Origin of the sequence: Oceaniradius stylonematis (genome assembly GCF_003149475.2) — a bacterium.
In the GTDB taxonomy this organism is placed as follows: Bacteria; Pseudomonadota; Alphaproteobacteria; order Rhizobiales; family Rhizobiaceae; genus Roseitalea; species Roseitalea stylonematis.
Genome location: NZ_QFWV02000002.1, coordinates 221,170 through 307,537 on the forward strand (window position 1 = coordinate 221,170; position 86,368 = coordinate 307,537).

Sequence of the window (86,368 nt, forward strand, 5' to 3'; positions counted from 1 at the left end):
GCGCAGCGACGAACAGGCCGTTGATGACGATGGCGCCGACCGTAACCCGGTTGTCCGGCCGGATCGGTGTCAGGCCGATCAGGATTATGAAGGAGACCGTCGCGGTCAGAAGAGCGGCTGCAACCAGCGCGATCCCCCCGGCAGGGCTGACATGCCCGCCGCCGAAGGTCCGCGTTATCGCCGAACGGGGAGCGCTCTGTTCCGCCGAAACCATGCCTGCCTCATCGCCCCCGCGCCAGCGTCGCATTTGCGCAACACATTGTGGCAATAATGCAACGCGACGGGGTTGGGCAAGTGCATTGTCGTGGAAAAGCGGTACGGGTCTCAGCCCTTGATGACCGTGACGCCGAGGTCCTTGATCTTCTTGCGCAGCGTGTTGCGGTTGAGGCCGAGCACGTCGGCGGCGCGGATCTGGTTGCCGCGCGTGGCGGTCAGCGCCGCCATGATCAGCGGATACTCCAACTCGGCGAGAACGCGATGATAGAGCCCGGGCGGCGGCAGCGCGTCGCCGAACGAGGAAAAATAGCGCTGCATGTTCAGTTCGACGGCTTGCGCGATCGTCATGTCGCCGGCCGCGATCGCGCCTTGCGCGTCGCTTTCCCCGGCGCCCGCGCCATCCGAAGAGCGCAGTTCGCTGGCGACGATCTCGGCGGTGATCTCGTCTTGCGGATAGAGCGCGGCGAGGCGCCGGATCAGGTTTTCGAGTTCGCGCACATTGCCCGGCCAGTCATATCGGCGCATCAGTTCGAGCGCGTCGGGCAGGATGCGCTTGGCCTCCAGCCCCTCCTCCTGGACCTTGGCAAGGAAATGGCTGACCAGATCGCCGATATCCTCGAGCCGCTCGCGCAGCGGCGGAATGCGCAGCGGCACCACGTTGAGCCGGTAGTAGAGGTCTTCGCGGAACAGGCCCTGGCTGATCAGGGCGCGCAGATCCTTGTTGGTCGCCGCGACGATCCGCACGTTTGTCTTGATCGGCGTGCGGCCGCCGACGGTCATGTATTCGCCCTGCTGGAGCACGCGCAGAAGGCGGGTCTGCGCATCCATCGGCATGTCGCCGATCTCGTCGAGGAAAAGCGTGCCGTTTTCGGCCTGCTCGAACCGGCCGGTTGAGCGGGTCATCGCGCCGGTAAAGGCCCCTTTCTCGTGGCCGAACAGTTCGGACTCGATCAGATCGCGCGGAATCGCCGCCATGTTGATCGCCACGAACGGGCCGTTCTTGCGCTTGCCATATTCGTGCAGCGCGCGGGCGACCAGTTCCTTGCCGGTGCCCGACTCGCCATTGATCAGCACGGTCAGATCCGACTGGATCATCCGCGCCAGCACGCGATAGATGTCCTGCATCGCCGCCGAGCGGCCGACCAGCGGCATGGTCTCGCCGCTCTGGTCCGGCGCGATGCCGCGCCCGTCATCCTTGCGTTTGAGTTCGGTCAGCGAGCGGCCGACAATGCCCGTCAGTTCGACCAGATCGAACGGTTTGGGCAGATATTCGTAGGCGCCCTTTTCCGTCGCCCGGATCGCCGTCATGAAGGTGTTCTGCGCGCTCATGACGATCACCGGCAGGTCCGGGCGGAGCTTTTTCATGCGCGGCAGAAGGTCGAACAGATTGTCGTCCGGCATGACGACGTCGGAGACCACCGCATCGCCCTCGCCGGCGGCCACCCAGCGCCACAGCGTTGCCGCGTTCGATGTCACCCGCACATCGTAGCCGGCACGCGACAGCGCCTGGCTGACGACCGTGCGAATGGCGGCATCGTCGTCGGCGACCAGAACCGTGCCGTTGCTCATGTCAGGGCCTCGTGTGTTTCGGTCGACACGGCATCCGGCACCATCGCCCTTGGTGCGGCGGGCATCAGAATGCGGAACAGCGTCCGGCTCGGCGCGCTGTCGCATTCGATCACCCCGCCATGGTCGCCGACGATTTTGGCAACCAGCGCCAGACCGAGGCCCGAGCCGTTCGGCTTGGTGGTGATGAACGGATCGAACATGTGCATGCGGATATCCTCGGGCACGCCCGGCCCGTTGTCCTCGACGGAGAATTCGAGCGGCAGCGACACGCGCTCGTTGGCGCCGGGAATGGACAGGTGCACGCCCGGCCGATAGGCGGTGCGCAGCTTGATGTGCGGCCGGTCGGCAGCCGCACAGGCTTCGGCCGCGTTCTTCACGAGGTTCAGGAAGACCTGGATCAGCTGGTCCTGGTTGCCGGCGACGAAGGGCAGCGAGGGATCGTATGCCTTGGAGAAGCGCACATGTTTGGCGAAGCCTGTTTTGGCAATTTTTTCAACACGATCGAGCACAATGTGAATGTTGACCGCTTCGCGATCCACGGGCCGTTCGTCGGAGAAGACCTCCATCCGGTCGACAAGCTGGACGATCCGGTCGGTCTCGGCGCGGATGAGCTGCGTCAGCGCCTTGTCCTCGTCGTTCGCCGACACTTCGAGAAGTTGCGCGGCACCGCGAATGCCCGAAAGCGGGTTCTTGATCTCATGGCCCAGCATGGCGGCCAGGCCGGTCACCGAGCGCGCCGCGCCGCGGTGGGTCATCTGCCGGTCGAACTTGTCGGCCATGGACCGTTCGCGGAAGACGATGACCATCGCGCCGGGCTCCTCGGGCACCGGCGTGACGTGGATGTCGACCACGCGCTCTGCGCCAAGGCGCGGCGAGGACAGGTCGACACGATATTCGTTGACGGGCGAACCCTCCTGACGCACCTGGCCGATCAGCGCGATCAGCGGGCTCGAAAAGGGCAGGAAATCGTCGATCCTGCGGCCTTCGAGATGGGTCGACGATGAAAGAAAGAAATATTCGGCTTCGAGATTGGCGAAGCGGATCAGATTGTCGGCATCGAGAAGAATGACCGGATCGCGGATCGTGTTGAGCACCTGAAGCGCCCGGGCGCCGCCGCCATTGCGCGTGTCATTCAAGGTCATGCGGCCATGCTCCGCACACCGGAAGCGGCCTCGGCGAAGAGGACGGCGAGATGCTGTTTGACCGTTTCGGCATCGCGTTCACGCAGGATCGTGCCCTTGCGCGCCAAGAAATCGTTCACATGGCTCGCATGGACGTCCAGATACCAGCCCAGATGCTTGCGGGCGTGGCGTATGCCAGTCTCTTCGCCATAGTGGGCCAGCATCGCCTCATAATGGGCGATCACATAGGCGCCGATCGCGGCGGCGTCGGGAATACCCGTGCCCTGCCCGGCAACGGCACCGGCCAGCCAGGGCCGGCCGCAGGCGGCCCGGCCGACCATCACTGCGTCGGCACCCGACGCGGCGAGCGCGGCTTGGGCAGAGGTGCGGTCGGCGATGTCGCCATTGACGACCAGCGGCAACGATGTCGCCGCGCGGACGGCGGCGACGGCACGCCAGTCGGCTGTGCCCTCATAGAATTGCGCGCGCGTGCGGCCATGCACGGTGATCATGCGGACGCCGGCCGCTTCTGCCCGGCGCGCGAGTTCGGGCGCATTGATCGATCGATTGTCCCAGCCAAGCCGCATCTTCAGCGTCACGGGCACGGTGACGGCCGACACCGTCGCCTCGATCAACGTCAAGGCATGGTCGAGATCGCGCATCAGCGCGGAGCCTGACAGCCCGCCCGTCACCTTCTTGGCCGGGCAGCCCATATTGATGTCGATGATGTCGGCACCTTCGCCCTCGGCGATGCGCGCCGCCTCGCCCATCCACCGTGCCTCGCGGCCGGCAAGCTGCAGCATCAGCGGCCCCTGCCCGTCATGACGCGCCGCGCGCTTGCGGCTTTCGGCATGGGCTTCGCAGAATTCGCGGCTGGCGATCATCTCGCTGACGACGAGGCCCGCTCCATGGCCATAGGCCAGCTTGCGGAACGGCGCATCGGAGATGCCGGACATGGGCGCCAGAAACACCCGGTTGCGCGCGACCACCGGTCCGATCGCGATCGGAGCTTCAAGATCGATTGGCATTCGGTCCTGTATGTTTTTTGGGCAATCAGCCATCGTGCCTAATCTTTATACATCACCGCGCGATTGCGCAATCGCTGCTCTTTGATAAACCGGAACGGATTTGGTCAGGATCCAACGATGACAGACGCCGCTGCGCCCGCCGCCACCCTCCCCGACGTCCGTACCGGCAATGGCTATGACGTGCACCGGTTCGGCTCCGGCGACCATGTCATGTTGTGCGGCGTCGCCATCCCGCATGATAAGACCCTGTCGGGCCATTCCGATGCCGATGTGGGCCTGCACGCGCTGACCGACGCCCTGCTGGCCACCTGTGGCGCCGGCGACATCGGCGACCATTTCCCGCCGTCCGACCCGCAATGGAAAGATCAGGCCTCGTCGCTGTTTCTCGAACATGCCGCGCACATCGTCCGCGATGCTGGCGGCACGATCATGAACGCCGATGTCTCGATCATCGCCGAAGCGCCGAAGATCGCGCCGCATCGGCAGGCCATGCGCGAGAGGCTGGCCGCGATCCTCGGCATCGAGGTCGGCCGCTGCTCGGTCAAGGCGACGACCAACGAAAAGATGGGCTTTGTCGGGCGCGGCGAAGGCATCGCGGCGATCGCAACGGCCAGCGTCGTCTACGCGCAAAAGGGAGACTGACGATGGACGACGCGAAAGAGGCCATCGAGACGCTGTCGGCGGAGATGGTCCGCAGCTTCACCGAAAAGGGTCTGATGGCCGCCACCGCCGAAAGCTGCACCGGCGGCATGATCGCCGCGGCGATCACCGATCACGCCGGCTCGTCGGCCGCCTTCGACCGTGCGTTCGTGACCTATTCCAATGCCGCCAAGATCGCGATGCTGGGCGTCGATGCGGAGGTGCTCGACACGGTCGGCGCGGTCTCCGGCGAGGTCGCAGGCGCCATGGCAGAAGGAGCATTGGCGCGCTCCGATGCCGATATCGCGGTGGCGGTCACCGGCATTGCCGGCCCGGACGGCGGGTCGGACATCAAGCCCGTTGGTACGGTCTGGTTCGGCGCGGCATCCTCGTTCGGCTCGACACTCGTCATCAAGCGCCAGTTCGAGGATCGTGGACGCGCCTTCATTCGCCAGGTTTCCGTGGTGACGGCACTGGAACTGCTGCTGCAACTTGGCGACAGCATGCCGGAGAAGCCAGGCGGCGACTGATCAGGCGCCGGCGGCGGGCCGCGCCATGGAGCCGTGCAGCGCGTCGGCGCGTTCCTCGAAGGCCTGCGAGAATTTGCGGAACGCGCGGTCGAACATCGCGCCCATCAGAGCACCCAGCATACGGCTTTTGAACTCGTAGTCGATGTGGAAATGCACGTCGCAGCAGCCATCGCCGCAATCGGCAAAGCGCCAGACATTGCTGAGATATTTGAACGGCCCGTCGACATAGGACACGTCGATCTCGCGCTCTGACGGTTTGAGAATGACCTGGCTGGTGAACGTCTCCCGGATCGCCTTGTAGCCGACGGTCATGTCGGCGATCATCAGCGTCCGGCCGGCTTTTTCGCGCCGGGAACGCACTGTCAGCGCCTCGCAGAGAGGCACGAATTCGGGGTATCTTTCGACATCGGCCACAAGCGCGAACATGGCATCGGCACTGTGCTGCACGCGCCGTGTCGAGGAAAATTGCGGCATCGGGCTACTCGGCGGCTGCCAGCTTCTTGGCGCGCGCGGCGCGCAGCTTGTCGAAATCCTCGCCCGCATGGTGCGACGACCGCGTCAGCGGGCTGGCCGACACCATCAGAAAGCCCTTCGCATAAGCCGCCGTCTCGTAGGAGGTGAACTCGTCCGGCGTGACATAGGCCATCACCTTGTGGTGCTTCTTGGTCGGCTGCAGATATTGGCCGATCGTCAGGAAATCCACATCGGCGGTGCGCAGATCGTCCATCAGCTGCAGCACCTCGTTGCGCGTCTCGCCCAGCCCCACCATGATGCCCGACTTGGTGAACATGGTCGGGTCGAGTTCCTTGACCCGCTGCAACAGCCGCATCGAGTGGAAATAGCGGGCGCCGGGGCGCACGGTCAGATAGTTCGAGGCGACCGTCTCGAGATTGTGGTTGAAGACATCCGGCCGTGCCGCGACGACCATTTCGAGTGCGCCATCCTTGCGCAGAAAATCGGGCGTCAACACCTCCACCGTCGTGCCCGGCGAGTGTTCGCGAATGGCGTTGATCACGTCGACGAAATGCTGCGCGCCGCCGTCTGGCAGATCGTCCCGGTCGACGGACGTAATCACCACATGGTTCAGCCCCATCGTCCTGACGGCCTTGGCGACATTGACCGGTTCCTCGCTGTCGATGCCGGTCGGCATGCCCGTCGTCACATTGCAGAAGGCGCAGGCGCGCGTGCAGATCTCGCCCAGGATCATGAAGCTGGCATGCTTCTTGTCCCAGCACTCGCCGATGTTCGGGCAGCCGGCCTCGCCGCAGACGGTCACCAGATTGTGCGACTGGACGATCCGGTTGGTCTCGTGAAAGCCCTTGGAGACCGGCGCGCGCACGCGTATCCAGTCCGGCTTCTTCAGACCGGAATCCTGGTCGGGCCGGTGCGCCTTTTCCGGATGGCGGGGCTTTGACTTTTCGGATTTGACCGTATCGACAACGGTGACCATTGGCTGTTTCCTTGGGCAACAAGCCCGCTGACCGTGCCTAAAATATGGATGGTACGCCGCGGCCGCAACCGGCCTGCGACGAAGCGCACCAATTACGAGTTCAGCACCCGCCCATAGGCATCCAGCACGCTTTCCTTCATCATCTCCGACAGGGTCGGATGCGGGAAGACGGTGTGCATCAGCTCTTCCTCGGTGGTCTCCAGGTTCATCGCGACGACAAAGCCCTGGATCAGTTCGGTGACCTCGGCACCGACCATGTGAGCACCGACCAATTGCCCCGTCTTCTTGTCGAAGATGGTCTTGATCAGGCCTTGGTCTTCGCCAAGCGCGATCGCCTTGCCGTTGGCGGCGAACGGGAACCGGCCGACGCGGATGTCGCGGCCCTCGGCCTTGGCCGCCTTTTCGGTCAGCCCGACCGACGCGACCTGTGGATGGCAATAGGTGCAGCCGGGGATAAGGCTCTTGTCCATGGCGTGCACGCCGGGGATGCCGGCGATCTTTTCGATGCAGATCACGCCCTCATGCTCGGCCTTGTGCGCCAGCATGGGCGGGCCGGCCACATCGCCGATCGCATAGATGCCCTCGACATTTGTGCGGCCATAGCCGTCGATCACCACGCAGCCGCGGTCGGTTTTTATGCCGAGCGCCTCGAGGCCGAGGTTTTCGATGTTGCCCTGAACGCCGACCGCGGAAATCAGCCGGTCGGCCTCGATCGGCGTCGTCTTGCCGTCCTTGTCCTCGACATGGGCGACGACCGAATCGGACTTCTTGTCGACCTTGGTGACCTTGGCACCGGTGAGGATGGTCAGACCGTGCTTTTCGAGCTGCTTGCGGGCGAGCTTGGAGATTTCCTCATCCTCGACCGGCATGACCTGGTCCATCAGTTCGACGACGGTCACGTCGACGCCCATGGAATTGTAGAAGGAGGCAAACTCGATACCGATGGCGCCCGAACCCATGACGACAAGCTTCCTGGGCATTGTCTGCGGCACCATCGCCTCGAAATAGGTCCAGATCAGCTTGCCGTCGGGCTCGATGCCGGGCAGCGCGCGCGGCCGCGCGCCGGTCGCGACGATGATGTGCTTGGCGGTGTAATCGCCCTCGCCCTTGGTCGCCTTGGGCGCGGGATGCTGTGGCTCCATCGCTTTCTTCGACGGCTTGCCGACGCTGACCTTGCCCTTGCCGGCCAGCTTGGCCTCGCCCCAGATCACGTCGATCTTGTTCTTCTTCATCAGCATGCCGACGCCGCCATTGAGGCGTGCCGACACCTTGCGCGAGCGGTCGACCACGGCGGTCACGTCCGCCTTGACCGTGCCGTCCAGCGTCAGGCCGTAATTGCCGATATGGCTGGCATAATCCATCACTTCGGCCGAGCGCAGCAGCGCCTTGGTCGGAATGCAGCCCCAGTTGAGGCAAATGCCGCCCAGATGCTCGCGCTCGACGATCGCCGTCTTGAAACCGAGCTGCGCGGACCGGATGGCCGTCACATAGCCGCCGGGCCCCGAGCCGATGATGATCACGTCGTAGGAATTGTCAGCCAAGTCGCCTCTCCTGTCCTTTCGGGGAGGCGACCGAAGCGAAGGATCAGCCGGTCAGCATCCCGTAGATTTCGTCTTTCAGGTGCATGCGCTTCTTGCGCATGTCTTCCATGTTGAAATCGTCCGTGGGCTCGATATCCGTTTCGGCGCGGTGAATGGCCCGGTTGATTTCGTGATACTCGTCGAAGAGGCGCGCGAAATGGGCGTTCGACACCTTCATTTCGCTCATCTTTTCAACATGGTCTGGGAATTCTTCGGCCAGTTCGTGCGGCGTGTGCGCCATGGACATTGCTCCTTTGCACCCATTGATCGCACCACCCTAGCGGCCGGCCTTCATGCCTCCTTGATCGGTATCAATTCACACTACCCAGCATGGCGATTGCCGATAACAGGATAGCAATCAACGCAAGAATGAATGGGCCGGGTCCAATCAGTAGCAGGAACCGGTCGGGCCAATCCGGTGACGCTATGGCCAGGCCGAGCAGAAAACCCGAGACCCCTCCGCCGACAATGTAAGAGATGATCAGCACGACCGCGCCCCATACAAACCCGTAAACGAAGAACGGAGCCAGATGCACCAAAACCATAGCACCGAAGCTTACGAGCAGTAGCAGGAAGCCTCGCGTCTCAAGATCACCTCGACGAATTATGTTTATCGACATCGCCCAAGCAATGAATGCAGCAAAAATGAGACCTGCGGGCAGCATGTCTACACCAGCATCCCCATCGGGTTTTCGACGTAGCCCTTGAAGGCGGCCAGAAGCTCCGCGCCCAGCGCGCCATCGACGCAGCGATGGTCGGTCGACAGCGTCACGCTCATCACGGTCGCGACCGCCAGTGCGCCGTCCTTGACCACCGGGCGCTGTTCGCCGGCGCCAACCGCCAGAATGGTCGCATGCGGCGGGTTGACCACGGCGGCGAAATCCTTGACGCCCATCATGCCCATGTTGGAGACTGCCGTTGTACCGCCCTGATACTCCTCGGGTTTCAGCTTGCGGTCCTTGGCGCGGGCGCCCAGATCCTTCATCTCGTTGGAGATCGCCGACAGGGTCTTCTCCTCGGCGCGGCGCACGATCGGCGTGATCAGCCCGCCGGGGATCGACACCGCGACACCGACATCTGCGTGGCGGTGCTTGACCATGGCTTCGTCGGTCCAGGAGACGTTGGCGTCGGGCACATCGCGCAGCGCCAGCGCCAGCGCCTTGATCACCATGTCGTTGACCGACAGCTTGTAGGCCGGCTTGTCGTCCTTGACGGGCGCGGCCTTGTTAAGCTGCGAACGCAAGGCCAAAAGCGCGTCCAGTTCCACATCGACCGTGACATAGAAGTGCGGGATGGTCTGCTTGGATTCCTGCAAGCGCTTGGCGATCGTCTTGCGCATGCCGTCATGCTTGACGAGTTCGTAGGAGCCCTCGGCGAAGTTGGCAAGGACCTGTTCGGAAGAGGCGCCGACCGCCATGGCGGGAGCAGGCGCGTCGGCCTTTGCTGCCGGCGCTTCGGCGGCGGGCCTGGCGCCGGAGGCGAGCGCGGCTTCGACATCGCGCTTGACGATCCTGCCTTTCGGGCCGGAGCCGGAAATCGCGGTGATGTCGATGCCTTCATTGTTGGCGATGCGGCGCGCCAGCGGCGAGGCGAACACTTTCTGACCGTCCTTGACCGGCACCGGGCCGGCCTTGACGCTGTCGGGGATGTCGCCGCCGCTCTTGGCCGCTTTCGGCGGTGCGGGCGGGGCTTCGGCGCCGTTGCCGGAGGCTGCCGGCGCCTCCGAAGCGGCGTCGGCCTCGCCCGATGCCGACCCGCTCTGATCGGACGCCGGCGCGGAACCGCCTGATGGCCCTGCCTTGGCGGCTTCGGCCACATCCTCGCCTTCCTCGGCCAGAACGGCGATCGGTGCGTTGACCTTCACCGCCTCGGTCCCCTCGGCCACGAGGATGCTGGCGATTGTGCCTTCATCGACGGCTTCCACTTCCATGGTCGCCTTGTCGGTTTCGATCTCGGCGATCACGTCGCCGGCCGAGACGGTATCGCCCTCCTTGACCAGCCATTTGGCGAGGTTGCCCTCCTCCATGGTCGGCGACAGCGCGGGCATTGTGATGGTGATGGGCATTGCGCTCTCCTCAACCCGCGTAGGTGACGGCTTTGACCGCCTCGATCACCTCGCCCACANGGCGCGTCGAGATAGTCGAACGCCTCGCGCGTGACCTGATTGGCGATATAGTCGCCGACAGAACTTTGCGGGAAGCCCTCCTCGACCGTCACCAGCCGGCCGGTCTTCTTCACCGAAGCGATGACGGCGGGCAGGTCCATCGGGCGCAGCGTGCGCAGGTCGATCACCTCGCAATCGATGCCCTCGCCGGCCAGCTTTTCCGCCGCATCGATGGCGTATCTCATGCCGATGCCGAACGAGACGATCGTGCAGTCGCTGCCCGCCCGCTGCAGCCGCGCCTTGCCGATCGGCAGGACGAAATCGTCCAGCTTCGGCACGTCGAAGGTCTGGCCGTACATGATCTCGTTTTCGAGGAAGACGACCGGGTTCGGGTCGCGTATTGCGGCCTTCAAAAGCCCCTTGGCGTCGGACGCATTGTAGGGCTGGATGACCTTGAGGCCGGGTATGTGGCTGTACCAGGCCGCATAGCATTGCGAATGCTGTGCGGCGACGCGGGCTGCGGCGCCGTTCGGGCCGCGGAACACCATCGGCGCACCCATCTGGCCGCCGGACATGTACAGCGTCTTGGCGGCCGAATTGACGATCTGGTCGATCGCCTGCATGGCGAAGTTGAAGGTCATGAACTCGACGATCGGCCTTAGGCCGGTCATCGCCGCGCCGACGCCGACGCCGGCGAAGCCGTGTTCGGTGATCGGCGTGTCGACCACGCGCCGCGGTCCGAACTCGTCCAGAAGCCCCTGGGTGACCTTGTAGGCGCCCTGATATTCGGCGACTTCCTCGCCCATGACGAAGACGCTGTCGTCGGCGCGCATCTCCTCGGCCATGGCATCGCGCAGCGCTTCGCGCACGGTGGTCGGCACCATTTCGGTGCCCTCGGGCACTTCGGGATCGGCGGGCGCTTCCTGGGCGGCGGGCGCAGCGGGCACCGGCGCGGGATCGGACGCGCCTTCGGTCTCCGGTGCGGGCGCAGGCTGGGCCGAAGGTGCCGAAGACGTGCCGATGTCGTCGGCGCTTTCGCCCTCTTCGAGCAGCACCGCGATGGGCGTGTTCACCTTGACGCCCTCGGCGCCCTCATCGACCAGGATCTTGCCGATCGTTCCCTCGTCGACCGCTTCGACCTCCATGGTCGCCTTGTCGGTCTCGATCTCGGCGATCACGTCACCGGCGGTGACCGAATCGCCCTCTTTTTTCAGCCATTTGGCCAGATTGCCCTCTTCCATGGTCGGGGAAAGGGCCGGCATCAGAATATCAATCGGCATGGTCGCCCCTCACGCTTCGAGCAAAATGTCGGTGTAAAGTTCGGAAACGTCCGGCTCGGGATCGTTCTGCGCGAATTCGGCGGCATCGGCGACGATCGCGCGGACCTCCTTGTCGATCGCCTTCAGCTCGTCCTCGGTCGCCCACTTCTGCTCGATCACCCGCGCCTTCACCTGTTCGATCGGATCGCGCTCCGAACGCATCTTCTGCACCTCGTCCTTGGTGCGGTACTTGGCCGGATCGGACATGGAGTGGCCGCGATAGCGGTAGGTCATCATCTCGACGATCACCGGCCCTTCGCCCGAGCGGGCATGGCCGAGCGCCAGATCCGCGGCGGCCTTGACCGCGCGCACATCCATGCCGTCGACCTGAAAGCCCGGGATCTTGAAGGAGACGCCGCGCTGGGAGAAATCGGTCTCGGCCGAGGACCGGGCGACGGAGGTGCCCATGGCATAGCGGTTGTTCTCGATGACGAAAACGACCGGCAGCTTCCACAGCGAGGCCATGTTGAAGCTCTCATAGACTTGGCCCTGGTTGGCCGCGCCGTCGCCGAAATAGGTGCAGCACACCTTGCCGTTGTCGCGATATTTGTTGGCGAACGCGATCCCCGCGCCCAGCGACACGTTGGCGCCGACAATGCCGTGGCCGCCATAGAAGTTCTTCTCTTTCGAGAACATGTGCATCGAGCCGCCCTTGCCCTTGGAGTAACCTCCCCGGCGGCCCGTCAGTTCGGCCATCACGCCGCGCGACTCCATGTCCATCGCCAGCATGTGACCGTGGTCGCGATAGGTGGTGATGGTCTGGTCGCCATCCTCCATCGCCATGGAAATGCCGGTGACCACCGCTTCCTGGCCGATATAGAGGTGGCAGAAACCGCCGATGAAGCCCATCCCGTACAGCTGGCCGGCCTTTTCCTCGAAACGCCGGATCAGCAGCATGTCGCGATAGGCGGTCAGTTCCTCATCCTTGGTGAACTCGGCGGGCTTGGGCGCCGAAAGGCCGCCCTTGTTCGCACCGGCCTTGGATTTTGCCGGCGCCTTGCGTGCGCGTGTCGCCATCTGGGTTTCCGTCCCTGTTGAATTTCGGCATATCCTATCGCGCCGAACGCGGACATCAAGACGCACTTTGGCATAGGTTTCATGACGATAACGTCATAAAATCGCTTGAAAATTCAACAATTAACTGAAATCAAGTTAATTCGTGCGCTGCAGCAATTCGTCCAATGTTGCAGTGCGATCAGTGCCATTATGCAACAAGATCAACNCTGAGCGCCGCGGTGCGCGTCTCCAGCATGGAGCGCGCCGTCGACAGGGCTTGCAGCTCCGCCTCGAGACCGGCGAGGCGCTGTTCATATTCCGACTTCGAGGTCAGCCCCAGATTGCCGGTGATCCCATGGAAGCCGAAATAGCCCAGCGACAGGGCCGCGATGGACGGGATGACGAGATGCCGAAGCGGAGATTTTCTGTACTGGCGCGTCCACATGACCCGGAACCAAAGCTGCGCGGTGTCCAGTGGTACGGCAGTTTGGTTAAGCGGCTCCTAAGGCGCGCCGAATTCGGCGGCGCGCCTTCCCAAACCGCCCAGCGGTCAGCGCAGGATCGATGCGCCCGCGTAACGGCCCAGATCGCCCAGCTCTTCCTCGATGCGGATCAGCTGGTTGTATTTGGCCAGCCGGTCGGAACGGGCGAGCGAGCCGGTCTTGATCTGCCCGCAATTGGTGGCGACCGCCAGATCGGCGATGGTCGCATCCTCGGTCTCGCCCGACCGGTGCGACATCACCGCCGTGTAGCCGGCCTTGTGCGCCATTTCGACCGCGCGCAGCGTTTCGGTGAGCGTGCCGATCTGGTTGACCTTGATCAGGATCGAATTGGCGATGCCCTCGTCGATGCCGCGTGACAGTCGCGACGTGTTGGTGACGAACAGATCGTCGCCCACAAGCTGGCATTTGCCGCCGATCAGCTCGGTCTGGATCTTCCAGCTTTCCCAATCGTCCTCATGCATGCCGTCCTCGATCGAGATGATCGGATAGGCGTCGACCAGGCTCTTCAGATACTCGGCCTGCTCCTGGCCGCTGCGCGTCACACCCTCGCCCTCATAGACATAGGCGCCGTCCTTGAAGAATTCCGACGCTGCGCAATCGAGCGCGATATGCATATCCTCGCCCGGCGCATAGCCGGCCTCGGTCACCGCTTCCATGATGAAGTCGAGCGCGGCCTCGGCGCTTTTGAGGTTCGGCGCAAAGCCGCCCTCGTCGCCAATGCCGGTGTTGTGGCCGGCCGCGGTCAGCTTCTTTTTCAGCGTGTGGAAGGTTTCCGCGCCCATCCGCACCGCGTCGGCGAGCGAGGCCGCGCCGGTCGGCATGATCATGAATTCCTGGAAATCGATCGGATTGTCGGCGTGCGCGCCGCCATTGATGATGTTCATCATCGGCACCGGCAGGATGTGGGCGTTGGTGCCGCCGACGTAGCGGTAGAGCGGCAGGCCGGCCGATTGCGCGGCGGCTTTGGCGACCGCCAGCGACACGCCCAGGATCGCATTGGCGCCCAGCTTTCCCTTGTTGTCGGTGCCGTCGAGATCGATCATCACCGCGTCGATCTTGGCCTGGTCCGTGGCGTCCATGCCGCCAATGGCGTCGAAGATCGGCCCGTTGACATTGTCGACCGCGTTGCCGACGCCCTTGCCGAGCCATGCGCCGCCGCCGTCGCGCAGTTCGACCGCCTCATGCACGCCGGTCGATGCGCCGGACGGAACCGCGGCGCGGCCGAACGCGCCGTCGTCGAGCAGCACATCGACTTCCACGGTCGGATTTCCGCGGCTGTCGATGATCTGGCGACCGATAATGTCGATGATGGCACCCATGGCTGGCATTCCCCTCAGGATCGCGTTTGGCACTGTCGCCGCTGCCTTAGCCGAGCTTTGTGAAAAGGAAAACCGCTGGAGGCGCGCAAAGTGGTCGGTCGGGGCGTTAGCTGCCCTTCACGAGCGCGTCGATCGCCATCAATTGCCGCAACAGGGCTTCCATCTCGCCAAGCGGCATCATGTTCGGCCCGTCCGACGGCGCATTGTCCGGATCGTCATGGGTTTCGATGAAGACGCCGGCAACGCCGACCGCAACGGCGGCGCGCGCCAAAGGCGGAACCATGGTCCGGTCGCCGCCCGACGAGGCGCCCTGCCCGCCCGGCTGCTGGACCGAATGGGTCGCATCGAAGATCACCGGCGCGCCGGTTGCGGCCATGATCGGCAGCGCCCGCATGTCGGAGACCAGCGTGTTGTAGCCAAAGCTCGCCCCGCGCTCGGTCAGAAGCACATTCGGATTGCCGCTGCCGGTCACCTTGGCGGCGACATTGACCATGTCCCAGGGCGCCAGGAACTGGCCCTTCTTGATGTTGACGATCCTGCCCGTCTGCGCTGCGGCAACCAGAAGGTCGGTCTGCCGGCACAGGAAAGCCGGGATCTGCAATATGTCCACGACATCGGCGACCGCTGCGCACTGTTCGGGCGAATGCACGTCCGTCAGAACCGGAAGACCCAGCCGTTCGCGGATTTCGGCAAAGACCGGCAGCGCCGCCTCCAGCCCCATGCCGCGCCGGCCCGACAGCGAGGTGCGGTTGGCCTTGTCATAGCTCGTCTTGAAGACGAGACCGACGCCCAGATCGCCGGCCATGGTCTTGAGCGCCTCGGCCATCATGACGGCATGGTCGCGGCTTTCCATCTGGCAGGGCCCAGCAATGATGGCGAGCGGCAGATGGTTGCCGAAGCGTACCTTGCCGGCTGCCACGGTCTCGGCCGGTGCCATGGCTGGGGCGTCCATCGTGTTCATCGGTTTTCTCCCCGCATGTCGAAGGCGAAAAAGGCGCCCTGACCCGGCGCACGGTCGGCCACCAGCCAAGAGCCGTGCTCGTGCGTCTTGATGCCGTTTTCGGCGAGCAATGCCCGAAGAGCTTCCGGGTCGGCGACGGTGAAAACGATGCCTTCGAAGCGCAGGCCGCGCGTTGGCACATGGCGCTCCACGCCGAAATGGATGCGCAAACCTTCCGGCGTCATCACGTTGAGCGTGAAATCGGCCCCGGCGATCTCGATGCCAAAGGAATGGGCCTGCGTGGCGCGGTTGTTGATGACGTCCTGCAACAGATACTGGAAATCGGCGGGGTTCGCCTCCGAGGCGATGATCTCCGCCGTGCCGGTCACCGTGTTCGGATGGGTTTGCAGCGCCGCCCGGTCGACCGCCGGCGTGTTCACCCGCTGGCATGTGAACAGGAAACTGTCGGGCGAGCGAAGATCGGCCGCAAAGGCGAGCTTGAAGGTGGCGCGCGCCTTGGCGCCGGACCCATCGGTCATCGTCCGGCCGAACAGCAGCTTGCGGCCGGCGGAAATGCCCTGGCGGCGGAAGCCCTTGTGGTCGGCATCGGCATTGTCGGTGCCGAGCGCAATCGCGGAAAATCCGTTGTCGCCGTTGCGGAACCGGTAGGCCTGATCGCGCGCGGTGAAGACGTTGCCGCGCTGCGCCGTGCGCTCGCATTTCTCGCGCTGGTCGATTGCCAGCGGTTCCAGAAACGTGCCGTCGTCGAAATAGACGCAGGCATTCTCCGTGCCGAACGGATGCTTGGCATCGGCGGCCACCTGAAAGCCCAGGGCGGTCAGCCGTGCGCGGGCCACGCTCAGTTCCCCGACGGGCAGAACGCAATGGTCGAAGGCGCGCGGCTGATAGGGCGATATGGCATGGCCGGTCATGGCGCCCGTGTGCCCGATTTGCCGGCGCCGCGCAAGCAAGGCCTCGGCGTCGACGCCGGGGATTTGCCAAGCGCCCGCCGCGGCCTACTTTTCCATGCACGAGAGGAGACCTGCCATGACCAGACGCCCCCGTTTCATCCCGCTGGCCCTTGCCGCCGCCGCGACCATGGCCTTCGCGCTCGCCTTCCTTCTGGCGCCCTTGGATCGGGCCCATGCCGACGAGAACGCCGCACGCAACGTCATCACCGAGCAGCTCGAGAGCTTTCTGGCGCGCGATTTCGAACGTGCCTACGGATACGCCTCCCAAGACATCAAGCGCATCTACCCGACGCTGGACGGCTTCATGTCGATGGTCGAGCGCGGCTATCTGCCCGTGCTTCGGCCCGGCAATTACGCATTCGGGCGCGCCGACCGCATGGCCGACGGGCGGATCATCCAGGAGGTACTGATCCGCGCGCCGGACGGCAGCGACTGGACGGCGGTCTACTATATGGAGTTGCAGGACGACGGCACATGGCGCGTTGACGGCGTCAATCTGCGCAAGGGCGCGGCGGGCCTGACCTGACTTGACCTGCTCTTGGCCTAGCCGAGACGCCCCAAGGCCGGGAACTGTTCGAGCAGCCAGAAGGCCATCGCCTGCATGCCGCCGGTCAGGAAAAGGATGCCGGCGAGAACCAGAAGTGCGCCGATCAGCTTTTCGACCGTCCCTAGATGCGCGCGAAAGCGAGTCAGAAAGCGCATGAACTGGCCCGAGAACATCGCCGCGATCAGAAACGGAATTCCGAGGCCCGCCGAATAGACCGCCAGAAGGCTCGCGCCCTGCCCGACACTGTCCTGGGCGCCGGCAAGCGTCAGGATCGGGCCCAGGACCGGTCCGATGCAGGGCGTCCAGCCAAAGGCGAAGGCAAGCCCCATCACATAGGCGGCGGCCGGGTTGGCGGGCACCCCCCGGCTTTGGAACCGCGCCTCGCGCGACAGGAGGCCAATGCGGAACAGGCCGAGAAAATTCAGCCCCATGATGATGATCACGACGCCGGCGATCATGGCCAGCTCGGTCTGCCAGACGCGCAGGAACCCGCCAATGGTCGAAGCGCCAGCCCCCAGCGCGATGAAGACGGTTGAGAAACCAAGCACGAAAGCAAGAGCCGCGGTCATGAGCGGCAGACGCACCGCGGTCAGGCGCGCTGTCGCCGCGCCCGACGCGTCGGGCGTGATGCCGGGGTCGCCGTCCGCGTCGCGGAACTGGTCCATCGACACGCCGGCCATGTAGCACAGATAGGGCGGAACGAGCGGCAGCACACAGGGCGTGACGAACGAGATCATGCCCGCGCCGAATGCGCTCAGATAGGAAATGTCGATCGCCATGGCCGTGCGGTTGCTATGCCTTCGGGTTCGTTCGCCCGGCTTCAGGGCCGGGATTTGGTCGCTGTTAACACAGAACGACGTTCGCAATCACATGCCAATTGCGTGATGCGGCGCGGCACAATGTCATTGGCGTTCGGCTGCGGGAAACCCGGTTGACCGGACCGCCGGCTTTGCGTATGGACCCTTTGCCCGCGCCGGCATCCCGGCGCGGTTTCCCTTGTCGGGAGCGCGTAGCTCAGCTGGTAGAGCAACTGACTTTTAATCAGTAGGTCCAGGGTTCGAGCCCCTGCGCGCTCACCAACAAAATCAAGCGGTTTTCGATTTTTTTCACTTGGCTCGGCCGGTTCCGCCTTCGGTGTTGGCCAGTCCCGCATGGCTACCCAACGTGCCAAAGAAAACGGCCGGCCCTTTCGGGTCGGCCGCATGAGGTTTGACGAGCGGGCGGGTCAGGCCAGATCGAACCGGTCGGCGTTCATCACCTTGGTCCAGGCCGCGACGAAGTCGGCGACGAACTTTTCCTTCGCATCGTCCTGGGCATAGAGTTCGGCCAACGCCCGCAATTGCGAGTTGGAGCCGAACACCAGATCGACACGCGTGCCGGTCCATTTGACCGCGCCGGTTGCCGCATCGCGGCCCTCGAACACGTCCTGCTTGTCCGACACGGGCGACCATGTGGTGCCCATGTCGACCAGATTGACGAAGAAGTCGTTGGTCAGCGTGCCCGGCCGGTCGGTCAGGACGCCATGGCTGCTCTGCCCGGCATTGGCGCCGAGCGCCCGCATGCCGCCCACCAGCACCGTCATTTCCGGCGCGGTAAGCGTCAGAAGCTGGGCCTTGTCGATCAGCATCTCTTCGGCGGAGGTCGTGTAGTCGCCCTTCTGGTAGTTGCGGAAGCCCTCGGCAATCGGCTCCATCGGCTCGAACGAGGCGGCATCGGTCTGCTCGTCGGTGGCGTCGGTTCGGCCGGGCGCGAACGGCACTGTGACGTTATGGCCGGCATCGGCGGCCGCCTTTTCGATCGCCGCGCCGCCGCCAAGCACGATCAGGTCGGCGAGCGAAACCTTCTTGCCGCCCGATGCACCGTCATTGAAGGCGCTCTGAATGCCTTCGAGCACGCCGAGCACCTTGGCCAGCTGCGCCGGATCGTTGGCTTCCCAGTCCTTTTGCGGCGCAAGGCGGATGCGCGCGCCATTGGCGCCGCCGCGCTTGTCCGAGCCGCGGAAGGTCGAGGCCGAGGCCCAGGCCGTCGAGACGAGTTCGGCCACCGACAGGCCCGATGCGAGGATTTTCGCCTTCAGACCGGCGATGTCGGCATCGTCGATCAGCGCGTGGTCGACCGCCGGCACCGGATCCTGCCAGATCAGGTCTTCGGCCGGCACCTCGGCGCCCAGATAGCGCGCTTTCGGCCCCATGTCGCGGTGGGTCAGCTTGAACCATGCACGCGCGAACGCATCGGCCAGTTCGTCCGGATTCTGATGGAAATGACGGGAAATCGGCTCGTAGATCGGGTCCATGCGCATCGCCATGTCGGCGGTGGTCATGATGATCTTGCGGTTGCGCTCCCCGGTCTCGGGGTCGGGCGCGTGGTCCTCGGGCTTGAGGTCCTTGGGCGTCCACTGCCAGGCGCCCGCCGGGCTCTTGACCAGTTCCCACTCATAGCCGAACAGCACGTCGAAATAGCCGTTGTCCCATTGGGTGGGATTGGGCGTCCAGGCACCCTCAATGCCGCTGGTGATCGTGTCGGCGCCCTTGCCGCTGCCATGCGTCGACAGCCAGCCAAGGCCCATCGCCTCGATCGGCGCGCCCTCGGGCTCGGGCCCCACCAAAGCGGCGTCGCCCGCGCCATGGGTCTTGCCGAACGTGTGTCCGCCGGCGGTCAGCGCCACGGTTTCGTAATCGTCCATCGCCATGCGGGCGAAGGTCTCGCGGATGTCGCGGCCCGAGGCGACCGGATCGGGTTTGCCGTTGGGGCCTGCGGGATTGACGTAGATCAGGCCCATCTGAACCGCTGCGAGCGGATTTTCCAGATCGCGCTCGCCGCTGTAGCGCTCATCGCCGAGCCATTCGGTTTCCGAACCCCAATAAATGTCTTCTTCGGGCTCCCAGATATCGGCGCGGCCGCCGCCAAAGCCGAACGTCTTGAAGCCCATCGATTCGAGCGCGACATTGCCGGCGAGGATCATCAGATCGGCCCAGGAAATGGCGTTACCGTATTTGCGCTTGATCGGCCACAAAAGGCGCCGCGCCTTGTCCAGATTGGCGTTGTCCGGCCAGGAGTTGAGCGGCGCGAAACGCTGCGTGCCCGACGAAGCCCCACCCCGGCCGTCCGCCGTGCGGTAGGTGCCGGCGCTGTGCCACGCCATGCGGATGAACAGGCCGCCATAATGGCCGTAGTCGGCCGGCCACCAGTCCTGGCTGTCGGTCATCAGCGCGTGCAGATCCTTCTTGACCGCGCCCAGATCGAGCTTGCCGAACGCTTCGGCATAGTCGAACGCGCCGCCCATCGGGTCGGTCAGCGCCGAATTCTGGTGCAAAATCTTGATGTTGAGCTGGTTCGGCCACCAGTCGCGGTTCGACCGGACGCCGAAATTGGTGTGCATCACGGGACATTTGCCGGTGATTTCGCCGGTGGGAGCGTTCATGGGTTCCTCCGAATATGCGCGTGGGTTTTGGGGCTCTTTAGAATCGTACCAAACTAGGCTCATCAGGTGAAGTTGTATTTGCTGATTTGTGCGATAAGCTCACCTTATGAACAACCTGACGCTGAAACAGCTGCGCTATTTCGAGGCTTTGGCCCGGCACGGCCATTTTGGACGGGCCGCGGAGGCGTGCGCGATCTCGCAGCCGGCACTTTCCATGCAGATCAGGGAGTTGGAGGATGCGCTCGGCACGGCCCTTTTCGAACGCGGCGCACGGCAGGTCCGGCTGACGGGCTTTGGCGATGAATTCGCCGAGCGGGCACGGGTGATCCTGCGGTCCGTCGACGAGTTGGGGGACCTCGCGCGGGCATCGCGTGACCGGCTGGCCGGTCGGTTGCGCATCGGCGTCATTCCGACCATCGCGCCCTACCTGCTGCCGACCATTATCGGCGATCTGGCGCGGACCCATGGCGATCTCGATATCCGGGTGCGCGAGACCGTTACGCCAAAGCTCATGCGTGAACTGACCGAAGGCCGGCTCGACACCGCAATCGTCGCTTTGCCCGTATCAGAACCGTCCTTTGCCGAGACGGCCCTGTTCAAGGAGGACTTCGTGCTCGTCCGGCCGGGCGCCGACGCCGGCAAGCCGGTGCCGAGCCCCGAAATGCTGCGCGAGATGCGGCTGTTGCTGCTTGAAGAGGGCCACTGTTTCCGGGATCAGGCGCTGTCCTTCTGCAATCTGCGCTCGCCGCTGCCGCGCGAGCTTTTGGACGGCAGTTCGTTGTCGACGCTGGTCCAGATGGTCGGCGCGGGCATCGGCGTCACGCTGATCCCGGAAATGGCGGTGCCGGTGGAAACGCGCTCGGCATCGGTCTCGGTCGCGCGCTTCGGCGACCCGCAACCGTCGCGTACGGTCGGCATGATCTGGCGGCGGACGAGCCCGCTTGCCAAGCAATTGACGCAGATCGCGGGACTTGTCCGGCAATCCGCCGAGACGCTGCGCGTTGCGCATTCGATGCAGCCGGACGGTGCCTGAAACAGAAAACGGGCCGCAACGGCCCGTTTTCGTTTGGTGATCCCGTTATGGGATATGTGGGTCGATCAGGCCGCGGTCAGATTGTCGGCCGAGCTTTTGCCCGAGCGCTGGTCCTGAACCACCTCGTAGTTGATCTTCTGGCCTTCGTCGAGGCCGTGCATGCCGGCGCGCTGAACCGCGGAGATGTGCACGAACACATCGTTGCCGCCTGCTTCAGGCTCGATGAAACCAAAACCCTTGGTGGCGTTGAACCACTTGACGGTACCTGTTGCCATTTGCGTAATCCTTTTCGTTGAACGCTTAGTGACGTGCGGCCAAGCCGGGCCGCTTTCCGATCGAGTCGTCTTTTGGAAGTGAGAACGTCAGCAGGCGTGGATAACGCGAGGCCAAAGTACGTCGGGCCAAAAAGTGTCGATGCCCCCATATGGCGGGTAATTGTGCCAATAGCAAGGCAAGATGATGCGCGGAGCGCTCCGGACGCTATCGGGCGGGCTCGGCGGCCCTGCGGATATCGGCACCGATCAGAACATCGACATCGCGTTTGGGCATCGGTTTGTGGAACAGGAACCCCTGCCCCCTTTCACAGCCGATCCTGCGCAGCAATTCGGCTTCGGCCTGCACCTCGATGCCCTCTGCCACCGTCGTATAGCCAAGGTCTCGGCCCAGATGGATCAGCGAACGGACGATCGACTGGTCGGCCGCCGAGCGCGACAGATCCTTGATAAAGGACTTGTCGATCTTCAGGATGTTGAACGGCAGGCTCTTGAGGTGGGTCAGCGAGGAGTAACCCGTGCCGAAATCGTCGAGCGCGATCGAAACGCCGGCTTCCCGCAGATGCCTGAGCTGATCCGTCACCGCCGGCGCGGCATGGCTGATGATCGTCGTTTCGGTGACTTCGACGATGAAATTGTGCGGCTGCAGGCCTTGGCGCGACAGCGCCTCGATCACCCGCAGCGCAAAGCCGGGCTGGCGCAGCACCGCCGCCGTGACATTGATCCCGATTCGGCCGAAGGAGCCGCCTTTTTGCTGCCAGTCCGCCATGTCCAGGCAGACCTGCTCCAGCATCGCATTGCTCAACTCCACGCTGACCCTTGCATCGTCGAAAACCTCGACGAACTGGCCGGCGGTCAGAATGCCTTGTTCGGGATGATCCCAGCGTGCAAGCGCCTCCATCCCGGTGATCCGGCCGCTCGAGAGTTCGACAACCGGCTGGTACCAGGGCACCACGCGCCCCTGTTTCAGCGCATCGGCAAACTCCTGGACGACCAGCACGCGCCGATGGAAGCTTTCCTCCATTTCCGGCTCGTAACACTTCAGATTGGTCGCCGCGTCGCGCTTGCCGTCGTAAAGCGCCAGATCGGCGCGCCGCAGCAAGGCCTGCACGTCGGTGCCGTGCGTCGGTGCGACGGTGTATCCGGCGGTGGCCTGCACGGTGACATTGACATCGGCGATCTCGACTTCGTGCTGCAGCGCCTCATAGAGCGTATCGACGGCAGACGTCAGTTCGATCGACCTGTGCCCGTCGCCGATCAGGACGGCGAACTCGTCGCCGCCCATCCGCGCGAAGAACCAGTGCTGCGGCAAGGCCGACCCGAACTGGTCTGCAAAACGCACCAGAACCTGATCGCCGACATCATGGCCGTATTGATCGTTGACCTGCTTGAAACGGTTGAGATCGATCACGCACAGCAGAAAACTGCGGCCGCTCCTGGCCGCCTTTTCCGCCACCTCGTCCAGCTTTTCGTTGAAGGCGGCGCGATTGGCGATCCCGGTCAGCGCGTCGGTCAGCGCCAGGTGCCGCATCTTCAGCTCCTGTTCGCGCTGCTCGGTCACGTCCTGGAATGTGCCGAACAGCCGGGCCGTGCGCCCGTCCACCACCTCTGGCTCGCCGATCACGCGGGCCCATCGATGCGCGCTGGCCGAAGCATCCAGCTCGAGAATCAGATCGAAAGGCTGCTGGTGCCTGATGGCCTCGGCGATCGCGGCCTGGAAAACCGCGCGGGATTTCGGCGCAAACGGACGCTTCGACATTTCCGGCGTCATCGGCGCGCCGATCGGCGCCCCCAGTATGCGGTAGATCTCGTCGCTCATCGAGATGTGTCCGTCGCCGACGGCCCAGCGCCAGGCGCCGATGCGCGACACCCGCTCGATATGGGCCAGAAGGGTCTGCTGCAGCTTTGCCTCGCGGCCGGTCGCCGCCAGCAACGCCCGATCCCGCATCTGCTCGGTTATATCGCGCGCGACGCCGCGATAGCCGACGAAACGGCCATCGGGGCCGTGGTGCGGAATGCCGTTCGATTCAAACCAGCGCACGGAGCCGTCGCTGGCTTCCAGCGGATAGCGGAAACGGCGGAACGGCCGGCGCTCTTCGAGCGTCCGCCGATGTTCGGTCCAGATGTCGGCATCGAGATCGCGGGTGGCAATCTGCGAGCGCGATCGGCCGATGAAATCGCGGGCCGGCAGACCGGTCAGCTCGGAGAACCCGTTGCTGAGATAGGTCAGGACGAGGTTCTCGTCCGTTTCCCAGGCCCAGAAATCGGCGACCTCGAGATAGTCGTCGACCAGATAGCTGCCCTTGGCCCGTGTCACTCGGTTTCCCCCGCTCCTCAGCAAGACAGGGAAACATGATAGGGTTTCGGCAAAGTAAACCGCCGAACCCCGGAATATTGGGCCGGCGGATGACGACTATACCAACCGGCTTTGACCGATCGCCGCCTCGATAAAGCTGGCGAACAGCGGATGCGGCTCGAACGGGCGCGATTTGAGTTCGGGGTGATACTGCACGCCGATGAACCAGGGATGGTCGGCATATTCGATCGTCTCGGGCAGCACGCCGTCCGGCGACAGGCCGGAAATCGTCAGGCCGGCCTGCTCCAGCGCGTCCTTGTGCTCGATATTGACCTCGTATCGATGCCGGTGGCGCTCGGAGATGCGCGTATCGCCGTAGATGGACGCAATCCGGCTGCCCTCTTCGAGCACCGCGTCATAGGCGCCAAGCCGCATCGTGCCGCCAAGATCGCCCTCGCGCGTGCGCTTTTGGAGCATGTTGCCCTTCAGCCACTCGGTCATGATGCCGACCACGTTGGTGCCCGGCTTTTCGAACTCCGAGGAGACGGCGTCATCGATGCCGGCCAGGTTGCGCGCCGCATCCAGCACCGCCATCTGCATGCCGTAGCAGATGCCGAAATAGGGCACTTCGCGCTCGCGGGCGAAGCTGGCCGCCTTGATCTTGCCCTCGGCGCCGCGCTCGCCGAAACCGCCCGGCACCAGGATGCCATGCACCTTTTCAAGGTGCGGCGCGGCGTCCTCGCTGTCGAAGATCTCCGATTCGATCCATTCGATGTTGACCTTCACCCGGTTGGCGATGCCGCCATGGTGAAGCGCCTCGATCAGCGATTTATAGGCGTCCTTGAGGCCGGTATACTTGCCGACGACGGCAATGGTGACCTCGCCTTCGGGATTGTGGATGCGGGCGCACACATCGTGCCACACATGCATGCGAGGCTTGGGCGCCGGCTCGATCCCGAATGCGGCGAGCACTTCGGCGTCCAGCCCCTCGCCGTGGTAGGCCTTGGGCACGTCGTAGATATTCTTGACGTCGAGCGCCTGGATGACGGCGCTTTCGCGCACGTTGCAGAACAGGGACAGCTTGCGCCGCTCGGCTTCGGGGATCGGCCGGTCGGCGCGCACCAGCAATATGTCGGGCGCGATGCCGATCGAGCGCAGCTCCTTGACCGAATGCTGGGTCGGCTTGGTCTTCAGTTCGCCCGCCGCCGGAATCCACGGCATCAGCGTCAGATGGACATAGACCGCGTTGCCGCGCGGCAGATCGTTGCCGAGCTGGCGAATCGCCTCCATGAAGGGCATCGCCTCGATGTCGCCGGCGGTGCCGCCGATCTCGCACAGGACGAAATCGTAGCCCTCATTGCCCTCGACCACGAATTGCTTGATCTCGTCGGTGACGTGCGGGATCACCTGCACCGTCGCGCCCAGATAGTCGCCGCGCCGCTCTTTGGTGATGATGTTCTGGTAGATGCGCCCGGTGGTGATGTTGTCGTGCTTGTTGGCCGACCTTCCCGTGAACCGCTCGTAATGGCCAAGGTCGAGATCGGTCTCGGCGCCATCGTCGGTGACGAACACTTCGCCGTGCTGATAGGGGCTCATCGTGCCCGGATCGACATTGAGATAGGGGTCGAGCTTTTTCAGCCGGACCGAATAGCCGCGCGCCTGCAGAAGCGCGCCCAGAGCGGCGGAAGCAATGCCTTTTCCAAGGGAGGAGACCACGCCACCGGTGATGAAGACGTACCGTGCCATGGGACCTCACGCTTAGAGGGGCGGATGCGATTCCGCAAAGGAAAAATCGTGTTGCGAACAGAAAGGATGGCCGGCGACAAGCCCGCCGCCGATCGACCGGTCAGTTGTTGGGGACGCCGCCCGATGCGCCGCCGCCCGAGGGTACGCCGCCCGCCGGCACCTCGCTGCCCGAAGGCACGTCGGAGGACGGGCTTTCACCGCCCAGAAGATCGAGCACCCCGCCCTCGCCCGGCACCGGCTCGCCGGTCTCGGCGTCGATCGACTCGCCGATCGCCGGAATGCGGTCGAGAACGTCGGTCGGGTCGGTGCCGTAGCGGCCCAGAAGACCCAGGCTCACCGAGGTGACGAAGAAGGCGGCGCCCAGAATGACGGTCAGCCGCGTCAGCGGATTGGCCTGACCGCGCGCGCTCATCGCATTGTTGCCGCCGCCAATGCCCAGGCCGCCGCCTTCGGACCGCTGCAACAGCACGACGCCGACAAGCGCGATCACGATCATGAGGTGAATGACGATCAGGATGGTCTGCATGGATCAAGGATTTCCGTCTTCGGCGCGGATGCGATGTCGGGGCCGATGGATGAATTGGCGCGTCTGTACATGGATTGCCACGCCCTGCCAAGGCCGGGCCGATGCCCGTCCCGTGATCAGCGCGCCTGCACTGTCGCGCAGATGGCAAGGAAGTCGTCCGATTTCAAGCTCGCCCCGCCGACCAGCGCGCCGTCCACCGAGGAAATCCCGAAGATTTCGCCCGCATTGGCCGGCTTGACCGACCCGCCATAAAGCAGCCGGAAGCGTGCGCCGGCCGGGCCGAAGCGTTCACGCAGACGTTGGCGCATGTGATCGTGCATTGCCTCGATATCGAGCAGCGACGGCGTCAGGCCGGTGCCGATCGCCCAAACCGGTTCATAGGCGACGACGGTGTTTCCGGGCGCCGCATCCTTGGGCAGCGAGCCCGCAAGCTGGGTGTCGACCACGTCCATCGCCTGGCCGTCCTCGCGCTCCTGCCGCGTTTCGCCGACGCAGACGATGGCCGTCAGTCCCTGGGCATGGGCGGCCAGCGTCTTGTCCATCACGTCGATATCGGTCTCGCCATGGTCGGCACGCCGTTCCGAATGGCCGACAATGACATGGGTTGCGCCCGCATCGGCGAGCATCGCCGCCGAGACGTCGCCCGTATGCGCGCCGCTCTCGGCACCGTGGCAATCCTGGCCGCCAATGGCGAGCGGCGAGCCGACCACTGTCTTGATCGCCCGGTCGATAAGCGTCGCCGGCACGCAGATCAGCGCGTCGTAGGGCGAACTGGACCGGGTGCCGTCAACACCGTCGGCGATCCGCTTGAGTTCGGGCAATTCGGCTGCGGTGCCGTTCATCTTCCAGTTTCCGGCGATCAGCGGGCGGACGCGGTCGGCCATGGTCGGTCTCTCCAGGTTCGGTTGCCGCCTGCTAGCGTGTTTGACGCCGCAAAAAAAGCCCCGTGCGGGCCATGACCGCGCTATCCGCCGGCGCTTGCATCGGCCGCATTGGCTACCTAAGAAGGCGCAAGAAACTCAACCGGTGGATTAAATGCTCGGTTCCCTGCGCGATGCGGCCAAGACATGGGTCGCCAAACTGCTTTTGCTGCTGCTGATCCTGTCGTTTGCCGTCTGGGGCATTTCCGACCAGATCCTGGGCGGCGGTGGCGGCAATGTCGTCATCGAGGCCGGCGAAACGTCGGTCACCGCGCAGCAATACCGGCTCGCCTATGACCGCCAGCTCGCCATCCAGTCGCAGCAATTCGGCACCCGGCTGACGCGCGAACAGGCGCGCCTTCTGGGCATCGACAATGCGGTGCGGGCGCGCATGGTCGGCTCGGCCGTGCTCGACGAGCAGGCACGCGTCATGGGACTTGGCCTGTCCGAGGACCGGCTGGCCGGCCTGATCGCCGAGGACCAGGCCTTCCAGGGGCTGGACGGACGCTTCGACCGCAGTCAGTTCCGCCTGATTCTGCGCGAGGTCGGCATGACCGAGGCCGACTATATCGTCGACCGCGAACAGGCCGCGATCCGCCAGCAGATCATCGAGGCGGTCGCCGACGGCATCACGATGCCCGACACCTTCCTGGAGGCCGTTCATCGCTATCAGGGCCAGACCCGCGATGTCAGCTTCGTGGAAATCGACTCGTCGGCGCTGACGCCGCCGGGCACGCCCGATCAGGCTGCGCTGGAAGCGTTCTTCGAGGAGAACAAGGACGATTACCGCGCACCGGAATACCGGACCATCCAGTATGTGCTGCTGACGCCCGAGAGCATCGCCGATCCCGGCGCGATCGATACCGAGACCGTGCGCGCCGAATATGAAGACAATCGCGCCCGCTACGCGCAACCCGAAACCCGCACGATCCAGCAGCTCGTCTTTGCCGATGAAGACAGCGCGCAGGCCGCGCGCGAGCGCATCCTTGCCGGACAGAGCTTCGAGGACGCGGTTGCGGACACCGGCCGCACGATGGCCGACGTGTCGCTGGGCACGCTCGAGCGTGCCGACGTTCCCGACGCGGCAGTGGCCGAAGCGGCGTTCGGCCTTGCCGAGGCAGGCGATATCTCGGACGTGGTCGACGGCGCTTTCGGTTCGGTGCTGGTGCGGGTGACGGAAATTCAGCCCGAGCGGGTCCAGCCGTTCGACGAGGTGGCAGACGGCATTCGCGAAGAACTGGCCGCGCTGGAAGCGCGTGACGTGCTGCTCGACATTCATGACGGATATGAGGATGCCCGTGCCGGCGGGTCATCCATGGCCGAAGCCGCCGCCACGCAGCGAATCGCCATGGAAACGCTTCCCGCTATCGATGCGAACGGCAATGGCGAGGATGGCCAGCCGGTCGAGGGAATTCCGGAGGCCGGCGCGCTGCTGCAGGCTTCGTTCGCCGCCGAGATCGGCGAGGAATCTCGGCCGCTGGACGCCGGCCGCGAGGGCTTTTTGTGGTATGAGGTGACCGGCATCGACCCCGAACGGGACCGCACGCTCGACGAGGTGCGCGACCGGGTGATCGCCGACTGGCAGGCCGCGCAGATCGAAGACGCGCTCGATGCAGCCGCCGACGCGGTCGCGCAAGCCCTGCGCGATGGCGGCGACCCCTCAACGATCGCCGCCGACAATGGCTATCGCGCCGATGTCAAATTCGGCCTGTCGCGCAGCGGCGAAGATGCCGATTTCGGCGCAACGGCCCTTGCGGCGGTATTCGGTGTCGGCCCGCGCGGCGTCGACATCGCCGAGGGCGCGACCGGCGACCGGCGGCTGGTCTTCCGGGTCGACCAGATCACCAACCCGCTCGGCGGCGCCGAGAGCATCGATCCCTCGCTGCGCGCAAATCTCGGCGGCAATCTGGCCGACGATCTGCTCAACCAGATGGTCAACCGGCTGCAAAGCGAGTTTCCGGTGACGCTTTATCCGACCGCGCTCGAGCGCGCGCTCGACGCGGGCACCTGAGGCGAACCGACATGGCCGACATCAAACCGCTGATCGCCAAGGCTGCCGACGGCCATCCGCTGACAGGCGACGAGGCGCGTCAGGCCTTCGACATCATCATGTCGGGCGATGCGACGCCCGCGCAGATCGGCGGGTTCCTGATGGGTCTGAGGGTCCGCGGCGAGACGGTCGATGAGATCGTCGGCGCGGTTGCCACAATGCGCGCCAAGATGCGGCCGGTGAAGACCGACAAGCCGGTGATCGACATTGTCGGCACGGGCGGCGACAACTCCGGCTCCTACAACGTCTCGACGCTTGCCGCGATCATCGCCGCGGGCGCCGGCGCCCATGTCGCCAAGCACGGCAACCGGTCGCTGTCGTCGAAATCGGGCGCCGCCGATGCGCTGGCCGAGCTGGGCGTCGACATCGAGGCCGAACCGGCGACGATCGCGCGCTGCATCGATGGGGCCGGCCTGGGCTTCATGTTCGCGCCGGTCCACCATCCGGCGATGCGCCATGTCGGCCCCTACCGGGTCGAACTGGGCACGCGCACCATCTTCAACCTGCTCGGCCCGCTGTCGAACCCGGCCAGCGCGTCGCGGCAGGTTGTCGGCGTGTTCGCCCCCCATTGGGTCGAACCGCTCGCCCATGTGCTCAAGGCGCTCGGATCGGAACATGTCTGGGTGGTCCATGGCGAAGGGCTGGACGAGCTGACCACCGCCGGCGAGACGATGGTCGCCGAACTCAGGGACGGCGCGGTGCATACCTTCACGCTTGCACCCGGGGATGCCGGTCTGCCGCGCGCCAGACCCGACGACCTGAAGGGCGGTGCACCGGCCGAAAACGCCGCGGCGTTGCGCGCGGTGCTCGAAGGCGCCCACAACGCCTATCGCGACATTGCCTGCCTCAATGCGGGCGCCGGGCTGGTGGTGGCCGGTCTTGCCGGCGACATAGCCGAGGGCGTGACGAAGGCCCAGGCCGCACTCGACGATGGCAGCGCCAAAGCCGTCTTGGACAAGGTCGTCGCCATCTCGACGGGGAAGGGCTGAGCCATGGCCGACATCTTGCGCAAGATCGAAGCCTACAAGCGCGACGAGATCGCGGCAGCCAAGGCCACCGTATCGGTATCGGCGCTCGAAGACCGGATCGCCGACGCCGGACTGCCGCGCGGCTTTGCCGATGTGCTGCGCGCGAAGAGCGCCGCCGGAGATTACGGGTTGATCGCCGAGATCAAGAAGGCCAGCCCCTCCAAGGGACTGATCCGCGCCGATTTCGATCCGCCGGCGCTTGCCCTTGCCTATGAGGCGGGCGGCGCGGCCTGTCTTTCCGTTCTGACCGATACGCCGTCGTTTCAGGGCGCACCGGACTTTCTGACCGTGGCGCGGGCCGCAACCGCCCTGCCCGCGCTGCGCAAGGATTTCATGTTCGATACCTATCAGGTGCTCGAAGCGCGCGCCTGGGGTGCCGACGCGATCCTGATCATCATGGCGAGCGTCGACGACGCGCTGGCGCGCGATCTCGAGCAGGCCGCCTTCGATCTGGGCATGGATGCGCTGGTCGAGGTGCACGATGCCGCGGAAATGGAGCGCGCATTGCGCCTCGATTCAAAGCTGATCGGCATCAACAACCGCAATCTGCGCACCTTCGAGGTGGATCTTGCGACCAGCGAGCATCTGGCGCCGATGGTGCCCGATGACAGGCTGCTGGTCGGCGAAAGCGGCATCTTCGCGCCCGACGATTGCGCGCGGCTGGCGCGCGCCGGCATCACAACGTTCCTGGTCGGCGAAAGCCTGATGCGGCAGAGCGACGTGACGGCGGCGACCAAGGCGCTTCTGGCGCGGCAGACGGCGGCGGCCTGAGATGGGCGATGCGCCCCTCACCCATCTCGATGAAAGCGGCGCCGCGCACATGGTCGACGTGTCGGCCAAGGCCGACAGCGTGCGCGAGGCAACCGCCGAAGGCCATGTTGCGATGGCGGCGGCGACGCTCGACGCGATCCTTGCCGGCGATGCGGCCAAGGGCGACGTGATCGGCACGGCACGGCTGGCCGGCATCATGGCCGCCAAGAAGACATCCGATCTGATCCCGCTGTGCCACCCGCTGCCGATCGCCAAGGTGACCGTCGAAATCGAACCGGCCAGCGGCGGCCTTGACGTGCGCGCCGCCGTGCGCGTGACCGGCAAGACCGGGGTCGAGATGGAAGCGCTGACCGCCGTCAGCATCGCCTGCCTGACCATCTATGACATGGCAAAAGCGCTCGATAAGGCGATGGAGATCAAGGACATTCGCCTTCTTTCAAAGACCGGCGGCAAGTCCGGCGAATGGCGTCGTCCGGATGCGGCGGCGGACAAGCGCTGATGGCGATGATGCCGGTCGCCGACGCGCTTGGACGGCTTCTCGCCGATGCAGGCGCGCTCGAAACCGAAACGGTAGCGCTGCATGACGCCAGGGGCCGCGTTCTCGCCGACGACATCGCCGCCCTGCGCACCCAGCCGCCCTTCACCGCCTCGGCCATGGACGGCTATGCGGTGCGCGCCGCCGATGTCGGCGGGACGCCCGCAACACTGGAAGTGATCGGCGCGGTTGCCGCCGGCGAGGTCTTTTCCGGTCGCGTGGAGCCCGGCCAGACCGTCCGCATCTTCACCGGAGCGCCGCTGCCCGACGGTGCCGATGCGATCCTGATCCAGGAAGATGCCGAGCCCGCCGGCGAACAGGCGATCCGCGCGCTGGAACCTGTGGTGGCCGGCCGCTATCTGCGCCCTGCCGGGCTCGATTTTGCCGAAGGCGATGTGCTGCTCGAAAAAGGCACGGTGCTCGATGCCGGCCATCTGAGCCTTGCCGCCGCCGGCAATCATGCCGGCCTGCCCGTCATCCGTCGCCCGATCGTCGGCGTTTTGGCCACCGGCGACGAACTGGTCGCTCCGGGCAACGAGACCGGGCCCGGCCAGATCGTTGCATCCAACGGGTATGGCGTTGCCGCGATCGCCCGCGACGCCGGCGCCGAAGTGATCGACCTTGGCATTGCGCGCGACAGCGCCGCCTCGCTCGAAGCCAGGCTGGACGCGGCGCTCGCCGCCAAATGCGACGTTCTGATCACGCTGGGCGGGGCTTCGGTCGGCGATCACGATCTCGTCCGCCCGGTCTTCACCGGGCGCGGCATGACCCTCGATTTCTACAAGATCGCGATGCGCCCGGGAAAGCCGATGATGTTCGGCCGGCTCGGCGCGATGCGCGTGCTGGGCCTGCCCGGCAATCCCGTTTCCAGCCTCGTCTGCACGCATCTGTTTGTCGTGCCGCTGCTCGAGACCCTTGGCGGCCGCCCGCAAAGCCAGCGGCGGACAGTGGCGCGGCTCGGCGCCCCGATCGGCAAGACCGGCCCACGCGAACACTATATGCGCGCAAGCCTTGAGCGGGACGAGCGCGGCGCACTTGTCGCAACGGCCTTCGACAATCAGGATTCCTCGATCATCCGGCTCTATGCGGCGGCGGACGCGCTGATCGTCCGGGCGCCGGACGCGCCAGCGGCGGAAGCGGGCGAAACGGTCGAGATCGTCGTGCTGCGCGAGCCGCGCTAAGCGCCGGCGTCAGGCCGTCCGCTTGGACAGGGCCAGCCAGATGCCGCCGCCGATCAGGAACGTGCCCGAGACCTTCTCGAGGATGCGCACGTTGCGGCGGCTCAGAAGTCCCCCCGTCTTGCCGGCGGCGAGCGCATAGGCGCCGTCGAGCACCGTTGCCACAGCCATGAAGATCAGGCCCAGCAGCAGCGTCTGCAACGCGGCATTGCCCTCGGGCACGATGAATTGCGGGATAAAGGCGCCGAAGAAGAACAGCGCCTTGGGGTTGGACCAGATGACGAAGAAGCCCTGCCAGAAATAGCCGCGCAGCGACCGCTCCGCCACATCCTTCGCGTCAGGATCGCCAAGCGAACCGTCCGACCGCCACAGCTTGATGCCGAGCCAGATCAGATAGGCCGCGCCGGCCAGCTTGAGCCAGACGAACATCTCGCCCATCACCGAGACGACCGTTTCGAGCCCCAGCGCCAGAACGCCGATCATGACCAGAAGGCCGGCCTGCGTGCCCGCGACATTGGCAAGCCCCGAGCGCGCGCCGGTTCGCAGCGAATTGGCGATGATCACGGTGACGGTCGGCCCCGGCACGATGACGATCAGCGCGCAGGCAAGCGTATAGGCGACAAGGGTCGGCCAGTCGATCATGGCGGCTTACTCCGGCGTGCCTTCAACCGTGTCTTCGGCACCCGTTTCTAGCGCGGCTTCATCATCTTCGCCATCGCCATTCTCGGTTTCCGGAATGCGTTCGACCGAGACGACCTTTTCGCCCTCGCGCGTCGAAAAGATCGTCACACCCTTGGTCGCCCGGCTGGCAAAGCGGATGCCCCCGACCGGCACGCGGATCACCTGTCCCGCATTCGTCACCAGCATGATCTGGTCGCCATCGTCGACCGGGAACGCGGCGACGAGATCGCCGATGTCACCGGCCTTGGAGGTGTCGGTCGCCTTGATGCCCTTGCCGCCGCGCCCCGAGACGCGGAAATCATAGGACGAGGCGCGCTTGCCATAGCCGAACTCGCTGACGGTGAGCACGAACTGCTCGCGCGCCGCCAGAGCGTTGAAGCGATCATCGTCGAGCGCCACGTCGGTCGCGCCCTCCTCCTCGTCGGCGATGGCGGGTGCGGTCTCGTCCTCGGCGCCGTCATCGGCCCGGCGCAGCGCGCTGGCGCGCTTGAGATAGGCGGTGCGTTCGCCCGGCGTCGCCTCGGTGTGGCCGAGGATCGTCATCGAGATCACATGGTCGCCGGCGCCCAGCGCAATGCCGCGCACGCCGGTCGACGAGCGGCCGGCAAACACACGGATGTCGGTGACCGGGAAGCGAATGCACTGGCCTTTTGCGGTCGTCAGCAGAACGTCGTCATCCTCCGAGCAGGTCGCAACGCTCAGGATCGCATCGTCCGATCCATCCTCGAACTTCATGGCGATCTTGCCGTTGCGGTTGACCTGCACGAAGTCGCTCAGCTTGTTGCGGCGCACCGAACCGGACGTCGTCGCGAACATCACATTGAGATCGGCCCAGCTTTCCTCGTCCTCGGGCAGCGGCATGATCGTGGTGATCCGCTCGTCGGCCTCAAGCGGCAGCATGTTGCGCAGGAACTTGCCGCGCGACTGCGGCGTGCCGACAGGCAGGCGCCAGACCTTTTCCTTGTAGACGATGCCGCGCGAGGAAAAGAACAGGATCGGCGTGTGCGTGTTGGCGACGAACAGCCGGGTGACGAAATCCTCGTCCTTGGTCGACATGCCCGCCCGGCCCTTGCCGCCGCGGCGCTGCGCCCGATAGGTGTCGAGCGGCACGCGCTTGATGTAGCCCTGGTGCGAGAACGTGACGACCATGTCCTCGCGCGCGATCAGGTCCTCATCGTCCATGTCCGGGCCGCCCTCGGCCAGTTCGGTGCGGCGCGGCGTGCCGAACTCGTCTTTCACGGCGGAAAGCTCGTCCTTGACGATCTGCTGGATGCGCTGGCGCGACGACAAGATGTCGAGATAGTCGCGGATCTGCTCGCCGATCGTGTTCAGTTCGTCGGCGATCTCGTCGCGGCCGAGCGCGGTCAGGCGCTGCAGGCGCAGATCGAGAATGGCGCGCGCCTGCTCCTCGGACAGATGGTAGGTGCCGTCCTCGTTGAGCATGTGGCGCGGATCGTCGATCAGCGCCACCAGGGGCGCGACATCCTTGGCCGGCCAGCGCCGCGTCATCAATTGTTCGCGCGCGGTCGCGGGGTCCGGCGCGGCACGGATCAGCGCGATCACCTCGTCGATGTTGGCGACCGCGATGGCAAGGCCGACCAGCACATGGGCGCGTTCGCGGGCGCGGCGCAGCAGATATTTGGTGCGGCGGCTGACGACGACCTCGCGGAAGGCGGCAAAGGCGCGCAGCATGTCGAGCAGGTTCATCTGCTCGGGCTTGCCGCCATTGAGCGCAACCATGTTGGCGCCGAACGAGGTCTGCAGCGGCGTGAAGCGGTAGAGCTGGTTGAGGATCACGTCCGCGTTGACGTCGCGCTTGAGCTCGATCACCACGCGATAGCCCTGCCGGTCGCTCTCGTCGCGAATGTCGGAGATGCCCTCGACGCGCTTGTCGCGCACCAGATCGGCCATCTTCTCGATCATCGAGGCCTTGTTCACCTGATAGGGAATTTCGGTGACGATGATCGACTCGCGGTCGCCCGACCGCTGTTCGATATGCGTCTTGCCGCGCATGACGATCGAGCCGCGCCCGGTCTCATAGGCGCTCCTGATGCCCGAACGGCCAAGCACGATCGCCCCGGTCGGGAAATCGGGGCCGGGAATGTGCGCCATCATCTCGATCAGCGAGATCGCCGGATTGTCGATCAGCGCGATGCAGCCGTCGATCACCTCGCCCAGATTGTGCGGCGGAATGTTGGTCGCCATGCCGACCGCGATGCCGCCCGAGCCGTTGACCAAAAGGTTGGGGAAGCGGGCCGGCAGGACGGCGGGCTCGGAGTCCGAGCCGTCATAATTCTCCTGGAAATCGACAGTGTCCTTGTCGATGTCCTCGAGCAGGTCGTGGGCGACCTTCTGCAGCCGCGACTCGGTGTAGCGCATCGCCGCCGGCGGATCGCCGTCGATCGAGCCGAAATTGCCCTGCCCGTCGACCAGCGGCACACGCAGCGACCAGTCCTGCGCCATGCGCACCATCGCGTCATAGATCGCGGAGTCGCCATGGGGGTGATATTTACCCATCACATCGCCGACGATGCGCGAGGATTTCACATATTTGCGGTTCCAGTGATAACCGCTCTCATGCATCGCATAGAGAATGCGCCGGTGCACCGGTTTCAGCCCGTCGCGCACGTCCGGCAGCGCCCGGCTGACGATCACGCTCATCGCGTAATCGAGATAGGACCGCTGCATCTCCTCGAGGATGGAAATCGGCTCGATGCCGTCTCCGGCGCCGCCATCGGCGCCGGGGGGTGTCTCGTCGTTCAAACGCTGGTTTCCCGTGTGAGAATCGTTCCGCTGAACATAGTGCCTGAAGCGCCAAAAACCAAGATTTCCAAGATATTTGGGCGCTTTTTCACAGGCAGTTGGGCAAGCGCTCGCACACAGATGAAAACGCGGGTTTCGCGCCGTGACCGGCCATGGGCACGGATCGCCGGCGGAGCGGGATTTCGATTGCCGGCGCGCAGTCCCCGGTGTAGGCGATCGCCATGGACGCGGACCTAATCATCAATGCGACGGTGACGCTGCTCGTCACCATCGATCCGGTGGGGCTGGCGCCGCTGTTTCTGGCGGTGACCGGCGGCATGGACCGTGCACAGCGCCGCGAGGTCGGCACGCGCGCCATTCTGATCGGTTTCGTGATCATGGTGCTGTTCGCGGTTCTCGGCACGGCGATCCTCAACCTGTTCGGCGTCACGCTGGCGGCCTTCCGCGTCGCCGGCGGGCTGCTCCTGTTCTGGATCGCCTTCGAGATGATCTTTGAAAAGCGGCAGGAACGGCACGAAAACACCGCCGAACGGGCGATCTCCGCCGATCAGGTGCGCTCGGTCGCGGTCTTTCCGCTGGCCATCCCGCTGATCGCCGGGCCGGGCGCGATCTCGGCGCTGGTGCTTCTGTCGGGCGATTTCGCCGGTCCGGTCGAACGCGGCGCGCTGATCGGCATCGTCGCCGCGATCCTGGCGGTCACCTGGGTAATCTTCATCCTGGCCGAACGGGTCGACCGGCTTCTGGGCGAAACGGGCCGGTCGGTGCTGACGCGGCTTCTGGGCGTCATCCTGTCGGCGCTGGCCGTGCAGTTCGTCGCCGACGGCGTCAGGACGCTGATGGCCGCCTGACCGCCTGCCCGTTCGGCCTTGGCTCAGCGCAGCGCGTCGAGATCGACATTCATCTCCGCACCGCCGAAACCGTGCACGCTGTCGCGGGCGCGCACCGTCACCGATCCGATGGTGCCGTCGATAGACACGCCGGACAGCGAGCGGGTGAAGGGCTGCTCGTCGACATGGGGATGCGCCAGAACGCGGCTGCCAAGCACCGCGCCGTCGGGGCCGACGACCTCCCACAGATCGGCATAATGGTCCCAGCCCTCGTCGGCGTGGGCGACGGTCACGTCGAACCGCCATGTGCCGCTGTCGGCCTGGCGCGCCTCGACGCCGACCACATCGGCTTCGCCCGCAAGCGCCATCGCGGACATGGCAAGCAAAAGCGCCAGAACGCTGACGGCGAACAGCGGCCTGAGCGCGAACTCCCGCGCCACCGGCATGAAGGCGAAGCCCGATCCCGCCTCGGCGCGCACGGTATTGCGGGTCCTAGAACGGAATCTCGTCATCGAGATCGCGGACAAAGTCGTTGCCGCCCTGTTGGCCGCCCTGCTCGCCACCCTGCTGACCGCCGCCGCGATCCATGCCGCCGGCGCCCTGCCCGACGCGGTCATTGCCATAGCCGCCGCCCTGCCCGCGGCCGCCATAGCCGCCTTCGGCGTCGGCGCGGCTGTCGAGCATCTGCAATTCGCCGCGGAAGCGCTGCAGCACGATCTCGGTCGTGTATTTGTCCTGGCCGTTCTGGTCGGTCCATTTGCGCGTCTGCAGCTGGCCCTCGATATAGACCTTGGCGCCCTTCTTCAGATAGTTCTCGGCCACCTTGGCGAGATTCTCGTTGAAGATCACCACGCGATGCCATTCGGTGCGCTCGCGGCGCTCGCCCGACTGTTTGTCGCGCCATGTCTCGGACGTTGCCACCGACAGATTGACCACCGGATCGCCCGAATTCAGCCGCCGAATCTCCGGGTCCGCCCCCAGATTGCCGACGAGAATAACCTTGTTGACGCTGCCTGCCATGATGTTCGCACTCCAATGCCTGTTTGGCGCATCCTAGGCCTTCGCGCACGGCCGATGAAGACGGCCGCCCGCTGTCCACAGGGACTTTTCCGGGCGCGCCCCGCGTAACGTGCGACGCTTGCAATAAGTTCCCTTTTTGTTCTATTTTGGCGGAAACGCAATGTCAACCGCCCCGGTGATCCACAGATGCGGTGTTTCCTGTCAGCATATCGTCACGGGCGGGTCGACATGGCGCCTTAGGGGCCTACATTAGGGATCGTTTTTCCAGCGCCGGCATCGGCAGGACCATCACACCCGAACAGACTTTCATGACCGACCAGAAATTCATCACGATTCGCGGCGCGCGCGAGCACAATCTCAAGAACGTCGATCTCGACCTGCCGCGGGACGCGCTGATCGTGATGACCGGCCTGTCGGGCTCGGGCAAGTCCTCGCTGGCGTTCGATACGATCTATGCCGAGGGCCAGCGCCGCTATGTCGAAAGCCTCTCGGCCTATGCGCGCCAGTTCCTCGAAATGATGCAGAAGCCCGATGTCGACCAGATCGACGGTCTGTCGCCGGCCATCTCCATCGAGCAGAAGACGACCAGCCGCAATCCGCGTTCCACGGTCGGCACGGTGACCGAGATCTACGATTACATGCGGCTTCTGTTTGCCCGCGTCGGCGTGCCGATCTCGCCGGCCACGGGCCTGCCGATCGAGAGCCAGACGGTCAGCCAGATGGTCGACCGCATTCTGGCGCTCGAGGAAGGCACGCGGCTGTATCTGCTGGCGCCCATCGTGCGCGGGCGAAAGGGCGAGTACCGCAAGGAACTGGCCGAGCTGATGAAGAAGGGTTTCCAGCGGGTCAAGGTGGACGGCGTGTTCCACGAGATCGCCGACGTTCCGGCGCTCGACAAGAAGTTCAAGCACGATATCGACGTGGTGGTCGACCGGGTCATCGTGCGCGAGGACATGGCCGCGCGGCTGGCGGATTCGCTCGAACAGGCGCTGCGCCTGTCGGACGGGCTGGCGGTCGCCGAATATGCCGACAGGCCCCTGCCCGACGCCGAGACCAGTCAGGGTTCGGCCAACAAGTCCAAGAACGACACCCATGAGCGGATCGTCTTTTCGGAAAAGTTCGCCTGCCCCGTCTCCGGCTTCACCATTCCGGAGATCGAGCCGCGCCTGTTCTCGTTCAACAACCCGTTCGGCGCCTGCCCGCATTGCGATGGCCTCGGCACCGAACAGGGCGTCGACCCGTCGCTTGTGGTCCCCGATCCGGGCCTGACGCTGAAAAAGGGAGCGATCGCGCCCTGGTCGAAGTCGACAAATCCGTCGCCCTATTACACGCAGACGCTGACCGCGCTCGGCAAGGCCTACGGCTTCAAGCTGACCGATGCCTGGGCCGACCTGACCGATGAGAGCCAGAACGCGATCCTTTACGGCACCGGCGGCGCGGAGATCGAGTTCTCCTATGATGACGGGCTGCGCACCTACAAGGCGAGGAAAAGCTTCGAGGGCGTGATCGGCAATCTGGAGCGCCGCTGGCGCGAGACGGATTCGGCCTGGATGCGCGAGGAGATCGAGCGCTACATGGCGCAGAACCCCTGCTCGGTCTGCAACGGTCACCGGCTCAAGCCCGAGGCGCTGGCGGTGAAGATCGACGGGCTGCACATCTCGCAGGTCTCGGCCATGTCGATCCGCGCGGCAAAGGACTGGTTCGCCGACCTGCCGGACGCGCTCAACGACAAGCAGAACGCCATTGCGGTGCGGATCCTCAAGGAGATCCGCGACCGGCTGAAATTCCTCAACGACGTAGGCCTTGACTATCTGACGCTGTCGCGCGGCTCGGGCTCGCTGTCGGGCGGGGAGAGCCAGCGCATTCGCCTTGCCAGCCAGATCGGCTCGGGCCTGACGGGCGTGCTCTACGTGCTGGACGAGCCGTCCATCGGCCTGCACCAGCGCGACAATGCGCGGCTTCTGGAAACGCTGCGCCATCTGCGCGATCTCGGCAACACGGTCATCGTCGTCGAACATGACGAGGACGCGGTGCTGACCGCCGACCATGTGGTCGATATCGGCCCGGCCGCCGGCATCCATGGCGGCCACATCGTGGCGTCGGGCACGCCGGCCGAGATCATGGCCAATCCCGCCTCGCTCACCGGCCAGTACCTTTCGGGCGCCAAGGGCATCGCCGTGCCGGCAGAGCGCCGTCCGGTAGACCTCAAACACCGGGCGATCAAGGTCGTCGGCGCGCGCGGCAACAATCTGCAGGACGTGTCGGCGGCGTTGCCGCTCGGCACCTTCAGTTGCGTCACCGGCGTTTCGGGCGGCGGCAAGTCCACCTTCCTGATCGAAACGCTCTACAAGGCGGCCGCGCGGCGCATCAACGGCGCCCGCGAGGCCCCCGCCGAACATGAGCGGATCGAGGGGCTCGAGCATATCGACAAGGTGATCGACATCGACCAGTCGCCGATCGGCCGCACGCCGCGCTCGAACCCGGCGACCTATACCGGCGCCTTCACGCCGATCCGCGAATGGTTCGCCCAATTGCCCGAGGCGAAGGCGCGCGGCTATCAGCCCGGGCGCTTTTCCTTCAACGTCAAGGGCGGACGCTGCGAGGCGTGCCAGGGCGACGGCGTCACCAAGATCGAAATGCACTTCCTGCCCGACGTCTACGTGACCTGCGATGTCTGCCACGGCAAGCGCTACAATCGCGAGACGCTGGAGGTGGAATTCAAGGGCAAGTCGATCTCCGACGTTCTGGAAATGACCGTCGAGGAAGGCGTGGAGTTCTTCGCAGCGGTGCCCGCCGTGCGCGACAAGCTGGCGACGCTCGAGCGCGTCGGCCTCGGCTATATCAAGGTCGGCCAGCAGGCGACGACCCTGTCGGGCGGCGAGGCGCAGCGCGTCAAGCTGGCCAAGGAGCTGTCGCGCAGGGCAACCGGCCGCACGCTCTACATTCTCGACGAGCCGACCACCGGCCTGCACTTCCACGATGTGGCCAAGCTCTTGGAAGTGCTGCACGAACTGGTCGATGCGGGCAACACGGTCGCGGTGATCGAGCACAATCTGGAGGTCATCAAGACCGCCGACTGGGTCATCGATCTGGGCCCGGAGGGCGGCGACGGTGGCGGCGAGATTGTCGCCGAGGGCACGCCGGAGGACATCGTGGCAGCCGACCGCTCCTATACCGGCCAGTTCCTGAGGGAGCTTCTCGAACGCCGCCCGGTCAAGCGCGTCGAGGCAGCGGAGTAGGTAACTTACATGTTGACTTTCGTTTAGAGAAATTTTGAAGTCGAGTAATGGGCGCATTCGGACGGCTTGTTTATTCAAGAGAATACTCAGAATTGGGAGACGAAGCCCACAAGAGGGGCGCTGTCGCCGTAGGTGCACCGAGCCTAGTCTGGCATCTCGGGATGTTCGTTGAAAACCCGATTGATCCGCCCCATCAGGAAGACCGCAACGTACGCCGCATCATCTTGGAAAATGCCCGGCAAATCTTGCACGAAATCGACAAGCGATGCGTGGCTGGCGGCTCGGCAGACGCAGGCGACGAAAGCATCTACTTCCCCCCCGCAAAATCGGCAGTTCCACTGTCTTCAGGACGCGTGGCAGAAGGCGAAACTCTAAGCTCAGCTAATGAGGATTGGTCGGCCACCGACACTGAGACGTTATTTTGTGTCTACAGCGGTATCCTCATTAAGCTGATCGTAGAAGTGCATAGCGACTACATTACGGTTACGGTCATTGCTGATTTTTCAAAGAGACCGCCAGACAAGAATCCGATGCCCGATCATTTTCGGCTATTTGATGAATCCAGCCAATCCAGTCTACGCGCCCAAGCCGATCTCTATTTCGGTTCATATTTTCAGTACGTCTCCGGCAACAAAGATGAAAAAGGTCGGCAGGCTGCCATCAACTCGCGAAACTTCTTTCAGGATGAATTCTGGAATACTTTGGGTAAAGAATTGTTCAACGACTTCGAATGCTGGGCGAATTCCGAACTTAGGGTATTTGCCGACTTTCGTGGAATTGTTCTTCCCTACCTCGATGAGGGAACTTTTGACTTGGGCGAGAAAAGTCGCCACCGGCAAGCACGAAACAACGGAAAGCGCTTCACGCAACAAACGCAAGCTGATGCTCTAGACCGGCTATTGCCGATTTTCGTGCTCGGCGATCCACGCCTCCACATGCGGGAGCTGATCGCCTGTACCATGATCGGTCGGCGAGCCGTTTACGTTTCGCCACTGGGCTCTACTGTTGTAGCTGGCAATCGTGTACCCAACCGATCCATAACCGTTCCCGTCGTCTTTGCCGTGTCGGTAGCCGACATTAATCGATGGCAAATCGGTCGGCTCGTACAACGGATAAATACTCTCGGAACCGCCCGTTTACTCGCCCTGCGGGATCTACAACGCATTCGGAAGAGCAGCCTCGAGATTCGTCGAATTGGTCGGAGAGTCGATGAAGCGGATAATGAGGAAGCGTTAAGAAATCTCAGTCGAGAAATCGACGAAGTAGGAGCAGAATTATATGGGGGTTTAATGTATCGTGTATACAGATCAGCATTTCATGCCTCTTCGTTCAAGAATATAGTTGACGATTTAAGAGTTTTAAGAATAGAAGGCTGGCAACCTTACGATGAATTTGTTCGTCGAAGACTTTACTCGGCATATGATTTCATCGGCCGAGTCGGTGACCGGTTAGAATCGCTACGAAATAAAATTCAAAGAAAGTCAAATATTCTTAGATTCAGTGGTTTTGAAAGGAATACGAAAAGTATCGAAAAGATCCAGAAAAAAATTCACGATTCTCATAAGGTTCAACACGTGATTGAATTAATTGCTGTCGGATACTATGGGGGATATGTTGTTTATTATATTATGAAATCGTTGTCGCATTTGAGTTTCCTTCAAAGCATGTTTCTATTTAAAGAATTTTATAATGATAAGGAAAACTCGCTTCTTGGCTTTTGCCTGTTCGGATCGCTTTGTCTCGGCATAGCTTGGTTCAACTATCGACGGATATCGCACCGGCGGTCCCTGTCGTCAGAAGACGAATAGATTAAAGAGGTGAGCGGTGCTTTGTCGATCTTGTCTCGGTCTACTTCAGCGAAAGGAGTTCATGGCCATGCCCATCCGCGCCGGCATTGGCGGCTGGACGTTCGATGCGTGGAACCAGACCTTCTATCCGCCCGAGGTGAAGAAGAAGAACCAGCTCGACTACGCGTCCCGCCAGCTCCGGACGATCGAGATCAACGGCACCTATTATCGCGGGCAGAAGCCGGAAACCTTCGCCAAATGGGCGGCGGCGGCACCGGACGGGTTTGTCTTCGCTGTCAAGGGCAACCGGTTCGTCACCAACCGCAAGGTGCTGGCCGAGGCGGGCGAGTCGATGGACAGGTTCTTTGCCACCGGCGTCACCGAACTGGGCGACCGGCTCGGCCCGATCCTGTGGCAGTTCGCACCGACGAAAAAATTCGATCCGGACGATCTCGGCGCCTTTCTCGACATGCTGCCGCGCGAACAGGAGGGCGTGGCGCTGCGCCATGCGGTCGAGGTGCGCCACGAGAGCTTTCAGGTGCCGGAATTCATCGCACTGGCCCGCAGCCACGGCATCGCCATCGTCGGCGCGCTGCACGAGACTTACCCCGCGATCTGGGATGTCGCCGCCGATTTCGCCTATGTGCGGCTGCAGACCGGCTCGGACGATATCGAGACCTGCTATGGCGGCAACGAATTGTCGGCATGGGCCGAACGCCTGCGGCAATGGTCGCAAGGTGAAGCGCCCGACGACCTGCCGCTGACCGCGCCCGAAACGTCTGCGCAAAACCGCCCGCGCGATGTCTTCGCCTATCTGATTTCCAGCGGCAAATCCCGCGCGCCCGCCGGCGCGATGGCGCTGCAAAGGCTGGTGGACGACGACGCCTGAGGCATCGCGGCTAGCCGGCTTCCCCGCCAAGGCATGCCATGCCCTGATCGGCCAGCATCGGCAGCAGCGCGTCTGCGACCGCATCGGAGAGTTGTGCGATCCCCCGGCGCGAGAAGTGCGACTGGTCGGTGAAGTTCTCGGCGACCGGCGCGATGTCGGCGATCGGATCGATGAAGGTCCAGCCAAGGCGCTGCGCCGCTTGGTCCTGGGCCGTCACCAACAGCGTGTTCAGCCGGGCAAGGTCACGCGCGCCCAGCCCGCGCGTCTCGTGCCGCAATTGCCGCGTATGGGCCATCTGCTCGTCGAGCGGCAGCCCTTCGCGCAACTGGCCGCGATAGCCGATCGCCAGCACCGGGGTTTGGCCGATGGCATCGGCAAGGCGACCCGCCGGCCCGTCGAAGGCCTGCGCGATGTCGGCCAACTCCCCGTCCGGTTTGGGGCCCTCATGCCGTGCCTGGCGTTCCTGGCGTGCCAGATGAAAAGCGCGGAACAGCTTGTCGGCAAGCCGCGATTGCAGCACCAGCCAAGGATAATGAAGTGTGTAGCCGCCCCGCGCATCGGCCTCGGCGTGCAGGTGAAGAACGTCGCGCATCGAACCCGACAGCACCACATGCACGTCGGGGTCAAGCGGTGCGACATCGGTGCGCACCAGTTGCGCCAGATGATCCATCGTATAGGCCGGGCCGGCGACGGTCACCTGATCGAAGCGGCAGGCCGGCGCGCGGGCGGCCAGCCGGTCGGTCACCTGCGCGGCGATCATCTCCTCTTCGGCATGTTCGGCGCTGAACAGTTTGGAATCGCCCAGAAAGGCCAGACGGATCGTGCCTTCCGGCTTGTCGGCCGCAATGTCGGGCCCGCGAAATCCCAACGCGTTGATGGCGATGCCGCCCGCTTCGGTGCCCGGGGCAAAGCGCGGCGGCGCGCCTTCGTCGCCTGGCTGCATGGCGTCCATCAGCGCATACCAGTCGAACCCCGGCGGCGGAGCCCGCAGCGCGTCATAGCTGCGCGCCAGAACCTCGCCGGCGACAAGTCCCAAGACCACGACCAGCATCGTGCCGGCGCCGAAGGCGATCTCGGTCTGGCGTTCGGTCAACCGGCCGAGCCACCGCCCAAGCCAGGCGCCGTCGATCAGATCAATAGCGCGCATAACGAAAATCCGCCGGCGGTTCGACGCTGAGCATGACGATGCCGGCGAGCAGCGCGACATACCAGATCGCGCACAGCCACCCGGCGGTGCGCGGTGAGAAGCGGGTCAGAAGCAGGCCGTACATGATGGCGCCCTTTCCTCTCAGTCGATCAGGCCAAACAGGCGGCCATAGGTTTCAAGCGCGGCGCCCGGCGTGCCGGCGGTCAGGATGACGAAACCGAGCCAGACGAAATGGACGGTGAAGACGACCTTGGCCACATGCAGCACGGGCAGCGCGCTTTCCGGCAGCGCCTGCTCGAACCGCGTCGTCCAGCCCTGGCTCTTCTGCCAGACGATCAGCCCGATCCCGTGCCAGGCGCCCCACAAGAGGAAACGCAGCGAGATCTCGTGCCACAGGCCGATGGCGATCATCGTCGCCATGGCGCCGAGCGCCGGGCTTCGCGTCTGGGCGACGACGACCGAATAGACATAGTCGCGGCACCAGCGTGACAGCGAGATGTGCCACGACCGCCAGAAGGCCGAGATGTTGGGCTGCAGATAGGGCCAGTTGAAGTTCTCCATCACCCGGTAGCCGAGCAGGCGCGCAAAGCCGATGGCAATGTCCGAATAGCCCGAGAACTGGAAGTAGAGGTTTAGCCCGTTCTGGACGATTTCCAGATAGATGACGTGCTGCGCGGCAGGATCGTCGAACGTGGCGATGTAGTCGCCGAGCACGCCCTCGGTCAGGAAGTTGGAGAGGATGACGATCTTGGCATAGCCGTAAAGGATGCGCTCGGCGCCCTCGGAGATCAGCGCCGGGTCCAAGCGCTGCCGGTTGAGGTCGCGCCGGTAGTCGTCGAAGCGGTTGATCGGGCCGACGACGATGGTCGGCAGGAACAGAAGATAGCCGGCCAGTTCATGGGCGCCGGCGCGCGGGATCGCAGACTTGTAGCGCTCCATCAGAAAGTGGATGCAGCGGAACGTGTAGTAGGACAGGCCCAGCGGGATGGCGACCGTGTCGAGCAGGTTGTCCAGATTCACCGGCTGGGTGATCTTGTAATAGCCGAGCACGCCCAGCATGGCGATGATCGCAGCCGCGACCGGCCGGAATGTCGGCGCGGCGATGTTGCCGGCCAGATGGGTGATCGCGGTGAAGAGCAGCAGCAGGATCGCCGAATCCGGCGAACGGCTGGCAAGGAAAATCACCGTGATCGCCATCAGCACGAACTGGCGCGCCGTGCGCGGCGCCAGCCAGTAGACCGACACGGTCAGCCACATCCAGAACAGCCATGTGATCGACAGATAGCTCATGGCCGCTCTGCGGTCTGCGCCGGCGTCAGCGGACGATCAAAAGAACGGCAATGGCAGCGACGGCGGCAAGGCAAGCGATCAGAAAAGCCTGCAGCCAGACGATGGGCGGCGCCGGCCGGTAGTGGGCGGCAAGGCGCGGCGTGCGGGAGTTGCGGTCCATCACCCATCAGCCCCCGGCCCGGTGCTGTTCCAAGATCTCGACCAGATGGCCGAGCGTCGTCACGCGCAGCACATCGCGCGCCGACAGTGTGACCGAAAACGCGCGCTCCACTTCGCTGATCAGCGTCAGGTGCGCGAAACTGTCCCAGCCGAAGGTCGAGCGCGGTTCGCTCGTCAGGCGCAGATCGGCGGGCTCGCAGACAAAGACCTGCGCGGCGAGCGCCATCACGCGATCCTCCAGCGATCCGCTTTGCGCCTCGCCCTCGGTGGCGCCGTCGGTCCCGAACGATGCCTGAAGCCGGTCGACCAGCACCTTGCCGGCCGGATTGCGCGGCAAGGCCTCGATCACCTTGAAGGCGCGCGGCACCTTGTTGGGGCTCAAAAGACCGCGTGCATGGGCGGTCAGCGCGTCTTGGTCGGGCGCCTCATGCCCCGGGCGCGGCACGATGGCGCAGACGACCCGCTCGCCCCAGACCGGATCGGGCATGCCCAGCGCGTGCGCTTCGGCGACCGCCTCGTGCGTCAGCATGGCATCGACGATCTCCTGCGGCTGGATGTTCGCGCCGCCCGAAATGATCAGCGCCTTCTTGCGCCCGGTGATGGTCACGAACCCGTCCGCATCGATCGTCGCAAGATCGCCGGTGCGGAACCAGCCGCCACCGTCGATGGCGTCCGATGTCAGGTCCGGCCGGTTCAGATAGCCGGCCATGATGTTGGTGCCGCAGATCATCAGTTCGCCCGCTTCGCCCGGCGCGGCGGGTTTGCCGTCTTCGCCGACGAGGCGGATCTCGCAGTCGACCGGCTTGCCGATCGTGCCGATGCGGAAGGTGTCGTCCGACGGCCCGCAATAAAGCGCCTCGCACACCGTCTCCGACAGGCCGTAAGTGTTGATGATCTTGACGCCGAAACGGTCCTGGACGCTGCGCCAGAGCGCTTCGGGCAGCCGGTCGCCGCTCGAGCGGATGTACCGGAAATCCGGCGTCGCGAGCGCGTCGCGATAAGCCTCGCCGAGCCGATCCATCAGCGACAGCATGGCCGGCACGAGATTGAAGTGGGTGATGCGGTCCCGATAGACGCTGTCGAGCAACGTCCCCAGTTCCTGCACGTTGAAGCGCTGCGGCCGGTAGAGCGTCGCGCCGGTCATGAAGGCGATCAGCGGTCCGTGCAGGATGCCGTCGGTGAAGTGCATCGGCAGCGGGTTCAGGATGCGGCTGTCGGCGTCGTAATCATAGACCTTGAAGAAGGTGGCGAGCTGCGCGGCGAGATTGGCGTGGCTGAGCTGGACGACCTTGGGCGCGCTCGTCGTACCGGAGGTGAACAGCATCAGGCCGATCGCGTCGGCGGGCACGGGCGCGGGCATCGGCGCCGGCTCGATGGCAGCCAGTTCGCCGGCCAGACCGGACGGGCCGGCCGATTTCGCGCCGCGCATCAAAAGCTTGCCGATCAGCCCGCCGGCGCCGGTGTCCGGCTCGATGACGGTGTGGGCCAGGCCGGCCGGCAGCGGGCCGGCATCGAACATCAGCCGGTCGATGAACAGATGCGCCAGATCGGTCGCCGCCAGCGCGTTGGCGCGCTCGGGCGGCGTCATGGCCGGGTTGAAATTGACGATTGCGACGCCCGCCCGAAGGGCCGCGACGATCAGCGCGGCGGCCATGGCCGCATCGTCGGTGACGATGCCGGCGCGATCGCCGCGCGAAAGCCCCTTGGCGCCAAACAGCGCAATCAGCCGTGCGACCCGGTCGGTGAACGCGCCATAGGTCAACGGCTTGCCGTCGACCACCATGAACGGCTTGTTCGCATCGGCCGACTGCGCCGCCCGGTCGAGAAGACCGGTGAGCGGGCCACGAAGATCGAGGGGCTGTTGGTTCATGGCGACAATGCCTTCTCGGTTTGCGTGAGGAGCTGCCGCAGGCGGGCCTTGTCGGGCTTGCCCCGGCCCAGCCTCGGCAGCTCGTCGAGGACGAGGATGCGCGCCGGCGTCTTGTAGGGGCCGAGCGCGTCATGGATTGCCGCCTTTGCCGTCCGCTCGGCGTCGATGTCGGCGGGTGCACCGACCATCGCGGCGCCGATGCGCTCGATCCCGTGCGCGTCCGTCCAGGAAAAGACGCAGGCCTCGGCGACCCAGTCGAGCGCGTTCAGCGCGCCCTCGATCTCGGCCGGGCTGACGAGCGTGCCTTCGGCGGTCTTGATGATGTCCTTCTGGCGGCCGACGATTTCTAGCCGGCCGCCCGGCAGAAAGCGCCCCAGATCGCCGGTGAAATGCCAGCCGGCCCATTTTCCTTTTGTCTCGATCGACGCCAGCGGCGACAGCGTCATGCAATCGGAATGGACGACGATCTCGCCGACCTCGCCCGGTGCCACGGGCTGGCGATTGTCATCGACGAGAATGGCCAAGCAATCGCGCAAAAATCCGCCGCCGGCGCTCATCGTGTGCGGCGTGTCCGGATCGGAATAGGCGGCGGTCGCAAATTCCCGTCCGCCATAATAGTCGACGACCGGCAGCGAAAAGCGCTCGCGGAGAAGATCGGCGGTGGCGAAATCGAGAACGCCCGAGCCCGAAAAGACGGTGCGGACGGACGCCAGTTCCTCGCGCGTCACTCGTGCGCCGGCCTTGGCGAAGGCGCGCAGCACGCCCGGAACCGCGGTCAGCTGCGTCACGCCATAGCGTTCGCACAAAAGCGCCAGCGCGATCGGGTTGTCGCGGGCCTCGGCGTCGGGAATGACGACCCGTCCGCCGCTGGCGAACGGCAGCGTCACCAGCGACCGGAACGCGCTGAGCGCGGTGAAATCGGTTGGCGTGCAGAAGATGTCGGACGCATCGAAGCCGAACGCGCGCTGGGCGATCTCGGTCGACCGGAACACCGCCTCATGGCTGGTTTGCATCGCCTTGGGCGCGCCGGTGGACCCGCTTGTAAAGCCGACGAAGGCGGCATCGTCGGGCGTCACCGTCGGAAGCGCCGACCAGAAATCGTCGGACGGATCGGGGCAGGCGCCGGCGAACTCGGCGAAGGCATCGAGCGGCACGCCCTCGCCCGCTTCGATCCTGTCGCCGATGACATCGAGCCGGTCGGAAAAGGTCAGCATGGCGGGCGCGGCCTCGATCATGGCGCGCAGCGCCTTTGGCCCGACCGTGTCGCCGAGGCGCACGACTGTCGCGCCCTGAAGGAGCGCGGCGAGCGTGACGAGATAGGATTCGAGCCGCTGCGTCGCGTCGACCGCGATGCGGGTGCCCTTGCCGGCCCCGCGCGCCGCGAGCCCGGCGCACACGCGTCCTACGATGGCCGCCACATCGCCCGCGGTCAGCGCGCCCTCGCCTGCGGCGAAGACGAGTTGCTCGGTCGGCGGCCGCGTCAGGCCCTTGCGGATCAGCGCGTTGGCGGTGCGCTGTGCCCAAGGCACGGCGGAAACAGCGACCGGCAAGCCGGCGGTTTCGGGCGCGCTGCCGGCAATGTCGGCTTCATCGCAATGCAGCGCCCGCGCGATGCGATGGCGCGGCGCGCCAAGCGCGCGCCAATAGTCGAGCGCCAGATCCCGCGGCGCCGGCGCATTGTCATCGGTGTGACTGTTCCGCTGCGTTACCGATGCGGTCATCGCACGCACTTTCCCCTCCGTACCCGACCTTCAATGTACGCGATTGGCATCCGATGACCTAAGGGAAGAGGCTGAAAAACGCTGCGCTGGTTAACTGGTTCGGTAAACCCGCGAAGCCGACGACGCCGGCTCGAACGGGCGGGCAACGGGCTGTCCGGCTCGGGCAGGCGCGCTCATGGCGGTGCGCAAAGCCCGCGCGGCAAAGCCCAGATGGTAGCTGGCCCAGGCGGCGATGCCGGCGAACTTGGCGCCGTCCTCCCAGACGATCGTCGCCACGCTGCCTTCGATGCCGAAGACGTCGAACGCCAGGCTCATGGCGAGCAGCCCGCCCGCGAGCAGGAACAGGACCGGGTTGAAAGCGAGGATGCGGCGCCAGCTCAGGACCATGTAGGCCATTGCCATGGACACATAGCCAAGCAGGACGGCAATCTGCGGCACACCGAGCTTCGGCGCGGCGTTTTCGTGGACGAGATAGACGTCGTCGATGCCGAAAAAGAGGCTGATGAGACCGGCGAACAACAAGGGCATCCACGCCCCGGAACCGCGGTCGATGCGCCTGAGCAGCATTGCGGCAAACAACGCGACCGCACCGGTTGCGACCCACATCAGGACGCCGAGCGTCGACATGAAGCCGTACCAGGAGCGGCAGCAATCGCCGGACACGACGCCGGCAATCATCGGATCGAGAAACAAAAGGCGCGGATCGACGAGCGGCTGCATGGCTGCGACCAGGGCCAGACCGGCAGCGGCCGCAACGGGCAGATACAGTCTCCAATCGTGCGTCGTCATGCCGTGGTCCCCGATCGATGGCAGGACCGCGCCGTTCGGCACACCCCCGCAGCATCGGGCAATCCTGCCATGGTGATCTTAAAAAGCCCTGAAGAGCGAGGGACCGAGATCCGCCCGGCGCCGAGAATGGCGCCGCGCGGTCGCGCGCGGCAGTTTGGAATCGTTAAAAACTAGAGTATTTGACACCAGTTTAAGGCCGCGTCATATATTGACTCCGAATATCACCTTTTCAGGACCCGAGATTGCCGTGAGCGCACCGCTCGACATTGGCCACCTGTCCCCAGCCAGACCGCTGATCGGTCCGGCGGAGCGACTGGTCGTTGACGGCCTGCGCCAGTGGACCTCGGGAACCGCCGCCGGCGACAAGCCGCTTCTCGCACTTTTCAAGCGTGAACTGACCGAAACCCAGGCGCGGACCGCTGCCGTCGCTCTCGAGCAATTCGCAACCGCGCTCGGACTGTGCGCCGTCTGCCCATTGCGCGCCGCCAACACCGGTCCCTGCGACCTCAGCCGCGACGAAATGCTGATCCTTGGCCTCGTCTCGGCCATCCAGAATGGCGACAGCGAGGCGGCCGAACTGTGTCTGCGCGCGCTCACCTGCTCCAGTCGCTGCGATGCGGTCGCCCTGGCGGCCGGCGAATTTGCGCTGATCATGCGCAGTTTGGGAAAGACCCTGCTGCCAATGCCGGCGCGGCGCATTCACGGTGCACTGGACACGTCCGCGCATCGCGGCCGTCCCCTCGCCGCAAGGCTGCACTGACGCGGACGGACGATGATGGCCGCGCTGCATGTTTATCTTTTCGCCCGCCGCATCCAACGGTTTGACATGGATCATGGGCGCTCCGCCCGGCTCCGTGCCAACTTCGAACAGTTGAATGCAAGGAAACGCCCGCGATGATCGTGTGCAGCTGCAATGTGATCGCGCTCCGCGAAATCGAGGATGTCATCACCGGCTTTCTCGAGGCCGACGAATGGCAGTTGATCACGCCCGGCATGGTCTATCATGCGATGGCCAAGCGCGGAAAATGCTGCGGCTGCTTCCCGCGCGTGATCGACACGATCATCTCTGTCAGCGAAGCCTATCATCGCCGCAAGGCCACGCCCGAGGACAAGATCGTTCCGTTCATCGCACGCATCCGCGAGGAGCATGACCGCTACGAGACCGTGCGCCGCATTGCCAGGGCTGCCAAACCGCGCAAGGCAGCTTGATGTTTCGGCCTTTTGGCCAATTTCAGGACAACAACCAGAATCGGAGGGACTCGGCCATGAAGGGCAATGAGAAGGTCATAGAACGGCTCAATGAGGCGCTGTTCCTCGAACTGGGCGCGGTCAATCAGTACTGGCTGCACTATCGGCTGCTGGAAGACTGGGGCTATCAGAAGCTGGCCGCCAAGGAGCGCGCCGAAAGCATCGAGGAGATGCATCACGCCGACAAGATCGTCGAACGGATCATTTTCCTCGAAGGCTTCCCGAACCTGCAGAACGTGGCGCCCCTGCGCATCGGCCAGAGCGTCCGCGAAGTACTCGAATGCGATCTGGCGGGCGAAAAGGAAGCCTGGGATTCCTACACCAGGTCCCGTGACGTCTGCGAGGAAGCCGGCGATTACGTGACCAAGAACCTCTTCGAGGAGCTGATCGCCGACGAGGAAGGCCATATCGACTTCCTTGAAACCCAACTCGACCTGCTCGAAAAGCTGGGCGCCGAAAAGTACGGGCTTCTCAACGCTGTCTCGGCCGACGAGGCCGGGTAACGGCGCGTGGCCGGTTAACCGGTTGCGCACAAGGCGGGTTTACAGACGCGCACGCTGTGCTTATCTGCCTTCGAGCGCCCCTATAGCTCAGTTGGTAGAGCAACTGATTTGTAATCAGTAGGTCCGCGGTTCGAGTCCGTGTGGGGGCACCAAACGCAACTCGCGCAGCGAAATGCGGAACACGCCCACCAAACTTTGCAGAAGCGGCAAGCGATTGCGCAGCAAACGCTGAGAGCGATGGTTCCAGGTTGTTCCGGTCACCTGCACCACTTCTTCGCTCACCGCAGTCTCGCTCCGCTTGACACCTCCGGGGAGCCGGTCAGCCTCCGGGTCACGCTTGTGCCTTTGCGCGGATTTGAGGCTTTGCTGCTGACACACCCTGTCAGCAGCGACCGGCTAGCCTGTGCCGCAAAACGGGGAATCGGCGATGAGCGTTCTGAGCCACATCACGCTTGGCACCAACGATACCGACCGCGCCGCGCGGTTCTACGATGCCGTTCTCGGCGCGCTGGGGTTCGCGCGCCTGCCAAAGCCGGAGGGCAAGCCGCCGGCCTATGAGAAGAACGGCCGGATGCCGACCATCTATCTCTATCCGCCCGCCGACGGCCGGCCCGCCACCTGGGGCAACGGCACCCATGTGGCATTCGTCGCCGAGACCACCGATGCTGTCGATGCGTTCCATAGGCTGGCGCTCGACCATGGCGGCAGCGACGAGGGCAAACCCGGCCCGCGCCCGCACTATGGCGACGACTATTATGCGGCCTATGTGCGCGATCCGGACGGCAACAAGCTGCAGGCGGTGTGCTATCGCGCGCCGTGAAACTCCGCCCCGCTTGCATCGGGGCCCAAGCTGCGCCATCTGACGGCGATGAGCGACGTTTCGACAATGCCGTCTCCGCCCGCGCGCGACGATCTGACCGGCCTGTTCCACGCCGTGCCCGGTTCGCCGCCCGTCGAGTGGTGCATCGCCGACGGGCTGGTGGACTATGAGGCAGCGCTGGCCTTCATGGAGGACCGCGTTGCCGCGATCCATGCGGGCATCGCGCCGGAAATGGTCTGGCTCATCGAGCATCCCCCGCTCTACACCGCCGGCACCAGCGCCGATGCCGCGGACCTGACCGAGCCGGACCGTTTCCCTGTGTTCGAAACGGGCCGCGGCGGCCAGTACACCTATCATGGCCCGGGCCAGCGGGTCGCCTATGTGATGCTCGATCTCAAACGCCGCCGGCAGGATGTGCGCGCCTTCGTCGCCGCGCTCGAAGCCTGGGTGATCGGCACGCTGGACCGGTTCAATGTGAAAGGCGAGCGGCGCGAGGATCGCGTCGGCGTATGGGTCCGTCGCCCCGAACGCGCTGGCCCCGCGCCCGGCATCGCCGCCGAAGACAAGATCGCCGCCATCGGCATCCGCCTGCGCAAATGGGTGTCGTTTCACGGCATTTCGATCAATGTCGAACCCGACCTGTCGCACTATGGCGGCATCGTGCCGTGCGGCGTGACCGAGCACGGCGTCACCAGCCTGGTCGATCTGGGCCTGCCGGTGTCGATGGCCGATCTGGACGTCGCGCTGAAGGCCGAATTCGAAACCGTCTTCGGCCCCGTGAACTGAGCGCTTTCAGCGAAAGTGGGCACCGGTTTCGCGGTTCGAAAGCGCGGCCAGAAGACAAGTGAAGCCTATTCGAACTCCATGATCACCGCGTCGACGGCAAGGCTGTCGCCCGCCTCGGCGTGTATGACGGACACGGTCGCATCGCGTTCGGCGCGCAGCACGTTCTCCATCTTCATCGCCTCGATCACCGCCAGCGTCTCGCCGGCCTGCACGGCCTGGCCGACACGGACATTGAGCGCCACGACGAGCCCCGGCATCGGGCACAGGAGCTGTTTGGAGGTATCGGCGACCGCCTTTTCCGGCATCAGCGCTTCAAGGTCCGCCACATGCGGGCTCATCACCTGCGCCGTCACCGAATAGCCGCGCCAGTCGATCACCATCGCGTTCGCCACGGGCCGGATCTGGGCAACGACGCGCGTGCCGCCGACAGACCCGGTCCAAAGCGGATCGCCGAGCCGGAAGCCGGTTTCCAGCGCCGCCGGCCCCTCGCCCTCTGCAGAAACGGTGAACGCCGTCCGGTCACCGAGCGTGGCCGCCGCGACCGACATCGCCAGCCGCTCATCACCGATCCGAACCACCCAGTCGGTACCGATCCGGCCGGAATGGGGCGCAATGCGCCCGGCATGCCGGTCGAGCCGGTCCTTGCGGATGATCTCCACGGAAAGCGCGATCGCGGCGAGGATGGATCGCGCCTCCGCATCCGGTTCGGGCGGCATGAAGCCGTCGGGATATTCCTCGGCGATGAAATTGGTCGTCAGCCGGCCTTCCCGCCATCTGGGGTGCGCCATCAGCGAGGCAAGGAACGGCATGTTGTGGGCGATCCCGTCAATGACGAACCCGTCCAGCGCATCGCGCATCGCGTCGATCGCCGCTTCGCGCGTCGGCGCCCAGGTGCACAGTTTGGCGATCATCGGATCGTAGAACATCGAGATTTCGGCGCCCGCGAAGACGCCCGTATCGTTGCGCACGATCAGATCGTCCGTGCACTGCTCGGCGGGCGGCTGGTAACGGGTCAGCCGTCCGATCGAGGGCAGAAAGCCGCGTACCGGGTCCTCGGCATAGACGCGGCTTTCGATGGCCCAGCCGTTCAGCGTCACATCGTCCTGCGCAATGCCCAGCTTCTCGCCCGCAGCCACACGGATCATCTGCTCGACCAGATCGAGCCCGGTGATCAGTTCGGTCACCGGATGCTCCACCTGCAGCCGCGTGTTCATCTCGAGGAAGTAGAAATTGCGGTCCTTGTCGACGATGAACTCGACCGTGCCGGCACTCTGATAATCGACGGCCTGCGCCAGCGCGACGGCCTGCGCGCCCATCGCGGCACGCGTTTCCGCATCGAGGAACGGCGACGGCGCCTCCTCGATCACCTTCTGGTTGCGGCGCTGGATCGAGCATTCGCGCTCGCCCAGATGGATGGCGTTGCCATGGCCGTCGGCGAGCACCTGGATCTCGATATGGCGCGGCTCCTCGACGAACTTTTCGATGAAGATGCGGTCGTCGCCAAAGCTGGACGCCGCCTCGGATTTCGACCGTTCGAAACCGTCGCGCGCTTCATCGTCGTTCCAGGCGATTCGCATGCCCTTGCCGCCGCCGCCGGCCGACGCCTTGATCATCACCGGATAGCCGATCTGCGCCGAGATCGCCGCCGCCTCGTCCGCATCGGCGATCAGGTCCATATGACCCGGCACGGTGGAAACGCCCGCCTCGGCGGCAATCTTCTTTGAGGTGATCTTGTCGCCCATCGCGTTGATCGCCTTCGGCTTGGGGCCGATGAAGACGATGCCCTCGGCCTCAAGCGCCTCGCAGAACGAGGCCCGTTCCGACAGAAAGCCGTAGCCCGGGTGCACCGCCTGCGCGCCGGTCGTTTTGGCGGCTTCGATGATCCTATCGGCGATGAGATAGCTTTCGGTGGCGGGCGGCGGGCCGATATGCACCGCCTCGTCGGCCATTTCGACATGCAGCGCATCGGCGTCCGCATCCGAATAGACCGCGACCGTGGCGATGCCCATGCGCCGCGCCGTCTTGATCACGCGGCAGGCGATTTCGCCGCGATTGGCGATCAATATCTTGTCGAACATGCCCGTCGGAGCCCCCGCCTTGTGCCTTTTTGTCCGGCCTTGTTACCGAAATCCGGCACCCGGACAATGATCTGTTTGTCTTAGGTCACGCACCGTCTTTCTGGTCCACGGTCCGTTCGCGCCAGAAGACGTAGAGCCCCGACGCGACGATGATGCCGATCCCGAGCCATTTGGTCGGCGTCGGAAATTCGCTGAAGAGAAGCAGGCCGAACAGCGCCGCCGAAATGATCTCGATGTACTGGAACGGCGCCAGCAGCGAGGCCGGCGCCATCTGGAAGGCGCGCACGAACAGATAGTGCCCGGCGACACCGATACTGCCCATCAGCGCCACCAGCGCCCAGACGGTCGGGTCCGCCGTTGGCGTGACGGCCAGATCGCCAATGCCCGCCACGGTGCCGAACGCCATCGCCACGGCGACGATCGCCATGCCGCCAAGTCCGGAAACGAACTGCATGACCATCGCGCCATCGTTTCGGCCGGCAATGCGGTTGAGCATCAGATAGGTGGCGAACAGCGTTGCCGCGCCAAGCGGCAGGAGCGAGACCGGCCCGAACACCGCATAGGAGGGCTGGATGACGATCAGCGCGCCGCCAAAGCCGACAATGACGGCCGCCACACGGCGCCAGCCCACCGGTTCGCGCAGCACCAGAAACGAAAGCAGGGTCAGAATGAGCGGCTCGACGAAGAAGACCGCGATCGCATCGGCCAGCGGCATGTATTTGAGCGCCACGAAGAAGAACAGGCTCGCCGCGCCCAGAACCATGCCGCGCACGAAATTGAGACCAAACCGGTTCGAGCGCAGCGCGGCAGCGCCGCCGAAGGCCATCAGCCAGACAAGGCAGAAAGCCGTCTGGATCGCAAAGCGGAAGAAAGTGACCTGGCCGGGTGACATGGCGCCGCTCTGGCCCAGCAGTTTGGCGACCGCATCCATGGCCGGCAGCAGAAGCGCGCCGACAACGGCCAGTGCCATGCCGCGCACCGGCATGTCGGCTGAAAAGGAGGGTTTTGACGGCAGCGCCTGAACCATCGCTCAGACGTCGCACGGCGCGCACGGTTGGAAAAGCCCTTATCGGCCCCGAACGGTTCTAACCGGACGTATGATCGTCAGGCGACCTGATCGATCAGCGGCGCGAGCGAGGGGTGCACGTCCGGCGATTCGTCCCGGATGAATCGCAGCAGCGCCTTTTCGTTTTCGTGCAGCAGCCCGTCGCGGCCCATGCGCCGGGCGATCCAGTCCGCTTCGTCCGTATCGATGGTTTCCGCAGCGGCGGTTGCCTCCGCAAACGCCTGGTTGGTTTCGCGCCAGGCGTTTTCGACGCCGGTCTTGGTCATGACCGCGTCCTTGTAGCCCTTGAGCCCGCCGGCGAAGACGCGCGAGAAGAAGCCGGCCACATCGACGCTGTCGTCGGCCAGCCAGGCCTCGCGCTGGAGCGCCGTTTCGCGGGTCGCCGCCTGGTGGCGGGTGGCGGCCATCAGCGAAAAGCCGATCGCCTTGACGAACAGGTCCGACCAGGCCGGATCGTTGTCGGCCTCGGCCGTCCGGTCGTTGATGTCGAACAGAACCTCGGCCTCGTCGCGGGTGATGCCGGCATTGCCGCCGCCGCCATAGGCGTAGAGGATGCGCTTGAGCATGGCGACATCGTCGGCGGTCACGACGCCCGGACGCGCCGTGCGGCCGCGGGCCAGCGGTCCGTCGCCATCGGTCACGACATGCGCCACCTGACGCAGCGCGAATGCGCTCAGCGATGCGGGCATCGCCGTCGCCCGCTCCATCACGGCGATGAGCAATTCAACCTCGGTGCGTGTGCACACGACGCCGTCGCGCGATATGGCGCTGATCAGCCAGTCGGCATTGGCGTCCGACACGTAGCCCTTCGGCGCCTCGCGATTGACCAGATAGTCCGACACCGCATCGATGAAGAATGCGTCCCATTCCGGCACGCGCGACCGGCAGGACGTGTCGATGGCAAACAACGCATCGGCCTCGGGCCGGCACACGACACCGTCACGGAACACCTCGCGGCGCAGCCGCGCAACGTCGTCGGCGGTCACCGCGTTCCTGGCGACGATTTCGGCCACAGGGCCCTGCAAAACCAGTTCACCCATCTCAGTTCCCCGCAATTCGGACGCGACGCGCCCTCAAAAACCCGGGCGAGACTGACACGGATCGCTTGAATTTCGGCTAAGCGGCGTGGTTAAGCCAAGCTTGCAACCCGGAACCGCCCCATGACCGAGACGACCGACGCGCTCGCCGACGCCTATAATGCCGCGCTTGCGCACGAGAAGGCCGGGCAAACCGCAGAAGCGGCCGCACTCTACCGGCGATGCCTTGCGCTCGATCCAGCCGACCGGTGCGGCGCGGCGATGCGGCTCGCCTCGATGGGCATGGGCGATGCGCCCGAAAAGGCGGCCGACGCCTATGTCGCAACATTGTTCGACCAGCACGCCGAGGATTTCGACGACATATTGACCGGCGCGCTCGGCTATGCGGTGCCGATGCAGGCGGCCGAATGGCTCAAAGCCACCCGGCCCGGCCCCTATGGCCGCCTCCTCGATCTTGGCTGCGGCACGGGCCTGTCCGGCATGATGCTGATGGAACTGTGCGCGCATGCGACCGGCGTCGACATCGCCGAACAGATGGTCGAAAAGGCCGACGAGCGGGCGGCCTATGACGCGCTTTACGTCAACGAGGCGGTGCATTTCCTCGACGAGTGGGCGAAAAGCGACGACCCTGACCACCAGCCCTTCGATCTGATCGTGGCGACCGACGTCCTGCCCTATATCGGCGCTTTGGAGCCGCTGTTTGACGGCATTGCGGCCAACGCGACCGCCGACGCGCGGCTCGTCGTCTCCGCCGAGACCCTGCCGGCGCTCGCCGACGGCGACAAGGACTGGACGGTGACGCCGCACCAGCGCTTTGCCCATTCGGCGGACTATCTGCGGACCATGTGTGCTCGGGCGGGCTTTCCTGACATCGAACTATTCGAGCCGATCACCGTGCGGCTGGAACAGGGCGCGCCGATCCCGGGTTTTCTGGTCGTGGCGGCGCGGCCCTAATCCGGACGCCGGCCGCGCATCATCTCGCGTTTTCCCCCGAAGCCCGGCACTTTTTCGACGTCGAAACCCGCCGCTTGAAGGTTGCGCCGCACCCAGCCCGCCGCCGTGTAGGTGGCGAACGTGCCGCCGGGCTGTGTCCGGTCGAACACCGCCTGCATCAAGGGCTCCGACCACATGTCGGGGTTCCTGGCCGGCGCGAACCCGTCCAGATACCAGGCGTCGGCAAGGCCGTTCCAGCGCGTCACGCCGTCCAGCGCATCGCCGGCCACCACGGTCAGCCGCGTCTGCGGATCGAGGATCCATGTCACCGGTGTCGATGTCAGGTCCGGCCAGCGTTCGACAAGGCGGACGCACAAGGGCGCAAGGTCCGGCCAGCGCCCGATCGCCGTCATGATCTCGTCGGCCGTCATGGGCAGCGCTTCGAAGGAGACAAAATCGAGCCGCGCGCCCGGCAGGCGGTGGAGCCGCCATTGCCGCCAGGTTTCCAGGAAATTGAGGCCGGTGCCGAACCCCAGTTCCGCGATCACCATGTCGGCGCCGTCGCCCCAGCGCTCGGCCAGCCGGTTCTGGCCAATGAAGACATGGCCTGTTTCGGCGCGGCCATCCTCGCGGGCGTAAAAATGGTCGCCAAACCGGGTCGAAAACGGCATATCGCCATCCATCCACTCCAGCGCATCGCGTTCCAGATCGTCCGCCAATGATTGTCTCTCCCGCTCCTGCCAACCCCGATATCGCCGTCATCGGCGGCGGCATTGTCGGCCTGTGGTGCGCCCGTGAGGCCGCGCGGCGCGGCGCCCATGTGCTGCTGATCGAAAAGCGCACAATCGCCTCGGGCGCAAGTGGCGGCATGCTCGGCGCGCTGATGCCGCATCAGCCGACCGGCTGGAACGCCAAGAAACGGTTCCAGCTCGACGGGCTCCTGTCGCTGCCCGAGCGCGTGGCATCGCTGGAAGCCGAAACCGGGCTCAGCTGCGGCTATGCGCAAACCGGCCGGCTGATGCCGATCGGCCATCCCGAAAAGCGCCGCCAGAGCGCGCAATGGGTGGAGGGCGCCAAAACCCATTGGCCGGATGGGATCGGCTGGACGATCGAAGATGCCAATCCGGCAACGGGCTGGCTGGCTGGCCACTCGCTGCCCCACGGCGTCAATTGCGACACGCTGTCGGCGCGCATCGATCCGCGCAGGCTGACCGCGGCCTTGCGCGCTGCGCTCAACGCCAGCGACCGCATCACCATCCGCGAGAACACCAGCGTCATGCGGCTTGGCGCCAATGGCACGCTGGTGCTGGACGACGGCACAGAAATCACGCCCGGCGCGACCATCGTTGCCGCCGGAAGCGGCGCATTCGCGCTGATCGAGCCGGAAGATCCCGAGCGCATCGGTCGTGGCGTCAAGGGCCAGGGCGCCTTGCTTGACCCGGCAACGCCCATCGATCCCGCGTCGCCGATCCTCTACGACAAGGGTGTCTATGTCATCGCGCATGACAGCGGCCTGATCGCGGTCGGCTCCACCTCGGAGAACGCATTCGACGCGCCGGACACGACCGACGAGAAGCTCGACGGCATCCTCGCGCAGGCCGCCGCGCTGTGCCCGGCGCTTGAAGGCGCCACCGTTGTCGAACGCTGGGCCGGGGTCCGCCCGCGCGCGGAAGGCCGCGAACCGCTGGTCGGACCCCTGCCCGGCGCGACCGACACGATCCTCGCCACCGGCGGGTTCAAGATCTCCTTCGCCATCGCGCACCTGATGGCCGACGCCGCCGTCGGCTTTGCGTCTGGCGACCAGCCGGAGGGCTTGCCGGACGCGTTTGCGCCCGACCGGCGCGGCGTCACGCTTCGGCAATCCCCCTGAAAAACCGCGCCGCATCGTCGCGCACGGCCTCGACCTTGTCGCCGCTCATCCGGTCGAGCGTGCCATACATCATGCCCATGCGCCGGTTGCCGGCCAGCGTCTCACGGTTCTCGATCAGGAAGTTCCAGTAGAGATAGTTGAACGGGCAGGCCTTAGGGCCGTTCTTGACGCTCACCCGATAGCGGCACGAGCCGCAATAATCCGACATCTTGTCGATATAGGCGCCCGAGGACGCATAGGGCTTGGAGGCGAACAGGCCATCGTCCGCATAAAGCGCCATGCCGACCACGTTCGGCATCTCCACCCACTCATAGGCGTCGTGATAGACGATCAGAAACCATTCCTGCACCTGTTTGGGATCGAGCCCGGCCAGAAGCGAGAAATTGCCGATCACCATCAAGCGCTGGATATGGTGCGCGTAGGCATTTTCCTTCGTTTCCGTAATGGCTTGGCGCAGGCAGTTCATGTGCGTCTCGCCGCTCCAGAACCAGTCGGGCAGATCGCGCGTCGCTCCCAGCGCATTGCTGTCGCCATAGTCGGGCATGTTCCGCCAATAGACACCCCGGATGAATTCGCGCCAGCCGATGATCTGCCGGATGAAGCCTTCGGCGGCATTGATCGGCACGGCGCCGTCCCGCCACGCCTTTTGGGCCCGCTCGCAGCATTCGCGCGGGTCGAGCAGGCCGACATTGATCAGCGCCGACAGGTGCGAATGGAACATCAGCGCCGCGCCCGTCACCATCGCATCCTGAAACGTGCCGAAATCGGGCAGCGCGTGCTCGACGAACCAGTTCAGATAGTGGAGCGCCTGCCGGCGGGTGACGGGATAGGCAAACGGTTCGAGATCGCCGAAATGGTCGCCGAACCGTTCGCCAACCAGATCGAGCACTTCGCGCGTCGTCTCGTCCACGGTCCAGTCGGGACGTTCCGGAAAGTCGAGCCCGTCCTTGGGCGGCGCGCGGTTATCGGCATCGAAGTTCCACTGCCCGCCGGCCGGCCCGCCATCCTCGATCAGATAGCCCGTGGCCTTGCGCATCTCGCGGTAGAAATACTCCATCCGCAGCGCCTTGCGGCCATCGGCCCAGCGGGCGAAATCGGCGTGGCTGGCAATGAAGCGGTCATCCAACCGGACGTCGACCTGGATTCCGAAAAGGTCCGCCCATCCCTGCTGCATCGCCAGAACCCGCCATTCGGCTGCTTCGGTGACGACGATCCGGTCGGCGCCGTGCCGCTCGACCGCAGCGCGCAACGCGTCGGTGAACGAGGCGATCGCGTCATCGTCCGCGTCGAGCCGCCGGTAGTCGACGGTGAAGCCTTCGGCCTCGAGACCGGCCGCGAAATGACGCATGGCAGCGAAGATAAAGGCGATCTTCTTCTTGTGATGCCGGACATAGGTCGCTTCGTCCCACACCTCGGCCATCACGATCACATCATGTTCGGGATCGGCGTCGCGCAACGCCGACAGATCGCGCGAGAGCTGGTCGCCCAGAACCATGCGCAGCGTCTTGCCCATCGGCGATGTCAGCCCTTGGTGCGCAGCGAGGATCGCCCGCCATCGACGCCGATCACCTGCCCGGTGATCCAGCCGCCCGCATCTGTGAGCAGCACACGCGCCAGCGCGGCATGGTCCTCTGCACTGCCCAGCCGCGGGATTGCGTGCATCCCGGCGATCGCCTTGGCCATCTGTTCGGATGCGGTCATAGAGGCGGCAAGCGGCGTCGCGGTCAGGCTGGGAGCGATCGCGTTGACGCGCACCTTGGGCGCCAGTTCGGCGGCCAGAGCCCGCGTCAGCCCCTCCACGGCGCCCTTGGCCATCGAAACCGAGGCGTGCGCGGCAAAGCCCTGGCTCACCGCCACCGAAGAGAACAGCAGCACCGAGCCGCCCTCGCCCGCCTTTAGCGCATCGAGCGAGGCTTGCACGGCCAGCGCGGCGCCCGCCGCGTTGACGCGGAAATCGGTCAGGAAGTCGTCGCCGGTCATACGGCCGAGCGGCTTGAGATTGATCGTTCCCACCGCATAGACGAGCCCGGCCAGGTCGTCACCGGCTTCGCCGGCCGCCCTGGCGATCTGGTCCGGATTGGTCACATCGGCGACGCTGTGCCCGGCGCCCAGCTCCGCCGCGACCTCGGAAAGCCGGTCGCCGTCACGCCCGACCAGATGCAGGTCGTGCCCGTCGTCGGCTAGTGTCCGCGCGATCGCCAAGCCGATGCCGCCATTGCCGCCATAAATCAGATAAGTTCCCAACGCCCGTCCTCTCGCGACCTTGCAGGCGGACACGACGCCCGCCGCCTTTAACCTAGGCGCAGCGGTGCGGGGTCAACCGGAAAGCGGGAGGCGGCAAACGCCACACACGAAAAAAGGCCGGCTTGGCAGCCGGCCCATTGTCTTTGTGATCTGTCCCGAACGGTTGCCTATTCGGCGGCGTCGCCGTCCTTGGCCTCGGCGGCCTCGGCCTTCTTCTTGGCAGGCGCCTTTTTCTTGGCCGGCGCCTTCTTCTTCGGCGCAGCCTTTTTCGTCTCTTTCTTCGGCGCGGCTTCCTCATCCTCGTCCTCGGCCATCAGCTCTTCCTTGCTGACGGTCTGGTCGGTGACCGAGACGACGGTCAGGAGGTGATCGACGGTCTTTTCCTCGAAGATCGGGGCGCGCAGATTGGCCACCGCATCAGGGTTCTTCTGGAAGAACTCGTAGACCTGCTTTTCCTGGCCGGGATATTGCTGCACATGGCGCATCACCGCCTGCTGCAGCTCGGTGTCGGTCACCTCGACGCCGGCATCCTCGCCGATCTGCGAAAGCACCAACCCGAGGCGCACGCGGCGCTCGGCCAGCTTCTGGTATTCGGCCCTGGCCTCGTCCTCGGTCGTTTCCTCGTCCTCGAACGTGCGGCCGGCCTGCTCCAGTTCGTTGGTGATCTGGTTCCAGATATTGTTGAACTCGGTCTCGACCAGCTTTTGCGGGCTTTCGATCTGGTACATCTCGTCCAAAGCGTCGAGAAGCTGGCGCTTGACCTTCTGGCGCGTCATGCCGCCATACTGGCCCTCGATCTGCTCGCGCACGACCGCGCGCAGCCGCTCGGCGCTCTCGATGCCGAGCTTTTCGGCCAGTTCGTCATTGATCTCGACCGGTTCGGCCTTTTCGACCAGCGACACGGTGACGTCGAACACCGCTTCCTTGCCGGCCAGATGGGCGGCCTGGTAATCCTCGGGGAAAGCCACCTTCACCTGGGTCTCGTCGCCCGCCTTGGCGCCGACGAGCTGCTCCTCAAAACCGGGAATGAAGGTGCCCGAGCCCAGAACCAGCTTGGTATCGTCATCGGTGCCGCCCTCGAAGGCCTCGCCGTCGATCTTGCCGACATAGTCGATCGTCACCCGGTCGCCATCGGCGGCCTTGCCCTTCTTCTCTGAATATTCGGCGGCCGACTGGGCGATCCTCTTGACCTGCTCCTCGACCTCCTCCTCTGCGATGTCGACCACCGGGCGGGTGATCGCGATCGTCGAGAAATCCTTGGTCTCGATCGGCGGGATGACCTCGTAGCTCACAGAGAACTCGAAATCGCTCTCGCCGGTCAGCACCTTTTCCGCCTCGCCCTCATCCTCGGTCATGTCGACATCGGGCGGCGTTGCGGACTTCTCGCCGCGGTCGGCAAGGATGGAGCGCGGCGTCTCGCTGAGGATCTCGTTGACGATCTCGGCCATGAAGGATTTGCCGTACATCTTGCGCAGATGGCTGACCGGCACCTTGCCCGGCCGGAAGCCGTTCAGGCGCACACGGCCCTTGGCATCGTGCAGCTTGTCGGTGAGCTTGGCCTGGAGATCGGACTTGGGCACCACGATCTTGATCTCGCGCTTGAGCCCTTCATTGACGGTTTCGGTGACCTGCATCTTCTAACCTTCGTTTCTGCCGGCGCGCTGCCCGTCGGCATGCCTGGGTGCGCCTCTTGGATGTTCAAACTGCCCGGTGGCGAATTGGTGGTGCGGATAGAGGGAGTCGAACCCCCACGCCTTGCGGCACTGGAACCTAAATCCAGCGCGTCTACCAGTTCCGCCATATCCGCAGCGCGCCAGGCCGCAGCATGACGCCAGTGGCGGCCCCTATAGCATCATGGCCCGGCGCATCAAATGAAAAACGCCGTTCGTTTCGAGCGACCCGCGCGTCAATAGAGCGGCTCGGTGACGATGGTCTCGCCGGCCTGCCGAAACGCCTTGATCTGGCCGGTGCCGTCGGCGCCGACGGCGATGACGATCTCGGTCAGGCCGCCGGCGCGCATCCGCGCTTCCAGTTCGGGCGCCCGGTGCTCATTGGTGTAAAAGCGCCCTATGCCATAATCGACAAAGAGCGTAACGGTTCTGCCATCCAGATAGGGCGCGGTGCCGCGCAGGAAGATGCCTTCATCGGGCTTGGTGAGCGATGCGGCGACGGGCCTGTGGTGGCCGTCCGGCCCGGCCTCGAAGGTGACATAGACCGGAACGTCACGGCCCGGCTCACGCATGCCGGCTTCCGCCGTCAGGCCGGCCAGCACGTCGCCGGTGATCTGCTGGGCCGGATAGGTCAGCACAACATAGTGGCCGCGCAGCAGGTCGCGCGGGTCGATCGGTTCGCTCTTGAGAACGATCTCGGCACCCTCGCGCAGGATTTGCGCGCGGCTTTCGATCATCCAGGCAAGGATCGCGCACAGAACCGCGGTCGCGGCGACAGCGGCGGGGACGACGAACGGCTTGGCACGCGCCGGCTCAGCCATCGGCCTGCTCCTCAATTGCAGCGCGGCGCTTGAAGCGGCGCTCCGCCCAATAGATCCCGCCCGCGATAAGCGTCAGCGTAACCCCGACGGCAAGGAAGAAACCCGCTGTGCCCAGCAGCGAGGCGACCGTTTCCCCGTAAAGAAACAGGATCTCGCCGACAAAAACCGCATAAGAGACATAACGGATGGTGCGCGAACGCGCGCCGTGGGTAAACAGCGCATAGAGCGCAAAACCCAGCGTCATCGGCCCGACGACGAGCAGCGGCAGCAGGTCGCCGCTTTCGACATGCAGCGCAAGAAGGGCGATCAGCCCCGCGCCGAACGCCGTTTCCGGCCGGCGCAAGAAGGCCGGCGCCGGACCGCCGGCGCCCCGCGCAAGCCACAACCCGGCCAGGCTCGCCGCGAGAAGCGCCAGCCATATCGCCAGCCGCGCCCCGTCGGGCAGACCTTCATAGAAGTCGGCGATGGCCTCCAGAACCGAAAACAGGAACGGCACGAGGCCGACGAGGAAGGCCGCTGCCGCCACCCAGCGCAGCCACGGCATGCGGCCGAACCGCGAAAGCGCGTAGCCCGCCGCGCAGAAGGCGGCGAAGATGACGAAATCCGCATCAACCAGGGTCTCCGGTGCCGGTGTTTCCAGATACCACCAGGCGATGGCACCGAGCGCGGCGGCCGCCAGCACGTGGCTGCGCACGGCCAGCCCGGCAATGCCGAGCCCCAGCGCGAAGCCGAACATGGCCTGACCGATATCGCCGGGCAGATGATACATCTGGCCGACCAGCGCCACGCCGCCCACATAGGCGGCGCCCGCCACCAGATAGGCCGCCTCCTCCAGCCAGCGCGCATGCCGGCCGCCACGCGCACCGATGACCGCGCCGCCGATCAGCCCGCCGGCGATCAGCACCATGATGCCGGCAACCTTGGCAAGGCGCGGGATCGCCTCCCAGTTGGCCGAAATGAACATAACGATGGCAGCGGCAAACGAGATGGCCGCGAAAATGGCGACGATTCGGAAAAACGAGAACGGTTTTGCGTCCCCATCGCGGGCGGCGGCGCCGCTTCGTCCGATATCGGCCAAGAGCGCGGCGGCGACATCGTCGGCGATGATGCCACGATTGTGCCAATCTTTGATCTGGTTCTCCAGATAGCTCGCCATCGCTCAGTTTTTCTTGTTGAAATTCATATACTTAGAAAACCGACGCCGTTAACGTTCCGGAAAGGATCATGGCATTTTTGTGCAATGCAAAAACGCATATGTGCTATGCACAAAACGGGCTTATCACTCCTGAAAGCGCCGCCTATATGCCGGTCGTAACAGAAATGACAAAACGGATAAAACCGCGAGTCAACTGAAAGGAAAAGTCATGAACTTCGCTCGCTCCTTCTCGCAGTGGCGCAAAGCCCGCCGGACCTACAACGAACTCAGCCGCCTGTCGACGCGCGAACTGGACGATCTGGGTATCGCCCGCGGCGACATCGCAGAGATCGCCCGCAAGTCGGTCCGCGCCTGATCCATCGGTTTCGCCCCGCCGGTCTCTCCTCCTCCCGGACCGGTCGGGCAGTGAAGGCTCACGGCACCTCCTCCCTTGCCGCGCCTTCATGTGAAGAACACCCGCCGGTCCTCCCCCGGCGGGTGTTTTCGTTTGTTGCGCGGCGCATTCCGCAGCCGCGCAGCCCTGCAATAATTCATGGCGGACATGCCGTATCGGCACTACCCAAAGCGTTTCGGAACACCCAGATTGGGATCAATCGAAGCCCGCAACAGAAAGGACAGAACGATGATGAAATTCGCGCACACCCTCAAGACTTGGCGTTCGGTCCGCGACACCGAAAATCAGCTCCGCCGCCTCTCCGAGCGGGAGCTGGAAGACATCGGTTTCGCCCGCGGCGACATTCCCGCCGTCGCACGCGGCGGCCGCCCGGCCTGACGCGGTTCGACCGCATTTATTGACCTCCCGGAAACCCGCCGAGCAGCGCTCGGCGGGTTTTTCGTTGTGGCAGCTATAGCGCCGCGGCGGCCGCCACATTGATGGCGGAGCGCCGATGCGCTAACCCGTCATCATGACCACCGATCCCGTCCATATTGTCGGCGGCGGCCTTGCCGGCTCGGAAGCGGCCTGGCAGGCGGCCCAAGCCGGCGTGCCGGTCATCCTGCACGAAATGCGCGGCCTGCGCGGCACCGACGCGCACAAGACCGACCATCTGGCCGAACTTGTCTGCTCGAATTCCTTCCGCTCCGACGATGCCGAACTGAACGCCGTCGGCCTTTTGCATGCCGAAATGCGGCTCGCCGGCTCGCTGATCATGGCCTGCGGAGATGCCCATCAGGTGCCGGCCGGCTCGGCATTGGCGGTCGACCGCGACGGCTTTTCGCAGGCGGTCACCGACAAGATCGAAGCCCATCCGCTGATCACCATCGTCCGTGAGGAAATCACCGGCCTGCCGCCGGGCGATTGGGATCAGGCTATCATCGCCACCGGGCCGCTGACCGCGCCGTCGCTCGCCGAAGCGATCGCCGCCGAGACCGGCCAGGATGCGCTGGCCTTCTTCGACGCCATCGCGCCCATCGTCCACACCGACACGATCGACATGGACGTCGCCTGGTTCCAGTCGCGTTACGACAAGGTCGGACCCGGCGGAACGGGCAAGGACTATATCAACTGCCCGATGGACGAGGCGCAGTACAATGCGTTCATCGACGCGCTGCTCGACGGTGACAAGACCGAATTCAAACAGTGGGAAGGCACGCCCTATTTCGACGGCTGCCTGCCGATCGAGGTGATGGCCGAACGCGGCCGCGAGACGCTGCGCCACGGCCCGATGAAGCCGATGGGGCTCACCAACGCGCACAGGCCGGACGAAAAGCCCTATGCGGTCGTCCAGCTGCGCCAGGACAATGCGCTGGGCACGCTCTACAACATGGTGGGTTTCCAGACCAAGCTGCGCTACGGCGCCCAGGCCGACATCTTCCGCACGATCCCGGGCCTTGAGAGGGCTGAGTTCGCGCGGCTGGGCGGCATTCACCGCAACACATACCTCAATTCGCCGACACTGTTGAACGCAGACCTGTCGCTGAGGAGCCGCGCGGGCCTGCGCTTTGCCGGCCAGATCACCGGCTGCGAAGGCTATGTGGAATCGGCGGCCATCGGCCTTCTCGCGGGCCGCTTCGCCGCCGCCGAACGGCTGGGCGGACAGCCGGACCTGCCGCCGCCAACGACCGCGTTCGGGTCGCTGCTCGGCCACATCACGGGCGGCCATCTGGTTGCCGACGACGAGCCGGGCAAGCGCTCGTTCCAGCCGATGAACATCAATTTCGGCCTTTTCCCGCCGCTCGAGCCGGGCGCAATCCGCAAGCCGGACGGCCATCAGGGCCGGTTCCGCGGCAAGGACAAGGCGATGGCCAAGAAGCGCGCCATGACCGGCCGCGCGATCACCGATGCAAAAGCCTGGCTCTGTACGGACAACATGCATGTGGAGGCCGCCGAATGACACGAACCGCCCTGCCCGCTGCCGCGGCGACCCTCCTGTTGTCCTCTCAGGCCGCGCTCGCCGACTGCGAAGCCGACGCGCGCGCCGCCATGCTCGACGTCGCCCATCCGGTGCCGATGCGCCAGAATGTGACCACCGAGATGAGCGGCGCGACGATCGAGAGCTTCGCCCTGTCGACGCCGGACGGGCGCGGCATGGCGCTCGATGCCAATGAGACGCCGGTCAGCCTGTGGATCGGCGGACGCTTCTATTCGAGCGCCGATGGCGGCGAGAGCTGGTCCCTCGTGTCGGAGCAGACCCGGGAACAGCTCGACGCGCAGGCCGCCGGCCGCCAGACGCAGGCCGACGAGGCCACCAACATCGTTTGCGACTACGACATCGATCTCGACGGCAAGGCCGTGCACCGCTTTGCGCTGGACTATGCGCTTGCCGGCTCGGGCATACCGGTCAAGAGCCAGTACTGGATCGATGCGAAGACCCGCTTCCCCTGGCGGGTGGTCCACGAGTTTGGCGGCGCGGCGCCATCCGTGATCACCCAGAACAACGAGCCGGTCGACGAACTGACCATCCCCGATCCGGACGGCTGAACACCTTTCACCCATCCGTGACTTGCGCGTGGTGACATCGCCATGCTTGCTGCGCGCGACCGACTTTCAGACAAGGGGACATCCATGCTCATTCCACGCCAGAAGGTGCCCGATCTGACGGTGCCGACGCTCAATCACGGCTCGTTCGACCTTGCCGCCGAACCAAGCGAACGCGGCACGGTGATCTGCTTTTATCGGGGCCTGCACTGCCCGATCTGCGCCACCTACCTCAAGGAATTCGACAGGCAGGCCCCCGAGTTTGCCGAGCGCGGCGTTGGCGTTCTGGCGCTGAGCAGCGATGGCGAGGAGCGCACGCGCGCCATGGCCGACAAGATCGAAAATCAGAACCTACGGTTCGGCCACGACCTGCCGCTGTCCAAGGCGCGCGAATGGGGCCTCTACATCTCCACCTCGCGCGGCAAGACCTCGATCGGCATCGAGGAGCCGGCGCTGTTCGCCGAGCCCGGCCTGTTCATGGTTACGCCCGAGCAGACGCTCTATTACGGCTCGGTGCAGACCATGCCGTTCGTGCGTCCGCATTTCCGCGAACTGGTCGCCGCTCTCGATTTCGCGATCGAGAAAAACTATCCGGCGCGCGGCGAATATACGGGCGAACTGCCGAACTGAGCCAGCCTGTTCGCGCCGTTGGACGATAGTCCGGCATGTGGTAGGATATGATCCTACTTTGTCGGGAGCCGTTCGATGACCAAGCCTGCCGAGAAACTCTCCATCACCATCACCGCGCCCATGGCCCAGCGTATCCGCGCCGAAGTGGAGGCCGGCCATTACGGTTCGACCAGCGAGGTGATCCGCGAGGCGCTGCGCCTGTGGGAGAAACAGCAGCAGGAACTCGACCTGCTGCGCGCCCGCGTGAAGGCCTCCATCGAGGACCCGAGACCGAGGGTGCCGATCAAGGATGTGCGCCGCCGTATCAAGGAGCGCCATGAGGCTGCGTTGAACGAAGCGCATGATGACGCCGCTTGAGGTTATCTTTTCCGAGCAGGCCGACGACGACGTTGCCACGATCTACAAATGGATCGCCCGTGAAACGGCGTCTTTGGAGACCGCGCTCGGCTTCGTGTCGCGGATCGTCGATCGGTGCGAGGCGATTGGCAACGCTCCCCATGGCGGCACGGCACGCGACGATCTGGCGCCGGGCCTGCGAACCGTGCCTTTCGAGCGCTCCGCCCTGATCGCCTATCGCGTCGAGGACGACCGCTTTGCCATCACCAATGTGTTCTACCGCGGTCGCGACATCGACGCCGCCTTCTCTGACGAAGACTGAACGATCCGGTCAGTTTCGCACCAGCCGCCTGGCAGCCGCGCCCTCGGTGCGGTCGTAAGCCAGAAGCGCGCGGAACGCGCTCAGCGACCTGTCCGGCTGCTTGCCGTCGGCAAGCGCATAGATGTGCTCATAGTACCAGCCGAGCGCGGCCCAGGCATTGAGGTCGCGCAGGAAGCTGATCGGCGAGCGCGGCCCCAGGAGCCCGCCGCCGATCACAAGGTCGTCGTCGCGGCTCTCCAGCCGCTCGGCCATCCCTTCGAGAAGATGGGCGGCGCCGTCCGGGTCGAGCACCAGCGGACGGCCGAGACCGATCACGTCGACGCCATCGTCGCCGATCGCCGCCTCCATGGCGTCCCTTGACCGGAAACCGCCCGTCACCATCACCGGGATCGACACGGCGGCGCGCAGCTTGGGCACGAATTCGAGAAAATATGCCTCGCGCCGGCGCGTGCTTTCCCGCTTCTGGGCGGCGAGCGGATCCTTGCGGTTGAAGTCGATCATGCGCGGCTGTTCGTAATTGCCGCCCGACACCTCGATCATGTCGACGCCCGCATCGGCCAGCCAGCCGGCAACGGTCACGCTGTCGTCCTCGGAGAAGCCGCCGCGCTGAAAATCGGCGGAGTTGAGCTTGACCGCAACGGCAAAACCCGGCGCCACCGTCTCGCGGATGCGTTCAACGATCGTCAGCAGGATGCGCGCGCGGTTTTCCAGGCTGCCGCCCCACTCATCGTCGCGCCGGTTCGACAGGGGCGACAGGAACTGGCTCATCAGATAGCCGTGTGCCGCATGGACCTGAACGCCATCGAAGCCGCATTGCTCGGCCGTTTTCGCCGCATGCGCAAAGCCGGCAATGATCGTCTCGATCTGCACGGCGGACAGCGGCGTCGGCGTGCCGAAACGGCCATTGCCCATTTTCAGGCCGACATCGGACGGCGCGTTCGGCCTGGGATTGATCATCTTCTGGGTCTGGCGGCCCGCATGGTTGAGCTGCATCCAGATGTGCGCGCCGTGCGCCTTGGCCGCCGAGGCCATGTCGGCCAGTGCCGCCAGCGCCTCATTGCCCTGTTCGCCGTCGATGGCCAGATTACCGCCGCGCTCCAGATGCCAGCGGTCGATCAGAACATTGCCGGTGATCAGAAGCGCCGCGCCGCCCTCGCCCCAGCGGCTGTACAGGGTGGTGAAGCGTTCGTTGGCGCGGTTCGTCCCGTCGGCCAGCCCCTCCGTCATGGCCGCCTTGGCGATGCGGTTTTTCAGCACCGCGCCACATGGCAGCATCAGCGGTTGAGCAAGAACAGTCGATTGCGCCATCAGGTTTACCCGTACCGGAAACAGGCCGCAATCTACATGAACAGGCAAAGTAACGAAAGATTAACCACAAACCTATGGTGCAACACGGTTAACGTGACGAAGTCATTTGCATGTCCGCAATCGGACTTGTCCGCAATTCAACCCGCCGCCGCGACCACCGTGCCCTGCGCCAGCGCGCACAGGCGCTCGCCCCTGTCGTCGATGGAGAAGATTTCGCAACTGCACACGGCTTGGCGCCGGCCGACCCCGCGCGCGGTGGCGCGGGCGATCAGGCGCGTGCCCCTGGCGGGCCGCACATAGTTGATCTTGAATTCCGACGTCAGCGCGTCGGTCCCGAGCCCCAGCCCGCCGGCAAAGGTGATCGCATTGTCGGCCAGATATGAGATCAGCCCGCCATGGGCAAAACCGTGCTGCTGGCGCAACGCGTCGCGCATTTCGACGGCGATCTCCGCACGGCCCTTGCCGGCGGCGACCAGTTCGGCGCCGATCAACTGCGTGAACGGTTGGGCCGCGAAGATATCGGCGGCAAAGGCATGCGTCTCGTCCATCGGATCGGCCTTACTCGGCCGGGCTGCGCAAGCCGGACGCGGTGTCGGCCGGCGCGTCGCCCGGAGCCGGCGGCAGGCCCGGCATGCCTGCCTGATCGGGATGGCGGCGCACATAGTCCGCCTTGATCTTGGTCGTGTCGTCGCGGCTTCCGTCATGGCTCCAGCCGGGCGGCATGACCAGATAGAAGAACCGCTCCTTCAAGGTCAGGCCGGGCCGCGCCGCATCGGCGAACATCGCCCACCATTCGTGAAACGCCACCTTGATCGGGTTGAACGTGCCGATGTTCCGCACAAGCCCGTAGCGCGGCATGTCCTCGTCCAGTTCGGGCACGAAGGTGCCGAACATGCGGTCCCAGATGATCAGCGTGCCGGCATAGTTCGCGTCGAGATAGCGCGGGTTCGTCGCATGGTGCACGCGATGGTGCGAGGGCGTGTTGAACACCGCCTCGATCGGCTTCCACATCTTGCCGATCGCCTCGGTGTGGATCCAGAACTGGTAGACGAGGTTCAGCCCGCCCACAAAGGCGATCATCACCGGATGGAAGCCGATCAGCACCAGCGGAATGCGCAGGATGAACATGCCGGTGAAGGTGCCGGTCCAGCTTTGGCGCAGCGCGGTGGTCAGGTTGTAGTGCTGCGAGGAATGATGGTTGACGTGCTCGGCCCAGACCCAGCGCGAGCGGTGCGCGATGCGGTGATACCAGTAGTAGCGCAGATCATCGAGGATGAAACACAGAAGCACCGCCCACCAGGAAAAGCCGAAATCGTAGACCGCGAACTGCCAGGCCCACATCAAAACGCCAAACGCGATGAAGCCGAGTAGCAGCCCGGCGACGACATTGCCGGTGCCCATCAGAAGCGAAGTCAGCGTGTCGCGCGTTTCGAACCCGGCCTTACGCTCGTCGCGGAAGCGCTTGATCAGGTAGAGTTCGACGATGATGGCGATGATGAAAAACGGGATCGCCACCTGCGTGACATCGGGATAGTTGGGGATCAGCGCATCGAGATCCATCACGCGGCCTCCGACAGGGAAATCGCATCAAGGCCGAGCGCCGCAACGGCCGTGTCGCGTTCTTCGCGCGAGGCGAACGCGATGACGATGCGCGGCAGCGTCATCTCATGGGCGTCGAACGCCAGCGATGCCTCGTCCTTCATGCTGATCATGGTGCCGAATTCTTCCCTTTTGTAGTGCCGCGTCAGCGATTTGGAGCCGACCGTGTGCACCAGCCCGAGACTGCCGTCGGCCAACAGCAGCAGCGCCTCATAGCCGTCCGCCGATTCAAAACAGCGCGCGACGTCCGCATCGGGAAAGTCGATCCGGAACCGTTCGGCCACCCGGCCGGCGCTGCCCAGCGGCACCCGCTGCGACCCGCCGCTCAGATGCACGAGCAGCACGATCAGACCGATGCCGAAGCCGACGATGGCGACCAGAAGCGGCAGGCTCATGGCGCTCCTCCCCAAGAACCGGGTCAGACTAGCGGTTTTGACGTAAACGTCAAAGGAAGATTGGCGATCAGAAGCCGAGCGCCTGCCGCGTCATCCGCCATTGCACGGTGACGGGCGAAAGGCGCACGGGCTCGGCGCGGGCCGATCCACCCGCCTTTGCCGCCTTGGTGAACACCGCATCGGCAACGCCCAGCACGGCGAACGGCGCGCGCAGGCCCTTGGGCACGTCCGCAAGCGCTTCGCGCGCCTTGGCCAGATGCTCGCGCCCGAGCGCGACAAAGGCGGTGATCGCGGTGGCAAAGGCCGCATCGTCGTCCTCGGCCAGCCAGTGGCCGGCATCGGTGCCCGCCGCGGCCAGCAGATCGGCGGGCAGGAACACCTGTCCGCGCGCCCGGTGCTGCGGCATCTGCCGGATCAGCGTGGCGATCCCGTAGGCAACGCCCGCATGGCCGGCCGCGTCCGCCGTCGGCGGGGTCTGCCCGCCATTGACGATCTGACAGGCCATCTGGATCAGCATGGAGGCCGTCTCACCCAGATAGCCCTCAAGGTCGGTGCGCGTCGGCATGGGATCGTCATAAAGATCGAAAATGCGCGCTTCGAGCAGATTGTCGAAGGCGCTCGCCGGCAGGTCCTGCGCGGCGATCACATCGAGCAGCGCGGCGGCGAGCGGGTTCTGCCGCGCCTCCTCGGCCCGGGCGCCGGCGATCACGTCGCGCCACCATTGCAGGCGGATTTCCCCGGGCAGGGGTTCGGAGACCAGATCGCGCAGCCGCGCCGTCTCCGCATTGAACAGGAACAAAGTCGCCAGCGCCGCGCGCCTGTCCTCGGGCGCGAACAGCACCGACAGGTACCGCTCACGGTCCGCCTCGCGCAACTGGTTCAGAAGATCGCCGGAGGTGTCGTCCATGGGAGCCGATATGGCACCGGCGGGCCGGGTTGGCCAGTGGAGTTGGCGAGGCAGCGTGCGCACGCGATGATTTGTGCTCACCGGCTGCCGCCCTTAGAGTGCTCTGGTCGTGGCGCCGTAGACGGGATGGGACAGATGAAGCGGCTTCTCCCTCACCAGACAGATCAGCGCTTTCTCGTCTTCGCGGCGACCGGAACGGATTTGATCTTCAACAGGGGTGTCGAACTGCCCGGGTTCGCGTCATTCCCGCTGGTTGAAGACGCAACAGTGCAGCCGATCATCGTCGACCAGATGCGCGATCTGACGAAGGTGGCGGCCGATTTCGAACTGGGATGCATCATCGACACGCCGACCTGGATGGCGAACCGCGACCGCGCGGCACCGCTGGGCTACGATTCAAACCAGCTGGCGGTATTGAACCGGACGGCAGTGGACCTGATGTGCGGCCTGCGGACGGAAGCGGCGCGCGATGACGTATTGGTGGCGCTGTGTATCGGGCCCGCCCGCGATGCCTATGCCAAAACCAAGCCCATGACCGTGGCGGACGCGCGCGCCTATCATGCCGTTCAGATCGGCTCGGTCGCCGATGCGGGTGTCGATCTGGTCAACGCCTATACCTTCAATCACGTCGAGGAGGCGGCGGGCGCCGTGCTGGCCGCCAGGGATTGCGGGGTGCCGATCGCCGTCTCGTTCGTTGTGGAGACCGATGGGTGCCTCGACAATGGCACTGGCCTGAAAGACGCAATTGACCAGGTCGACGCGCTCACCGAGCAAGCCGCAGCATACTTTATGGTCAACTGCGCCCATCCCGATCATTTCAGCCATGTGCTGACGGGTCATGCTCGGTTGAGGGGCATTGTCGTCAACGCCTCGCGGTGCAGCCATGCTGAACTGGATGAAGCAACCGAACTGGATGACGGCGATCCGGTGGAATTGGGCGCCGAGGTCGCACGGCTCTTACACGCACACCCAGCGCTCTCGATAGCTGGTGGCTGCTGCGGGTCCGACTTCCGGCACATGCGGGAGATCGCGTCGCGCATAAGAGCCTGACGTCAATGACCTTCAGTTACCCCGGCTCATCGTCCATCATCTCGAAGCTCAGCCCCGCATGTTCGGTGATCCGGTCGCGCAGAAGCGGGCCCATCGCCGCCGCCGGGGTCCAGAAGCCGCCGCCGACCGCGATCCTGTCCGCATCCTCGGCCAGGCACAGGGCGGCTTCGGTCAGCATCAGCGTCGTCGACCGCACGCCCGGATCGCCCTGCGCCGTGATGCGTGCCTTCAGGATGGTGCCATCGGGCATCTCGCCCACCATGACCATTTCATAGGAGCCGGTTTCACGGACTTCCTTGCTGGGCCCCTCGCCGGATTTCGGCAGTACGCGGCGTTGCAGCAGGCGGCGCGTCGCCGGGATCGCCATGGCGATCAGGAGCGCCCGGCCGAACAGCGTATAGCTCATCGCCGCCCACCAGCCGCCGATCCCGCCGCGGGTCAGGGCCGTCTCCTGATAGGTGAAGTCGCGGCCATAGGGATAATCCATGATCGCATTGGTGCGCCGCACGACCTTGGAATTCATCGGGCCCATGAAGAACGGCTTGGTCCAGGCCTGAAGGTCCGCATCCCAGCTCACCTCGAGCGGCATCATGCGGTCGGGCCCGTCCGGGCCGTCGCGTTCCCCTTCCGGGCAGAGCGCATAGGGGTCCTGCGACAGCCGGTCGAAGTCCGGGTCGGTCTCGCGCACCTTCATCGCATTGACGAAGCTGGCCGCCGTGCCGCCGCTGAACCCGCCCTTCATCCGCGTGATGCGGTTGGCGATGCGTCTGCACGGCTTGCCATGGCGGGCCACCGCCGCCTCCTGCAGGAACTGCACGCCAAGATCGGACGGGATCGAATCGTGCCCGCAGGCATGGACGATCCGGGCGCCGGTCCGGCGCGCCGTGTCCTGATGCGCATCGATCATGGCGCGCATCCATTGCGGCTCCCCGGTCAGGTCGCAATAATGGGTGCCGTTCGCCGCGCAGGCCGCGACAAGTTCGCTGCCATAAAGCGCAAACGGACCGACCGTCGACACGACGACCCGTGTCCGGGCGGTCATGTCATGCATGAACGCCGCATCCAAGCTGTCGCCCACCAGGATCGCGATCGTGTCCCCTCCGGCCAGGCCATCGCGCACCGTTTCCAGCTTGGCCCGGTTGCGGCCGCCAATGGCGAGCGAGACGCCGTTTTCGGCACCGCGTCTGGCCAGATGATGCGCGGCACGACGGCCGGTGGCCCCGGTCGCGCCCCACAGGACGATGTCGAATTCGCGTTCCGCCCTTGGCGAGGTTTCGCCCATCGGAAATCTCCGCCCCTGCTGCCGATCCTCTCGCGAAGCAGCACCGGCGCGATTGCGACGCCCCATTGGCGGTCGCGAGCAGGACCGCCATTATGGCGACGAGAAAAGTGCGCGCCTTAACGCCGATCAATCATCGTGGGCGGCCGCCCCGGCGCGATTGATTTCCGTCAAGATGGAATTTGCGCCGTCTGATAAGCTCTCATGCATCGGTTGTTCTCAGCGTCGGGAGTGTGATCCATGACCCAAACGGAAGAATACCAACAAGCAAGGCGGCGTGCCGAAGCCAAATACGGCTTCTTCAAGCACGCCGGTGTCTATGCGGCCGTCATGGCGCTTCTGGTCGTCATCAACATGGTGACATCGCCACAGGCGTTCTGGTTCATCTGGCCGCTGATTGGCTGGGGGTTGGCGGTGGCGCTGCACGGCGTCCGCGTCTATCTGCTGGCGGACAAGAACACCGTTCTCGACGCACTGACAGAGCAGGAGCTCCGCCAGTCCGGGGCCGGCAGGACCAGCAAGGATTGGGGCCGCGACGCCGCGGGCTGAGTGTTGCCGCCCCGCTCTACCGCGCCTCATCCACCGCGATCAGCGCCGCGGCGACGGCCCGTTCCTCGGCGAGCAGCACGTTGAAGGTGCGCACGGCGGCACCGGTCGCCATCGCTTCGGTGACGATGCCATGCTCTTCGCGCAGCGTGTCGCGCAGGCGCTTGGGCAGAACGCGCAGGTCCGGCCCGCAGCCGACCAGCAGCACTTCGATGTCGGCGGCGTCGGCGATGACTTTCTCAAGGCTCGTCAGGTCGATCTCCTCGAAGCGCTTGGCGTCCCAGCCATGGATGCCCGACGGCAGGGCGAGAATCGAGCCGCGATGGCTCATCTCGGCAAAGCGGAAGCCGCCGCTGCCATAGGCGTCGATCGGCGCACGACCGGGAAAATGCGCATCGCGGATCTCGATGCCGGCGCGGATGGTCTTTGCCACCGCCCCGCCCTCAGCTTTCGATATCGACCGGCGCGGTGTTGGCGGTGGCCGCCTTTTCCTTCTGCGCGTCGTCGCTCTCCTGCGACAGCGCGCCCGGCCGCAGGCGGAACATGATGAGAATGGGCGCTGCGATGAAGATCGACGAATAGGTGCCGATCACCACGCCGAAGATCATCGCGGCGACAAACGATTGCAGCACCTCGCCGCCGAAGAAGAACAGCGCAAGCAGCGCAAGAAGCGTCGTCACCGACGTGAGGATGGTGCGCGGCAGCGTCTGGTTCATCGACATGTCGAGCAGCTCGGGCACCGGCATCTTCTTGTAGCGCCGCAAATTCTCGCGCACGCGGTCGTAGACGACGACGGTGTCGTTCAGCGAATAGCCGACAATGGTCAGGATCGCGGCGATACTCGACAGGTTGAATTCGAGCCCGGTCACAACGAACATGCCGATGGTGAGCAGCACATCGTGCGTCGTCGCGATGATCGCGCCGAGCGCGAACTGCCACTCGAACCTGAGCCAGATGTAGATCAGGATCGCGCCAAGCGCCGCAAGCACCGCGATGGTGCCGGCGGTCGCCAGTTCGCCCGAAACGGTCGGTCCGACCACTTCCACGCGGCGGATATTGTAGTCTTCCTCAAGCACGGCGCGCACCTTGGCGATGGCGCTCTGTTCGGCATTGTCGCCGCCGCCCTGGCTCTCGATGCGGATCAGCGCATCGGTCGGCGCGCCAAAACCCTGCACCTGCACATCGCCAAGATTGAGATCCGAAAGCCCGTTGCGGATGCCGCCAATGTCGGCCTCGCCCTCGATCGCCTGCACCTCGATCAGCGAGCCGCCCTTGAAGTCGATGCCCAAATTCATGTTCACCGTGGCAAACAGCGCCATCGAGGCGACGACGATCAGCGAGGAGACCGTGAACGAATAGCGCCGCAGCCACATGAACTTGATCTTGGTGTCGGGGCGCAGATGCTTGCCGAGGCCGAGCGGCAGTTCCTTGGGTTTGCGGCGCTTCAGCCAGAACGCCATCATCCAGCGCGTCAGGACGAAGGCGGTGAAGACCGTGGTGATGATGCCGATGGCGAGTGTGACGGCAAAGCCGCGGATCGGGCCGGAGCCGAGATAGAAAAGGATGATCGCAGCGATCAGCGTCGTCACGTTGGCATCGACGATGGTGGTGAAGGCGCGCTGGAAGCCGGCGTCGATCGCCTGGATGAGGCTTCGCCCGCCAAGCCGCTCCTCGCGGATGCGCTCGAAGATCAAAACGTTGGAGTCGACCGCCATGCCGACCGTCAGCACGATGCCGGCAATGCCCGGCAGCGTCAGCGTCGCGCCGAGCGCCGAGAGCGCGGCGATCACCAAAGTGATGTTGATGATCAGCGCCAGATTGGCGATGACGCCCAGAAAGCCGTAGGCGACGAACATGAAGCCGACGACGAGGAACGCGCCGATGATGCCCGCGATCTCGCCGGCTGCAATGGAATCGGCGCCGAGCGACGGGCCGACCGTGCGTTCCTCGACGAAGGTCGGTTTCAGCGGCAGCGCGCCGGCGCGCAGGAGAATCGCCAGATCGTTGGCGCCATCGACGGTGAAATTGCCGGAAATCTGGCCCGTGCCGCCCAGGATCGGCTCGCGGATCACCGGCGCGGAAATCACCTGATCGTCGAGCACGATGGCGAACGGGCGGCCGACATTTTCCTGCGTCGCCCGGCCGAAGCGCTGCGCGCCCGTGCCGTCGAAACGGAAAGTGACGATCGGCTCGTTGGTGCGCTGGTCAAAGCCCGCCTGCGCATCCTCAAGGTTCTCGCCGGTGACGATCTCGCGCGTCTCGATCACGTAGGGGATCGGCGGATCGTCGGTCGAATAAAGGATCTCCGTGCCGACCGGCGGCCGGCTGCCGAGCGCGTCCTCGACCGGCGTCGTCACATCGACCATGCGGAAGGCCAGTCGCGCCGTCGTACCGATCAGCTCTTTCAGGCGCTCGGGATCGTCAAGGCCCGGCACCTGCACGATGATGCGGTCGGCGCCCTGGCGCTGGATCACCGGTTCGGTCGTGCCAAGTTCGTCGATGCGGCCGCGAATGACCTCCACCGTCTGGGTCAGCGCACCGGCCATCCGGTAGTCGAGCCCCTGGTCGGTGATCTCCAGTTCGTACCTTCCGTTGGCATCGGGCCCGGAAAGGACGATCTCGCGCACCGTGCCGCCGGTCAGAAGTCCGGTGGTGACCGGTGTCGTCAGATCGGCAAGCGCCTCGCGCATTGCATCGGCATCGCTGGGGTCGCGCAGCGTAAAGCCGACCGTCTGGCCCTGCCCCGAAAGGCCGGTATAGCCGATGCCCTCGGCCCGCAGCAGGCGGCGAACCTCGTCGCGCGTCGCTTCGAGCCTTTGTTCGACCAGATCGTCGCGGTCGAGCCTGAGTTGCAGGTGCACGCCGCCCTGAAGGTCGAGCCCGAGCGCCAGCGAGTCGCTGGGCACGACGTCCGGCAGGCTGTCGCGCACCGATTGCGGATAAAGGTTGGGCAGCGCGAACGCGACGCCGACCGCCACGGTCAGCCAGATCAGAACCGTCTTCCAGGGCGCGAAGTAGAGCATGTCAGATCATGTCCCGAAACAGAGCGTCAGCCAAGCACGGCCTGCCGGGCCGGCCTGGCGAAAATGGGGCGCCATCCCCGATGGCGGCGCGAAAGCCGTCAGGCTTTCTTGGCGTCGTTGGCGGCCACCGGCTCGCCCTTCACCCGCACATCGGCCACCATCGAACGCATCACGCGAACCTTGGTGCCCTGGGCGATCTCGACTTCCAGTTCGCCCTCGTCCTCATGCACCTTGGTCACCTTGCCGACGACGCCGCCGCCGGTGACGATCGTGTCGTTGCGGCGGATGGCCCCGAGCATTTCCTCGCGCTTTTTGACCTGCTGGCGCTGCGGCCGGATGATCAGGAAGTACATGATCACGAAAATCAGGATGAACGGCAAAAGGCTCATGATCAGGCTCGGGCCGGCGGCCGCGCCGCCCGCCTGGGCGAAAGCCGGTGTGACAAACATGCAAGAAACTCCCCAGAACGGATGGCCCCGTTTGGGACCTTGAAATTTGCGGCGAATATAGTCAGGCAAAGCCCCGATGCAACCGAAACCGGGGACAATCGGCACCAGCCCGCCCGATTGCCTTTTTGGTGAGAGGGACCGCGATGACGCAATCGGCTGAAGACCGGCTGTTGGCGCTGGAAGGCAAGCTCGACCGGCTGGCCGAGGCGCTCGAACGGCTCGCCCCGCCCCCGCCCCCGGCGCCGGGCTTCGAAACATCGGACTGTTTCGTCTGGGAGCGCGGGGCGCTCGCGCCGGTCGCCCGTGTCAACCGGATCGAGATCGGCCTCATAAAGGGCGTCGATCGGGTGCGCGACATTCTGATCGACAACACCGAACGGTTCGCCAGGGGCCTTCCCGCCAACAACGTGCTGCTCTGGGGCGCGCGCGGCATGGGCAAGTCCTCGCTCGTCAAGGCGTCCCACGCCGCGATCAATGCGAGCGGCGCCACGACGCCGCTCAAGCTGATCGAGATCCACCGCGAGGACATCGACACCCTGCCCCGCCTGCTCGCCACACTGAAGGATGCGCCTTTCGCCTTCATCGTCTTTTGCGACGACCTGTCGTTCGACCAGGACGACACGTCCTACAAGTCGCTGAAGGCGGCGCTTGACGGCGGCGTCGAAGGCAGGCCGGACAATGTGATCTTTTATGCGACCTCCAACCGGCGCCACCTCCTGCCGCGCGACATGATCGAGAACGAGCGCTCGACGGCGATCAATCCGTCCGAGGCGGTCGAGGAGAAGGTTTCGCTGTCGGACCGGTTCGGCCTGTGGCTCGGCTTTCACAAATGTTCGCAGGACGAATATCTTGAGATGATCGAGGGCTATGCCGCCCATTACGGGCTCAAGGTGGAGCCGGACGAACTGCGCCGCGATGCGCTGGAATGGGCGACGACGCGCGGCGCGCGCTCGGGCCGCGTCGCCTGGCAGTTCATCACCGATCTGGCGGGGCGGCTCGGGCAGAGGCTGGAGGGGTGACCGTCAGCGCATCGCCTCCCCCTTGAGGGGAGAGGCACGCAAGACCGAGCCTGCGATGGTCGAGCGTGTGGGGGTAACGAAGAGGCGCATCGGCCACTCCATTACCCCCCACCGGGCTCTGTCTCGTTTGCACTCGCCAGTCGCGGTTCGCAGGCTCACCCCCTCAAGGGGGAGGTGAGCCGAGGTGCAGTTCACTCCGCCGGCATGGCGAACTGGTTCATCGTATTGTCTTCGCCGGCGGCCTTCAGGGCCGCGTCGCCGGAGAAATACTCCTTGTGGTCGTCGCCCATGTCCGAGCCGGCCATGTTCTGGTGCTTGACGCAGGCGATGCCCTGGCGGATTTCCTCGCGCTGGACGTTCTTGACGTAGCCTAGCATGCCCTGCTCGCCGAAATATTCGCGGGCGAGATTGTCCGTCGACAAGGCCGCCGTGTGGTAGGTCGGCAGCGTGATCAGATGGTGGAAGATACCCGCCTCGCGCGCCGCGTCCGCCTGGAAGGTGCGGATGCGCTCGTCGGCCTCGGCCGCCAGGTCCGAGCCGTCATACTCGACGCTCATCAGCCGGTCGCGGTCATAGCTGGAAACGTCCTTGCCGGCCTCGACCCAGCCATCATAGACCTGCTGGCGGAAGTTCAGCGTCCAGTTGAAGGACGGCGAATTGTTGTAGACCAGCTTGGCGTTCGGGATGGTCTCGCGGATCGCCGAGACCATGCCGCCGATCTGGCCGATATGCGGCTTTTCGGTCTCGATCCACAAAAGGTCGGCGCCGTTCTGCAGCGAGGTGACCGAGTCGAGCACGCAGCGCGCCTCGCCCGTGCCTTCGCGGAACTGGAACAGCCCGCTCGGCAGGCGCTTGGGGCGGACCAGCTTGCCGTTCTGGCGGATCAGCACGTCGCCATTGCCGATCTCGTCTTCCGACACCTCTTCGCAATCCAGGAACGAATTGTACTGGTCGCCAATGTCGCCCGGCTCGTTGGAAACCGCGATCTGCTTGGTCAGGCCCGCGCCCAGCGAATCCGTGCGGGTGACGATGATGCCGTCATCGACGCCCAGCTCCAGGAAGGCGTAGCGGCAGGCGCGCACCTTGGCGAGGAAATCGGCATGCGGCACCGTGACCTTGCCGTCCTGGTGGCCGCACTGCTTTTCATCCGACACCTGGTTTTCGATCTGCAGCGCGCAGGCGCCCGCCTCGATCATCTTCTTGGCGAGCAGATAGGTCGCCTCCTCATTGCCGAAGCCGGCATCGATGTCGGCGATGATCGGCACGATGTGGGTCTCGTACCCGTCGATCTTCTTCTGGATGGCGGCGGCGGTGACCTCGTCGCCGGCATCGCGCGCCTTGTCCAGTTCGCGAAAGAGGCCCCCCAGTTCGCGCGCATCGGCCTGGCGCAGGAAGGTGTAGAGCTCCTCGATCAGCGCCGGCACGGAGGTTTTTTCGTGCATGGACTGGTCGGGCAGCGGGCCGAAATCGGAGCGCAGCGCGGCGACCATCCAGCCCGAAAGGTACAGATAGCGGCGCTTGGTCGAGCCGAAATGCTTCTTGATGGAGATCATCTTCTGCTGGCCGATAAAGCCGTGCCAGCAGCCCAGCGATTGCGTGTAGTTGGCCGGGTCCGCATCATAGGCGGCCATGTCCTCGCGCATGATCTTCGCCGTGTATTTGGCGATGTCGAGGCCGGTCTTGAACCGGTTCTGCAGCCGCATGCGGGCCACATATTCGGCGTTGATGCCGTCCCACGGCGCCCCTTGCGCGGAGATCAGGTCGGACGCGGTCTGGATTTCACTCTGGTAGCTCATGGTCGGCTCCTTGGCTCGCCGCCCCGCACCGGCGGGGCATATGACAATCTTGTCAAACCGTGTCACAGACTGTGGCCATCCGGCCTTCATCGGCGGTGCAGCATGGCTGTGACGCGGCTTTCGCGCACAGATTTAGCGAAACCGGCGCAGCAACGCACGCAAATGCTGCGTCTGCGTTGTCAAAATCGTGTAAATCTGGCGGGGGATTGGGCGGGGATGTGTGGAGTTGTCAAGATTGTGACAGCGGCAGGGCCGCCTAGATCGATGGCTTGCAGACGACTGCGACCCATTTGGGAGCGGCGGTCAAGATACCGCTGACTCAGAGAACACTCCAAGAAAGAACCTCTCCGGCAAGGAGCGTCGTTTACATGACTGGGAGCACTGCTACGTTTGAACAGTTTTTGGACCGATGAGCGGAGGCGCAAAATTTGAAGAACTTGGCTGCGGCAGTATTGACTGTCTCTTTGGTCGGCATTGGATCAAATGCACTTGCGCAGGAGATATCCGAGGGATCCCGCATCACAATCACCTCGGATTGGCACGATGCGAATGGCGGACCCTACAGTCCGCGTGTGGTTTCCTGCTCTTCCGACAGCGGTTTGTGTCTGCGGGATTCTAGATTGTCGCCAGCAGATCGGGCAATGCAGAAAACAGGAAACGGTCTGCAGGTTTCATATCAGGAGTTCGGCATCATCTATCTGTTCAGGTCAGGAGGGGCTGGCACGTTCTTCAACATGAACGGAGAGCAGGTCGGGACATTCAATTGGACGCAATGAGCCGTTGCTGCGGCGCCAACTCTTGCCCAGCAGCCGGATGGCGGTCCTTTTGAGCTATGGGCTTGTGCGACGCTGCCACGTCGTGAGGCCGAATGAATTCGGCGCCATGGTGCAAACGTAGCCCTCGTCGCATACCCACAACGGTCTCAGGAATGGTTCCCTGTGACAAGCACAGGGATGACGGAGGAGAGGTGACCGTGGGCGCTTGATTCTGCNATTTCACGCCAAGCGTCCAACCCAGCGCCGTCATCCCTGTGCTTGTCACAGGGATCCATTCCTGAGGCGTCGGCGGGCGGGCGCTACAGCAGCCAAGGGCGCAGATCGTTCCAGTCGGAATTGATCGCCTCGATCGCGTTGATCTTCCACTGTCGCGGCCATTTCTTGATCGTCTTTTCGCGGGTGATCGCGCGCGTCACAGGAGATCGTGCTCCTCGAACCAGACCAGCCGCTTGCAGCAATACTTGGCGGTGAACTGCGATCCGATCCCGTTCTCATGCTCCCAGACGCGTTGGGCGAGGTCGGACGTGACACCGACATAAAGCGTGCCGCCCTTCTTTGATGCGAGCATGTAGACGTAGCCCTTGCGCATGCTCGCGACGGTCTCAGGAATGGATCCCTGTGACAAGCACAGGGATGACGGAGGAGAGGTGACCGTGGGCGCTTGATTCTGCAGTTTCGCGCCAANGACGGGTAGGCAGTGAACCGAAACAGGGCGCCGAGCAGGTCTGTCGAGTGTCTCGACACCGGTTTCGGCTTCGTCACGGACAGAACGGCCTCTGGAATGGATCCTCGGCTCGGAGGCCGAGGATGACGGAGCGTGGGGTAGTGGCCCGTCCCTCTCGGACCAAGCCCCGGGGATGGCGTGGACGCGCGGCGACCAAATAACTTATCCAACCACCCTTCCCCCTCCCCCATACTTCTCACACCGCGCCCATCGGAACGTCGGATGGCCACCACCAACGGCGGGCGCGGCGGTGGACCGGCGGGCCGTGCG

General features: G+C 64.8%; 80 protein-coding genes, 3 tRNA genes and 3 pseudogenes (1 of these 86 cut by a window edge). 32 read left to right on the forward strand and 54 right to left on the reverse strand.

Annotated features, from left to right (window positions below; translation table 11 throughout):
* The 4 genes from DEM25_RS02525 to dusB all read right to left on the reverse strand — a co-directional run.
* Positions 1-214 carry the beginning of a sensor histidine kinase NtrY-like gene (locus DEM25_RS02525; RefSeq protein WP_109767203.1) on the reverse strand. Its footprint begins 2,126 nt before the window's first position, so only the first 214 of its 2,340 coding nucleotides appear in the window; its start codon is at positions 212-214; its stop codon lies off the left edge, out of view.
* 110 nt (positions 215-324) lie between these two features.
* A complete protein-coding gene (gene ntrC, locus DEM25_RS02530; protein WP_109767117.1) occupies positions 325-1,785 on the reverse strand; it encodes a nitrogen regulation protein NR(I) in 1,461 nt (486 codons plus the stop codon).
* A complete protein-coding gene (locus DEM25_RS02535) occupies positions 1,782-2,927 on the reverse strand; it encodes a two-component system sensor histidine kinase NtrB (RefSeq protein ID WP_109767116.1) in 1,146 nt (381 codons plus the stop codon). Before DEM25_RS02535 ends, ntrC begins: the two co-directional genes overlap by 4 nt.
* Positions 2,924-3,934, reverse strand: a complete 1,011-nt coding sequence (dusB, locus tag DEM25_RS02540; protein WP_109767115.1) for a tRNA dihydrouridine synthase DusB — start codon at positions 3,932-3,934, stop codon at positions 2,924-2,926. The genes DEM25_RS02535 and dusB overlap by 4 nt, the downstream gene beginning before the upstream one ends.
* A 147-nt stretch (positions 3,935-4,081) precedes the next feature.
* Between dusB and ispF the strand changes: the two are divergent.
* Together ispF and DEM25_RS02550 are read left to right on the forward strand one after the other, a co-directional pair.
* Positions 4,082-4,576, forward strand: a pseudogene (gene ispF / locus DEM25_RS02545) (2-C-methyl-D-erythritol 2,4-cyclodiphosphate synthase); the annotation flags it as partial.
* A 2-nt stretch (positions 4,577-4,578) separates the two neighbouring features.
* Entirely contained in the window at positions 4,579-5,103 is a 525-nt protein-coding gene (locus DEM25_RS02550) for a CinA family protein (protein ID WP_109767114.1), read from the forward strand.
* Here DEM25_RS02550 and DEM25_RS02555 read toward each other — a convergent pair whose 3' ends face one another.
* From DEM25_RS02555 to DEM25_RS02610, 11 genes and pseudogenes are all read right to left on the reverse strand, one after another.
* A complete protein-coding gene (locus DEM25_RS02555; RefSeq protein ID WP_109767113.1) occupies positions 5,104-5,577 on the reverse strand; it encodes a type II toxin-antitoxin system RatA family toxin in 474 nt (157 codons plus the stop codon).
* 4 nt (positions 5,578-5,581) lie between these two features.
* The gene (gene lipA / locus DEM25_RS02560; protein ID WP_109767112.1) at positions 5,582-6,553 is read right to left on the reverse strand and encodes a lipoyl synthase; all 972 of its coding nucleotides are present in this window, start codon (positions 6,551-6,553) and stop codon (positions 5,582-5,584) included.
* Positions 6,554-6,645: 92 nt separating this feature from the next.
* Positions 6,646-8,094 carry a dihydrolipoyl dehydrogenase gene (lpdA, locus tag DEM25_RS02565; RefSeq protein WP_109767111.1) on the reverse strand — a complete coding sequence of 483 codons (1,449 nt, stop codon included), beginning with the start codon at positions 8,092-8,094 and terminating at the stop codon, positions 6,646-6,648.
* A gap of 43 nt (positions 8,095-8,137) precedes the next feature.
* Positions 8,138-8,374, reverse strand: a complete 237-nt coding sequence (locus DEM25_RS02570) for an HP1242/YdcH family protein (protein WP_109767110.1) — start codon at positions 8,372-8,374, stop codon at positions 8,138-8,140.
* Between the two features lie 70 nt (positions 8,375-8,444).
* A complete protein-coding gene (locus DEM25_RS02575; protein WP_109767109.1) occupies positions 8,445-8,798 on the reverse strand; it encodes a hypothetical protein in 354 nt (117 codons plus the stop codon).
* Between the two features lie 2 nt (positions 8,799-8,800).
* Complete coding sequence (locus DEM25_RS02580; protein WP_109767108.1) at positions 8,801-10,198, reverse strand: pyruvate dehydrogenase complex dihydrolipoamide acetyltransferase; 1,398 nt, start codon at positions 10,196-10,198, stop codon at positions 8,801-8,803.
* A gap of 62 nt (positions 10,199-10,260) precedes the next feature.
* Positions 10,261-11,517 (reverse strand): annotated as a pseudogene (locus tag DEM25_RS02585) (pyruvate dehydrogenase complex E1 component subunit beta); the annotation flags it as partial.
* A 9-nt stretch (positions 11,518-11,526) separates the two neighbouring features.
* Positions 11,527-12,573, reverse strand: coding sequence for a pyruvate dehydrogenase (acetyl-transferring) E1 component subunit alpha (gene pdhA, locus DEM25_RS02590; protein ID WP_109767106.1), 1,047 nt, complete (start codon positions 12,571-12,573; stop codon positions 11,527-11,529).
* A gap of 529 nt (positions 12,574-13,102) precedes the next feature.
* Positions 13,103-14,374, reverse strand: coding sequence for a phosphopyruvate hydratase (eno, locus tag DEM25_RS02600; RefSeq protein WP_109767104.1), 1,272 nt, complete (start codon positions 14,372-14,374; stop codon positions 13,103-13,105).
* A 106-nt stretch (positions 14,375-14,480) separates the two neighbouring features.
* Positions 14,481-15,326 (reverse strand): 3-deoxy-8-phosphooctulonate synthase, encoded by an 846-nt coding sequence (gene kdsA / locus DEM25_RS02605; RefSeq protein ID WP_109767202.1) that lies wholly within the window; start codon positions 15,324-15,326, stop codon positions 14,481-14,483.
* A 5-nt stretch (positions 15,327-15,331) separates the two neighbouring features.
* Positions 15,332-16,246 carry a VOC family protein gene (locus DEM25_RS02610; protein WP_109767201.1) on the reverse strand — a complete coding sequence of 305 codons (915 nt, stop codon included), beginning with the start codon at positions 16,244-16,246 and terminating at the stop codon, positions 15,332-15,334.
* A 115-nt stretch (positions 16,247-16,361) separates the two neighbouring features.
* Between DEM25_RS02610 and DEM25_RS02615 the strand changes: the two genes are divergently transcribed.
* Positions 16,362-16,811 (forward strand): DUF4864 domain-containing protein, encoded by a 450-nt coding sequence (locus DEM25_RS02615; protein WP_158585142.1) that lies wholly within the window; start codon positions 16,362-16,364, stop codon positions 16,809-16,811.
* Positions 16,812-16,828: 17 nt separating this feature from the next.
* Here the strand turns inward: DEM25_RS02615 and DEM25_RS02620 are convergent, their stop codons facing one another.
* Positions 16,829-17,611, reverse strand: a complete 783-nt coding sequence (locus DEM25_RS02620; RefSeq protein ID WP_109767103.1) for a cytochrome c biogenesis CcdA family protein — start codon at positions 17,609-17,611, stop codon at positions 16,829-16,831.
* A 224-nt stretch (positions 17,612-17,835) separates the two neighbouring features.
* On the opposite strand from DEM25_RS02620, the gene DEM25_RS02625 reads away from it, so the two are divergent.
* Positions 17,836-17,911, forward strand: a tRNA-Lys gene (locus DEM25_RS02625).
* 146 nt (positions 17,912-18,057) lie between these two features.
* On the opposite strand, the gene katG is transcribed toward DEM25_RS02625, so the two are convergent.
* Positions 18,058-20,253, reverse strand: a complete 2,196-nt coding sequence (gene katG, locus DEM25_RS02630) for a catalase/peroxidase HPI (RefSeq protein WP_109767102.1) — start codon at positions 20,251-20,253, stop codon at positions 18,058-18,060.
* A gap of 106 nt (positions 20,254-20,359) precedes the next feature.
* Between katG and DEM25_RS02635 the strand changes: the two genes are divergently transcribed.
* A complete protein-coding gene (locus DEM25_RS02635; protein ID WP_109767101.1) occupies positions 20,360-21,286 on the forward strand; it encodes a LysR substrate-binding domain-containing protein in 927 nt (308 codons plus the stop codon).
* Positions 21,287-21,351: 65 nt separating this feature from the next.
* Here DEM25_RS02635 and DEM25_RS02640 read toward each other — a convergent pair whose 3' ends face one another.
* The 5 genes from DEM25_RS02640 to tpiA all read right to left on the reverse strand — a co-directional run bounded on the left by DEM25_RS02640 (position 21,352) and on the right by tpiA (position 27,010).
* Complete coding sequence (locus tag DEM25_RS02640; RefSeq protein WP_109767100.1) at positions 21,352-21,561, reverse strand: cold-shock protein; 210 nt, start codon at positions 21,559-21,561, stop codon at positions 21,352-21,354.
* Positions 21,562-21,766: 205 nt separating this feature from the next.
* Complete coding sequence (locus tag DEM25_RS02645; protein ID WP_147393261.1) at positions 21,767-23,875, reverse strand: putative bifunctional diguanylate cyclase/phosphodiesterase; 2,109 nt, start codon at positions 23,873-23,875, stop codon at positions 21,767-21,769.
* Positions 23,876-23,971: 96 nt separating this feature from the next.
* On the reverse strand, positions 23,972-25,600 hold the full coding sequence (pyrG, locus tag DEM25_RS02650; protein ID WP_109767098.1) for a CTP synthase: 1,629 nt from the start codon (positions 25,598-25,600) through the stop codon (positions 23,972-23,974).
* A gap of 100 nt (positions 25,601-25,700) precedes the next feature.
* A complete protein-coding gene (gene secG, locus DEM25_RS02655; protein ID WP_109767097.1) occupies positions 25,701-26,126 on the reverse strand; it encodes a preprotein translocase subunit SecG in 426 nt (141 codons plus the stop codon).
* Between the two features lie 116 nt (positions 26,127-26,242).
* Positions 26,243-27,010, reverse strand: coding sequence for a triose-phosphate isomerase (gene tpiA / locus DEM25_RS02660; RefSeq protein WP_109767096.1), 768 nt, complete (start codon positions 27,008-27,010; stop codon positions 26,243-26,245).
* 151 nt (positions 27,011-27,161) lie between these two features.
* Between tpiA and DEM25_RS02665 the strand changes: the two genes are divergently transcribed.
* Genes DEM25_RS02665 through DEM25_RS02685 form a run of 5 tightly spaced genes read left to right on the forward strand, consistent with a single transcriptional unit; the run spans position 27,162 to position 32,611 of the window.
* Positions 27,162-29,057: a SurA N-terminal domain-containing protein gene (locus DEM25_RS02665; protein WP_109767095.1), complete on the forward strand. Its 1,896-nt coding sequence runs from the start codon at positions 27,162-27,164 to the stop codon at positions 29,055-29,057.
* Between the two features lie 11 nt (positions 29,058-29,068).
* A complete protein-coding gene (gene trpD, locus DEM25_RS02670) occupies positions 29,069-30,085 on the forward strand; it encodes an anthranilate phosphoribosyltransferase (RefSeq protein ID WP_109767094.1) in 1,017 nt (338 codons plus the stop codon).
* A 3-nt stretch (positions 30,086-30,088) separates the two neighbouring features.
* A complete protein-coding gene (gene trpC / locus DEM25_RS02675; RefSeq protein WP_109767093.1) occupies positions 30,089-30,895 on the forward strand; it encodes an indole-3-glycerol phosphate synthase TrpC in 807 nt (268 codons plus the stop codon).
* A gap of 1 nt (position 30,896) precedes the next feature.
* A complete protein-coding gene (moaC, locus tag DEM25_RS02680; protein ID WP_109767092.1) occupies positions 30,897-31,394 on the forward strand; it encodes a cyclic pyranopterin monophosphate synthase MoaC in 498 nt (165 codons plus the stop codon).
* Entirely contained in the window at positions 31,394-32,611 is a 1,218-nt protein-coding gene (locus DEM25_RS02685; RefSeq protein WP_109767199.1) for a molybdopterin molybdotransferase MoeA, read from the forward strand. The genes moaC and DEM25_RS02685 overlap by 1 nt, the downstream gene beginning before the upstream one ends.
* Positions 32,612-32,620: 9 nt before the next feature.
* On the opposite strand, the gene DEM25_RS02690 is transcribed toward DEM25_RS02685, so the two are convergent.
* Positions 32,621-33,250, reverse strand: coding sequence for a LysE family translocator (locus tag DEM25_RS02690; RefSeq protein ID WP_109767091.1), 630 nt, complete (start codon positions 33,248-33,250; stop codon positions 32,621-32,623).
* Between the two features lie 6 nt (positions 33,251-33,256).
* Positions 33,257-35,977, reverse strand: coding sequence for a DNA gyrase subunit A (gene gyrA, locus DEM25_RS02695; protein WP_439650646.1), 2,721 nt, complete (start codon positions 35,975-35,977; stop codon positions 33,257-33,259).
* Positions 35,978-36,273: 296 nt separating this feature from the next.
* Between gyrA and DEM25_RS02700 the strand changes: the two genes are divergently transcribed.
* Positions 36,274-36,900: a MarC family protein gene (locus DEM25_RS02700; protein ID WP_109767089.1), complete on the forward strand. Its 627-nt coding sequence runs from the start codon at positions 36,274-36,276 to the stop codon at positions 36,898-36,900.
* A gap of 23 nt (positions 36,901-36,923) precedes the next feature.
* On the opposite strand, the gene DEM25_RS02705 is transcribed toward DEM25_RS02700, so the two are convergent.
* Entirely contained in the window at positions 36,924-37,358 is a 435-nt protein-coding gene (locus DEM25_RS02705; protein WP_245412732.1) for a hypothetical protein, read from the reverse strand.
* Between the two features lie 13 nt (positions 37,359-37,371).
* Positions 37,372-37,899: a single-stranded DNA-binding protein gene (gene ssb / locus DEM25_RS02710; protein WP_109767088.1), complete on the reverse strand. Its 528-nt coding sequence runs from the start codon at positions 37,897-37,899 to the stop codon at positions 37,372-37,374.
* Positions 37,900-38,207: 308 nt separating this feature from the next.
* Here ssb and uvrA point away from each other — a divergent pair, with 308 nt between their 5' ends.
* The 3 genes from uvrA to DEM25_RS02725 all read left to right on the forward strand — a co-directional run bounded on the left by uvrA (position 38,208) and on the right by DEM25_RS02725 (position 43,814).
* A complete protein-coding gene (uvrA, locus tag DEM25_RS02715) occupies positions 38,208-41,138 on the forward strand; it encodes an excinuclease ABC subunit UvrA (RefSeq protein WP_109767087.1) in 2,931 nt (976 codons plus the stop codon).
* 47 nt (positions 41,139-41,185) lie between these two features.
* Positions 41,186-42,946 carry a DUF3422 family protein gene (locus DEM25_RS02720; protein ID WP_109767086.1) on the forward strand — a complete coding sequence of 587 codons (1,761 nt, stop codon included), beginning with the start codon at positions 41,186-41,188 and terminating at the stop codon, positions 42,944-42,946.
* A 61-nt stretch (positions 42,947-43,007) separates the two neighbouring features.
* Positions 43,008-43,814 (forward strand): DUF72 domain-containing protein, encoded by an 807-nt coding sequence (locus DEM25_RS02725; RefSeq protein WP_109767085.1) that lies wholly within the window; start codon positions 43,008-43,010, stop codon positions 43,812-43,814.
* Positions 43,815-43,824: 10 nt separating this feature from the next.
* Here the strand turns inward: DEM25_RS02725 and DEM25_RS02730 are convergent, their stop codons facing one another.
* The 7 genes from DEM25_RS02730 to DEM25_RS02750 form a co-directional block, all read right to left on the reverse strand.
* Positions 43,825-44,961 (reverse strand): hypothetical protein, encoded by a 1,137-nt coding sequence (locus tag DEM25_RS02730; protein WP_109767084.1) that lies wholly within the window; start codon positions 44,959-44,961, stop codon positions 43,825-43,827.
* Positions 44,948-45,085 carry a hypothetical protein gene (locus tag DEM25_RS17710; protein WP_158585143.1) on the reverse strand — a complete coding sequence of 46 codons (138 nt, stop codon included), beginning with the start codon at positions 45,083-45,085 and terminating at the stop codon, positions 44,948-44,950. Before DEM25_RS17710 ends, DEM25_RS02730 begins: the two co-directional genes overlap by 14 nt.
* A 17-nt stretch (positions 45,086-45,102) precedes the next feature.
* A complete protein-coding gene (locus tag DEM25_RS02735; RefSeq protein WP_109767083.1) occupies positions 45,103-46,251 on the reverse strand; it encodes an MBOAT family O-acyltransferase in 1,149 nt (382 codons plus the stop codon).
* Positions 46,252-46,276: 25 nt separating this feature from the next.
* Positions 46,277-46,411 (reverse strand): hypothetical protein, encoded by a 135-nt coding sequence (locus DEM25_RS18280; RefSeq protein WP_281004522.1) that lies wholly within the window; start codon positions 46,409-46,411, stop codon positions 46,277-46,279.
* A 6-nt stretch (positions 46,412-46,417) separates the two neighbouring features.
* Complete coding sequence (locus tag DEM25_RS02740) at positions 46,418-48,280, reverse strand: class I adenylate-forming enzyme family protein (RefSeq protein ID WP_109767082.1); 1,863 nt, start codon at positions 48,278-48,280, stop codon at positions 46,418-46,420.
* A complete protein-coding gene (locus tag DEM25_RS02745) occupies positions 48,277-50,001 on the reverse strand; it encodes a class I adenylate-forming enzyme family protein (protein ID WP_120222620.1) in 1,725 nt (574 codons plus the stop codon). Before DEM25_RS02745 ends, DEM25_RS02740 begins: the two co-directional genes overlap by 4 nt.
* 90 nt (positions 50,002-50,091) lie before the next feature.
* On the reverse strand, positions 50,092-50,790 hold the full coding sequence (locus DEM25_RS02750) for a DUF8692 domain-containing protein (RefSeq protein WP_147393262.1): 699 nt from the start codon (positions 50,788-50,790) through the stop codon (positions 50,092-50,094).
* A gap of 247 nt (positions 50,791-51,037) precedes the next feature.
* Between DEM25_RS02750 and DEM25_RS02755 the strand changes: the two genes are divergently transcribed.
* From DEM25_RS02755 to lipB, 6 genes are all read left to right on the forward strand, one after another.
* Positions 51,038-51,550 carry a hypothetical protein gene (locus DEM25_RS02755; protein WP_109767079.1) on the forward strand — a complete coding sequence of 171 codons (513 nt, stop codon included), beginning with the start codon at positions 51,038-51,040 and terminating at the stop codon, positions 51,548-51,550.
* Positions 51,551-51,684: 134 nt separating this feature from the next.
* Positions 51,685-51,999 (forward strand): (2Fe-2S)-binding protein, encoded by a 315-nt coding sequence (locus DEM25_RS02760; RefSeq protein WP_109767078.1) that lies wholly within the window; start codon positions 51,685-51,687, stop codon positions 51,997-51,999.
* 56 nt (positions 52,000-52,055) lie between these two features.
* Positions 52,056-52,541 carry a bacterioferritin gene (gene bfr, locus DEM25_RS02765; RefSeq protein WP_109767077.1) on the forward strand — a complete coding sequence of 162 codons (486 nt, stop codon included), beginning with the start codon at positions 52,056-52,058 and terminating at the stop codon, positions 52,539-52,541.
* Between the two features lie 76 nt (positions 52,542-52,617).
* Positions 52,618-52,693: transfer RNA gene (locus DEM25_RS02770), tRNA-Thr, on the forward strand.
* 275 nt (positions 52,694-52,968) lie between these two features.
* The gene (locus tag DEM25_RS02775) at positions 52,969-53,361 is read left to right on the forward strand and encodes a VOC family protein (RefSeq protein WP_109767197.1); all 393 of its coding nucleotides are present in this window, start codon (positions 52,969-52,971) and stop codon (positions 53,359-53,361) included.
* A gap of 66 nt (positions 53,362-53,427) precedes the next feature.
* Positions 53,428-54,147, forward strand: a complete 720-nt coding sequence (lipB, locus tag DEM25_RS02780; protein WP_245412746.1) for a lipoyl(octanoyl) transferase LipB — start codon at positions 53,428-53,430, stop codon at positions 54,145-54,147.
* A gap of 65 nt (positions 54,148-54,212) precedes the next feature.
* On the opposite strand, the gene DEM25_RS02785 is transcribed toward lipB, so the two are convergent.
* From DEM25_RS02785 to DEM25_RS02795, 3 genes are all read right to left on the reverse strand, one after another.
* A complete protein-coding gene (locus DEM25_RS02785) occupies positions 54,213-56,225 on the reverse strand; it encodes an acetyl-CoA carboxylase biotin carboxylase subunit (protein WP_109767075.1) in 2,013 nt (670 codons plus the stop codon).
* Positions 56,226-56,310: 85 nt separating this feature from the next.
* Positions 56,311-57,252 (reverse strand): DMT family transporter, encoded by a 942-nt coding sequence (locus DEM25_RS02790; protein ID WP_245412733.1) that lies wholly within the window; start codon positions 57,250-57,252, stop codon positions 56,311-56,313.
* 77 nt (positions 57,253-57,329) lie between these two features.
* Positions 57,330-58,331 carry a hypothetical protein gene (locus tag DEM25_RS02795; protein ID WP_109767074.1) on the reverse strand — a complete coding sequence of 334 codons (1,002 nt, stop codon included), beginning with the start codon at positions 58,329-58,331 and terminating at the stop codon, positions 57,330-57,332.
* A 120-nt stretch (positions 58,332-58,451) separates the two neighbouring features.
* Between DEM25_RS02795 and DEM25_RS02800 the strand changes: the two genes are divergently transcribed.
* Entirely contained in the window at positions 58,452-59,282 is an 831-nt protein-coding gene (locus DEM25_RS02800; protein ID WP_109767073.1) for a class I SAM-dependent DNA methyltransferase, read from the forward strand.
* Here the strand turns inward: DEM25_RS02800 and mnmC2 are convergent.
* A complete protein-coding gene (gene mnmC2, locus DEM25_RS02805) occupies positions 59,279-59,944 on the reverse strand; it encodes a tRNA (5-methylaminomethyl-2-thiouridine)(34)-methyltransferase MnmC2 (protein WP_109767195.1) in 666 nt (221 codons plus the stop codon). The genes DEM25_RS02800 and mnmC2 overlap by 4 nt on opposite strands.
* A 35-nt stretch (positions 59,945-59,979) precedes the next feature.
* Between mnmC2 and DEM25_RS02810 the strand changes: the two genes are divergently transcribed.
* Positions 59,980-61,131: an NAD(P)/FAD-dependent oxidoreductase gene (locus tag DEM25_RS02810; RefSeq protein ID WP_109767072.1), complete on the forward strand. Its 1,152-nt coding sequence runs from the start codon at positions 59,980-59,982 to the stop codon at positions 61,129-61,131.
* Here DEM25_RS02810 and DEM25_RS02815 read toward each other — a convergent pair.
* The 6 genes from DEM25_RS02815 to DEM25_RS02840 form a co-directional block, all read right to left on the reverse strand.
* On the reverse strand, positions 61,109-62,644 hold the full coding sequence (locus DEM25_RS02815) for a cryptochrome/photolyase family protein (protein ID WP_109767071.1): 1,536 nt from the start codon (positions 62,642-62,644) through the stop codon (positions 61,109-61,111). The genes DEM25_RS02810 and DEM25_RS02815 overlap by 23 nt on opposite strands.
* Positions 62,645-62,652: 8 nt before the next feature.
* The gene (locus tag DEM25_RS02820) at positions 62,653-63,375 is read right to left on the reverse strand and encodes an SDR family NAD(P)-dependent oxidoreductase (protein ID WP_109767194.1); all 723 of its coding nucleotides are present in this window, start codon (positions 63,373-63,375) and stop codon (positions 62,653-62,655) included.
* A gap of 167 nt (positions 63,376-63,542) precedes the next feature.
* Complete coding sequence (gene tig / locus DEM25_RS02825) at positions 63,543-65,009, reverse strand: trigger factor (protein ID WP_109767070.1); 1,467 nt, start codon at positions 65,007-65,009, stop codon at positions 63,543-63,545.
* Between the two features lie 88 nt (positions 65,010-65,097).
* Positions 65,098-65,182, reverse strand: a tRNA-Leu gene (locus DEM25_RS02830).
* 99 nt (positions 65,183-65,281) lie between these two features.
* On the reverse strand, positions 65,282-65,866 hold the full coding sequence (locus DEM25_RS02835; RefSeq protein WP_109767069.1) for a GDYXXLXY domain-containing protein: 585 nt from the start codon (positions 65,864-65,866) through the stop codon (positions 65,282-65,284).
* Positions 65,859-67,022 carry a DUF2157 domain-containing protein gene (locus tag DEM25_RS02840; protein WP_109767068.1) on the reverse strand — a complete coding sequence of 388 codons (1,164 nt, stop codon included), beginning with the start codon at positions 67,020-67,022 and terminating at the stop codon, positions 65,859-65,861. Before DEM25_RS02840 ends, DEM25_RS02835 begins: the two co-directional genes overlap by 8 nt.
* A 208-nt stretch (positions 67,023-67,230) precedes the next feature.
* Between DEM25_RS02840 and DEM25_RS02845 the strand changes: the two genes are divergently transcribed.
* The 7 genes from DEM25_RS02845 to DEM25_RS02875 all read left to right on the forward strand — a co-directional run bounded on the left by DEM25_RS02845 (position 67,231) and on the right by DEM25_RS02875 (position 71,227).
* Positions 67,231-67,377, forward strand: coding sequence for a DUF1127 domain-containing protein (locus DEM25_RS02845; protein WP_109767067.1), 147 nt, complete (start codon positions 67,231-67,233; stop codon positions 67,375-67,377).
* 267 nt (positions 67,378-67,644) lie between these two features.
* Positions 67,645-67,794, forward strand: coding sequence for a DUF1127 domain-containing protein (locus DEM25_RS02850; protein WP_342633456.1), 150 nt, complete (start codon positions 67,645-67,647; stop codon positions 67,792-67,794).
* A 133-nt stretch (positions 67,795-67,927) separates the two neighbouring features.
* On the forward strand, positions 67,928-69,355 hold the full coding sequence (trmFO, locus tag DEM25_RS02855; protein ID WP_109767066.1) for a methylenetetrahydrofolate--tRNA-(uracil(54)-C(5))-methyltransferase (FADH(2)-oxidizing) TrmFO: 1,428 nt from the start codon (positions 67,928-67,930) through the stop codon (positions 69,353-69,355).
* Positions 69,352-69,942: a hypothetical protein gene (locus DEM25_RS02860; protein ID WP_109767065.1), complete on the forward strand. Its 591-nt coding sequence runs from the start codon at positions 69,352-69,354 to the stop codon at positions 69,940-69,942. Before trmFO ends, DEM25_RS02860 begins: the two co-directional genes overlap by 4 nt.
* A gap of 84 nt (positions 69,943-70,026) precedes the next feature.
* Positions 70,027-70,569 (forward strand): peroxiredoxin-like family protein, encoded by a 543-nt coding sequence (locus tag DEM25_RS02865; RefSeq protein WP_109767192.1) that lies wholly within the window; start codon positions 70,027-70,029, stop codon positions 70,567-70,569.
* Positions 70,570-70,644: 75 nt separating this feature from the next.
* Complete coding sequence (locus DEM25_RS02870; protein ID WP_109767064.1) at positions 70,645-70,926, forward strand: type II toxin-antitoxin system ParD family antitoxin; 282 nt, start codon at positions 70,645-70,647, stop codon at positions 70,924-70,926.
* Positions 70,913-71,227 carry a type II toxin-antitoxin system RelE/ParE family toxin gene (locus DEM25_RS02875; RefSeq protein WP_109767191.1) on the forward strand — a complete coding sequence of 105 codons (315 nt, stop codon included), beginning with the start codon at positions 70,913-70,915 and terminating at the stop codon, positions 71,225-71,227. The genes DEM25_RS02870 and DEM25_RS02875 overlap by 14 nt, the downstream gene beginning before the upstream one ends.
* A gap of 9 nt (positions 71,228-71,236) precedes the next feature.
* On the opposite strand, the gene DEM25_RS02880 is transcribed toward DEM25_RS02875, so the two are convergent.
* The 5 genes from DEM25_RS02880 to DEM25_RS02900 all read right to left on the reverse strand — a co-directional run bounded on the left by DEM25_RS02880 (position 71,237) and on the right by DEM25_RS02900 (position 75,436).
* Complete coding sequence (locus DEM25_RS02880) at positions 71,237-72,535, reverse strand: NADH:flavin oxidoreductase/NADH oxidase family protein (RefSeq protein ID WP_109767063.1); 1,299 nt, start codon at positions 72,533-72,535, stop codon at positions 71,237-71,239.
* 137 nt (positions 72,536-72,672) lie between these two features.
* Entirely contained in the window at positions 72,673-73,083 is a 411-nt protein-coding gene (locus DEM25_RS02885; protein ID WP_109767062.1) for a PaaI family thioesterase, read from the reverse strand.
* A gap of 10 nt (positions 73,084-73,093) precedes the next feature.
* The gene (locus DEM25_RS02890) at positions 73,094-74,095 is read right to left on the reverse strand and encodes a sterol desaturase family protein (RefSeq protein WP_109767061.1); all 1,002 of its coding nucleotides are present in this window, start codon (positions 74,093-74,095) and stop codon (positions 73,094-73,096) included.
* Entirely contained in the window at positions 74,095-74,529 is a 435-nt protein-coding gene (locus DEM25_RS02895) for a hypothetical protein (protein WP_109767060.1), read from the reverse strand. Before DEM25_RS02895 ends, DEM25_RS02890 begins: the two co-directional genes overlap by 1 nt.
* Positions 74,530-74,596: 67 nt before the next feature.
* Positions 74,597-75,436 (reverse strand): phytoene/squalene synthase family protein, encoded by an 840-nt coding sequence (locus tag DEM25_RS02900; RefSeq protein WP_109767190.1) that lies wholly within the window; start codon positions 75,434-75,436, stop codon positions 74,597-74,599.
* Between the two features lie 42 nt (positions 75,437-75,478).
* Between DEM25_RS02900 and DEM25_RS02905 the strand changes: the two genes are divergently transcribed.
* Positions 75,479-76,486 (forward strand): homocysteine S-methyltransferase family protein, encoded by a 1,008-nt coding sequence (locus tag DEM25_RS02905; protein WP_210210098.1) that lies wholly within the window; start codon positions 75,479-75,481, stop codon positions 76,484-76,486.
* A 16-nt stretch (positions 76,487-76,502) separates the two neighbouring features.
* Here the strand turns inward: DEM25_RS02905 and DEM25_RS02910 are convergent, their stop codons facing one another.
* Positions 76,503-77,768 (reverse strand): saccharopine dehydrogenase family protein, encoded by a 1,266-nt coding sequence (locus DEM25_RS02910; protein WP_158585144.1) that lies wholly within the window; start codon positions 77,766-77,768, stop codon positions 76,503-76,505.
* A gap of 237 nt (positions 77,769-78,005) precedes the next feature.
* Here DEM25_RS02910 and DEM25_RS02915 point away from each other — a divergent pair, with 237 nt between their 5' ends.
* Positions 78,006-78,314, forward strand: a complete 309-nt coding sequence (locus DEM25_RS02915) for a 2TM domain-containing protein (protein WP_109767057.1) — start codon at positions 78,006-78,008, stop codon at positions 78,312-78,314.
* A gap of 16 nt (positions 78,315-78,330) precedes the next feature.
* Here the strand turns inward: DEM25_RS02915 and DEM25_RS02920 are convergent, their stop codons facing one another.
* The 3 genes from DEM25_RS02920 to yajC form a co-directional block, all read right to left on the reverse strand.
* Positions 78,331-78,732, reverse strand: coding sequence for an Mth938-like domain-containing protein (locus DEM25_RS02920; RefSeq protein ID WP_109767189.1), 402 nt, complete (start codon positions 78,730-78,732; stop codon positions 78,331-78,333).
* Between the two features lie 22 nt (positions 78,733-78,754).
* Positions 78,755-81,334, reverse strand: coding sequence for a protein translocase subunit SecDF (gene secDF / locus DEM25_RS02925; protein ID WP_109767056.1), 2,580 nt, complete (start codon positions 81,332-81,334; stop codon positions 78,755-78,757).
* A gap of 98 nt (positions 81,335-81,432) precedes the next feature.
* Positions 81,433-81,783, reverse strand: coding sequence for a preprotein translocase subunit YajC (gene yajC / locus DEM25_RS02930; protein WP_109767055.1), 351 nt, complete (start codon positions 81,781-81,783; stop codon positions 81,433-81,435).
* A 143-nt stretch (positions 81,784-81,926) separates the two neighbouring features.
* Between yajC and DEM25_RS02935 the strand changes: the two genes are divergently transcribed.
* Positions 81,927-82,802, forward strand: coding sequence for an ATP-binding protein (locus DEM25_RS02935; protein WP_109767054.1), 876 nt, complete (start codon positions 81,927-81,929; stop codon positions 82,800-82,802).
* Between the two features lie 191 nt (positions 82,803-82,993).
* Here the strand turns inward: DEM25_RS02935 and DEM25_RS02940 are convergent, their stop codons facing one another.
* On the reverse strand, positions 82,994-84,598 hold the full coding sequence (locus tag DEM25_RS02940; RefSeq protein WP_109767188.1) for an isocitrate lyase: 1,605 nt from the start codon (positions 84,596-84,598) through the stop codon (positions 82,994-82,996).
* Between the two features lie 1,075 nt (positions 84,599-85,673).
* Positions 85,674-85,963, reverse strand: a pseudogene (locus DEM25_RS02945) (GIY-YIG nuclease family protein).
* Positions 85,964-86,368 lie beyond the last annotated feature (405 nt).

Bases quoted from the DNA above. Each gene is read 5' to 3' on its own strand.
- DEM25_RS02785 (WP_109767075.1), bottom strand. From the start codon at position 56,225: ATGTTCGACAAGATATTGATCGCCAATCGCGGCGAAATCGCCTGCCGC.
- DEM25_RS02750 (WP_147393262.1), bottom strand. From the start codon at position 50,790: ATGACGACGCACGATTGGAGACTGTATCTGCCCGTTGCGGCCGCTGCC.
- moaC (WP_109767092.1), top strand. From the start codon at position 30,897: ATGGGCGATGCGCCCCTCACCCATCTCGATGAAAGCGGCGCCGCGCAC.
- pyrG (WP_109767098.1), bottom strand. From the start codon at position 25,600: ATGGCACGGTACGTCTTCATCACCGGTGGCGTGGTCTCCTCCCTTGGA.
- yajC (WP_109767055.1), bottom strand. From the start codon at position 81,783: ATGTTTGTCACACCGGCTTTCGCCCAGGCGGGCGGCGCGGCCGCCGGC.
- DEM25_RS02775 (WP_109767197.1), top strand. From the start codon at position 52,969: ATGAGCGTTCTGAGCCACATCACGCTTGGCACCAACGATACCGACCGC.
- dusB (WP_109767115.1), bottom strand. From the start codon at position 3,934: ATGCCAATCGATCTTGAAGCTCCGATCGCGATCGGACCGGTGGTCGCG.
- pdhA (WP_109767106.1), bottom strand. From the start codon at position 12,573: ATGGCGACACGCGCACGCAAGGCGCCGGCAAAATCCAAGGCCGGTGCG.
- DEM25_RS02555 (WP_109767113.1), bottom strand. From the start codon at position 5,577: ATGCCGCAATTTTCCTCGACACGGCGCGTGCAGCACAGTGCCGATGCC.
- DEM25_RS02745 (WP_120222620.1), bottom strand. From the start codon at position 50,001: ATGACCGCATCGGTAACGCAGCGGAACAGTCACACCGATGACAATGCG.
- tpiA (WP_109767096.1), bottom strand. From the start codon at position 27,010: ATGGCCGACCGCGTCCGCCCGCTGATCGCCGGAAACTGGAAGATGAAC.
- DEM25_RS02790 (WP_245412733.1), bottom strand. From the start codon at position 57,252: ATGGTTCAGGCGCTGCCGTCAAAACCCTCCTTTTCAGCCGACATGCCG.
- DEM25_RS02865 (WP_109767192.1), top strand. From the start codon at position 70,027: ATGCTCATTCCACGCCAGAAGGTGCCCGATCTGACGGTGCCGACGCTC.
- DEM25_RS02610 (WP_109767201.1), bottom strand. From the start codon at position 16,246: ATGACCGGCCATGCCATATCGCCCTATCAGCCGCGCGCCTTCGACCAT.
- uvrA (WP_109767087.1), top strand. From the start codon at position 38,208: ATGACCGACCAGAAATTCATCACGATTCGCGGCGCGCGCGAGCACAAT.
- mnmC2 (WP_109767195.1), bottom strand. From the start codon at position 59,944: ATGGATGGCGATATGCCGTTTTCGACCCGGTTTGGCGACCATTTTTAC.
- DEM25_RS02635 (WP_109767101.1), top strand. From the start codon at position 20,360: ATGAACAACCTGACGCTGAAACAGCTGCGCTATTTCGAGGCTTTGGCC.
- DEM25_RS02740 (WP_109767082.1), bottom strand. From the start codon at position 48,280: ATGAACCAACAGCCCCTCGATCTTCGTGGCCCGCTCACCGGTCTTCTC.
- trmFO (WP_109767066.1), top strand. From the start codon at position 67,928: ATGACCACCGATCCCGTCCATATTGTCGGCGGCGGCCTTGCCGGCTCG.
- trpC (WP_109767093.1), top strand. From the start codon at position 30,089: ATGGCCGACATCTTGCGCAAGATCGAAGCCTACAAGCGCGACGAGATC.
- DEM25_RS02795 (WP_109767074.1), bottom strand. From the start codon at position 58,331: ATGGGTGAACTGGTTTTGCAGGGCCCTGTGGCCGAAATCGTCGCCAGG.
- DEM25_RS02850 (WP_342633456.1), top strand. From the start codon at position 67,645: ATGATGAAATTCGCGCACACCCTCAAGACTTGGCGTTCGGTCCGCGAC.
- DEM25_RS02870 (WP_109767064.1), top strand. From the start codon at position 70,645: ATGACCAAGCCTGCCGAGAAACTCTCCATCACCATCACCGCGCCCATG.
- DEM25_RS02730 (WP_109767084.1), bottom strand. From the start codon at position 44,961: ATGCGCGCTATTGATCTGATCGACGGCGCCTGGCTTGGGCGGTGGCTC.
- DEM25_RS02760 (WP_109767078.1), top strand. From the start codon at position 51,685: ATGATCGTGTGCAGCTGCAATGTGATCGCGCTCCGCGAAATCGAGGAT.
- katG (WP_109767102.1), bottom strand. From the start codon at position 20,253: ATGAACGCTCCCACCGGCGAAATCACCGGCAAATGTCCCGTGATGCAC.
- DEM25_RS02910 (WP_158585144.1), bottom strand. From the start codon at position 77,768: ATGGGCGAAACCTCGCCAAGGGCGGAACGCGAATTCGACATCGTCCTG.
- DEM25_RS02700 (WP_109767089.1), top strand. From the start codon at position 36,274: ATGGACGCGGACCTAATCATCAATGCGACGGTGACGCTGCTCGTCACC.
- DEM25_RS02685 (WP_109767199.1), top strand. From the start codon at position 31,394: ATGGCGATGATGCCGGTCGCCGACGCGCTTGGACGGCTTCTCGCCGAT.
- lipA (WP_109767112.1), bottom strand. From the start codon at position 6,553: ATGGTCACCGTTGTCGATACGGTCAAATCCGAAAAGTCAAAGCCCCGC.
- DEM25_RS17710 (WP_158585143.1), bottom strand. From the start codon at position 45,085: ATGTACGGCCTGCTTCTGACCCGCTTCTCACCGCGCACCGCCGGGTGG.
- DEM25_RS02570 (WP_109767110.1), bottom strand. From the start codon at position 8,374: ATGGCGCACACGCCGCACGAACTGGCCGAAGAATTCCCAGACCATGTT.
- DEM25_RS02875 (WP_109767191.1), top strand. From the start codon at position 70,913: ATGACGCCGCTTGAGGTTATCTTTTCCGAGCAGGCCGACGACGACGTT.
- secG (WP_109767097.1), bottom strand. From the start codon at position 26,126: ATGCAGACCATCCTGATCGTCATTCACCTCATGATCGTGATCGCGCTT.
- eno (WP_109767104.1), bottom strand. From the start codon at position 14,374: ATGGGTGCCATCATCGACATTATCGGTCGCCAGATCATCGACAGCCGC.
- DEM25_RS02935 (WP_109767054.1), top strand. From the start codon at position 81,927: ATGACGCAATCGGCTGAAGACCGGCTGTTGGCGCTGGAAGGCAAGCTC.
- lipB (WP_245412746.1), top strand. From the start codon at position 53,428: ATGCCGTCTCCGCCCGCGCGCGACGATCTGACCGGCCTGTTCCACGCC.
- DEM25_RS02640 (WP_109767100.1), bottom strand. From the start codon at position 21,561: ATGGCAACAGGTACCGTCAAGTGGTTCAACGCCACCAAGGGTTTTGGT.
- DEM25_RS02580 (WP_109767108.1), bottom strand. From the start codon at position 10,198: ATGCCCATCACCATCACAATGCCCGCGCTGTCGCCGACCATGGAGGAG.
- DEM25_RS02880 (WP_109767063.1), bottom strand. From the start codon at position 72,535: ATGGCGCAATCGACTGTTCTTGCTCAACCGCTGATGCTGCCATGTGGC.
- DEM25_RS02895 (WP_109767060.1), bottom strand. From the start codon at position 74,529: ATGAGCCTGCCGCTTCTGGTCGCCATCGTCGGCTTCGGCATCGGTCTG.
- gyrA (WP_439650646.1), bottom strand. From the start codon at position 35,977: ATGCAGCGGTCCTATCTCGATTACGCGATGAGCGTGATCGTCAGCCGG.
- DEM25_RS02940 (WP_109767188.1), bottom strand. From the start codon at position 84,598: ATGAGCTACCAGAGTGAAATCCAGACCGCGTCCGACCTGATCTCCGCG.
- DEM25_RS02800 (WP_109767073.1), top strand. From the start codon at position 58,452: ATGACCGAGACGACCGACGCGCTCGCCGACGCCTATAATGCCGCGCTT.
- secDF (WP_109767056.1), bottom strand. From the start codon at position 81,334: ATGCTCTACTTCGCGCCCTGGAAGACGGTTCTGATCTGGCTGACCGTG.
- DEM25_RS02535 (WP_109767116.1), bottom strand. From the start codon at position 2,927: ATGACCTTGAATGACACGCGCAATGGCGGCGGCGCCCGGGCGCTTCAG.
- DEM25_RS02665 (WP_109767095.1), top strand. From the start codon at position 27,162: ATGCTCGGTTCCCTGCGCGATGCGGCCAAGACATGGGTCGCCAAACTG.
- DEM25_RS02890 (WP_109767061.1), bottom strand. From the start codon at position 74,095: ATGGATCTCGATGCGCTGATCCCCAACTATCCCGATGTCACGCAGGTG.
- ntrC (WP_109767117.1), bottom strand. From the start codon at position 1,785: ATGAGCAACGGCACGGTTCTGGTCGCCGACGACGATGCCGCCATTCGC.
- DEM25_RS02720 (WP_109767086.1), top strand. From the start codon at position 41,186: ATGGGCGCATTCGGACGGCTTGTTTATTCAAGAGAATACTCAGAATTG.
- DEM25_RS02835 (WP_109767069.1), bottom strand. From the start codon at position 65,866: ATGGCTGAGCCGGCGCGTGCCAAGCCGTTCGTCGTCCCCGCCGCTGTC.
- DEM25_RS02815 (WP_109767071.1), bottom strand. From the start codon at position 62,644: ATGGGCAAGACGCTGCGCATGGTTCTGGGCGACCAGCTCTCGCGCGAT.
- kdsA (WP_109767202.1), bottom strand. From the start codon at position 15,326: ATGGACGCCCCAGCCATGGCACCGGCCGAGACCGTGGCAGCCGGCAAG.
- DEM25_RS02550 (WP_109767114.1), top strand. From the start codon at position 4,579: ATGGACGACGCGAAAGAGGCCATCGAGACGCTGTCGGCGGAGATGGTC.
- DEM25_RS02690 (WP_109767091.1), bottom strand. From the start codon at position 33,250: ATGATCGACTGGCCGACCCTTGTCGCCTATACGCTTGCCTGCGCGCTG.
- ssb (WP_109767088.1), bottom strand. From the start codon at position 37,899: ATGGCAGGCAGCGTCAACAAGGTTATTCTCGTCGGCAATCTGGGGGCG.
- DEM25_RS18280 (WP_281004522.1), bottom strand. From the start codon at position 46,411: ATGGACCGCAACTCCCGCACGCCGCGCCTTGCCGCCCACTACCGGCCG.
- DEM25_RS02615 (WP_158585142.1), top strand. From the start codon at position 16,362: ATGACCAGACGCCCCCGTTTCATCCCGCTGGCCCTTGCCGCCGCCGCG.
- DEM25_RS02860 (WP_109767065.1), top strand. From the start codon at position 69,352: ATGACACGAACCGCCCTGCCCGCTGCCGCGGCGACCCTCCTGTTGTCC.
- trpD (WP_109767094.1), top strand. From the start codon at position 29,069: ATGGCCGACATCAAACCGCTGATCGCCAAGGCTGCCGACGGCCATCCG.
- bfr (WP_109767077.1), top strand. From the start codon at position 52,056: ATGAAGGGCAATGAGAAGGTCATAGAACGGCTCAATGAGGCGCTGTTC.
- DEM25_RS02840 (WP_109767068.1), bottom strand. From the start codon at position 67,022: ATGGCGAGCTATCTGGAGAACCAGATCAAAGATTGGCACAATCGTGGC.
- DEM25_RS02885 (WP_109767062.1), bottom strand. From the start codon at position 73,083: ATGGACGAGACGCATGCCTTTGCCGCCGATATCTTCGCGGCCCAACCG.
- DEM25_RS02620 (WP_109767103.1), bottom strand. From the start codon at position 17,611: ATGGCGATCGACATTTCCTATCTGAGCGCATTCGGCGCGGGCATGATC.
- tig (WP_109767070.1), bottom strand. From the start codon at position 65,009: ATGCAGGTCACCGAAACCGTCAATGAAGGGCTCAAGCGCGAGATCAAG.
- DEM25_RS02575 (WP_109767109.1), bottom strand. From the start codon at position 8,798: ATGCTGCCCGCAGGTCTCATTTTTGCTGCATTCATTGCTTGGGCGATG.
- DEM25_RS02735 (WP_109767083.1), bottom strand. From the start codon at position 46,251: ATGAGCTATCTGTCGATCACATGGCTGTTCTGGATGTGGCTGACCGTG.
- DEM25_RS02915 (WP_109767057.1), top strand. From the start codon at position 78,006: ATGACCCAAACGGAAGAATACCAACAAGCAAGGCGGCGTGCCGAAGCC.
- DEM25_RS02900 (WP_109767190.1), bottom strand. From the start codon at position 75,436: ATGGACGACACCTCCGGCGATCTTCTGAACCAGTTGCGCGAGGCGGAC.
- DEM25_RS02725 (WP_109767085.1), top strand. From the start codon at position 43,008: ATGGCCATGCCCATCCGCGCCGGCATTGGCGGCTGGACGTTCGATGCG.
- DEM25_RS02810 (WP_109767072.1), top strand. From the start codon at position 59,980: ATGATTGTCTCTCCCGCTCCTGCCAACCCCGATATCGCCGTCATCGGC.
- DEM25_RS02845 (WP_109767067.1), top strand. From the start codon at position 67,231: ATGAACTTCGCTCGCTCCTTCTCGCAGTGGCGCAAAGCCCGCCGGACC.